Here is a 115,343-nt window from a genome sequence, read left to right on the forward strand (position 1 = left end):
TTTCCCGTGGGGCGATTATCCGCTGCGCGTGGAACAGGGCGAATTCCGCCTCGCCGACTATCAGGCAATGCTGACGCAGCAAGCGCATGAGATCGATGCCTTCCAACAGCAGCGCCAGCAGGCGTTTGATGAGGAGTTGGCGCGCTGGCGAGCGGAAGGGCAGTTTACCTTCGATAGCCAGCTGCAAGCGCAGAGCAGCGAAGAGATTGTGGTGCCAGCCGGATGTCATCCCGTTGAAAGCCAGGTGGCGGGCAGCGTGTGGCAATGGCTGGTGGAGGAAGGCAGTGAAATTAGTGCGGGTGCCACGGTCGGCATACTCGAATCAATGAAGATGGAAATCCCGATCGTCGCGCCCGTCAGTGGAAAAATCCATAGTCTGACGCGGCTGTCTGGGCAGCAAGTGCAGGCGGGTCAATTGCTTATGGTGATCGACCCAAAAGTGGCATAAGAAAGAATAAAAAATAATCAGGAATCTGGCAGCAAAGTCGGGGATCTGTCCCATACTTAGAAACCCGAACTATTGTTGCATTGCCCTGACATCTTTTGCAGTGCACAACAGGCTGTGTCCCGCATCGGTTTGATAATAACTATGCGAAACCGCTACGGGATACAGCCTGATCGTCCGGTTTCAGCGCCTGGTGGCGCTTACCTCTCTACTTTCACGTGCTTCATAGTGAGTTTTTAAGGAGTTCTCTATGGAATTAAAAGATCCAATGGTCGAGTTGCTCAGTAGCCTTGAGCAGATTGTTTTGACACGTGACGCTAAGCCATCCGTATCAGAAATTTCTATCAATCAGACTACAGTTCCCGAGCCGCAGCGTTTACGCGAGATGACCGGCATGCAGGTTGACGAATTTGCCCGCGTGATGGGTGTCAGCGTTTCGTCAGTTAAAAGCTGGGAGGCGCAACGTACGCGTCCTTCCGCTACGGCGCGCAAACTGATGAAGCTGTTACAGGCTAACCCGTATTTGGGGCGTCAGCTGCTGGAGTAATCCTTTTTTAGGATGCTTCAACCCGCCTATATGGCGGGTTTTTTAATTTATGGCGCCGTACTTTGCCGCCTGTTTGACGAACCAACTCGCCGGCACGCTGTATGGCGGCTGCGCTAACTGCGCTAATCCCTGTTTGATAGTTTGTTCGGCTTGCTGCCACAAATGGCTATCGCCCTCGCGCAATAGCTGGATCTGGATCTGCTTTTCCACCAGATAGACGCGTGCAAAGTCGGCATCGTACTGCACGATGGCGCGGGTATTGTCGATGATGTCGGCCAGCTTGATGGTTTGCGCCTCGGGCGAGGCATCGGCGGTATGACGGAAATGCGCCAGCTTACGTGCGGCGCGATTTTTCGCTGCAGGCTGCGCGCTGTCGGTGAGTTGGTCCACCAGTTCCGCCACGCGCAGGCCGAAATGGCGTTCAATATCATCTAAGGTGCTGGGCGTGTCTTCGACCGTGTCATGAAGCCAGGCGGCGGCAATCATCTGTTCATCTTCGGTAACGCTACGCACTAACTCGGCGACGGCAGCCGGATGCACAATATAAGGCTCGTCAGTGTATTTGCGGCGTTGACCCGCAGCGGCATGCGCTTCAGTGGCATAACGGCGCGCTTGCTCTTCCAGTGAATCTCGCATATTTCACTCTCCCAGAGAAAAGTCGCTTGCAATTATCTAGCGCGCTATTTATATTCAAACCCATGAACAGTAATCAAGATGACAAAAAAGTGAAGCAGGCGCCACTTCAGTTAGATCAGCAGCTCTGCTTTGCGCTGTATTCGGCGAATCTCGCGATGCACAAAGTCTATCGCCAGCTGCTATCCAGGCTGGAGATTACCTATCCGCAATATCTGGTGATGCTGGTGCTGTGGAATCAGGACGATGTGACGGTTTCCGAGATTGGCGAGCAGCTGTTTCTTGATTCAGCAACGCTGACGCCGTTGCTGAAACGTCTGGAGAGCGCGGGATTATTGCGACGCCAGCGTTCACGCCAGGATGAGCGTCAGGTTGTGGTGACGTTGACCGATGAAGGTCGTGCGTTGCGTGAAAAAGCAGAAAGCATTCCCGAAGCCATTCAGTGTGCGACGGCCTGCGATGATCAGGCAATGGCATCACTGAAAGGTCAGTTAGACGAGTTGCGCGACAGCCTTTACCGCGCCAATTGATGTTGAGTAGGGGAAGTCGCTGTCCCGACATCCCAAAAGATGACGTTCAGGTTTGCGCATAATAAGTAGTGCGCGATTATATAGCGAATTAACGAGGTTATTATGTCTTTAGAACAAGTTGTTTATACTGCAAAAGCAAAAGCCACCGGCGGTCGTGATGGTCGTGCGACTTCTTCTGACAATGTGCTGGATGTAAAACTGGGCGTGCCAAAAGAGATGGGCGGCGCAGGCGGCGAAGTGACTAACCCAGAGCAGCTGTTTGCAGCGGGTTATTCAGCCTGTTTTCTCGGCGCGATGAAGTTTGTGGCTGGCCGCGACAAGATTGCGATGCCGAAAGATGCATGGATTGAAGGCGAAGTGGGTATTGGCCCAATCCCGAACGGTTTCGGAATTGAAGCCAAGCTGAATATCCATCTGCCAGAGATGGACGCTGCTGAAGCGCAGAAGCTGGTGGATGCGGCACACATCGTTTGCCCTTACTCAAACGCAACGCGTGGCAACATCGACGTGACGCTGAACATCATCAACTAATTGATGTGGCTAGCGATAAAAGGCTCCTGCGGGAGCCTTTTTTACATCTGAATTAAATTCGAACTGCTTCAATTAGAAAAATTGTCTGGTCTTACCATTGGTTAAATGTTCTACTGCTCGGCTTCGCGCCATCGCCTCTTCGCCAGTCGGAATCGTCCCGATCCTGCATCTTGCGTCACGCTTTTTCCGCGGTTTAGCGAACTCTGCTGTCTTTAAACAGTCACATAACGGTTGATACAACGACACCAGGTCGGGAATAGATATTTTCATGAATTATATTAAAAGTTTAACGCAGCAGAAGCTGTCATTGCTGCTTGCGTTATATCTCGGCATCTTGTTGAATTTGCCAATATTTTATCGCCGCTTTGACGGCTTTTTAACAAAATCCAATATCTCTAATTGGCTCTCTGCTGCCGCAGAAGTCATGGCTGCCGTACTTCTTACCTTTTTCCTGATGCGCCTGCTGTCGCTGGGCGGAAAATGGGCCTATCGCATTCTCGCGACACTCACCGTGATCATTTCTGTTGCTGCCGCCTATTACATGGCGTTTTTCAACGTGGTGATTGGTTACGGCATTATCGCTTCGGTGATGACCACCGATATCGATCTCTCTAAAGAAGTGATTGGCCTGCATTTCGTGTTGTGGATGGTGCTGGTGAGCGCGCTGCCGCTGCTGCTTATCTGGCGCAATAATCTTAGCCAAACGCTGATTGAACAACTTAAAACGCCTGGGCAGCGTCTGAAGCCGATAGCCGTTATGCTGCTGAGCGTCGCGCTGGTGTGGCTGCCAATTCGCTATTTCGACAAGCTGCAAAAGGTGAATGAAGAGATCACCAACATCGATTTACCGAGTTATGGCGGCGTGGTGGCGCACTCATATCTGCCATCCAACTGGATCGCCGCGCTGGGCCTGTTTGCCTGGACTAAAGTCGATGAAGAGTGGGATGGCCAGGAGTTGCTCGATCCGGCGAAGAAATTTACCTACGTCGCGCCAGCGGGCATCGATGATACCTATATGGTGTTCGTGATTGGTGAAACCACGCGCTGGGATCACATGGGGATGCTTGGCTACGATCGTGATACCACGCCGAAGCTGTCGAAAGAGAAGAATCTGGTCGCGTTCCGTGGTGAATCTTGTGATACCGCCACCAAGCTGTCGCTGCGCTGCATGTTCGTGCGCGAAGGCGGCACCATGGATAATCCGGGCCGCACGCTGAAAGAACAAAACGTTTTCGCTGTATTGAAAGAACTGGGCTTTACGTCTGAGTTGTTCGCGATGCAGAGCGAAGTGTGGTTCTACGATAACGCTGACACCAATAACTTTTCGTTCCGCGAGCAGATTGGTTCAGAGAAGCGTAATCAGGGCAAAGCGGTCGACGACATGCTGTTAGTGCCGGAGTTACAGGCATCGTTACAACGCTTCCCGAAAGGCAAGCATGTGGTGATTCTGCACACCAAAGGTTCGCACTACCTTTACTCTCAGCGCTACCCGCGTGATTTCGCGCGCTATAAGCCGGAATGCATGGGCGTTGATGAGAAGTGCAGTAAAGCGCAGTTGATTAATGCCTATGACAACTCGATTTTGTACGTTGATACCATGCTGGACAGCGTGCTCGATCAGCTGCGTGATAAGAAGGCGATTGTGTTCTATGCCTCCGATCACGGTGAATCAATCAGCGAGAATATGCACTTGCATGGCACGCCGCGCGAGATGGCGCCACCGGAGCAGTTCCGTGTGCCGATGATGGTGTGGGCTTCTGATAAGTATCTTGAGGACCCAACTAACCGCAGCAACTTCGAACGTTTGCAGGCGCAGCAGCGCGTGGGTAAAACCCATCGCCATGTTGAGCTGTTCGATACCATTATGGGTTGCCTCGGCTACACCTCGCCAGACGGCGGAATTAAAGACGCGAATAACTGGTGTTCTGCCCCAGCGGCCACGCCTGCTAAACCGCTGTGATTTTCTGGGGTTGCTGACTTCTGCTTGCTTTCCAGGCGATCAGATGGGTTTTCAGTAAAAGGCATTGACGCTTTTTTAGCAGCGCAGTAATATGCGCCCCCATCGGCGAGTAGCGCAGCTTGGTAGCGCAACTGGTTTGGGACCAGTGGGTCGGAGGTTCGAATCCTCTCTCGCCGACCATCTTTGAAGAAACCTGCTTTTATAAGCAGGTTTTTTTTCGTCTGTAATTTGTTGGGCCTTGTGCCGATCAGGCTGAAATACAGGGCCGCTCCGTAAAGTCGCCGTGGACACATCCCTGTGGGCTCTGCCGACGCATCCATGCGTCGGAAGCTTTACTCCGCGGCCCTGCATTCCATCCTTTATTAAATTCCGCTGCGCTCTGTTTTAAAGCGAAACCCAACGTTCAGGCGATGGGAAGGCGGCTCGGTTAGCAAAGCGTCCGCCGCAGGGATGCGGCGGTCGAGGCTACAGGGACGTATTCACGCCGACTTTGCGTTTGAGCCGCCTTTCCTGAGCAACGCACCAATAATCAGCAAAACTCCTGAATTTACTCGTTCCATCTCCCAAACCAACAATACTCACCATTATCCCAACTTAACCCCGTGCACCCCACGCCAAATCGAACCCGCGCGCTTAATTCGCGAAACATTCTTCTTATGACCGGTTTATGCATCATGCTGATTTCTTATGCCATTTCACTAGCACATTCCGCTGCCTGAACGTCATAACGCACGAAGAATCGTTCAGATATTCAACATTTACCAATAAGTTTTGTGTGTTTTTTAACGGTGATAATCACTGTCATTTGGCTACATAGCCAGATAATCACGCGGCATTGAGCGCTTTATCACCTTTTTTAATTTTGGCTTACGCTGAGAAGGGTGTTTTTTATCGTTGCTTGCACTTACTCACACTCTGTGTAAATAACCCCACACTGTATTGACGTTCATTGCAACTGTTGACAAATTGATGCGTCAATAAAATGTAGAGAAGGACGTGTCTGACAGATTCCACGGTGCCAGCACAAAAAAATAACCGCTCACATTTTGCTTACTCTTAATTGACCTGCCCGAACCGCATAAAAAAATCAGAGGTCGGGCGACGCACACAACATCACATCACAATGGAGCAAAACATGATCAACTCCCTGGCTAAATCCAGGATGCTGAAGGTCGGTCTCAGCCTGATTGCTATGACCGTTGCCGCTGGTGTCCAGGCGAAAACCCTCGTTTATTGTTCAGAAGGTTCGCCGGAAGGCTTCAACCCGCAGCTCTTCACATCGGGCACCACTTACGACGCAAGCTCCGTACCGATCTACAACCGTTTGGTTGAGTTCAAAACCGGTACCACCGAGCTGCAGCCAGGTCTGGCAGAAAAATGGGATGTCAGCGCGGACGGTAAAACCTATACCTTCCACCTGCGTCAGGGCGTGAAGTGGCAAACCACCAAAGACTTCAAGCCAACCCGCACCTTCAATGCCGATGACGTCGTGTTCTCCTTCGAGCGCCAGCTCGACAAAAACAACAAATATCACGGTGTTTCTGGCGGCAGCTACGAATACTTCGAAGGCATGGACATGCCTAAGCTGATTGCCAAAATCGAGAAAGTTGACGATTACACCGTACGCTTCACCCTGACGCGTCCAGAAGCGCCGTTCATCGCTGACCTCGGCATGGACTTCGCCTCAATCATTTCTAAAGAATATGCCGACAACATGCTGAAAGCGGGCACGCCTGAGAAGCTGGACCTCAATCCAGTGGGCACCGGTCCGTTCGTACTGCAGCAGTATCAAAAAGACTCGCGCATTCTGTACAAAGCGAACCCAGACTTCTGGGGCACCAAGCCGAAGATTGATCGCTTAGTGTTCTCCATCACGCCAGATGCGTCTGTGCGTTATGCGAAACTGCAGAAGGGTGAGTGCCAGGTAATGCCGTACCCGAACCCGGCCGATCTCGCCAGCATGAAGAAAGACGACAAAATTAACCTGATGGAACAGCCTGGTCTGAACGTTGGTTACCTGTCGTTCAACACCGAGAAAAAACCGCTGGATAACGTGAAAGTGCGTCAGGCACTGACCATGGCGGTGAACAAACAAGCCATCATCGATGCCGTTTATCAGGGCGCTGGCCAGGCCGCGAAAAACCTGATCCCACCAACCATGTGGGGCTACAACGACGACATCAAAGATTACGCCTACGATCCTGAGAAAGCGAAAGCGCTGCTGAAAGAAGCGGGCATGGCAGATGGTTTCTCCATCGACCTGTGGGCAATGCCGGTTCAGCGTCCATACAACCCGAACGCACGCCGCATGGCGGAAATGGTTCAGGCTGACTGGGCGAAAATTGGCGTGAAAGCCAAAATCGTCACCTTCGAATGGGGCGAGTACCTGAAACGTGCGAAAGCCGGTGAACACCAGACCGTAATGATGGGCTGGACCGGTGATAATGGGGATCCTGATAACTTCTTCGCCACGCTGTTCAGCTGTGCAGCGGCGAAAGACGGTTCTAACTACTCACGTTGGTGCTACAAGCCGTTTGAAGATCTGATTCAGCCAGCCCGTGCTGAAGCCGATCACAACAAACGTATTGAACTGTACAAACAGGCTCAGGTAGTGATGCATGACCAGGCTCCAGCGCTGATCATCGCTCACTCAACCGTATACGAGCCAGTGAGCAAGAAAGTAACAGGTTATGTGGTTGATCCATTAGGTAAACATCACTTCGAAAACGTCGATATCCAGGAATAACCTTTCGGATTATCGCGGTCAGGGCCAGCATTGCTGGCCCTCGGGCGGCACCTTCGCCGCCCGTATTCCGCTCTTTTTTTCCGGCAAATTCTAATATTGAAGCGCTTCTTGCGTCGCGTCTGCCCCTGGCGGGCTGCGAGTGTTGAGCAATGTTGTCCCCGGCGGTAACGCTGTGGGAAATGTCAGAGAACCAGGCTTATGCTGCAATTCATACTCCGACGTTTGGGCCTTGTCATCCCAACGTTCATCGGTATCACATTATTGACCTTCGCGTTTGTCCACTTGATCCCCGGCGATCCGGTACTGATCATGGCCGGCGAACGCGGTATCTCTCCTGAACGTCACGCGCAATTGATGGCGCAATTTGGCCTCGATCAGCCGATGTGGAAGCAATATCTCACCTACATCAACGGCGTCTTGCACGGTGACCTCGGTATCTCGCTGAAAAGCCGTATCCCGGTTTGGGACGAATTCGTACCACGCTTTAAAGCCACGCTGGAACTGGGCATCTGCGCCATGTTGTTCGCAGTGGCGGTCGGCATTCCCGTTGGCGTGCTGGCAGCAGTAAAACGCGGCTCGATCTTCGATCACACCGCCGTAGGTATCTCGCTCACCGGTTACTCAATGCCGATTTTCTGGTGGGGCATCATGCTGATCATGCTGGTCTCGGTGCAGTGGAACCTCACGCCGGTCTCCGGGCGCGTCAGCGACACCATCTTCCTCGACGACAGCCATCCGCTCACCGGCTTCATGCTGATTGATACGCTGTTCTGGGGCGAAGAGGGCGATTTCAAAGATGCGGTGATGCACATGATTTTGCCGGCCATCGTGCTCGGCACCATTCCGCTGGCGGTGATTGTGCGTATGACGCGCTCCTCAATGCTGGAAGTGCTGGGTGAAGATTACATCCGTACCGCGCGCGCCAAAGGTTTGACGCGTATGCGTGTGATTGTGGTGCATGCGCTGCGTAACGCCATGCTGCCGGTCGTCACCGTGATTGGTTTGCAGGTCGGTACGCTGCTGGCCGGTGCGATTCTGACCGAAACCATCTTCTCGTGGCCAGGACTTGGTCGCTGGCTGATCGAAGCGCTGCAACGCCGTGACTATCCGGTAGTTCAGGGCGGCGTGCTGTTGGTGGCGATTCTGATCATCGTGGTCAACCTGCTGGTTGATCTGTTGTACGGCGTGGTCAATCCACGTATCCGTCATAAGAAATAAGGGGGAATCATGTCTGCTGTTGATCCCGCAAGCGTAACTGCTGCACCCAAGCCGATGACCCCGTTGCAGGAATTCTGGCACTACTTCAAACGTAACAAAGGCGCGGTAATCGGCCTGGTTTACATCGTTCTGATGCTGTTGATCGCGGTCTTTGCTGATGTGCTGGCACCGCACGCACCGGCCGAGCAGTTCCGCGATGCCTTGCTGCATCCGCCAGTCTGGCAGGAAGGCGGCAGCTGGAGCTACATCCTCGGTACCGATGACGTGGGCCGCGATGTGCTGTCGCGCCTGATGTACGGCGCACGCCTGTCGCTGCTGGTAGGCTGCATGGTGGTGGTGCTGTCGCTGATTCTCGGCGTGATATTTGGCCTGATGGCCGGCTACCTCGGCGGCGTGGTTGACGCCATCATCATGCGTGTGGTCGATATCATGCTGGCGCTGCCAAGCCTGCTGCTGGCATTGGTGCTGGTGGCAATTTTTGGTCCGTCGATTGTTAACGCCTCGCTGGCGATTACCTTCGTCGCCTTGCCGCACTATATCCGTCTGACGCGTGCTGCGGTGCTGGTTGAAGTGAACCGCGATTACGTCACGGCTTCGAGCGTGGCGGGCGCCGGTACGCTGCGCCAGATGTTCATCAATATTCTGCCTAACTGCCTGGCACCGCTGATCGTGCAGGCATCATTAGGTTTCTCCAACGCCATTCTCGATATGGCGGCGTTGGGCTTTCTCGGTATGGGGGCGCAGCCGCCAACGCCGGAGTGGGGCACCATGCTCTCCGACGTGTTGCAGTATGCGCAAAGTGCCTGGTGGGTGGTGACATTCCCTGGAGTGACCATTCTGCTAACGGTTCTGGCATTCAACCTCATGGGCGATGGTTTGCGTGATGCACTCGACCCGAAACTCAAGCAGTAAAGAGGCACCGAGATGGCGTTATTAAATGTAGACAAGTTATCGGTGCATTTCGGCGACGAAAAAACACCGTTCCGTGCGGTTGACCGCATCAGCTACCAGGTCGAGCAAGGCCAGGTTGTGGGTATTGTTGGTGAATCTGGCTCGGGCAAATCCGTGAGTTCACTGGCGATTATGGGCCTGATTGATTATCCCGGCCGCGTAATGGCGGAAAAACTGGAGTTCAATCAGCGCGACCTGCAGAAAATCTCCGAAAAAGAGCGCCGCCAGCTGGTGGGCGCAGAAGTAGCGATGATTTTCCAGGACCCGATGACCAGCCTCAACCCGTGCTACACCGTGGGTTTCCAGATCATGGAAGCGCTGAAGGTGCATCAGGGCGGCAGCAAACGTACGCGTCGTCAGCGCGCGATAGATCTGCTCGATCAGGTGGGCATTCCCGACCCGGCATCGCGTCTGGATGTGTATCCGCATCAGCTGTCGGGCGGTATGAGCCAGCGCGTGATGATCGCGATGGCGATTGCCTGCAAACCGAAACTGCTGATCGCCGATGAGCCGACCACCGCACTCGACGTAACCATTCAGGCGCAAATCATCGAACTGCTGCTGGAGTTGCAGAAGCAGGAGAACATGGCGCTGATCCTGATTACTCACGATCTGGCGCTGGTGGCCGAAGCGGCGCAGCACATCATCGTGATGTATGCCGGACAAGTGGTGGAAAGCGGTAAAGCGGTGGATATCTTCAAAGCGCCGCGTCATCCGTATACGCAAGCATTGCTGCGCGCGCTGCCGGAGTTTGCCGCCGATAAAGCGCGTCTGGCTTCGCTGCCTGGCGTGGTGCCGGGTAAATACGATCGTCCAACCGGCTGCCTGTTAAATCCGCGCTGCCCGTATGTGACCGATCGCTGCCGCCGCGAAGAGCCGGAGCTGCGCGACATTCCGGGCCGTCAGGCCAAATGTCACTTCCCACTGGATGATGCCGGGAGACCGACTTATGAGTCTTGATAACGATAAGCAGGATTACCTGCTGCAGGCGATTGACCTGAAAAAACACTACCCGGTGAAGAAAGGTCTGTTTGGCCAGGAACGTCTGGTAAAAGCGCTGGATGGCGTCTCGTTCAACCTCGAACGCGGCAAAACCCTGGCGGTGGTGGGTGAATCCGGCTGTGGTAAATCCACGCTGGGCCGCTTGCTGACCATGATTGAAACCCCGACCGAAGGCCAGCTGTTCTGGCACGGTCAGGATCTGCTAAAACATGATCCGCAGGCGCAGAAACTGCGTCGTCAGAAAATCCAGATTGTGTTCCAGAACCCGTACGGTTCGCTCAATCCGCGTAAGAAAATCAGCCAGATTCTGGAAGAGCCGCTGGTAATCAACACCTCGCTGACTAAAGCGGAGCGCAAAGAAAAAACGCTGGAGATGATGGCGAAGGTTGGCCTGAAAACCGAGCATTACGATCGTTATCCGCACATGTTCTCGGGCGGCCAGCGTCAGCGTATCGCGATTGCGCGCGGTTTGATGCTCGACCCGGATGTGCTGATTGCCGATGAGCCGGTCTCCGCGCTCGACGTTTCCGTACGCGCGCAGGTGCTCAACCTGATGATGGATTTGCAGCAGGATTTAGGCTTGTCCTACGTCTTCATCTCGCATGACCTGTCGGTGGTGGAACACATCGCCGATGAGGTGATGGTGATGTATCTCGGCCGCTGCGTTGAGAAGGGCAGTAAAGAGGCGATCTTCAGTAATCCGCGCCATCCTTACACGCAGGCGCTGCTGTCGGCGACACCACGTCTTAACCCGGACGATCGCCGCGAGCGCATCAAGCTCACGGGCGAACTGCCGAGCCCGCTCAATCCGCCGCCGGGCTGTGCGTTTAACGCGCGCTGCCGTCGTCGTTTTGGCACCTGCGTTCAGCTGCAGCCAAAGCTGAAGCAGTATGGCGATCAGCAAATCGCTTGCTTCGCGGTGGATCAGGATGAGAACCAGCCGGTGGGCGTGTAAAAAATTACCGCTATAAATGAATGAAGGCTCCTGCGGGAGCCTTTCTTTTATCCTTAATACATCAGATTAATTAACGACAAAACCTGTTATCGCCAAAGCCACGCAAAAAGCATTACGCTACTGCATCAGTGATCAATTGGTCCTGATTAGGACTTAAAGCGTAAAGGCAAATTCTTATTTGTGTCAGGATTGCGTGAGCGACATCACAATGAAATAAAATCCATAACTTGCAGCGCAGTAGAGAAAATTCAGTAGCTTAGGTTAAAATCCCCTGCGTAATTATTTCTGTTAATTGATACTAATTAATACCCGTCAATAAATAACTGCACGCTTCTTGCATGCCCGTTTTTTCAATCTTAAAGATAGAATTCTTTTGTTGAATGCGGCGTTTTAATAATCAGATTTGTCTCACCGTCTTTTAATGTGTGTGATATATTCGCGGAAAATTCCCTCCCGCTTTTACAGGCTCTGATCATGAAGAATTACGACGATCTGCAGCGTTTTAAAGAGAAAACGCAGACGCTTGATATCGCTTTTAAGGATATGTCCGGTCAATCGCATGAAGCCGATCAAAGTCAGTGGGCGTTACTGCGTCAGTTGACCACCGATCAAGAGCCTGAATTAGGTAGCGGCCAGCGCATCGATATGCCGCAACCGCATCCGATTCGCGGGGATGAATTTAGCGCACCGCCTGAGCCAATTCAGGCTGCACCAGCCAGCCCGGCACGAGGATCGATTCTCGACAGCCTGAACGCGCCTGCTGCCGCCCAACCGGAGACCGGCTCATCGCTGTTTCCGCCTGCGCCGTCGGCTAAACCGGTGTCGTCTGCTACGCCATTAGCGCCAAAAGCCACCTTGGTAGAGCGCCAGGCCACAACTTCACTGTTTCCGCCGGCCAAACCTGTCGCCGCACCCGCCGCACCAATTGCTCAGCCTGCTGCTGCCGCCGCGCCTGAACCGGTAACTCCAGCGCCAATTGCGCCAGCCCCTGCGCACACCTTTGCCGCCGCGGTTGAACCGCCACGTCCGGCTGCGCCCGCACCGTCTCGCTTTGGTGCACTGTTCCGCTCGCGTCCCGCCGAGCCTGCTAATTTGTCAAAAGAAACACCGTTAAAACCGCTACTGGAGAAGATTGCGCTATGCCGTTAGTTTGTGTGTGCTCGCCAAAAGGGGGAGTAGGGAAAACCACCATGGCGGCCAACCTTGCGTGGAGTCTGGCTCGCGCTGGCAGCAAGGTATTGGCAATCGATTTCGATGTTCAGAACGCCTTGCGCCTGCATTTCGGTGTACCGCTGAATGATGGTCGCGGCTTTGTCGCGCGCTCTGAAGATCAGGCCGACTGGAGCCAATCGATTCTGACCACCGGCGGCAACATTTTCGTCATGCCTTATGGCGAAGTCAGCGAAGAGCAGCGTGAACGTTTTGAAGAGAACCTGGTAAAAGATCCGCATTTCCTGAAACGCGGTTTGGATACGGTACTGAATTATCCGGGACTGGTGATTATCGCCGATTTTCCGCCGGGTCCGGGTCCAGCGCTTAAAGCAATGCAGGCACTTGCCGATATGCATTTAGTGGTGATGTTAGCGGATACCGCGTCGGTCTCTTTACTGCCGCAAATTGAAAATGACCGCATGATTGGTCAGCCGCTAAATAATAAGCGTGGTCATTATTTTGTGCTTAATCAGAGCGACAATCGCCGCAATATTAGCCGTGAAGTCACCGCTTTTATGCAGCAGCGCCTGGGTGAGAACTTATTAGGCGTGGTACATCGTGATGAAAGTGTCGCGGAAGCCAATGCCTCGCAACAATCTGTTTATGATTTCAGCCCAGCTTCCGCAGCTGCGTTTGATATCGAATTAGTGGCAAAACGTGTAGCCAATATCCTGAATATCACCGTGGGCAACGGCGAAGTTCAGGCACCTATTCGCAGCCACTATTAATAATGAGGCCGTCTCCGGCCACATAATAACAACACAGCTTCTTCAGGGTGAATCATGAGTAAACTCGGGTTTTACCTGCTGCTGCTGGTGCTTGCACCGGTGGCGGCGGTAATCGTCATCACGCCTATGGACAGCCAGAAGCAATATATATTTGGCTTAATCAGCATCGGCATGATGTTTTTACTGGGCTTCAGCAAAAGCCGCAAAATAACTATCGTCATGGTTATCCTATCCGCGCTGATGTCGACCCGATATATCTGGTGGCGCACCACGGAGACGCTGCAATTTAATTCTGAGATTGAAGCGATTCTCGGTATCGGCTTATATCTGGCCGAACTGTACGTCTGGCTGATCTTAATTCTCGGCTTCCTGCAAACCACCTGGCCATTAAAACGCACCATCGAACCTTTGCCGGATGATACTAGCCTGTGGCCGACGGTTGATGTTTATGTTCCAACCTACAACGAAAGCCTCGATGTAGTGCGTGATACCGTGCTGGCGGCGCAGTGTATTGATTACCCGCGCGACAAGTTGAAGGTCTATTTGCTGGATGACGGCAAGCGCAGTGAATTTGCGGTATTTGCCGCTGACGTCGGCGTGGGTTACATCACCCGTGACGATAACAATCACGCCAAAGCCGGTAACCTCAACCACGCCATGAAGATCACCAAAGGTGAGCTGATTTGTATCTTTGACTGTGATCACGTGGCCACGCGCACCTTCCTGCAGGCGACGGTCGGTCCGTTCCTGAAAGATCCGAAGCTGGCGCTGCTGCAAACCCCGCACTACTTCTATTCGCCGGATCCGTTCGAGCGTAACCTGCGCGCGGCGCGCAGCATCCCGAATGAAGGTTCACTGTTCTACGGCCCGGTTCAGCAGGGTAACGATAACTGGAACGCCACCTTTTTCTGCGGCTCCTGTGCGGTGATTCGCCGTAGCGCGCTGGAAGAGATCGGTGGCTTTGCGGTGGAAACCGTCACTGAAGATGCGCATACCGCACTGAAAATGCAGCGTCTCGGTTGGGGCTCGGCCTTCCTGGCGATTCCGCTGGCGGCCGGTTTAGCGACTGAACGTCTCGGTCTGCACGTGGTACAGCGTAACCGCTGGGCGCGCGGCATGACGCAGATCTTCCGCGTCGATAACCCGCTGTTTGGCCGTGGTTTGAAGTGGCAGCAACGTCTTTGCTACCTCAACGCCATGCTGCACTTCCAGTTCGGCTTGCCGCGCGTGGCGTTCCTGACGGCACCGCTGGCGTACCTGCTGTTCAACCTGAATATCATTCACTCATCCGCATCGCTGATTTTCGCCTACGTCTTGCCGCATCTGGTGATGTCGCTCTACGTCAACTCACGAATGAACGGCAAGTTCCGTTACACCTTCTGGGGCGAGATCTACGAAACCGTGATGTGCTTCCACCTCGTTATCCCCACGCTGCTGACCATGCTGGCACCGAAGCGCGGGAAATTTAACGTAACGGACAAAGGCGGCCTGCTCGATCAGGGCTTCTTCGACTTTCACATCGTGCGTCCACACGTGATTGTCGCGGTGCTGCTGACGATTGGCATCATCGCTGGCGTGGTACGTGCGACAGCGCATGACTACTTTGGCGTCGATCCTTACGTTATCGCCCTCAACGTCGGCTGGGCGGTGTTCAGCCTGATTATCCTGATGGCGGCGATTGCCGTGGCGCGTGAAACCAAGCAGGTGCGTAAAACCATCCGTATTGAAGTGCAGATTCCGGCGGTGATTCACTACGCCAGCGGCATTTCGTCGCGCACGAAAACCAGCGATCTGTCGATGGGTGGCGCGCAGCTGGATGCGCCGGACAATCGTCACGAACACGATGAAATTGAAGAGATCGATCTGCTGCTGAAATCGGGCACCATCACCATTCCGGTGAGCAAAATCTCCGGCGATGAAGAGAGCATTCGTCTGCGCTTTGGCGATATGCCGCTGTCGCGCCGTCGTGAATTGGTGCGCGTGGTGCTGGCGCGTGCGGATGCGTGGATTCAGCCGGAATATAAGCAAGACAATCCACTGGTTTCGCTTGGCACTATTATTCGTACCGTCTTTGAGCTGTTCTGGCTGACCTGGAAAGATCGCCGTGAGAAGCGTAAGCGTGACAACCAGCCCGCCGCAAAAGAGGACAGCGCTGCATGAAGAATTTGACGCAAACGTTGCTGGCAAGCTCGCTGGCAACGGCGCTGCTGCTCGCGCCAGCGTGGGCCGAAACCCCGGCGGTCACGCAGGATAACGGTGCACTTTCTGACGTGCCGCCGCCGCAAGGCATTGAAAGTGCGGCCGATCAACAGCTGCAGCAGGCGGCTGGCGCGGCACCTTATGCGCCAGTAGAAACCGCACCAGAAACAGCACCAGAAACAGCACCACAAACCGCACCGGAAGCGGCACCGCCAACCGCACCGACAACGGTAAATGAAACGCCCGCCGAACCGGCCGCCAGCGAACCTGCACCTGTAGTCGCACCAGAAATGGTGCTGCCAACGGTAGCGCCAACCGCACCGGCGGTGGTTCCAGAGACGGTTTCCACAACGCTTAACCAGCCAATCAGCAGCACCGTTTCGGTGGCGCAGATGGGCCAGCCGCGCGGCATCACATTGACCGGCGGCCAGCTGCAATCCGGTATCGTGTTCACGCTGCCCAGCGATGAAGTGATCACCAACGCGCGCCTCAATCTGTCGCTGCGCGTCTCGGCGGCACTGGCAGCACGCAACACCTCGCTGCAGCTGATGCTGAATGGTCAGCCGCTTGGCACTTTGCCGCTGGGCTCCAGCGACAGCGATGTCAGCGATTACCAGCTGGATATTCCGGCGGCGATGGTGGTCTCGAGCAACAACCTCAGCTTCAAGATTAACGATGCCGACAAGCTGCTGTGTGAGAAAGAGAGCGCGCAGCAGTATCAGGTATCGATTCTGCCGAAAACCACGCTGAGCCTTGAAGGCCAGCAGCTGAACATCGGTACCAGCCTGCGTAACTTCCCGCGTCCGTTTATTGATGCGCAGCGCATGACGCCCGCCAGCGTCACCTTTGGCTTTGCCGCCAATGCCGCGCCCGACAGCATCAGCGCCGCCGCGCTGGTGGCATCGTGGATGGGCATTCAGTCGGATTATCGTGGCATCCGTTTCCCGGTGGTGCGCGGCGATCTGCCGGAACACAACGGTATTCTGATTGGCCATCCGGGCGACAAGATTGGCACCGTGACTTTGCCAGCCACCAACGGTCCGCTGCTGCAGGTGATCGATAACCCGAACAATCCGGTCTACAAGTTGCTGCTGGTGGTCGGGGCGAATGACGATCAGTTGCGTCAGGCCGCTAACCGTTTAACCACTCAGCCGCTGGCGACCGATGCCAGCAGCCTTAACGTGCAGCCGCAACCAATTGGCGTGCGTAAGCCGTACGATGCGCCGCGCTGGATCAACACCACGCGTCCGGTGCGTCTGAGCGAACTGCTGCGCAAAGACCAGAGCCTGACCACCACCGGCATCTGGCACGATGCGCTGAGCGTTAACTTCCGCGCCGCGCCGGATCTGTTCCTGTGGGATGGCGACACCATTCCGGTGGAGCTGCACTATCGCTTCCCATCCGAAAGCTGGATTGACGAGAACAACTCGTTCCTCAACGTGATGATAAACGGCACCTTCCTGCGCAACCTGACGGTAAATAAAGTCGGCTTGCTGGAGAGCGCCTGGCATCGTCTGGGCGGTGACGCGCGTCAGGAGCATTACACCCTGAAGCTCGAACCCTATCTGATTTACGGTGACAACCAGCTGGCGCTCTACTTCAACATCAAGCCGAAAGCGGATGCCCCGTGCGGCGTGCTGCTGAACAACAACATTAAGAGCCGCATTGAAGAGGATTCGTGGATCGATCTGAGCCACACGCGCCACTTCACCATGCTGCCAAATCTCTCTTACTTTGTGGGCGCCTCGTTCCCGTTCTCGCGTCTGGCGGACTTCTCGCAGACCACGCTGTTGCTGCCGGAACAACCAAGCGATGCGGAGATCGCCACGCTGCTGGATATGGCCTCCCGCGCCGGTAACGCCACCGGCGTACCGCTGCTGCAAAACCAGGTGCTGTTTGGTCTGCCAAACGGCGGCACCAACATGACGCGTCTGCAGCAGAGCGATCTGCTGGCGGTGAGCACCACGCAGAACAACGACTTCAACCAGGCGATGCTGGCCAACACGCCGTTTGATACCAGTGGCAACACGCTGGGTGTGAAAGAGCCGACCACCTGGGACAAACTGCGTGGCTGGCTGACCGGCGACTGGTATCGCCAGCAGCTGGATGCCGATCGTTACTTCTCCTCCAACGAAGCGTGGCGCGGCTTTGTCAGCTATCGCTCGCCGTGGAACCCGGATCGTTTAGTGGTGATGACGGTGGCGACCAGCGATCAGCAACTGCTACGCCTGCATGAAGACCTGAATTCCGCGCGCATCAACGCCGGTATTCGCGGCGATACTGCCATCATCACCGATGAGAACGGCATTCGCAGCTTCCGCGTCGGCCCGCAATTCCCGAGCGGCGAAATGCCGTGGTACATGATGGTGGTGTGGTATGCCAACCAGCACTCGGTGCTGATGGCGCTGGCAGCGCTGCTGCTGTCAGCGTTGGTCGGCGGCGGTGCATGGGTGATGCTGAAACGTCATGCGTGGCGTCGTCTCAACCCAAAAGTTGATAGCAAGTCCGGCAAGAAGTAAGGATAAAAACAATGAAAAAACATCTGTTAAGTGCCGGTATTCGTCATGCCCTGATTCTGGGGGGGGCACTGACGCTCTCTCAGCCGCTGCTGGCGGCGGAGAGCACTAATCCTGCGTTACAGGCGCTGTTCGATCAGGCGGCGTACTGGCACCAGAAAGCGCATGACGATTTGGCGAAAGCCTCGCTGCAGAAAGTGCTGATGGTTGAGCCTAACAACACGCAGGCGCTCTATCTGCTGGCGCTCTATTCGCAACAGAGCGGCGGCACGGCGGAAGCGGCGCAGTGGCGTGCGCGCCTGAGCGCGGCCTCGCCGAACGATCCGCATCTCACCGAGCTGGACAACGCGCGCCAGCTGCAAACCATTCCGCAGGCGCAGCTGCAGCTGGCGCGCCAGCAGGCACGCAGCGGCAACATTGCGGCGTCGCTGCAAACCTGGCGTAACACCTTCAGCGGCAACGAGCCGCCGCCGAGCGTAGCAGCCGAATATTATCTGACCATGGCGGGCGATCGTTCGCTGCTGCCGCAGGCGGTGGAAGCGCTGCGTCAGTTCTCTGCCGATCATCCGCAGGATACCGGTGCCAAACTGGCGCTGGGTAAAGCGCTGACCTATCAGGAATCGACGCGTCGTCAGGGTATTGATGTGCTCGGCAGCCTGGCAGACGGCAACAAAGAAGCAGATCGTTCGCTGCGTCAGGCGCTGTTGTGGCTTGGTCCGCAGGCTTCTGATGCATCGCTGTACCAAACCTGGCAGCAGCGCCATCCGCAAGATAACGCGGTGCTGGATTACTACCGTAAAAACGTCGGCGGCGCGGAGAAGGGCGCGGGCTTTACCGCGCTGAACAGCGGCGACGTCAGCAACGCGCAGAACAACTTTGAGAAAGTGCTGCAAGCCAACCCGCAAGATGCGGATGCGCTGGCCGGCATGGGCTATGTTGCCCAGCGTGCCGGACGTTATGCCGAAGCGGCGGATTACCTGACGCGCGCGGCGCAGTTGGGTGGCGATCAGAGCGACACGCGCCAGAAGCAGGCCGCCGATGCCCGCTTCTACGCGCAGCTGGCCACCGCGCAGCAGGCGCTGAAAAACGGTGATAGCGCGCAGGCGTTGGCGCTGAGCGAACCGCTGGCGCAGGCCGACGGTGAGAAAGGTGTCTCCGCCAAACTGTTCCGCGCCGATGTGCAGCGTCGCAGCAATCAGCTCGATCAGGCGGAGCAAACCTATCGTTCCATCCTGCAAAGCGATGCCAATAACCGCAATGCCAAAGAAGGCTTGTTCTACGTGCTGCGTCAGCAGAACCGTGGCGCAGAAGCCAACACCTTGCTGGCATCGCTGCCCGACAGCGTGCGTCAAAGCGTGGCACCGCGCGGCAGCAGCACCGATCCTATTCGTGCGCAGGCCAAGCGTGAAGTGGCGGCGGGCAATAACAGCGCGGCTATCTCTACCTTGACCTCGGGTATTCAGCGCTATCCCAACGATGGCTGGCTGCGTCTCGATCTGGCGCGTATTTACCGCGCGCAGGGCGATAACATGATGGCAGCAAATATCATGCAGCCGACCATGCGCAGCGGTGCCAGCACGACAGAACTCTACGCGGGTGCGTTAAACGCCAGCGAAAGCAGCGCCTGGCAGCAGGCGAGTTTGTTGCTGTCACGCATTCCTAATAGCAGCAAGAACAGCGATATGCGCGAGCTGGCGCAGCGCGTCAACTTCAACCTGCAGATGGCCACCGCCGATCAGTATCTGGCGCAGGGCTCGAACGCGGCAGCGGCCAACACCTTGCGTGCGCTGGCATCGACGCCGCCAGCCAATCCGGTTGATGCCGGTAATCTGGCGCAGAAGCTGGCGAAAGCCGGCGATCTCACCACTGCCGTTTCCGTGGTGCGCAGCAACATGCAGCGCGGCATTCAGGGCAACGCCGGTGATTACGCCGCGCAGGTGGCGGTGCTGAATCAGGCCGGTCTGAACACCGAAGCGCAGAGCTTCCTCAGCAACCCGGAACTGCAGGCACGCAGCACGCCAACTCAGCTGGCGGGCATCCGCAACGGCTACGTGATCAACGAAGTGGATCGTCTGCGTGAGCAGAAACAGTACGCCGCCGCTTACGACAAGCTGGTGGGCGCGCTGCAGCACGATCCGCAGAACCGCGATCTGATGTTCGCTATGGCGCGACTTTATCAGTCCGGCAAGATGAACAAAGAAGCGGGCGTGGTGTACGACTACCTGATGACGCAGGATACCGCGACGCAAGACGCGCGCACCGGTGCCATCAACGTGGCGCTGGCGCAGAATGACGTCAACAAAGCCAATACCTTAACGCGCGGCCTGCGCAATGAGCAGTCGCCAGACCGCTTGCTGCTGTTAGCCCGCGTGGCGGAAGCCAACGGCGAACACAGCCAGGCGATGAGCTATCTGCGCACCGCGCGCGGTCAGCTGATTGGTCTGCAAGGCGCAGAAACCGGCAGCGTGCCAAGCGTCGGTGGTTTGGCGCTGGCCGACAATCCGTTTATCAATCGCGGCACCTCGCCGGTGGGCCGCTCGCCGTCCAGCTATGGCGCGGTGATGCCGTGGCAGTCGGCTCCAGCATCCACCAGCAGCGCCGAAGGCGTGACGCTGGCAAGCAACACACCGGCGATTCAGCAAAGCCAGACGCTGCGTCAAATCGACAACATGATGGACGATCTGCAAGAGAAAACCGGCACCTGGGTGCAAGGTCAAATGCAGGTGCGCGGTCGTGATGGCGAATCAGGCTTGAGCAAACTCACCGAAGCCAAAGCTCCACTGACTTTCTCCACCGTGCCGTTTGGCGATGCGCGCTTCGATTTCACCATGACGCCGATTTCCCTCACCGCAGGCAGCGCCGGTGGCGACGCATGGCGTCGTTTCGGCACCAACTCGCTGGTGCAGGGACAAGTGGTGGCATCGGGTGATGCGAAAATTGACGATACGCCAAACTCCTCCACCGATTCGCAATCCGCGACCGGCGTAGAGCTGAACATGGCGCTGAAGGGCGACAGCTATAAGATTGACCTCGGCAGCACGCCGCTGGGCCAGGACTTGAGCACGCTGGTGGGTGGCGTGCAGTGGTCGCCGAAGCTGACCGACTTCCTGACGCTGATCCTCACCGGTGAACGCCGCGCGATGACCGACAGCCTGCTGTCGTATGTCGGTGTCGAAGACAAAACCAGCGGTAAACGCTGGGGCCGCGTGACCAAAAACGGCGGTAACGCCTTGCTGAGTTATGACAACGGCGATGCCGGTTTCTACGTTGGCGGCGGCGCGTACAGCTACATCGGCGAAAACGTGGCGAGCAACAACAGCGTGCAGGCCACCGCAGGCGCGTATGTGCGTCCGTATCACCTCGACGATCGCGAGCTGAAAGTCGGCATGAGTTTGTCGTGGATGGATTACTCGAAAAACCTCAGCTACTTCAGCTACGGTCAGGGCGGTTACTTCAGTCCGCAGAACTATGCGTCGGTGTCGTTCCCTATCGAGTTCAGCCGCAAGTTTGACGATCTGAAAGTGAACGTCGGCGGTTCGGTGGGTTATCAATCCTACAGCCAGGATAAGAGCGCCTACTTCCCGAATAACCCGTCGTTGCAGGCACAGCTGCAAAGTCTGGCCGACCAAGGCTACGTGAAGGATGCGTTCTACAGCGGCGAGAGCAAAAACGGCATTGGTTACAACCTGCATGCCGGTGCGGATTATAAGATCAACAAAGATGTCACCGTGGGCGGTCAGCTAGGCTACGACACCTTTGGCGATTACAACGAAAGCACAGCCAATCTGTACTTCCGTTACATGTTCGGAGATTACTAATGAGTGAGCAAGTAACCGCACGCGTCAGCCATCCGCATCAGCCGGGCTGGTTTGATCTGGTGAGCGCGATGATTGAGAGCATGCTGGACAATGCGGGCGAGGAAGCGGAAGGCTTTCTCAACGGCGTCGGCGTATCGCTGGCAACGCGCTATCCTTTACCTGATGCGCGCACCGTGCAGGATCTGGAGCGTGAAATGAATTTGCAGCTGGCGCGTTTTAACTGGGGCTTTGTGCAGTTACAGCCGCAGGAGAATGCCATTCTGATTCAGCACCACGCGCTGCCGCAGGGCGACAGCAACGTTGGAGTTGAACGCTGGCAGCTGGCGCTGAGCGCAGTGCTGGCAGGCGTGTATGCGCAGTGGCTGCAGGCACAAGGCGGCAGCGCGGCGGTACCGGTGACGCTTGAGAACAACGACGGCGGCACGCTGCACTATCGATATCAATAGGAAGCTGTAATGAGAGTGATGCGGTTCTGGCGTCAATGGATGCTGTGTTTCATGGTGATGTTTTTTAGCGCGCAGGCAGCCGCAGATGGCTGGAGTACCTACAAAAGCCGTTTTATGGGCAGCGATGGCCGTATCAGCGATACGGCGAATAACAATGTCAGCCATACCGAAGGTCAGGGCTACGGCATGTTGCTGGCGGTGGCGCATGACGATCGCACCACCTTCGATCTGCTGTGGCAGTGGACGCGCACTCATCTGCGCAATCCGCAAAACGATCTGTTCTACTGGCGCTATACGCCGGGTGCTGCCAATCCGATTGCCGACAAAAACAACGCATCTGATGGTGATGTACTGATTGCCTGGGCGCTGCAGCGTGCTGCGCAGAAGTGGGGCGGCGATTATCAGCAAGCGTCCGACCGTATTCAGCGTGCGATCGTGAAGCTGAATGTGATCAGCTACGGCGGACACAAAGTGATGCTGCCGGGCGCGCAGGGTTTCAACAAAACCAGCTATGTGGTGCTCAATCCCTCCTATTTCCTGTTTGAGGCCTGGCGCGAGTTTGCTGAACACAGCCATTTGCGCATCTGGAATGAGCTGATTGATGACGGCATGGATTTGCTGGGTGATATGCACTTCGGTAAAACCGGCCTGCCGCTCGATTGGGTGGCGCTCAATGCCGATGGTTCAGTGGCACCGGCAGTCGGCTATTCCAACCGTTTCAGCTATGACGCGATCCGTATTCCGCTGAATATCTGGTGGTATGATGCGCAAAGCCTGCGTCTGGTGCCGTTCCAGCGCGTCTGGCAAGGCTCGGCGCGCATGACTACGCCAGCCTGGTATGATGTGTTGGGCAATACGCCAGCGCCGTACAACATGGAAGGGGGTTTGTTAGCCATTCGCGATTTGACCCTGAATCAAACCGGTTACCTCAATGACCGTCTCGCGCCGGATCAAAACTACTTCTCCGCCAGCCTGCAACTGCTGACCTGGATGGCGTATCAGGAAAAGCGGTAAGTCTCGTCTTTGGCCAGGTCGCCATAAATGGCGACCCTATAAAACCTGCACCTCATCCGTAGGGGCGCCATTTATGGCGACCTCACGACGGTGAAGCTGTTCGTTAATGTGACGCAAGCTCATGGAAGAATTTTGGATTGGCTTGAATCGTTGCCAGCACTTTTGCGGCCAGTCCGGTTGGATTGCGGCGTCCCGTTTCCCAACTTTTAATGGTATCGAGGCTGGTGCCGAGGACTTGCGCCATTTCGCTTTGCGAGACATTAAGCTGCATCCTGATGGCTTTTACGTCAGCCAACTCATAACGGGTTACGCGAGCAGGTTCGCTTTTACCGTTTTTAATTTCTACAGCTTCTTCAAGCGATGCTTTCAGCTCATCAAAAAAACTCATGTTATACCTCGTCTTTTAATCGTTGGGTCAACTTCTTCAACTCGGCTTTTTCTGCATCCGTGAGGCTGTCTTTGGTATTTTTCGGGTAGGCCATTACCAGATAAATCACTTCAACGGTGGCCAGGAAATAAATCACCCTTGCACTGCCACTTTTGCCCTGATTACCCGTTGCCATCCTGATTTTTCGCAGGCCACCAGTATGTTGAATGAGATCACCTTTATCAGGTGACTCGATAAGCGTTTTTTGTAACTCCCTGAGTTCGTCATCCGTGGCGATTTGCTTTATCTGACGAGTAAATATCGGAGTTTCAATAAACTCAATCGCGTGACTCATCGGCTATCTCCTTTGCCTTCAAGGAGTACATTGTACACTAAACTGTGTGCCGTTAAAGACTTTCACGCATCATGATTATTGTGAGTGATATTCGAAGCCGCTATTTAAAATCCGCATACGGCGTCAGCGGTTGTGGTGGCATATCCATATCGCCGTTCCAGCCGGACATGGAGTAGCGCATGAAAATCAAACCGTGGCTTGGGGTGTAATCCTTCGCCTGCTGGATATCCATCGCCAATCCCACCGACCAATGCGGCGTAATGCGTCGCTCCACCAGCGCCTGCAGCGTGTAGCCAAAACCGGTACCCGAGCTGCTGTCTGAGGTAGGATTCGACGCCAGTGTGAAGCCCGGATTGACCGGATAGCGCTGCTGCCCGTCGGTATGCGATTGCGACCACGAAACCGAACCGCCGAGATCAAACGACCAATTTTCCATGCGTTGGCGATAGGTCACCGGCACCGACAGCGAGAAATATTGCTGCGGGCTGTAATAGCCGCCCTGGCCGAAGGTGTAGTCGCTGAGATCCTTCTGGTAATGCCACAGCATACTGTTCAGGCCAACGGTGGCGCGGCGGTTATCTTCATTAATCAGCTTGTAGTAATAGCCCGCCATCAGGCGTTCGCGGCTATTATCCGCGACGTTATCGCCGCTGAGTTGATGCGCACTGATATCGCCCCACACGCCATGCGCGCCGCCCTGATCGTAACTCAGTCCGAGCGAGCCGCCGGTTGCCACCACGCCGCCCCAGGTTTTGCCGCCGTTCGCCGAGGGATCGCGTGCGCCTGCGTACGCCAGCAGCGAGCTGGAGATCGGTCGGCGTGATGCGGTGAACGTCAGGCCAATGTCTTTGACGTCGGTTTTCCAGCTGACGCCGCCGACCCAGTTGCTGGTCTCGAAGCCGAGCGGCGTGGTGCCGACATCAGCCAACCAACGATCGTTATGCCAGCCCACGCCCAGCGCGGTTCCTTCATCGCGCTGATTAAAGTCGCGGCTGCATCCGCCAGAATTGTCATCGTTACAGCTGCCGAACTGCTCGCTGTGGCTGCCGTTGGTGGTGGAGAAGGTGCCGGCTGAAACCAGCACATGATCCACGCGCACAAAGCTGCGGCCATCGGCCAGCGGCGTTTCCGCCTGCATCATGGTGGTATGCGCGGTGAAATCGGAGGTGCCGCCGTTGCCTTTGTTGCGCGAGTAATCCTGCTCCAGCGTGAACGTGGTGTCCTGCTGGCGATAAAGATCGGCGGCGTCGCTGCGGATGCTGCGTTTCAGCCAGTCATCCTGCGCTTGATTGCGGGTTAACGCCGTATAGCGATCGTTATCCTGTGGCACATCCTGGCTGATGCCGCTCGCGGCCATCGCCAGCTGATAATCCTGCTGCGCTTGTGTGGGCTGTTGCAACTGCGTTTCCAACCGCGCTGCATCGCGATACACCAGCGCTTTTTCCTGCGACGGTGCGAGTTTCGTCGCGCGGGTTTTCAGCTCAGCAAACATCTGTTGAGCACGAACGGCATCGCCACTGTTTTGCCAGGCGAGCGCCACGCGTCGCCCGCTGTTGACGCTTTGCTGCGCTACGCTCGGCGGCAAGGTTTGTAACGCGCGTTGCGCTTCGGCAGGTCGTTTCAACGCGATCAAGGCTTCGATGCGACCCAGCGCCGCATCGCCGTTTTTACTGTCTTGCTGCAGCACCTTTTGATAGCTCGCCAGCGCGCTGCGGGCGTCGCCGCGTTCCAGCGCCCAATCGGCCAGCGTGATATCGCGGCGAATGGACGCGGATTGCTGTTTCAGCAGCGCAATCGCCGCCGTTTCATCGCCGCGCGTGCGTAAATCACTGGCGCGGGTAAACACTTTGTCCTGCTCGAGACGATCGGCCAGCTCATGCATGTTGCTGTCCCAGCGCGAAGTGGGCAAGCGATGCAAGGTCGCTAGCGCCGCGTCATCGCGGTCGCCGGAAGCCAGCCAGAGCGCCGAGGCATACAGCGCTGCGGGTTCCTGAGGATGCTGGCGCACCATCGCGTCCATCACTTGCGCGCCCTGCGTTTCTTCGCCGCCGTTGCGCAGCGCGCCAGCCAGTCGATAGGCCAGCCAGATATCATCAGGATTTGCCTGCGCCGCCTGGCGATATTTCTCCGCCGCCTGATGCCATTGGCCTTGCTGCGCCAGCGTATCGGCTTCGGCCATCAGCGCATCGGTACGCAGCTGTAGCAGACGACTTTTCGCCGTGCTATTGCTGCGATCCAGCCGCAGCGCCTGCTGCCAATAAGTTTCTGCCTGCGCAGCGTTTTTACGCGCCAGCGCCGCATCACCCAGGCCAATCAGCGCCCAGCTATCGCGATTATCCAGCGCCTGCGCGCTGCGGTAATAACGTTCCGCCGTTGCGATGTCGCCTTTTTTCAGCGCCGCATCGCCATTGTTGATCGCCAGCCAGTAACGGTTGGTTTGCAGCAACGACTGCCACTTGCCGATCTGCGTGCTGGCCTGGCCGGCCTGAATCGCTTTCTCCAGCCAGCTAATGGCGGCGGCGCGATTATTGGCTCGCGCCTGCGCCTGGCCCATCGCGCCCATCAGTTCAGCATCATTAGGGTTGGCTTTTAACGCGGCGTTGAGCGCGGCAATCGCGTTTACGCCGCCACCGGCATCCACCAGCGCCAAACCACGCATGCGCTGGCGATACGCCGGATCGGCGAGCAGTTTTTGCTGACGCGCCAGCTCTTGCTGACCGCGCTCCTGGGCATCGCCTTCGGTGAAGGTTTGCAGATATTGCTGCAGGCTGGCGACGCTGCTTTCGCTCACCGGCTGATTCTGGATCTGCTGCAACCACAGCTCGGAGGCAGCATCGCGCCCGCCGTTGCGGTTGGCGAGACGACGCAGCTGCGTGAAGGCTTCGCCCGGCTGGTTGTTATCAAACGCCATGCGCGCCAGCTGCAGCTCAACGCCGATGTTGCCGGGATAGCGCTGCTCCAGCGCCTGCAGCTGTTGATACGCTTGCGGCTGCTGGCCGGGTAAACGCGCCACCAACCGCCAATACTCCAGCTCGGTATTTACATCGGGGAATACGCCGTGGAACAGCGCGTCCCACGCGGCTTTGGCTTCGGCGACGTGTCCGGCGGTGGCCAGCAAGCGCGCCTGCTGCAGCTGCTGACGACCTTCTGCGGTCACCAGACGCAATCCGGCTTCCGATTCGCGCGTGGCGGCGGCATTCGGTGCCACGCGCTTCAGTTCATCCAGCAGTTTTTGCGCTTTAGCCTGATCGCCCTGACGCAACGCCATGCGGATTTGCGCCGCCAGCACTTGCGGATTATCAGGATCGATTTTTTCCAGCCGATAGAGCGATTGCTGCACCAGATCGAGTTTGTTGGTCGATTCACCGGTGCGAATCTGCATCAGCAGCCACTCGACCGGCGAAACTTGTGGACCGATCGGGGCGGCAGCCGAACCTGCTAACACCCCGAGCGTGCTGCCAATCAGCAATCCAAGCTGCAGTTTATTCATCGTCATCCAGCTCGGCCAGACGGCGACGGCTCACCATGCGCATTAAACGCCACGCCATCAGCGCAAACAGAATCACCACCACAACCGCGCAAATCGCCAGCCAAACTGGATGGGTTGCCAGCAGATTCCACAGACGTTCCCACCACGGCAGGTGACCAACGTAATAGGTTTCGCCGACGCGAATGCTGTTAACGCCTGATTCACGGATCACCGTGGCGGAGCCGAACACCGCCGCGCGTTTGCCGCTGTCGAGCAATGCGTTATTCAGCAATTCCCAGCCGCGTGGGCTGTCGGCCAGCAATGCCACGACGCTGCGTTGATCGTTGAACGGTGACTGGAAGCCAACAATCGCCCCCATCGGCCCGCGTGAGCTGATGGTGGTTTGGCTTTCCACGGCGCGTTCACTGTCAGAAATCGGCACATTGGCTGCCGCATTGGCGCGTGCGGGCATGCTGATCCAGCTGCGTGCGGCATCGGCCAGCAGCGGGATCTTAGTATCGTCCTGCAGATCCTGCGGAATGCCGCCGATCATCAACATATCCGCATCCGCTGATTTCGCTTTGCTCCAGTCATCGCTCATCTGCACGCGCAGCGCCGGATAACCGGTTTGTGCGCCGATGCTGCCGAGCGCATTGAGCAGCGTGCTGACTTCGTCATTGCTCGGTTTAGGCTGCACCAGCACCAGCGTTTGTGCCAGATCGGCGAAACGGCTATACGGGAAACCGGCGTTGGCGAACGCACCCAGCGACGGCATTTCGATGTAGTGGCGATAGCCGGAGAAATCGATGCTTGAGGTATCGTCGATCACCACGTGATGTCCAACGGCGGTGACGGTTTCGCAGCGACCATCGGCGGTGCCACCGATAAAGGTGTTGGCGTAATCAAAGTTAAAGCGCAGCTGATTCACCACACCGAGGCGCAGCGCCGGAATGGTCAACTGGCGATTGCTGTCCTGCAAACCCTGCATCAGCGGGATGCGCATCAGCTGCTGACCGGCGGTGTCTTTCTGCGTCAGCGGATAATCCTGCATGAACTGGTTGTTGAGATGCACCGCGAGGCGCGAGCCATCCTGCTGAATCGGCGAGGTGTAGCGATAACGCAGATCCATATCGATACCGCGTGCGCGCACCAGGAACAGATCTGGCGGTAGATTCAGCGTCAGGCTGATCGGATTCGGCTGCAAACCGTCGCCCTGCAGCTGATTTTGATACTGCGTCAGCTCGGCAAAGGTGGTGCGGCGATCGGTGCGCACCCAGTTCGGTGCATCGTACGCCTGACGCGCGGCCAGCAGTTTGACGCTGTCGATGGTTGAGGTCTCGCCGCGTAGCAGCAGCTGACCTTGTGCAATCCCTTCCACCGCAGTTAACAGATCCTGATCGTCGCGACCCAGAATCAGCAGCATCTTCTCGTACGGATTATCCGGCTGATTCACCATCTCCACCGTCGGTTTCTCTACCGGCGGCAGGTCTTTCAGGAAGTCGGGACGATGATCGTTGGTGGCAAACACCACCGCATGCTGCTCTTTGGGCAGCTGGTTATACAGCACCGGGAAAGATTGTCCGCGCCACTGCGCTTTGCTGCCAAACCATGAAGCCAGAATCGCGGCCGCACGCTGTTGCAGCAGATTCGGCTGGGCGTTGAAGACCATCGGCAGCTGCAGCGGGCGGCTGTCGCGCGTATCAAAGAACGGCTCCGGGAAATGCGACAGGTCGTTCTTTAACGGCAGCTTTTGCAGCGTCAAATCGAGTTTGCTGGCTTTGCCGATATCCAGCCAGATGGTGCTGTTGGCCGGGTTTTCACACACGTTGGCGTAGTGACCAACCAGTTCAAGACGCACGCGGTTGAAGTCGCTGATAAAGCGCGGATCAATAGGGATCTGCGTTTGATTCTCTTTGCCAAGCTGATCGGCGGTGACGGTCACCAATCCCACCAGTTCATCGTTGAGATAGACCTTAAGCTGCGACAGCGTGGGAATCAGCGCTGGCGACGGACGATAGCTCAGATTCAGCAGCGCACGCGTCACCACTTCATCGCTGCGCACGCCAAACTCAATCTGGCTGCTCGGTTCGGTACCGCGCAGCGTCATGCTGCCGGGCGGCGGTGCGACCTGATTAAATACCAGCTGGCTGTCACGCAGCGGCGCGTTGGCATCGACCAGCGCGTTCACCTCCGGTAACGGCTGCGGCGCATTGATGGCGCCAGAGGTCTGTGGCGCGGCCTGCACCACAGCTACGCAGCCCAGCATCAGGGCGGTGAACCAACTCAGTTTTTTCGTCATGGTCATATCATCAACTTAAGTAAAATCGGTTTTGATCGTCGCGGGCTGGCGGTCAATACGCTGCGGTAGCAGTGTCGCCAGCCAGCTCACCAACGCGGTGAGCCCACGGAATAAACGGCGCAGCGGCGCAGGGCCATACTCGGCCAGACGCAGATAGCCTTTAAAGCCCAGCACCATAATGTCGGCCAGACTTTGTACCGGTTTGTCTTCCGGGAAGCCGTCCTGCCACAGCGCCCAGGTATCGGCGCGGGCGAAAGTGCACTGAATAAATTCAATGTGTTGACGCGTGCTGAGTTGATGCAAACGAATGCCGGCGCGACGGCCAAACACGCGTTGCACCTGACACGGGAAGCTGAACTCTTGCTGACCACGGCGCAGCAGCAGCGACACGGTTTCGTCCTCTTTCAGCGCATCGGCTTCACGCAGCTCAACGCCGACGCCACCGTCGGAATAGTCGCGCAGCGTGCACGGCACCATGTGTCCATCCTCACGCGCGATGGCGGCGGGCATGGCAATTTCCACACGATGCGCTTCGCGGATTTGGCGCGCTTCAACCGAAACCGCCACCGCGCCGCCGAGGATAATCATGTTGTAAATCACCCATACCAGGCTGACCCAAATGGTGAGCATTTCGTTGGCCGGACCGTACGCCATGCGCCAGAAGGCCATACCGATACCGGCGATATTCAGCAGCACCAGCATCATGTACGGCTTGGTAATCACCCAATCGAGATGACGCTCGGCCACCAAACCACCTTTGGCGGTAACGTTGAACTTGCCTTTGTGCGGATTGAACAGCGCCACCGTAGTTGGCCGCGCGATGTACCACGCCAGCACGGTTTCATACACCTCGCTCCAGAACGAGTGACGCCAGCGGCCCTGAATGCGCGAGTTGGTCAAACTGGTGTGCAGCATGTGCGGCAGCACGTAGATGGCGATCGCCAGCGCGGGCGCGTAGATGATGTAGGCGTGGAACAGCAGAAACGCCAGCGGTACCAGCAGGAAGATCAGGCGTGGAATCCCGGCGAGAAAGTGCAGCATGGCGTTGGCGTAACACAGGCGCTGCACCAGCTTTAACCCTTTGCCAAACAGCGGGTTATCGAGACGGAAAATCTGCACCATGCCACGGGCCCAGCGGATACGCTGGCCAATATGCGCGGACAAACTCTCGGTGGCCAGACCGGCGGCCTGTGGAATACGGATATACGCCGAGGTGTATCCCTGACGATGCAGGCGCAGCGAAGTGTGCGCATCTTCGGTGACGGTTTCTACCGCAATGCCGCCGATCTGATCCAGCGCGGTACGGCGCAATACGGCGCAGGAGCCGCAGAAGAATGCTGCATCCCAGGTATCGTTGCCATCCTGCACCAAACCGTAGAACAGCGAACCTTCGTTAGGCGTCTGGCGGAAGCGGCCAAGGTTACGTTCGAACGGATCGGGCGAGAAGAAGTGGTGCGGTGTTTGCAGCATCGCCAGCCGATGATCTTTCAGGAACCAGCCCATCGTCAGCTGCAGGAATGAGCGCGTCGGCACATGGTCGCAGTCGAAAATCGCCACATATTCGCTGCGGCATACGGCTTTCAACGCATGGTTGATGTTGCCCGCTTTGGCATGTTCGTGAGTAGGGCGCACCACGTAATTGACGCCGACGCTGGCGGCAAACTCGCGGAACTCTTCGCGCGTGCCGTCATCCAGCAGGTAGATATTCAGTTTGTCCTGCGGCCAGTCGATGCCCATCGCCGCGTAGATGGTCGGTTTCACCACGCTGAGCGGTTCGTTGTAAGTCGGCACCAGAATATCGACGCTCGGCCACGAGGTAATTTCCGGCGGCATCGAGACCGGCTGGCGATTGAGCGGCCACAGCGTCTGGAAATAACCCAGCACCAATACCGCCCACGCATAGGTTTCGGCACCAATCAGCAGCAGACCAAACGTTAGGCTGAGCGGATCGTCCCAGTTGAGTGTTTCGGTATAGCGCCACCACAGATAACGGCAGGAAATCGTCAGCGATAACACGATCAGCATGATGGTGGACAAGCGCCCCGGCACGCGCCGCACCAGCATCGCTAATCCCCATAACAGCAGCACGAAGACAAATTGCGTGGTGATGCCGAAGGGCTGCGAAATGCACAGCAGCGCCAGCAGGCTGGCAACAATCGCCGCCACGATAAACAGCAGCTGGCGCAACCACGCGGGCAGCGCCTGAATACGTTGTTCGCTGCGCTGGGCAAAACGGTTGTGTTCCAGCCGTGCTGGCAGCGCGCCGAGCCATTGATACAGCCGTTCGCGCCAGCGGAACAGCGGCTTGACGCTGAAACTTTTACGCGTGCGCTTGTCGAGCGGCAATACCAGCATCAGCCACAGGCTTTGCAGCGCATAGCGCAGCGGGTCAAGCGGTCGCGGTCGCAGCGGCGAAATTTGCGGATAGTAACGCTGACGATGTTGCAGGATGCGCTGCCAGCCGGGTGTTTCCAGCCGCAACAGCGACCACGCCAGCACGCACCACATCAGATGCAGTGCGATGGTGAAGCGGCCCGCGCCATGCTGATGCGCCAGCTGTGCGCGGCGTTGCAGTGCCTGCCACGCTTGCGGCATCAGCAACCAGCGTAATGGATTCACGCCACGCCTCCCGCCACATTAAGCAGCAGCCAGTTGGCCAGCGTGTTGATCTCTTCACTGGCCAACGCATGCGGCCGATATTCGCCCACCGGCTGTTTCATCATCAGCGCTTCCGCCAGCGCTTCATCGCGGTGGATGACCTGTGGAATCAGGTTCTTCAGCGAGCTGATCCACAGCTGATGCAAATCCTGCTGCAGCTGGCTGTTGGCGTTGAACTGGTTGATCAGGAACAGCGTGTGCGCGGGAAAACGCGCGTGGTGCAGACGCAACTGGCAGTTGGCATCCAGCGTCAGCACCTGCAGCAAACGATCGGCTGCGGCAACAAAAGATCGCTGCCACGGCAACAGATCCGCTGGGATGTCGAAAATAATCCAGTCGTAGTGTGATTTCAGGGCCGGTAACGAATTTAGCAGCGGTGCGGCAAATTCTGAGTTGATATTGCTGATGTTGGCGCGCTGTTGCGGCGTGAGTGCGCCAAACGGCAGAAAATCCAGTCCCGCTTGATAGCGCTGTGCGCACTGCTGCCACGCTTGCTGTTCGAGCAGCGCAGGTGCCCAGCCCTGAGTGTGGCTGAGCGGCAAATTGAAGTGGGCAGCCAGTTGATTTACCGGGGAAAAGTCGATAACCAGTACCGATTGCTGCAGCGCGTTAAACGCCCAGCCGAGCGCGGCGCTCAGCGAAGTGGCGCCACAGCCGCCACGCAATCCTTGTAATGCAATAACAGGCATTAACGTTCTGACTCCTGTGCCGCGCTTATTTCACGCAGCAATGGCCAGCGCGTCATAATGGTATTAAGTCGCGCTTCGCGGGCAATATCAATGTAGCGAAATGCCTTAAGGGAAAAAGCATCACTCAAAGCGGTAATGTCATCGTGCTCTTCGCTGCTAGCAGCATTCAGCGAAAATGCATTCTCTGTTTTCATTATTTTTTTGCCACCAAAAAATCGACAACGGATGAATTGTGGTTCTATTTTTTGTAAAGTTTAAACCTGAAGTAAAGACAAATGCTATCCACAGATCAATGTGATTTGCATTAATAGGCTATTTTTTTATTTCACCGGTTCCAATTGTGGCTGTGTGGATTAAACTAGCCTGGATTGTATCGATCGCGAATAAAATATGAAAAATCATTATGCGCTTGGCCTGCAGCAGATTCAGCAGGAATTAAATACTCTGCAGAATCCAGGGTTTTACTGGATTACTAGCCAGCGTCAGGAAGATGCAAGAATGCTTTTACGTCAGGTGGTTAGCCAGCAAAAGGCGGCTACGCTGATCAGCGCAGACGAGAAACCGCAGGCGCTGCTGACGCCCGATCCCATCGGCGGTCCGGCGCGTATGCCGTTATTTTCACTGCCGGCGAATAAAAGCAGCTTACAGCAGTTGGAGAGTGATTTTTCCCGCATGCTGAATAGCCGTAGCGGCCTGGTGATTTTTTATAGTAATGCCGCGTTGTGGGGAAAATTATCGCCCGATGAGTTGACCATTTGGCTTAAGCGCATGCGTCGATTGATAACTAAAAAACAAATCACGCTGTTAATGATCACATCCGGCACGTCAATAATTCACTTACGTAATCATCTGCAAGCTTATTTTCGCCAGCTTGATGGTCTCGCGCATTTAGAGTTCCAGCAGGACAGTTGGCAATATCGAATTAACTGGTGGTATGCGGCAGATAAATTACTGGCCGATCGTGCTATCCGTTTGAGTTGCGGTGATAATCAATTTATTGCCGAAAATGATGCAGAACAAAATATTCCATTAAGCCGCAATGATGAAAACCAATTCCTTGCGCAAGAAGGTGTGCTGGAAGGCGCACCGCCACTTTCTGTGCAGTGGCAATTATTTAGTGACAATGAAAGCGTGTTCTCACGTGCCCAGCAGGCAAATGCGGCAACCGTCATCTTTAGCCTGGTCCATAACCAAGACATTAATTCTTTAGCAACCATGGTCCATAGTCTGCGCCGTTCACGCGGTAGCGCGCTTAAGATTGTGGTGCGCGAAATCAGTACCACGCTACGCTACAGTGATGAGCGTTTGCTGCTGGCCTGCGGGGTGAATGCCATCGTGCCGACGGCGGCCAGCCTGTCGCGTTTTCTTACCACGCTGGAAGGGATTCAGGGGCAACAGTTCTCGCGCCATGTGCCTGCCAATCTCAACGCCCTGATGCAGGCGCTGCAGCCATTGCAGCAGAAAGGCTATTTACCTCTGGACGCGTTTTGCGCGGCGGTGCAGCAGCTAATGGCCAACACGTTGCTGCCGGAAAATGACAAAGGTTTGCTGGTGGCGCTGCGTGCGGTGCCGCAGCTGAAACCCGAACAGATTCTGACGCTGTGCAAACCGCGCCGCTTCGGTGATTTGGTGACGCTGGTGAACGACCGCATCTATCTGTTCCTCTCTTCGTGCCGCTTCAACGATTTGGATATCGCGCTCAAATCGATTTTCTCCTTGCCGCATGACGAGCTGTTTAGCAATCGCATCGTTTGGTTTGAAGATAATCAGATCGTGTCGGAGGCTGACAAAATTCGTCAGCTGACATCGGTGGTACAGCGCGACAGACAAGCCGCGCCGCTGGCCGCTGTGCCAGTCGCTACGCAGGCCGACGTGCCTGAGCGCGGAGCACAAACGCCGCAGCCGATTACCCTCAACCTCGACGGAGTAAGCCACCAATGACACTGATGGATTGGGTGCAGGTGGCGATCCTGCTGTTACTGATTTTACTGTTCCTGAGATCACTGTTTGGTCGCGGGCTCGCGCGCAGCGGCACCAATCCGCTGCTACGTTTGCTGCCGACGCGCGCATTGAAATCAGAAGGACAGTGGCAACGCAAAACCAATAAAACGGATAAACATGAATAACAGATTCACGATGCACGGTTCGTGGTGGCGCGGCCTCGGTGGCTGGAACTTTTACTTCCTGATTAAATTTGCGCTGCTGTGGTACGGCTACCTCAATTTCCACGCGCTGAGTAATCTGGTGTTTCTGGCGTGGCTGCTGTTCCCGCTGCCGAACGCGCGGCTGCATCGTCTGCGTCAGTGGATTTCGCTGCCAATTGGCATTGCGCTGTTCTGGCACGATACCTGGCTGCCGGGACTCAACTCGATCATGAGCCAGGGCAGTCAGCTTGCGGGCTTCTCGCCCAGTTACTTGCTCGACCTTGCCAATCGCTTTATTAACTGGGAGATGATTGGCGCGGGCTTTGTGCTGCTGGTGCTGTATCTGTTTGTCGCGCAGTGGATTCGCGTCACCGTGCTGGTGTCGCTGATGCTGATCTGGCTCAACGTGCTGACCATCGCCGGGCCAGCAATGAATTTACTGCCAAGCAGCGCCGCTACGCCGACGGTGAAGCTCAACGATACGCCAGCGGCGAAAGCGCCAGATGGCCTCGATCAATCCGCGCCGCCAACCAGCGCCAATCTTACCGCGTGGCTTAACCGTTTTTACGACGACGAGCGCCAGCGTTCAACGCACTTCCCGGACGCATTGCCTGCCGATTCGCAGCCGTTCGATATTCTGGTGATCAATATCTGTTCGCTGTCATGGTCGGATTTGAATGTCGCGCAGCTGCGCAATCATCCGCTGTGGCAGCACTTCGATATTCTGCTCAACAACTACAACTCTGCCACCGGTTACAGCGGCCCGGCGGGGATTCGTCTGCTGCGCGCCAGCTGCGGCCAGAGCTCGCACAGCGATCTGTACAAAGCCACCGATCAGCGCTGCTACCTGTTTGATAATCTGGCCAAGCTGGGCTTTAAACAGCAGTTGATGATGGATCACACCGGCGTGTTTGGTAACTATCTCAAAGAGTTGCGCGAAGAGGGCAACCTGCAGGCGCCGTTGATGTCGCAGGCGGGCATCGCGCCGGAAGTGACGTCGTTTGATGGCTCGCCGGTATTTAATGATGCGCAGTTGATGCAGCGCTGGCTCGACGATCGCACCAAGAGCAGCGATGCGCGCTCCGCTACCTTCTATAACCTGATTCCGCTGCACGACGGTACGCGTGAACTCGGCAGCACGCGTAGCGCCGACTGGCAGCCGCGTGCCAAAGTGCTGTTTGATCAGCTTGATGCTTTCCTGACTAATCTGGAGAAATCGGGTCGTCGCGTGATGGTGCTGGTGGTGCCAGAACACGGCGCAGCGCTGCAGGGCGATAAGATGCAGATGTCAGGATTGCGTGACATCCCAAGTCCGGATATCACCCATGTGCCGGTCGGCATTAAGTTTGTCGGCATGAAAGCACCGCATCAGGGCCAGCCGCTTAGCGTGGAGACGCCAACCAGCCTGATGGCGATCTCGGAAATCGTCTCACGCGTGGTGGATGGTCAGGTGTTTAACGCGCCGAACGTTAATATGTCGGTGCTAACCGATAATCTGCCGCAGACGCCGGTGGTATCGGAGAACGATAATGCGGTGGTGATGATGTATCAGGGCAAACCGTGGATCCGCCTGAACGGCGGCGATTGGGTGCCATATCCGCAGTAATCCGGAACGAGGATGAACCAGGTCGCCATAAATGGCGACCCTACAGAATTTATATCGTAGGGGCGCCATTTATGGCGACCTGGCATGCATTTACTCACGCCAAAACCTGCATAATTCCGAATCACTTCATAAATAACCCAACTTGCCTATTTTTCGCCTTTATCCCGGCGAAAAAAACGCGTGACCTGGGATATACTCGCTGCGAATTTCATCTCATTACACGCCTATGTGGCCTGGAGAAGTTTTGTTGCGCGTCAGTCGTTCTCTAACGATAAAGCAGATGGCGACGGTTTCCGCCGTGGCGATGGTGACCATCTGCATCTTTATTGTCATCCAGCTCTTTCACTTTGTGCAGCAGCGCAGGATTGACTACGCCCAGCAAATGGAAAATGTGGCGCACACCGTGCGTCAGCCGCTCTCCGAAGCAGTACTCAAAGCCGATATTCCGCAAGCGGAACGTATCCTCAATACCCTAAAACCGGCCGGTATTTTATCGCGCGCCGATGTGGTGTTGCCGAATGCCTTCCAGGCGCTGCACGCCGATTTCGCGCCGGAAAAACCGGTGCCGCGCTGGGTCGCGCGCCTGTTTGAACTGCCGGTGCAAATCACGCTGCCGCTCTATTCGGTCGAGCGATCGGGCTTGCCGAAGCCGATTGCCTATCTGGTGTTGCAGGCCGACTCCTCGCGCGTTTATCAGTTCCTGCTCAGCACCTTGTCGACCATGATCACCACTTATCTGCTGCTGGCGTTGATCCTCTCGATCGCCATCAGCTGGTGTATCAATCGCTTGATTGTGCATCCGCTGCGCGACATTTCGCGTGATTTGCAGGAGCTGCCGCCGCAGGCGATTCTGACTCATAAAATGAAGCTGCCGCATAACCATCGTGATGATGAAATCGGCATGCTGATCCGCAGCTACAACCGCAATCAGCAGGTGCTGGAGTCGATTCACGACGAAATGAGTCGCATGACTACCCATTTCGCCGTGACGGATCTGCCCAATCGCGCGCTGTTCCTCGCACTGCTCGAACAGCACATGAGCCATCGCCACAATCGTCAGGCGTGGGGCTTGATGGTGATTCGCATTGAAACGCTGCAGGAAGCCAACGGCGTACTGAGCGATGAGCAGCGCGATACGTTGATGCTGACGCTGGTGGAGAAGATTCGCAGCACCGTCGACGATCACTCGCTGCTGGCGCAAACCGGCCCCAGCGACTTCGCCTTGCTGATGAAGCGCGCGCACAATCCGTTCCGCGCCATGCGTTTAGCGCGCAACCTGATGATTCGCATCAATCAGCCGGTGAACCTGCAACAGCTGCAGCTGCGTCCGAATGCCAGCATTGGTCTGGCGCTGCACGAAGAGAACAGCATTTCGGCCAGCGAACAGCTCGATCGCGCCACCTCGGCGATGATGTCGGCGCGTCATCAGGGCAAAAACCAGATTCTGTTCTTCGACCCAGCGCTCACCGAGCGGGCGCAAAAGCGTTTAACGCAGGAGCACGACATCTTGCAAGGTTTACAGGACGAGCAGTTCGCCCTCTATCTGCAGCCGCAAATCAATATGGAAACCGGCGAGCTGGCCGGTGCCGAAGCGCTGTTGCGCATGCGCATGCCGGATGGCAGCTACGGATTGTCAGAAGAGTTTATTGCCAGCGCCGAAGAGATTGGTGTGATTTCGGCCATTGGTCGCTGGGTGTTTGAGGAAGCCTGCCGCATTCTGGCCGGCTGGCAGAAGCAGGGCATTAATATCCCGCTCAGCGTCAATATCTCGGCGGTGCAGCTGCGTGATGCCAGCATGGTCAGCCATTTGCAGGGCTTGCTGGAGCGCCATCGCATTGCGCCGGGCAACTTCGTACTGGAAATCACCGAAACCGCGCAGATTGGCGATGCCGAGCAGGCGATTGCGCTGCTGCGTTTGCTGCAGCAAACCGGGGTGGCAGTGGCGCTCGACGATTTCGGTATGGGCTACTCCAACCTCAACTATCTGCATCAGTTCAAAGCGCTGCCAGTGAATAAGCTGAAAATGGATCGCAGCTTCGTCGCCGCGCTGCCGGATGACGACACCATGGTGCGCATCGTGGCGGCGATTGCCGACATCATTCACCTCGACGTCATCGCCGAAGGTGTGGAAACCGCCGAGCAGCGCGACTGGCTGCTGGCGCGCGGAATTACTATAGGGCAAGGCTACTTATACGCTGAAGCGCTGCCGCTCCACGTCTTTAATCAACGCTGGCTCAATAGCCCGCAACTCCCTGAATAATCACCTTGGTTATTGATTTTCCTTACAAAATTGTAGCGAAGCGCTGTGCTGAAGCGTTTCAGTTCATAGTTAGAGTTTTGTAACTTTTGTAAGGAATAGTAGGGGATATTAATCTTGTTAACAGGGTGTTATTTTCCTCGCCATCGGTAAGGTTTTACGCTTCTGGCGGCTTGCCGCATGCGTTCTCCACAACAATGGCGGTGCGAACCGTCTTACTGGACACCTGTTATGAAAATCTTAAAAAGCCTCTATTTTCAGGTACTGGTTGCCATCGGCATCGGCGTCCTGTTGGGCCACTTCTATCCTGAGTTAGGCGCGCAAATGAAGCCGCTTGGCGATGGTTTCGTTAAGTTGATCAAGATGATCATCGCCCCCGTGATTTTCTGTACGGTGGTGACCGGTATTGCCGGCATGGAGAGCATGAAAGCCGTTGGACGTACGGGCGCAGTGGCGCTGCTGTACTTTGAAGTTGTCAGCACCATCGCGCTGATCATCGGTTTGGTGGTGGTTAACGTGGTGCAGCCTGGCGCGGGCATGAACGTTGATCCGGCCACGCTGGATGCTAAAGCGGTTGCGGTTTACGCGCAGCAAGCGGAGCAGCAAGGTGTGGTCGCCTTCCTGCTGGATGTGATCCCGAATAGCGTGATTGGTGCCTTCGCCAGCGGCAACATTCTGCAAGTACTGCTGTTCGCTATTCTGTTCGGCTTCGCTCTGCATCGCCTTGGCAGCGCTGGCACAGTGATGTTCAACGTCATTGAGAGCTTCTCGAAAGTGATCTTCGGCGTGATCAACATGATTATGCGTCTCGCGCCAATCGGTGCCTTTGGGGCAATGGCCTTTACCATCGGTAAATATGGCGTCGGCTCGCTGGTGCAGCTGGGTCAACTGATCATCTGCTTCTATATCACCTGTGTGCTGTTCGTGGTGGTGGTGTTGGGGCTGATTGCACGCTTCGCCGGCTTCAACATCTTTAAATTTGTCGCCTACATCAAAGAAGAGCTGCTGATTGTGCTTGGTACTTCCTCATCTGAATCGGCGCTGCCGCGCATGCTGGATAAGATGGAGAAGCTGGGCTGTAAGAAATCGGTGGTGGGCTTGGTGATTCCAACCGGCTACTCCTTCAACCTGGATGGCACCTCGATTTACCTCACCATGGCGGCGGTGTTTATCGCGCAGGCGACCAACGCGCATATGGATGTGTTCCACCAAATCACGCTGTTAGTGGTGCTGCTGCTCTCCTCAAAAGGCGCAGCGGGCGTAACCGGCAGTGGCTTTATCGTGCTGGCGGCGACCTTGTCTGCGGTGGGACACTTGCCGGTGGCTGGTCTGGCGCTGATTCTCGGTATCGACCGCTTTATGTCCGAAGCGCGCGCGCTGACCAATCTGGTGGGTAACGGCGTAGCGACCATCGTGGTGGCGAAGTGGGTCGGACAACTGGATGAGAAACAACTGAATGCGACGCTTTCTTCAGGGAAAAAGGTGAATAACGCACCAGAAACCGCCGCATAACCTGCTATTTGCGTTAATTTGCCGAGAAATGCCCGCTGTCGCTTGCCCTGACAGCGGGCATTTGCATAATAAACCCCATTGATTTTTTTCCCGATTTTTTGCCTCGTTGCGCGACATCCTGACCTTCTCGTGGTCAAAGAGTCTGTTATTAAATAAACGTGGCGGCAAAATGCCGCACCGGTCACCCCAGATGTGGCCGAACATGCCGCGCTAACGAGCGTTGATCTGTTTGAGTAGGGGTTCACATGCAGGGCACCAGAATTCGGCTTTTGGTTGGCGGATTGCTACTGGCAGCGTCCGGTTTTGGCGTGCACGCCGAGACGCTCCAACCCGATCCCGCCTGGCAGGAAGGCAAACTGGACAATGGTTTTAGCTGGCAGCTGCTGACCACACCACAACGTCCAAGCGATCGTATTGAGCTGCGCCTGATTGTTAACACCGGTTCGCTGGTGGAGAGTGCGCAACAAACTGGCTATAGCCATCTTTTACCGCGTTTAGCGATGGTGCATAACGCCACGCTGGACACCAATCAGCAGCGCGCGCTGTGGCAGCAAGCCATGGATCCGCAACGTCCGCTGCCGCCCGCCATTTCGTCGTACGATTACACCCAATACAACCTGAGCTTGCCGAATAACCGCCCTGATCTGCTGAAAGAAGCGCTCAGCTGGCTGGCGGCGACCGCCGGTAAAATGACGATTAATGAGCAGGTGGTGGCTACCGCGTTAACGGCGACCGATCCGATTGCCACCTGGCCCGCCAATACCCAGGATGTGTGGTGGCGCTATCGCCTGAAAGGCTCGGCGATGCTGGCGCACGATCCGGGCGAGCAACCGCGCGCGCCGGTGGATATCGCCCAGCTCAACAGCTTCTATCAGCAGTGGTACACGCCAGACGGCATGACGCTGTACGTGGTGGGAAATGTCGATAGCCGCAGCATGGCGGAGCAGATCAACAAAGCCTTCGCGCCGCTGAAAGGCAAGCGTGTAGCGCCTGCCGCACTGCCGACGCTGTCTCCGCTACCGCATCAGCCGGTGAATCTGGTGAATGGCGGCATGAGTCAGGATCGCCTGTCGCTGGTGTGGGACACCGCATGGCAACCGATTCGCGATTCGCAGAATTTGCAGCGCTACTGGCAGAGCGATTTAGCGCGTGAAGCACTGTTCTGGCATGTGCAGCGCGCGCTGGCTGACAGCAAAGCGCAAAGCGTGCAGGTTGGTTTCGATTGCCGTGTGCTCTATCAGCGCGCGCAGTGCTCGATCAACATGGACAGTCCGAACGCCTCTTTGCCGCAGAATATGAATCAGGTGGCGAAAGAGCTGGCGGCGGTGCGCGACAAAGGGTTACCGCAGGAGGAGTTTGATGCGCTGATGGCGCAGAAGCTGCTGGAGCTCAATAAGCTGTTTGCCACTTACGCCCGCACCGACACCGATATTCTGATGGGCCAGCGTCTGCGCTCGCAGCAAAATTCGGTCGTGGACATTGCGCCTGAGCAGTATCAAAAGCTGCGTCAGACCTTCCTCGGCGAGATGACGCGTGACCAGTTGAATCAGGAGCTGCGCCAGCAACTGTCGCAGGAGCTGACCATGGTGCTGATTCAGCCGCAGGGTGAAGCCGAGACCAACGTGAAGATGCTGCAGGAAGGCTGGGACAAAGTGATGAAGCTACCGGAACCGCCAGCGGCTCCGGCTAGCCCGGAAGACGTGAAGCCGGATAACAGTGCAGGCGCGGCGGAACAGACCGCGCCATCATCCTGATGATCAGGTCTTCGCTCTGAGCCATTCGGTGACGAGCATCGGCCAGCTCGCCAAAGGCAAATCTGCCACGCCACGGATACCAAATCCGTGGCCGCCTTTTTGGTAGAAGTGAATCTCCACCGGCACTTTGTGCTCACGCAGCGCGCTGAAGAACACCATGCTGTTGTTCACCGAAACCGACTCATCATCGGAGGCGTGAATCAGCAGCGTCGGTGGCGTTTGCGCATGCACGCGCGTTTCCATTGAGTACGCATCAATCATTCTTTGATCCGGCCATGCACCGAGCAAGCGGGTGCGCGCACCTTCATGCGCCAGACCTTCGCGCATACTGATCACCGGATAGAGCAGCACCATCGCATCCGGGCGCGGCGTAAAGCTGTCGGCCTGATCCTGCACCGGATAGAGTTTCTCGCCAAAGCGCGTGCCGAGGCTGGCGGCAACGTGTCCGCCCGCCGAGAAGCCCATCATCACAATATATTTGCCGTTCAACCCGCGCTGCGCACGTTCACGCAGCACGCGCACCGCACGCTGCGCATCAGCCAGCGGCGCGTCTGGACCTTCATGGTGACCGTCATACGGCAGGCGATACGTCATCACCGCCAGCGTGTAGCCCATTGACGTGAAGAAAGTGGCGAGCGCGCTGCCTTCGCGGTCGATCAATACCCGCTGATAACCGCCGCCCGGCGCCACCAGCAGCGTGATGCCGTTCGAGGTTTCCGGATGCCAGATGGCAATCTCCGGGCAGCGCACGCCGGTGGCGGCGCGGTCATAAGGTTCGTACTCTTTGGCGAGATCGACGATTTGCGGCTGAGCGCGTGAATCGCTCGCGCCTGGCGCATCACCGTGTGGCCAGATATTGATGATTTCTGTGTGCATAAGTCAGTCCTGAGCGAGTCATGTTGTCGTTATTTTTTTCGCGGCCGGAGTAACAGCGTCCTGCTGTTATTGATTAAAACATGGTCTCTTTTGCCGCTGGCGTCCAGCCGAAAACCGCTGGTTTCGCCAGTTTCGGACTATGCCTGGCGGCCAGATTTCGTGCCATAACGCATTGAATTTAAATCGATCTGATTAGCATGATTGAAGAAGCATTACGGGTTTTGTTACAGAAGTGGATGAGTCAGGTGATTAGCGGAAATTGGCAGGGAAAAATGCTGCGTTAAGGCAAACTTTGCGGGTGGGTTTGTTAGCGGTGTTTATGGATTTGGTCGCCATAAATGGCGACCCTACAAATGTGCAGCAGGATTAACGCGGCATTGCGCTGAGCGGAATAATCGCGCCGCGATGCTGGATCACCGTGCTGGCGGTGAGATGGCCGCGTGCGGCGGCATCTTCGGCGCTGCCACCGGCTAAACGCACCGCCAGATAACCGGCGCTGAAGGAGTCGCCTGCTGCGGTGGTATCGATCACTTTCTCTTTCGCCAGCTTGATGGCGGCGACGTCGCGCAGTGGCTCATCGCCGACTGCCACCAGACAGGAATCCGCACCACGTTTGATGGCGATCTCCTGTACGCCAGCGGCGCGTGTGCGGGCAATCACCGCATTCAGCGGCTGCTCGCCCCACAGCAAATCTTCATCGTCGAGCGTCAGGAATGCCATGTCGGTATGGCGCAGCATCTCGGCATACGCCTGCTGGGCGCTGGCTTTATCGGCCCACAGACGCGGCCGATAGTTGTTGTCGAAAATCACCTTGCCGCCGTTCTGACGACAGGCGCGGAGCAGCGCCATTAATTTGTCGCGACTTGCTGCCGGCAGAATCGCCAGGCTGATGCCGCTCAAATAGAGATAATCGTAGTGCGCCAGCTGCTGGCAAATCTGGTCCGCTTGCGCGCTATCCAGCCAGAAACGGGCGGCAGCGTCGTTGCGCCAATACCAGAAAGTGCGCTCGCCGTGTTCGTCGGTTTCGATGAAATACAGGCCTGGCATTTTATTGTCGAGGCGCTGAATCAGCGCGGTTTCGACCTTTTCCTGCTGCCAGGCGGCGATCATCTGGTCACTGAAGCTGTCGGTGCCGAGTGCGGTGACATAATCGACACGCAACTGCTGGTTATCTAACTGGCGCGCCAGATAAACCGCCGTGTTCAGCGTATCACCGCCAAAACCGCGTTTGATGTTCTCACCTTTCTCGGACAGCTCAATCATGCATTCGCCAATAATGGCGATTTTCTTCTGCGTCATGGTCTTCGGCCTATAGTGAATTCTGCCTTAGTCTCGCGTCTGGTATGGCAGTCGTCAATGGTTTTTAAAACGATGTTTTGATTTAACTTAAGGCAGTAAACCGCCGGCGCTACGGCGATTTAACGGCCAAAGCGCGTTTTGTTTTGCCGATTAAGCGCGACGCACGCTGTTACACTCAACTATTCATGGGACTAACGAGATTGATAAAGTTATCCCGGCGATCGCCGATACTTGCCGCTGAGATGCTATTTGCAGGCACTCGACACCAACCAGGAAAAAACCATGGTGATGAAGAATTTGAGTCATCGGCTGCCTGTTTCAAATGAACTGGAACAACAACAGGAAACGCGTCTCTTCTGGCAGCAGTGCCAACGATTCTATACTTTCCAGCCGATTTATCAGGTTTCCGGCCGCTTGCTGGCCATTGAATTACTGACGGCGGTGACTCATCCCTCCGCGCCAGAAAAAAGGCTGTCGCCCGAAGACTACTTTGAAGCACTGACTATCGCGCAGCGGCTCGGTGTCGTCCAGGAACAACTCGAGCTGCTGATAAAATGGTCACCGTTTTTCAATCAGCGTCAGCTGGTGGCGTCGGTGAATATCGACGGTCCAACGTTGATGGAGATTGAGCAGCATGAGTCGATTCGCACGCTGATCGCGCAGCTGCCGTGGGTGCGCTTCGAACTGACGGAACATCATGCGCTGCCGCAGGAAGAGATGGTAGCGAAGATGCCGGAACTCGGGCCGCTGTGGCTGGATGATTTTGGCTCCGGCATGGCGAACTTCTCGGCGCTGACCGAACTGCGTTACGACTACATCAAACTCTCGCGCGAGCTGTTTATGCTGCTGCGCGCCAGCGATGAAGGCCGCTCAATGTTCTCGATGCTGCTGGCGTTGATTAACCGTTATTGCAACGGCGTCATCGTCGAAGGTGTGGAAACCGAAGAGGAGTGGCAACAGGTTCGCAGCTCGCCAGCCATGGCGGCGCAGGGCTACTTCTTCTCGCGTCCGGTGCCGTTTAGCGAGCTGGAACGTATGGCACTTGAGCTTCCCTGATCCCGTTCCGCGACGTCTCGACTATCCTTAGTCAGACGTGGAAGGGCAAGGAGGAAGCAATATGTCACGTACTCGAAAGATCCTGAGCTGGGTGTTCGGGATTTTTTTGTTATTGGTTGTAGTGATTGTGGTGATCATCGCCACCTTTGACTGGAACCGCCTGAAACCTACGATTAATCAAAAAGTTTCGGCCGAACTGAACCGACCTTTCGCGATTCGCGGCGATCTCGGCGTGGCCTGGGTTCGCAACCGCGAAGAACCAGGCTGGCGCAGCTGGGTGCCGTGGCCGCAGGTGCATGCCGACGATGTGATGCTCGGCAATCCGCCATCCATTCCTGATGTCACCATGGTGCATCTGCAGCGCGTTGAAGCGACGATTGCGCCGCTGGCGCTGCTGCATCAGCAGATCTACCTGCCGTGGATCAAGATGCAAAAGCCGGATGCGCGGCTGGTGCAAACTGCTGACAAAAAGAATAACTGGACCTTTGATCTCGCCAGCAGCCAGAACAGCGATGCGAACGCGACGCCTTCTGCCTGGTCTTTCCGCCTCGACAACATCCTGTTCGATCAGGGACAAGTGCGCTATCGCGACGCCGTCAATAAAGCCGACGTCACGGTAACCATCAATCCGCTGGGCAAACCGGTGCCATACGCGCAGGTGGCGGGCGGCGACGATCAGCAGAAGGGCGCGGGTGATTTTGTCTTTGGCTGGCAGGCGAACGGCACTTACAACAATCAGAAGCTGGATGGCGACGGTAAAATTGGCGGCATGTTATCGCTGCGCAGTAAAACCACGCCGTTCCCGCTGCAGGTGGATGTGCGTAATGGCACCACACGCGTGCGCATTGACGGCACCTTGCAGGATCCGCTCAATCTTGGCGGGCTGGATGTGCGTTTGCGCTTCGCGGGCGATACGCTGGCGAATCTGTATGGCCTGACGGGCGTGCTGCTGCCTGATACGCCACCTTATGAAACCGACGGTCATTTGATTGCGCGTTTCAACGAGGAGAAAGGGCCGTTGTTCCGCTACGAGAAGTTTAACGGCCACATCGGCGACAGCGATATTCACGGCTCCCTTGTTTATCGTCAGGGTAAACCGCGTCCCACCTTGACCGGTGAACTGACCTCGAACCAATTGCGGATGGAAGATTTGGGGCCGCTGATTGGCGTCAATTCCGGCAAAGGCAGCGAGAAAACGCAGCAGGCCAAAGCGCAACGCGGCGATGCCTCAACGCAGCCTGCCGATCGCGTTCTGCCGCATGACAAGTTCGATACCAAGAGCTGGGATGTGATGGATGCGGATGTGAAGTTCAGCGGCAAACGCATTGAACACAGCAGCAAGCTGCCGCTCAGCGATCTCTATACCCATCTGCAATTGAAAAACGGCGACCTGTTGCTCGATCCGCTGCGCTTCGGGATGGCCGGCGGCAGCATCAACTCCACCATTCATCTGGAAGGCGATCGCAGCCCGATGCGCGGACGCGCCGATTTGCATGCGCGTAAGCTGCGCCTGCGTCAGCTGTTCCCGGATGTCACCGCGATGCAGAACAGTTTGGGCCAGCTTAACGGCGATGCCTCGCTGAGCGGCACCGGCAATTCTGTGGCGGACTTACTGGGTACCAGCGATGGCGAACTGAAGCTACTGATGAATGATGGCCTGATCAGCCGCAGCCTGATGGAGATTGCTGGACTGAACGTCGGTAACTATGTGGTCGGCAAACTGTTCGGCGATGACGAAGTGAAGATCAACTGCGCGGCAACCGATCTGAACATTCGGCAGGGCTTAGCGACGCCGAAACTGTTCCTGCTGGATACCGAGAACGCGGTGATCAACGTGACGGGCAACGTCAACTTCGCGAATGAACGCATGGACTTGTCGATCAATCCGGAGAGTAAAGGGATTCGTATCATTACGCTGCGTTCACCGCTGTATGTGCGCGGCACCTTTAAAAATCCGGATGCCGGCGTGAAAGCCGGTCCGCTGATTGCGCGCGGTGCTGCAGCGGTGGCGCTCGGTGCAGTAGTCGCGCCGGCCGCCGCGTTGATCGCACTGATTTCGCCTAGCGATACCGACGACAATCAGTGCAATAACGTGCTGCAGCAGATGAAGAATCAGAAGTGATCAGTTACGCCACAGCACTTTGATGATGTGGTAACCAAAGGCGGTTTTCACCGGTCCGTAAGGTTGTAGCAGCGGACAGGAGAAGACCGCCTTATCAAATGCCGGCACCATTTGTCCTTTACGAAATTCACCCAAATCACCGCCGTTGCGCCCGGATGGGCAGGTAGAGTGTTTCTTTGCCAGTTGCTGGAAGTTCGCCCCTTTCTCAAGCTGCGATAGCAGGGATTTGGCCTGCGCTTCCTCTTTCACGAGGATATGTAAAGCCGCCGCGGTTTTCGCCATGATGAAGTCCTAATGTGTATAATCCGGCCATTATAACCCTGTTTCTTTTGATCCCACTGAGCGAATTCCGTTATGCGTTTAAACCCCGGCCAACAACGAGCTGTCGAATTTGTCACCGGTCCTTGTCTGGTGCTGGCCGGTGCTGGCTCGGGTAAAACCCGCGTGATCACCAACAAAATCGCTCACCTGATCCGCGAATGTGGCTATCAGGCGCGCCATATCGCCGCCGTGACCTTTACCAACAAAGCTTCGCGCGAGATGAAAGAGCGTGTGGCGCAAACGCTGGGGCGTAAAGAGGCGCGCGGCCTGATGATTTCCACCTTCCATACGCTGGGGCTGGAGATCATCAAACGCGAATACAAGGCGCTGGGAATGAAAGCCAGCTTCTCGCTGTTCGACGATCAGGATCAGCTGGCTTTGCTCAAAGACCTGACCAAACAGTGGCTTGAAGAGGACAAAACGCTGTTACAGCAGCTGATTTCCACCATCTCCAACTGGAAGAACGATTTGGTCGATCCGCAGGGCGCAGCCGGTTTGGCGCAATCGCAGCGCGACCAGATTTTTGCGCACTGTTATCAGCTGTATGACCAACACCTGAAATCCTGCAACGTGCTGGATTTCGACGACTTAATCGCGCTGCCGACGCTGCTGCTGCAGCGCAATCAGGAAGTGCGCGAACGCTGGCAGCAGCGCATTCGCTACCTGCTGGTGGATGAGTATCAGGACACCAACACCAGCCAATATGAGCTGGTGAAGCTGCTGGTGGGTGCGCGGGCGCGCTTTACGGTGGTGGGCGATGACGATCAGTCAATTTACTCGTGGCGCGGCGCGCGTCCGCAAAACCTTGTGCTGCTGCAACAGGATTTCCCGGCGCTGGAAGTGGTGAAGCTGGAGCAGAATTATCGCTCGACGCAGCGCATCCTGAAATCGGCCAACATCCTTATCGCCAACAATCCGCACGTGTTTGAGAAGCGCCTGTTCTCAGAACTGGGGCAGGGCAGCGAGCTGAAGGTGCTGAGCGCCAATAACGAAGATCACGAAGCGGAACGCGTGGCGGGTGAACTGATCGCGCATCACTTCATCAACAAAACCGCCTACAAAGATTACGCCATTCTCTATCGCGGCAATCATCAGTCGCGCGTGTTTGAGAAGCAACTGATGCAGAACCGTATTCCGTATCGTATCTCGGGCGGCACATCGTTCTTCTCGCGTCCGGAAATCAAAGATTTGCTGGCCTACCTGCGCGTGCTAACCAATCAGGAAGATGACAGCGCGTTTCTGCGTATCGTGAATACGCCGCGGCGTGAGATTGGTCCGGCAACGCTGCAAAAACTGGGCGAATGGGCCAACCTGCGCAATAAAAGCCTGTACAACGCCAGCTTCGATATGGGATTGGAGCAAACGCTGAGCGGGCGCGGGCTGGAGCATCTGCAGCGCTTTACGCACTGGCTGAATGAAATCGTCCAGCTGACCGAACGTGAGCCGGTTAACGCAGTGCGCGACCTGATTCGCGGTATCGATTACGAAAGCTGGCTATTTGAAACCTCGCCCAGCCCGAAAGCGGCTGAGATGCGCATGAAGAACGTCAATCTGCTGTTCCAGTGGATGACCGAGATGCTGGAAGGCGATGAGCTGAACGAACCGATGACGCTGGCGCAGGTGGTGACGCGCTTTACGCTGCGCGACATGATGGAGCGTGGTGAGAGCGACGAAGAGCTTGATCAGGTGCAACTGATGACGTTGCACGCCTCGAAAGGGCTGGAGTTCCCGTATGTCTATCTGGTCGGCATGGAAGAGGGTTTATTGCCGCACCAGAGCAGTATCGATGAGAACAATATCGAAGAAGAGCGACGTCTGGCTTACGTGGGGATTACCCGTGCGCAGAAAGAGCTGACCTTTGCGCTATGCCGTGAACGCCGTCAGTACGGCGAGCTGATGCGCCCGGAACCGAGTCGCTTCCTGCTGGAGTTGCCGCAGGACGATGTGGTGTGGGAGCGCGAGAAAAAAGTGGTGAGCGCAGAAGAGCGCGTGAAGACCGGACAGACGCGTGTCGCCGGGTTAAGAGCGATGCTGGAGAATGCGAAGAAGGGTTGAGAGCGGTCGCCATGAATGGCGACCCTACGTCAATGGTAGGGGCGGCATTCATGCCGCCAGAACATCAGGAAATCGTCAATAACCAGTGCACGTACGACTGATAATGACTCTCCTGCTCCAGCAGCTCAGAACGCAGCGGATGCACTTCACGCCACCCGGCTGGCAGCGTCAAATGCAGCGCATCATCATCCGCCTGTAAACGCACGGCAGGCAAAGTGTCATCGCGACGACGACTCGAGAAAATAATCGCTAAACGCAGCAAGCGGCTTAAACGCTCCGCCATGCGCGGCGGCACGGCGTTTTGTTGGGTCAGCAACGCCAGATCAATGCTGCCGCTTTGGTTCTGCAGCAGGCAAGCCAGCATTTTTTTCTGTGCGGGAGTGAAGCCAGGAAGATCGAGATGACGAATTAGGTATGCGGCGTGTTGCGGAGCCTGACGGAAATCGACGCTTAGGCCAATTTCGTGGATGGAGCAGGCGCTAAGTAGCAGATCGCGACATCGGTTATCCAGCTTCCAGCTGCTGCTCACCTGACGGAAGAAGCTCTCCGCCAACTGGCGTACGCGACCGGCCTGATCAATGTCAATGGCAAAACGACGCTGCACGTTCTGCAATGTGCGGCTGCGGATATCGCGATCAACCGGCAGATGCAGCATGCCATACACTAAGCCTTCGCGCAGTGCGCCACCGGCCAGCGTCATACCTTCAATGCTCAGTTCCTGGAAGATAGCGATGAGGATCGATAAACCGCTCGGGAACACTAAGGCGCGCTCCAGCGTCAATCCTTCAATTTCCAGCTCTTCCAGCTTGCCGCACTGAATCGCGCGTTGTTTCAGCTGTTGCAGTTTGCTCAGGGTGATGCGCTCATCCATGCCCTGCGCCATCATAATTTCCTGCAACGCTTGTACGGTGCCTGACGCGCCGACACAGATTTGCCAGCCTTTCTCACGCAGCGCAGCGGCCACCGGACGGATCATCTCGCGCGCGGCCAGTTCGGCCTGCTCAAAATTCTCTTTTGCCAGATGACGATCGCTGAAATAGCGTTCAAGCCAGGTTACGCAGCCCATCGACAAGCTGAACAGCGTGGTGGCATGCGAGCCTTCGCCGGTTACCAGTTCGGTGCTACCGCCGCCGATATCAACCACTAAACGCTGATCGGAACCGCCGGTGGTATGCGCTACACCCTGATAAATCAGGCGCGCTTCTTCTTCGCCGCTGATGACATTCACCGCGCAGCCAAGAATCTGTTCAGCCGTTGTGAGGAAATCCTGCGCATTTTCGGCAAGGCGCAGCGTGGCGGTTGCCACCACGCGGATTTGTTCCGGAGGAATATCCTGCAGCTGTTCGGAGAATAACTTCAGGCACTGCCAGCCACGTTGCATCGCCTCAGCAGAGAGATGATTCGCTTTGTCGAGGCCAGCCGCCAGACGCACTTTGCGCTTTATCCGCGCGACGGTCTGAATACTGCCAGACACCTCGCGCACCACCAACATATGAAAGCTGTTAGAACCTAAATCAATCGCTGCATAGAGTGACGATGCGCTTAGCATGGTGTGCTTAACCCGAACGTTTACGGTTGCTATTGCGCGGCGCGCCGCTCCGACGGTTATTGTTGTTCCCGCCACGGCGTGGACCGTTTCCTGAACGACTGCGTTGCAGACGCTTCGGCGGTGGCAGTTCATTCAGCAAGGCATCGCTGTTGTACTTGCTGACCGGAATACCGTGACCGATGTACTCTTCGATTGCCGGCAGGTTCAGCGCGTACTCTTCGCACGCCAGGCTGATGGAGTGACCGCTGGCGCCCGCGCGGCCAGTACGGCCAATACGGTGAACGTAGTCCTCGCGATCGTCAGGCAGATCGTAGTTGAACACGTGCGTTACGGCAGGAATGTGCAGACCACGTGCCGCTACATCGGTGGCAACCAGGATATCCACATCGCCTTTGGTGAAGTCGTCGAGAATACGCAGGCGTTTTTTCTGCGCCACATCACCGGTCAGCAGACCTACACGATGACCATCGGCAGCCAGATGGCCCCAAATGTCTTCACAGCGGTGCTTAGTGTTAGCGAAGATGATGGCGCGATCTGGCCACTCTTCTTCTACTAGCGTCTGCAGCAAGCGCATTTTCTCTTCATTCGAAGGATAGAAAAGCTCTTCTTTGATGCGGTGGCCGGTTTTCTGCTCAGGCTCAACTTCCACGTATTCGGCGTTGTTCATGTGCTCAAACGCCAGTTCACGCACGCGGTAAGACAAGGTCGCAGAGAACAGCATACTCAGGCGTTGGGTGGCCGGCGGCATGCGGCGGAACAGCCAACGAATGTCTTTAATAAAGCCGAGATCGAACATGCGATCGGCTTCATCCAGCACAACAACCTGAATCGCGCCCAGGTTGACATGGTTCTGCTTGGCGTAGTCGATCAGACGTCCGGTGGTGCCCACCAGAATATCGACACCCTCAGCCAGCACTTTCAGCTGTTTATCGTAGCCGTCGCCACCATAAGCCAGGCCCAGCTTTAAGCCAGTGACCTTCGCTAATGGTTCAGCATCGGCATGAATTTGTACGGCGAGCTCACGCGTTGGGGCCATGATCAGCGCACGTGGCTGATTAGTCTGGCGACCTTCTGCGGCAGGATGAGAAAGAAGATAATGAAACGTTGACGTAAGGAACGCCATCGTTTTGCCGGTACCGGTTTGCGCCTGACCCGCAACATCACGCCCTGTAAGCGTAAGAGGCAACGCGAGCGCCTGAATAGGCGTGCAGTGGCTAAAGCCTTTAGTATCAAGGGCTTCTACCACCTGAGGGTGCAGGGCGAAGTCGGAAAACTTCTGTTCAGTTAAGTGTGTTTTGCTCATAGTGTGGTAGAATATCAGCTTACTAGCGCTTTACGAAAGCGTATCCGATGAAATAAAGTCAACCTACGTTGGTATCATTTCCGCCAATTCGCCAGGCGCAATCTTTTGGAGTTAAACATGAGCAGCGATAAGATCGTTCACTTGACCGATGACAGTTTCGACACAGACGTACTGAAAGCAGACGGTGTCACTCTGGTAGATTTCTGGGCTGAATGGTGTGGTCCTTGCAAAATGATCGCCCCAATTCTCGACGAAGTCGCAGAAGAGTACGAAGGTAAACTTACCATCGCTAAGTTGAACATTGATGACAACCCGGGTACGGCGCCGAAATACGGCATCCGCGGTATCCCAACTCTGCTGCTGTTCAAGAACGGCGAAGTGGCGGCAACCAAGGTTGGCGCACTGTCTAAAGGACAGTTGAAAGAGTTCCTGAACGCCAACCTGGCCTAAGCCCAGCGTGGTGTTTGTTCGGCAGTGGTGAATTTTGTCGCCACTGCTGGACGTCTCACTTTAAGCGTGTTAAGTTGAGTTCACTGCATTACGCTCTTACCTTGTAGTTTGCATCTAAGTTTTCCCTTGTCAGACCCTACTCGCAATGAACGTTATCGTGGTTTGGCAATCTGATGACTAGCACATTCGGCATCATCTTTCGACCGTCTCCTCGTTTCCTATCGCCACATCTGACGATAATCGTCGAGCTGAGTTGAAAAAGAGCCATTAACAGGCATGGAATTTTTGCCATACCACTCACGACAATCATTTCGAGAATTACCCCGAGTTTAAGAACCCATCACTATGAATCTTACCGAATTAAAGAATACGCCGGTTTCTGAGCTGATTACCCTCGGCGAAAATATGGGGCTGGAAAACCAGGCGCGTATGCGCAAGCAGGATATTATTTTCTCTATCCTGAAACAGCACGCAAAAAGCGGCGAAGACATCTTTGGTGATGGTGTGCTGGAGATATTGCAGGACGGATTTGGTTTCCTCCGTTCTGGAGATAGCTCCTACCTCGCCGGTCCCGATGATATCTACGTCTCTCCTAGCCAAATCCGCCGTTTCAACCTCCGCACTGGTGACACCATTTCTGGCAAGATTCGCCCGCCAAAAGAAGGTGAACGCTACTTTGCGCTGTTGAAAGTTAACGAAGTTAACTACGACAAGCCGGAAAACGCGCGTAACAAGATTCTGTTCGAAAACCTTACGCCGCTGCACGCCAGCAAGCGTATGCGTATGGAACGCGGTAATGGCTCGACTGAAGACCTGACCGCACGCGTGCTGGATCTGGCTTCTCCGATTGGTCGTGGTCAACGTGGTCTGATTGTGGCGCCGCCGAAAGCGGGTAAAACCATGCTGCTGCAGAACATCGCTCAGAGCATCGCTTACAACTATCCAGATTGCCTGCTGATGGTGCTGCTGATTGACGAACGTCCGGAAGAAGTGACCGAGATGCAGCGTCTGGTTAAAGGTGAAGTTATCGCTTCAACCTTTGATGAGCCAGCGTCACGTCACGTGCAGGTTGCTGAGATGGTGATCGAGAAGGCTAAGCGCCTGGTTGAGCACAAGAAAGACGTGATCATCCTGCTTGACTCCATCACGCGTCTGGCGCGTGCTTACAACACCGTGGTTCCAGCATCAGGTAAAGTGCTGACCGGTGGTGTGGATGCCAACGCCTTGCATCGTCCGAAGCGTTTCTTCGGTGCGGCACGTAACGTGGAAGAGGGCGGCAGCCTGACCATCATCGCAACCGCGCTGGTTGATACCGGTTCGAAGATGGATGAAGTGATTTACGAAGAGTTTAAAGGTACAGGTAACATGGAATTGCACCTCTCGCGTAAAATCGCCGAGAAGCGTGTATTCCCAGCGATTGATTACAATCGTTCCGGTACCCGCAAAGAAGAGCTGCTCACCACTCAGGAAGAGCTGCAGAAGATGTGGATCCTGCGCAAAATCATCCATCCAATGGGCGAAATCGACGCGATGGAGTTCCTCATCAATAAACTGGCCATGACCAAAACCAACGACGAATTCTTCGATATGATGAAGCGTTCCTAAGTTGCGATAGGCGAGTCGCTAAGCCAAGCGGTGATTCGCACAATTTGCCAGGAAATATTGCTAACGCCACGTCTTAACGTGGCGTTTTTTATTTATGGGCATTAGGATTAGCGCAGTCAGGAAGCTTTTATAATGACTGTGGCAGAGATGCGGGTGTTTTTTCAACAATCAGGCTTTTCTGCAGCAGAATTCGGAATAGGGATATATGGCAATGGCAGGTGTTTTGCATATTGTTGTCCACGATTTTAGCTGAGAGCATTAACGTGAATTTACTCACTATGAGTACTGAGCTTGGTTTAGTTTTTCTTTTTACTTTAGTGTTCCTGTTTTTTGCTCGCAAAGCAGCTAAAAAAATTGGGCTCGTGGACACACCAAACTCCAGAAAAAGGCACCATGGCGCCATTCCGTTAGTTGGTGGTATTTCCGTGTACGCGGGGATCTGCTTTGCATTTGCCATCTCAAATTATTATTTGCCGCACGCGATGCTTTATCTGAGCTGCGCGGGCGTATTGGTGTTGGTTGGCGCTCTGGACGATCGCTTCGATATCAGCGTTAAAATCCGCGCGCTGGTGCAGGCGGCGGTCGCCATTGTGATGATGGTCGGTGCCAAACTCTATTTGCTGAGTCTGGGCTTTATTATTGGGCCGGTTGAGTTGATCGTCGGTCCCTTTGGCTACGTCTTGACGCTGTTCGCCGTATGGGCCGCCATCAACGCGTTCAACATGGTGGATGGGATTGATGGTCTGCTTGGCGGCCTCTCCAGCGTCACCTTCGCTGCCATCGGCATCATTCTCTATTTCGACGGCCAGACCAGCCTCGCCATGTGGTGCTTTGCGATGATCGCCGCCACCATTCCTTATATCCTGCTCAATCTCGGTTTGATTGGCCGTCGCTACAAAGTGTTTATGGGCGATGCCGGCAGCACCATGATTGGTTTCACCATCATCTGGATTTTGCTGGAAACCACCCAAGGTCTCAGCCATCCAATTACGCCCGTCACCGCGCTGTGGCTGATCGCCATTCCGCTGATGGATATGGTGGCGATTATGTATCGCCGCTTGCGCAAAGGCATGAGCCCGTTTTCCGCTGACCGCCAGCACATTCACCATTTGATCATGCGCGCCGGATTCACCTCACGTCAGGCGTTCCTGCTGATTACCGTCGCCGCCGCGATTCTGGCGGGTATTGGTGTGCTCGGCGAGTATCTGGCTTTCATCCCGGAATGGGTAATGCTGGTGCTGTTCATGATGGCGTTCCTCCTTTACGGCTATTGCCTGAAACACGCATGGCGCGTGGCGCGCAAAATCCGTCGCATTAAACGTCGCTGGCAAAGCAGCGAAGATAAAAAATAAATTACCCAGAAAAGTACCCTGATAAGGATTTTGTTATGACCTCTGTCGTTGTGGAGAACGAACTGGATATGCGTGGCCTTGGCTGCACGCTCTGGCGTGGCAAACGCTGGATCATCGGTCTGGCGCTGCTGTTTGCGCTGGTCGCCTGGCTGGCATCGATGTTAATGAAGCAAGCGTGGAGCACCACGGCTGTGACCGATCGTCCAACGGTGAATATGTTGGGTGATTTCTTCGTGCAGCAACAATTCCTCAATAATCTGGATGTGCGCACTAATACGCTCAATCTCAGCTCCCCAGCCCCAACCGTGATGGATGAGGTTTATCAGGAGTTCACCATGCAGTTGGCATCCTGGGATACGCGCCGTGATTTCTGGCAGCAGACTGAATACTTCAAAAGTCGCAAAAGCGGTAACGCGCACAACGATGCGGCGCTGCTTGATGATTTGATCACCAACATCCAGTTCACCGCTGCCGATCCGGCGCGCAATATCTTAGATAACATCAAACTGGTTGCCGAAACCGCCAGCGATGCCAACAATCTGCTGCGTCAATATATTGCCTACGCCAGCGAACGTGCGGCGCGTCATCTTAATGCGGAACTGAAAGGCGCCTGGCAGGCGCGCAGCGTGCAGCTGGCGTCGCAGGTTAACCGCCAGCAGGAAGTGGCGCAGTCGGTATTTGAACGTCAACGCCAGCGCATCGAGCAGGCGCTGAAAGTGGCGAGCGAGCAGGGCATCAAAGAGAACCGCGCACCGGCAACCGGCGAGGTGCTGCCAGACAGCGATCGTTTCTTGCTCGGGCAGCAAATGCTGCAGGCGCAACTTGACACTTTACAAGCCAGCGGACCTGCTTACGATTTAAGCTATGATCAAAATAAAGCGATGCTGAGTACGCTGCAGGCCGGGCCGCGTCTGGATAAACAATTCCAGACATACCGCTACTTGCGCACCCCGGAAGAGCCGGTGTCGCGCGATAGTCCGCGCCGCCTGTTTATGATGATCATGTGGGGCGTGATTGGCGCGCTGGTCGGTGCGGGAGTGGCGCTGGTGCGTCGTCCGCGTTCAACGTTAGCAACGAGCCATTAAGAGAAGCCACGTGAAAGTTCTGACGGTATTTGGCACGCGTCCTGAAGCGATCAAAATGGCTCCGCTGGTGCAGGCGCTGGCGCAGGATGCTGCGTTCGAGTCGCGCTTATGCGTCACCGCACAACATCGTGAAATGCTCGATCAGGTGCTGCGTTTGTTCCAGCTGCAACCTGATTATGATCTGAATATCATGCGCCCGGAACAAGGGCTGACGGAGATCACCAGCCGCATTCTGCAGGGTATGAAAACCGTTCTGGCCGATTTCCAGCCGGATGTGGTGTTAGTACACGGCGATACCACTACCACGTTTGCGGCGAGCCTGGCGGCGTTTTATCACCAGATTCCGGTGGGCCATGTGGAAGCGGGTTTACGTACCGGTAATCTGATGTCGCCTTGGCCCGAAGAGGCCAATCGCACGCTCACCGGCCATCTCGCCAGCTATCACTTCACGCCGACGCAAAACTCGCGGCAAAACCTGCTGCGAGAGAATCTGCCGGACGCGCGCATTTTCGTCACTGGCAACACGGTGATTGATGCGCTGCTGTGGGTGCGTGATCGCGTGCTGGACGACGCCGATCTCAATGCCCGCCTCGCCGCGCGTTATCCGTTCCTCGATGCCGACAAAAAGCTGATTCTGGTCACGGGGCATCGCCGCGAAAGCTTTGGCGACGGCTTCGAACGCATTTGCAGTGCGCTGGCGCAAATCGCGCGTCAGCATCCGCAGGTGCAAATTGTCTATCCTGTGCACCTCAATCCCAACGTCAGCGAGCCGGTTAATCGCATTCTCAGCGGCATCGAAAACATCATCCTGATTGAGCCGCAAGAGTATCTGCCGTTTGTCTGGCTGATGAATCGCTCGTGGCTGATTCTTACCGATTCCGGCGGCATTCAGGAAGAAGCGCCATCGCTGGGTAAACCGGTGCTGGTGATGCGTGATACCACCGAGCGTCCGGAAGCAGTGGACGCAGGTACGGTAAAACTGGTCGGCACCGATATCAGTAAAATTGTCGCTGAAGTCAGCCTGCTGTTGCAGGACGATGAAGCCTGGCAGGCAATGAGCCGCGCGCACAATCCGTATGGCGATGGTCATGCCTGCGCGCGCATCTTGCAGGCCCTAAAACAACACAGAGTCTAACCATGCGTTTTGAAACCATTTCCGTTATCGGACTGGGCTACATTGGGCTGCCAACGGCGGCCGTTTTTGCCTCAAAGGGAAAGAAAGTCGTTGGTGTGGATATTAATGTCCGCGCCGTCGAAACCATTAATCGCGGCGATATCCATATCGTGGAACCCGAGTTGGGTGATGTGGTGCGCGAAGCGGTGCGCACCGGTCATCTGCGTGCCACCACGCAGGCCGGAGCCGCCGATGCGTTCCTGATTGCCGTGCCCACGCCGTTTATCGGCGACCATCAGCCGGATCTCAGCTATGTGCAGGCTGCGGCGCTGTCGATTGCGCCAGTATTAAAAGCGGGCGATCTGGTGATCCTCGAATCCACGTCGCCGGTGGGCGCCACCGAGCAAATGGCGGAATGGCTGGCGGCGGCGCGCCCCGATCTGCGTTTCCCGCAGCACGGTGATGCGTGCGATGTGTTTATCGCTTACTGCCCGGAGCGCGTGTTGCCCGGCAAAGTGATGGTCGAACTGCTGGAAAACGATCGCGTGATTGGCGGCATGACGCCAGCCTGTTCCGCACTCGCCAGCGAGCTGTATCGCATTTTCCTGCGCGGCGAGTGTGTGGAGACCAATGCGCGCACCGCTGAGATGTGCAAACTGACAGAAAACAGCTTCCGCGATGTGAACATCGCCTTTGCCAATGAGCTGTCGCTGATTTGCGCCGAGCAGGGCATCAACGTGTGGGAGCTGATTGCGCTGGCGAATCGCCATCCGCGCGTCAACATCCTGCAACCTGGACCGGGCGTTGGCGGGCACTGTATCGCCGTTGATCCGTGGTTTATCGTGGCGCAAAATCCCGAGCAGGCGCGACTGATTCGCACCGCGCGCGAAGTGAATGACGCCAAACCAGGCTGGGTGCTGGATCAGGTAAAACAGGCGTTAGCAGAGTGCCTTACCGCCAGCGGCAAACGCGCTAGCGATGTCACCATCGCCTGCTTTGGTCTGGCCTTTAAACCGAATATTGATGACCTGCGCGAAAGCCCGGCGATGAGCGTCGCGCATCGGATTGCCGAATGGCACAGCGGCAAAACTTGGGTAGTTGAACCGCATGTAAAAGACATTCCGCAACGTCTGGCGCACGAAGCCACGTTAGTTGCTACTGACGTGGCGTTGCAGCAGGCGGATATTCTGGTGATGTTGGTTGATCACGCCCAGTTCCGCGCGATTGATGCGGCACAGATCGCCCAGCCGTGGATTGTTGATACCAAAGGCGTTTGGCGATGAAACCTTATCTGCTGGATGTTCACAATGCCCGTCCGCGTCAATATTGATCCCCTTACGTGGGAGAATGAATTCTTCGGTCAGAACAGCGCGCGCTTGTCGCTGGATGGCGATCTGGCGCTGGCCGAGGCGCTTCAGCAACCTTATGCGCTGTGGCAGGTCAAGGTGCCCGCTGAACGTGTTGATGCCATTGATGCACTGAGCCAGCACGGTTTTCAGTTGGTGGAAGGCGAAGCCGATCTCTCTCTCAGCATCAAACATACTGAGCGGCAAGTTGGCGTGCGCATTGCGCGGGAAGCACAAATCCCGGCACTGCGTGAAGCCGCCGCACAGGCGTTTAGCCAGAGTCGTTTCCGTGCGCCATGGTTTGCGGCGGCGGACAGCGGACGTTTTTACGCGCAGTGGATTGAAAATGCCGTGCGCGGCACCTTCGATAATCAATGTCTGGTGGCCTGCGATGAGCAGGGTGCACTGCAAGGTTTTGTCTCGATGCGCGAAACTGACGGCGAAATGCGCATCGGTCTGCTGGCGGTATTGCCAGCCGCACAAGGCTGCGGCGTCGGCCAGCGCCTGCTGCTCGCTGCCGCCGACTGGGGCCGCGTGCGTCAGCTAACGCATCTGCGCGTGGCGACCCAGCTCAGCAATCTCACGGCGATGCGCCTCTATTTACGCAGCGGTGCGCGGCTGGAAAGCACCGCTTACTGGTTCTACAGGAAAGCCTCATGATCCCATTTAATGCGCCGCCGATTGTCGGCAGCGAAGTTGAGTACATGCAATCGGCTATGGCCAGCGGCAAGCTGTGCGGCGATGGCGGCTTTACTCGCCGCTGCCAGCAGTGGATGGAACAGCATTTCGGCAGCAAGAAAGTGCTGCTAACGCCATCCTGCACCGCGTCGCTGGAGATGGCAGCGCTACTGATTGATCTGCAGCCAGGCGATGAAGTGATCATGCCGAGCTATACCTTCGTCTCCACCGCCAACGCCTTTGTGCTGCGCGGCGCGACCATTGTGTTTGTCGATGTGCGTCCCGATACGTTGAATATCGACGAAACGCTGATTGAAGCGGCGATCACGCCGAAAACCCGCGCCATCGTGCCAGTGCATTACGCGGGCGTGGCCTGCGAGATGGACAGCATCATGGCGCTGGCGGCGAAGCATAAACTCTATGTTATCGAGGATGCCGCGCAGGGCGTGATGTCGCAGTACAAAGGGCGCGCGCTGGGCACCATTGGTCATATTGGCTGCTTTAGCTTCCATGAAACCAAAAACTACACCGCCGGCGGCGAAGGCGGCGCAACGCTGATTAATGACGCGAAGCTGGTGGATCGGGCCGAGATTATTCGTGAAAAAGGCACTAATCGCAGCCAGTTTTTCCGTGGTCAGGTGGATAAATATACCTGGCGCGATATCGGCTCCAGCTATTTGATGGCGGATCTGCAGGCAGCCTATTTGTGGGCGCAGCTGGAAGCGGCGGAGCAGATTAATCAGCAGCGCCTGCGTTTGTGGCAGCGCTACTACGATGCGCTCCAGCCGCTGGCGGCAGCAGGTCGTATTGAGCTGCCGGTGGTGCCAAAAAATTGCCGCCACAATGCGCACATGTTCTACATCAAGCTGCGCGACAGCGACGATCGTCAGGCGCTGATCAACTGGATGAAAGAGGCGGAAATCCTCACGGTGTTTCATTACATCCCGCTGCACTCATCGCCAGCGGGTGAACGTTTTGGCCGCTTCCATGGTGATGATGCCTTCACCACGCGTGAAAGCGAGCGTCTGCTGCGCCTGCCGCTGTTCTACAACTTGTCGGATAACAACCAGCGTACGGTGATCAGTTCGCTGCTGAGTTTCTTTGCCTGATGTCATTAGCAAAAGCTTCAGTCTGGACCGCCGCTTCGACGCTGGTAAAAATCGTTGCTGGCCTGCTGGTAGTGAAACTGCTGGCGGTGAGCTTCGGGCCGGAAGGGATCGGGCAAGCCGGTAACTTCCGCCAGTTGATTACCGTACTCGGCGTGCTGGCGGGCGCGGGCATCTTTAACGGCGTCACTACGCTAGTAGCGCAACATCAGCAACAGCCGCAGCAGTTACGCGCGGTGACCGGCACGGCTTCGGCGATTGTGCTCGGCTTTTCAACGCTGCTGGCGCTGCTGTTTTTGCTGGCGGCGTCGCCGATCAGCACGGCGCTGTTTGGTCATGCTGATTATGCAAACGTGGTGCGTATTGTCGCCTTTCTGCAACTCGGTATTGCCTGGGCCAACCTGACGCTGGCGTTGCTGAAAGGTTTTCGCGATGCGCGTGGCAATGCGCTGGCGCTGATTGCCGGAAGTGTAATTGGCGTGATGGGTTATGTGCTGTGCTGGTGGCTGGGCGGCTATGCCGGTGCGTTAGTGGGATTGGCGCTGGTACCGGCGCTACTGGTGTTTCCGGCATTGCTGATGCTGCGTCGCCATCGCGATCAGTTGCCGCTGAGCTGGCTGATGCCAAGCTGGCATCCCGAACTGGCGCGCAATCTGGCGAAGTTTACGCTGATGGCGCTAATCACCTCGTTCACCTTGCCGGTGGCGTGGGTGATGATGCGAAATCTGCTGGCTGAGCAACAAGGCTGGGCGCAGGTGGGTTTATGGCAGGGCGTGACTAGTATTTCCGATGCCTATCTGCAATTTATCACCGCCACCTTTAGTGTCTGGCTGCTGCCCACGCTGGCGCGGCTGGAGCAGAAGCCGCAAATCGCCCGTGAGATTGGGCGTGCGCTGCGCTTTGTATTACCTGCCGTCGCAGCGGCCAGTTTCTGCGTATGGATGCTGCGCGATGTCGCTATCTGGCTGCTGTTTTCGCCGCGGTTCAGCGCGATGCGTGATCTTTTCGTCTGGCAGTTGTGCGGAGATGTGTTTAAAGTCGGCGCCTATGTTTTCGGATATCTGGTGATCGCCAAAGCGTCGCTGCGCTTCTATATTCTGACGGAAATCAGTCAGTTTGCGCTGCTGACCGGTTTTTCCCACTGGCTAATTCCGCTGCACGGAACTGCCGGGGCCGCGCAGGCTTACATGGCAACCTACGTTCTCTATTTCGCCCTGTGTTGTGGCGCCTTCATGATTTATTGCCGGAAAAAATGACGACTTTTCACGTATTGGGATCGGATATCCCGCATCACAATCATACGGTGCTGCGCTTCTTTAATGACGTGATGAGCGCCGAGCTGCCTGTCGCTGCGCCACGCCAATTTATGGTGGTTTCCAGCGCACCCGAAACACTGCAAGCGTATGCTTCATTGCAGATTGAAACCTTTGCCAGCAAGCGTGCACTGGCGCAAGCGGTGATAGCGCGTGCCGCCGATCGCTCGCAGCGATTCTTCTTTCACGGCCAGTTTAATCCCAGCATTTGGATAGCCTTACTGAGCGGCAAACTGCGCCGTCAGCAGGCGTTTTGGCACGTATGGGGCGCGGATCTCTATGAAGAAGGGCGCGGCCTCAAGTATCAGCTGTTTTATCTGCTGCGCAGAATGGCGCAAGGGCGCGTGGCGCGCGTGTTTGCGACGCGGGGTGATTTGCACCATTTTCAACAGCGCCATCCGCGCGTTCCCGCTTCGTTACTCTATTTCCCGACGCGTATGCCGGATGTGGCGCCGCCCGCGTCGGTGGAAAATCCCGATTTCACTATTCTGCTCGGCAATTCGGGCGATCGCAGTAATCGCCACATTGCCGGATTGGAGGCGATTTGCGCGCAGTTTGGCGAACAGGTAAAAATCGTCGTGCCGCTCGGTTATCCGCAAAATAATCACGCTTACATCGAAGAGATTGCCGCTGCCGCACAGCGCCTGTTCCCGGCGGGGCAAGTGACGTTGCTGCGCGACAAAATCGACTTTGATGCCTATCTGACATTGCTTAGCCGCTGTCAGCTCGGCTATTTTATGTTCGAGCGCCAGCAAGGCATTGGTACGCTTTGCCTGCTGATTCAGGCCAATATCCCGTTTGTGCTGAACCGCAAAAATCCGTTCTGGCGCGATCTCAGCGAACAAGGCTTGCCGGTGCTGTTTAGTGAAGATGCGCTGGATGCGGCCAGCGTGGCCGAAGCGCAACGGCAACTAGCGCAATGTGATCACTCATCGATTGCCTTTTTTGCCCCTGGCTATCTGGCAGGCTGGCGCGACGCGCTAACCCTGAGTGAAAGGGAGAGAACATGAGCCTGATGCAGTTTAGTGGTCTGCTGGTGGTTTATCTGTTTTCGCTGGGTTTCATTCTGACCTTAACCTGGCGGGAATTTAAACGGGTGCGTTTCAACTTCCACCTGTTCTTCACCATTCTCTTTTTGCTGACCTTCTATTTCGGCTTCCCGCTGACCAGCGTGCTGGTGTTCCGCTTTAACGTGGCGGTGGTGCCGCCGGAATATCTGCTGCAGGCGCTGCTGGCCGCTACCAGCTTTTATGCCATCTATTACGTCAGCTACAAAGTGCGACTGCGCCCGGCCAATGCGCCTGCGCGTAAGCCCTGGCTGCAGATGAATCGGGTTGAAACCAATCTGACCTGTTTGCTGCTGGCGCTGGTGGCGATTGGCACCGTGACGGTGTTCTTTATGCACAACGGCCTGCTGTTGTTCCGACTTTCGGCTTACAACCAGATTTTCTCCAGCGAAGTGTCCGGCGTGGCGCTCAAACGCTTCTTCTACTTCTTTATTCCGGCGATGCTGATTCGCTACTTCCTCAAGCCAACCCAACGTCAGTGGCTGTGGTTTTTGCTGGTGTCGGTGGCATTTGGCTTGCTGACTTACGCGCTGGTGGGCGGCACGCGCGCCAATATCATCATTGCTTTCGCGCTGTTCCTGTTCATTGGTATTACGCGCGGCTGGATCACGCTGTGGATGCTGGTCGGCGCGGGTGTGATGGCAATCGGCGGTATGTTCTGGCTGGCGCTGCGTCGCTATAACCTCGACGTGGTCGGCGATGAGGCGTTTTACACCTTCCTTTATCTGACGCGGGATACCTTCTCGCCGTGGGAAAATCTGGCGCTATTACTGCAAAACTACGACAAGATCGATTTTCAGGGCCTGGCACCGATTTGGCGCGATTTCTACGTGTTCATTCCCAGCTGGATGTGGCCGGGACGTCCAGCAGCCATTCTCAACAGCGCCAACTACTTTACCTGGGAAGTGCTGAACAACCATTCCGGGTTGGCGATCTCGCCGACGCTGTTGGGTTCGCTGGTAGTGATGGGCGGCGTGTGGTTTATCCCAATCGGTGCGGTGGCTGTCGGCCTGCTGATGAAAGGATTCGATAACCTTTATCTCTATGGTCGCGATACCAGCAATCGCTACAGCGGGGCGATTTTGCAGAGTTTCTGCTTCGGCGCGGTGTTTAATATGATCGTGCTGGCGCGTGAAGGGCTGGATGCTTTCGGCTCGCGCGTGGTGTTCTTTTGTTTGATTTTTGCGGCCTGCATGTGGGCGGCTAAATTGCTTTACTGGCTGTTGGCGCGCGCGGGATTGATTCGTCCGCGCAGCGAGCCGGTTTTACACAGCCCATCTTAACCTCTGGGCACAACGGGAAATTCATACCATGGAAACCGATAAGCCGCGCTATAGCCTGCGCGGAGTCGATCTTCACGCCTTCAACGATATGGCAAGCTTTCTGCGCTTTCTGCTGCCCGAGGGCAAACCTCGCTGCGGCACGCTGGTGGCGATGAATGCCGAGAAAATGCTGACGCTGGAAGAAGATGCGCAACTACGCACACTGATTGCTGAGGCAGAGTTCAAATATCCGGATGGCATCAGTATCGTCCGTTCGCTGCGTAAGAAGTATCCCCAGCTGCAGGTGAACCGCATCGCGGGCGCGGATCTGTGGGAAGCACTCATGGAGAGCGCGGGACGCAGCGGCATTCCGGTGTTTCTGATTGGTGGGCGTCAGGCCGTGCTGCAGGAAACCTGCGACAAGCTGCGCCAGCAGTGGAATGTGAATATAGTTGGCAGTCAGGATGGCTACTTTGCGCCTGAAGCGCGCGACGCGCTGTTTGCACGCATTGCGGCAAGCGGTGCGCAGATTGTCACGGTGGCACAAGGTTCGCCGCGCCAGGAGCTATTGATGCGTGATTGCCGCGCACATTGGCCGCATGCGCTCTATATGGGCGTTGGTGGCACTTACGATGTTTTTACCGGACACGTTAAGCGCGCGCCCGTTTGGTGGCAAAAATCCGGACTGGAATGGCTGTATCGTCTCATTCGTCAGCCTTCGCGTTTGCGTCGCCAATTAAAGCTGCTGAAATATTTGCGTTACCATTGGCGCGGCGATCTCTGAAATTGCTGGTTTTTACAGCAAAAATGCGAGGGTAAGCACCTCAAACTGCTGTAATTATCGATGGAATGCACAAAGCGTAATCAAACGCGTTTTTTTTCTAAAAAAGGGCTGGACAGCATGAGGTCAAGCCCGTAGTATGCCCATCCGCAACGGCGCTACGCGCCCGTAGCTCAGCTGGATAGAGCGCTGCCCTCCGGAGGCAGAGGTCTCAGGTTCGAATCCTGTCGGGCGCGCCATTTAGTTTGTGCGCAAGAGCTTCGGTGGTTGGTTAGACCGCGTTATGCAGTGAATTTTAGTAAGCGAGACATGCTTACGCACCAGAATTATGGTGGCTATAGCTCAGTTGGTAGAGCCCTGGATTGTGATTCCAGTTGTCGTGGGTTCGAGTCCCATTAGCCACCCCAGATTTTGCTCGGTCACGCGATGGTGGCGGAATTGGTAGACGCGCTAGCTTCAGGTGTTAGTGTTCTTACGGACGTGAGGGTTCAAGTCCCTCCCTTCGCACCAAGCAAAATTACGCAGTAGCGTTAAAGAAGTAAAAAATCGGCGAGTAGCGCAGCTTGGTAGCGCAACTGGTTTGGGACCAGTGGGTCGGAGGTTCGAATCCTCTCTCGCCGACCATATTCGAAAAGCCTGCTTGAAAAAGCAGGCTTTTTTCGTTTGTACTTTTCCTCACGTTCGCCGCTCATCCCATCATTTCCGTTAAGCGTAATCCTGCATATTGTCGCTATTCAGATACATATAACTCACTGATTTATTTAGGAATTGCAATTCCTTGCATAGCTTGTCGCTTTGCGGAGACAGCTTTTGGGTTATGCGTCGTGATTTACAGACAGTGGCATACACCTGGAACGTGGGTTAGGTTTTATCCTGTTGATATAAAATAACTTATTGCGTTAACTGCAACTTTGGCACGTCTTATGCAATAATCTCCCTGTAGATGCTCATTCCACCTCTTATGTTTGCTGATGCTACATAAACCTGGGAATGATGCAGAGCCCCTTACGGCATCCGTTGTCCAGCCTGGCAGTATTTGCGCACGCTTTACTGCAGTAAGAAGGACATTACGTTGAGTCGGATGCCATCAGTTGTCTTAACGACCTGATCTTACACCTGCTTATGGCAGGTGTTTTTTTGTCTGCAGTTTATGACAGGCAAAAAAAAGCCGGGACAAGCCCGGCGTGCACAAAAGTAACAATCGTAAAATCAGGCGCTGGGATTGGTCTTCAGCGTAAGTAACAGACCTTCGCGACGCATTTTGGCGGCGTCTTCCGGGCGATGCAGGCGGTCGTAAACATCGGCCAGCCAGGCATAATCAAACGCATCAGGACGCTGAGCCAGCGCTTGCTGGAACGCTTCTGCCGCCTGCTGCCATTCTCCATGACGCATCAGCATCTGTCCCAGCGTACTGTGCAGCAGCGGCGTGGCGCCATGCTGTTTAATCTGCTGACGCAATGCTTTCTCCAGAGATTGCGGATCGCCACTTTTGATGCGCGGCATAAGCAACACCAGACGATCGTCATATTGACGCTTCAGACCTTCCAGCACGATGCTCTGCGCGGTGTCCGGATCGTCACACTCGATCAGATGTTCTGCCATCGCCACCTGCAAGGCGGTTTCCTGACGCGTTTTGCGGCTCTGGTTCTGCCACCATTTTTTCAAACCGTCGCTGCCTTGATCGGCCATCGCCTGGTTCATCAGGCCCAGCCAGGCTTGCTGCTGCAAGGCATCGCGCTGTGCTTCATCATTGATCTGCACTTTCTGCATCGCAGGTAAAATGTCGAGCAATGCGCCCCACGCGCCGGTACGAATGTAGGCTTGTTCTGCCAGACGCAACACTTCCGGATGGCGCGGCGCGACTTCCAGCAGGCGGTCAACGCCGTGACGTGCAGCGTGATCTTCGTTGCGCGCCAGTTGCAGACGTACGCGCGTGATTTCGACCGGAATAGTGTCGTTCACTGACAACTCAGAAGCGCGCTCCAGGTGCTGATTCGCACGGATTTCGTCTCCGCGTTGCTGCGCCGCTTCTGCAGCCAGCAAGTAGTTAGCTACCGGCTGATCGGCGTGGTCGGCATTTTTCGACAGCAGTTTTTCAGCCTGTTTGAAGTCACCTTCCGCCAGTTTCATCAACGCGCTTTGCGTGTGGCGCTGTGCGCTACGACGCTTGCGGCCAGTGAACCAGCCGCGTGTACGTGCGCCGGTGCGGAACAGGCGACGCAGAATCCATTCCACCAACAAGATCACCAGCAGGCTGAGAATCAAAATGATCGCCAGGCCAGTAACGCTGGTTTCAATGTTCCAGTTGTCGGTCTGGATCAGCACGTAGCCCTGATGGCCGGCGACCATCGGTCCAACCACAATGCCGGCAATCAGCAGCAGGAAAAGCACCAATACTTTCAGCATGGTTAGCCTCCCTGTTGATCAGCTGCAACCGATGGCTGAGCCAGCAAATTACGCACGCGAGTTTGCATCAGTTTTTCCAGCAGCGGCTGGCTTTCCAGCGTATCCGGCACATCCATCGAAATGCTCTGCTGGCTCAGTTCATCCAGCTGCGCAAGGAAGGCTTTGGTGGCGGCATCGTTGGTGTCGTACCACGCGCGAACCCAGGTCGATACCGCATCGATAGACTGTTTGTAGATCTCATCCTGATGACGCGGTACGGCTTGGGCGGCAATCAGTAGGCGCGAACGAATGTTTTCGCGCAGGTAAACGTCCTGATTCGGAGCCAGCAGCGGCTGTGCGGTGTTATCGCGGCGGCGGATGGTGATGAAATCATCCATAAAGTTGTGCCAGCTTTTCACCAGATTTTGACGCCACTCGTGCAGCGAACTGGAGAGCTCACCGCCATCGGCGTCCATAGGTGAATCATCGCTGTCGTTGTCAGCCAGACGCAGATTATCTACACCGTTCGACAGCTGATTGAGTTTGAGGATGGTGCCGTCATAATCAATCTGGCTGACGGCGGAGAGTGAACTGATGTCCTGCGTTAAGGCGCGACGCACGTTCATTACGCTTGGATCGTTCATGTCGGCCAGGCTGGTATCGGCACTTTTCAGTAACGCTGCCGCGGTGGTGACATCCTGATCGCTCCACAGTTTGCGGCCCGCCAGTTTGACGAGGTAATCCGCCTGCGCCAGCAGCCAGGTACGCGTGTCGTTTCCAGAGATGGTGGCGACTTTATCGCGCAGGGTTTCCAGCTCTTTAGCGCTGTTATCCTGCTGTGTGCGCGTCTCCTGCAAGGCGCTGTTGGCGCTAGCCAGCTGTTGCGTCAGTTGCTGTTTGTCGCTGCCCAGTTGCTGCTGCAAGGTGCTTAGCTGCTCACTGAGATTCTGATTAGTTTGAGCCTGTAAATCGGCCTGGTGTTTCCCATTTAGGTAAAGTCCCGCCCCAATCGCCAGCGCAATCACAATCGCCACTGCACTCAGCACCTTGCCATCGCTTTTTTTATCGCGTGGTGGCTTAGTTGCTGGAGAGGGAGAATTGTCCGCTGGGGTGGTTTCTTCAACCATGGCGGAGGAGGCTTTTTGTTCCGTCATTATGGCTCATCCCATTGTTAAGTTCAGCGTAACGCGCGCAGCAGCGCGTCGTTATCGGCACCATCGGCTACATCAATGTCCTGCCAGCCTAATTCAGCGGCTTGCGTAGCCAAACGTTCACTGACGACCACAAGCCGACAGTGCAGTAACCATTCCCGACGATCAATTGGCGGAAACAGAGAAAAGAGTTGTTGTAACATTTCGCCGCTGGTGACCACCAGCGTTGTAATGCCGCGATCGCGCCAGCGGCGACCTTCAGTCGCGCCGTTGTAGTGCTTTTCACAACGCTGATAACACTCGCAATATTGCACCTGAGCGCCGCGCTCAATCAGCGTTTCCGCCAGCAACTCGCGTCCTGGGCTGCCGCGCAGAATCAGCGCGCGTTTGCCGCTAACCTGCTGCAGACGATTCAGGCGCACCAGCTCTTCACTGGTCTCCCGCGCATGAGGATAGTCTACTTTTAGATTACTGACGGTATGCAGGGCTAAAGCAGTGCTGCGGCCAATAGCATAATAGTTGAGTGCTTCAGGCCACGTAGTCGCGCTCTGCTGTAAAGCGGGTTCGGCGAACGTGACGACCTGCTGCGATAGCAAAAACACCAGATCGCCTGGCTGGAGCGCAGCAAGTTGCTTAGGTAAATGAATAAGATCGCGACCCGGCGTGAATTCAATCAGCGGAAGGCTCCATGCCAGCTTGCCCAGGCTGCGCAAACGCGAGACCAGTTCAGTGGCGGCCGGTTCCGGGCGGGTCACGAGGATGGTCATGCTGGCGGTTGACCTTGATAGACTTCACGCAGAATGTCGCGCGCGCCGCCATCCAGCAGCTCTTCGGCCAGCGAAATGCCCATTTTTTCGGCGTGATCGCGTGGACCACGACGCTCGCCCATCACCATTTGACTGCCGTCCGGTGAGCCGACTAATCCGCGCAGCCACAGCTGATCGTCTTCCAGCACCGCGAAGCTGCCGATTGGCACCTGACAACCGCCTTCCAGCCGCGTATTCATCGCACGTTCGGCACGCACGCACACGGCAGTATCGTCGTGATTCAACGCCTGTAGCAGCGTAATTAATTGTTCATCATCCACGCGGCATTCAATGCCGACAGCGCCTTGACCTACAGCGGGCAGGGAAATCTCTGCAGGCATTGCCTGACGAATGCGATCTTCCAGCCCTAAACGCTTCAAACCCGCCGCCGCCAGAATGATGGCGTCATATTCACCGGCATCGAGTTTGCCAAGACGCGTGCCGACGTTGCCGCGCAGCGAGCGAATCACTAAATCCGGACGGCGGGCGCTAAGCTGACACTGGCGGCGCAGGCTGGACGTCCCGACAACTGCGCCTTGCGGCAGCTCATCAATGCTGTTGTAACGATTGGAGACGAAAGCATCGCGCGGATCTTCACGCTCGCAAATGGTCACCAGACCGAGACCTTCTGGAAAATCGATCGGCACATCTTTCATCGAGTGAACGGCGAGATCGGCGCGCCCTTCCAGCATTGCCAGCTCGAGCTCTTTAACGAACAGCCCTTTGCCGCCAACCTTTGCCAGTGGCGTATCAAGAATGACATCACCTTTGGTGACCATCGGCAGCAGCTCAACTTGCAGACCCGGATGAGCCGCCATCAGGCGCTGCTGGACATATTGTGCCTGCCACAGAGCAAGGGGACTTTGTCTGGTAGCAATTCTGAAAATTTTGTTTAACATGCTGTTAACCATTTTGATCGTTCATCGAATATCCTATCATTGATAGGGGAATGCTGTCAGTTTCAACGGATTGAAAAGGCCGCGATGTCAGACTGTGCCTGGATCTTGCGGGTCGCAGTTTAGAGTCGAAGTCTGAAAAAAGCAGAGCTACGGTCGGAACATGCTAAACTGTTAAGTAGCGCAACTTTCTTTACGGTCAATCCTCCAGGTGTTAGATTGATCACGTTTCCAGCAATTATTTGCCCAATATCTTTATTATTAAGCGGCAAAATTCGGAAACAGGGTGCTTAACACTGGGACAATCAGGCGAAACGTCTTGTACCTCTACATTGAGACACTGAAACAGAGACTGGATGCGATTAACCAGCTGCGTGTAGATCGCGCACTGGCTGCCATGGGACCTGCTTTCCAGCAAGTCTACAGTCTGCTGCCAACATTATTGCACTACCATCATCCACTGATGCCTGGCTACGTTGAAGGTAACGTTCCGCATGGCGTCTGCCTCTACACGCCCGATGAAAACCAACTTCAGCTGCTGCAGAACTTAGCGGGCGGTCAACCGCTCGAGCTCGGCTCTGCCGTGGCAGGCGAACGTCCGATTACCGGCATTTACTCAATGGGCAGCACCTCGTCCGTTGGGCAAAACAGCATCTCCGATCTTGATATCTGGGTGTGCCACCAATCGTGGCTGGATAATGAAGAGCGACTCAATCTGCAGCGTAAGTGTACGCTGTTGCAGAAATGGTGTGTGTCGATGGGTGTGGAAGTTAGCTTCTTCCTGATTGACGAGAACCGTTTCCGCCACAATGAAAGCGGCAGCCTCGGCGGTGAAGATTGCGGTTCTACCCAACATATTTTGCTGCTGGATGAGTTTTACCGTACCGCCGTGCGTATGGCGGGTAAACGCATCCTGTGGAACATGGTGCCTGGCGAAGAGGAGCACCATTACGACGATTACGTCATGTCGCTCTATTCACAAGGCGTACTGACGCCGAATGAGTGGCTGGATCTCGGCGGGCTTGGCACGTTATCAGCGGAAGAGTACTTCGGTGCCAGCTTGTGGCAGCTGTATAAAAGTATCGATTCGCCGTACAAAGCGGTGCTGAAAACCCTGCTGCTGGAAGCCTACAGCTGGGAATATCCCAACACGCAGCTGCTGTCGATGGACATCAAGCAGCGCCTGCACGACGGCGAAATTGTCTGCTTCGGTCTCGATCCTTACTGCATGATGCTGGAGCGCGTGACGCGCTATCTCACCAGCGTCGATGACATGGCGCGCCTCGATTTAGTGCGTCGATGTTTCTATTTAAAAGTGTGTGAAAAGCTCTCGAGCGAAGATCACCATCATCAGCGCACCGGCTGGCGTCGCGAGATTCTATCGCAGCTGGTTAAAGAGTGGGGCTGGGATGAAGAGAAGTTAGCGGTTCTGGATAACCGCGCGCAGTGGAAAATCGAACGCGTACGTGAAGCGCATAATGAGCTGCTGGATGCGATGATGCAGAGCTATCGCAACCTGATTCGCTTTGCGCGCCGCAACAATTTAAGCGTCAGCGCCAGCCCGCAGGATATCGGCGTGCTGACGCGTAAACTGTATGCCGCATTCGAGGCGCTACCGGGTAAAGTCACCTTGGTGAACCCGCAGATTTCGCCCGATCTCTCGGAAGAGAATCTCACCTTTATTCACGTCCCGGCGGGCCGCGCTAATCGCGCCGGTTGGTATCTGTATAACCAATCGCCGGACATGAGTTCCATCATCAGCCATCAGCCGCTGGAATATAACCGCTATCTGAACAAGCTGGTGGCGTGGGCGTGGTTTAACGGTTTGCTGACCAGCAAAACGCGTCTGCATATGAAAGGCAACGATCTGTGCGATCTACCGCGTTTGCAGGAGCTGGTGAACGATGTGTCGAGCCACTTCCCGCTGCGCGTGCCGGCACCGACGCCAAAAGCGCTCTACAGCCCATGCGAAATTCGTCACTTAGCGATTATCGTTAACCTGGAACACGATCCTACCTCCGCATTCCGCAATCAGGTGGTGCATTTTGATTTCCGCAAGCTGGATGTGTTCAGCTTCGGTCAGCAGCAGCAATGCCTGATTGGCAGCATCGATCTGCTCTATCGCAACTCGTGGAATGAAGTGCGTACGCTGCACTTCAACGGCGAGCAGGCGATGATTGAAGCGCTAAAAACTATTCTCGGCAAAATGCATCAGGATGCTGCGCCGCCGGATACGGTAGAAGTGTTCTGCTATAGCCAGCATCTGCGCGGTTTAATTCGTACCCGCGTGCAGCAGCTGGTTTCGGAATGCATTGAGCTGCGTCTGTCGAGCACGCGTCAGGAACCGGGCCGCTTTAAAGCGTTGCGCATGGCGGGCCAAACCTGGGGCTTATTCTTCGAACGCATGAGCGTGTCAGTGCAGAAGCTGGAAAACGCCGTCGAATTCTATGGCGCGATTTCTAACAACAAGCTGCACGGCTTGTCGATCAAAGTGGAATCGAACCAGACGCCGTTGCCGCCGGTGGTAAACGGCTACGCCAGCGAAGGCATCATTCAGTTCTTCTTTGAAGATACCAATGACGATCGCGGCTTCAACATCTATATCCTCGACGAAACCAATCGCGTTGAGGTTTATCACCATTGCGAAGGCAGTAAAGAAGAGCTGGTGCGTGACGTAAGTCGTTTCTATTCGTCGTCGCATGACCGTTTTACCTACGGCTCCAGCTTTATCAATTTCAACCTGCCGCAGTTCTACCAGATTGTGAATACTGGCGAACGTTTCCAGGTGATTCCTTTCCGCAGCCAAACGTTAACGCAGCTCTGCGCTACGCAGCCTGACAACGATAACGGCGACTTCCAGCCACGCTACCAAATGCATTGATCCCGCCTGCGTTCGCGCGGCGGGATGCGCTGTTACTCTGACCTGCCGCAGGAAATGCGGCTATTTCCTGTTGCTTTTACAACGTCAACTGCGATGATAAGCAACCATGGCTTAAGGACAGAAGAGCAGACAGAATGATACGAGTGATGAGTCAGCTGGGTATGGCGCTGGCACTGGTCAGCCTGGTAGGCTGTGGCCTGAAAGGACCGCTGTATTTCCCGCCGAAAGATCAGCCAAACAAGCCGAAACAGCAGGTCACCGAGCAGCAGCAAAAAGCCGCTCAGGATGCTGATGTCGGTGGTTTGGTCACCAGCAAGCCTGGTTCGCAGGCGAACTAAAATCTATGAGTAATCCGGCGGAGCAGAAAATGCAGTTCTCAAAAATGCACGGTCTCGGCAACGACTTTATGGTCGTGGATGCTGTGACGCAAAACGTCTTTTTTTCGCCGGAACTGATTCGCCGCCTGGCGGACAGAAATCTGGGGATCGGTTTTGATCAGCTGCTGATCGTCGAACCGCCTTACGATCCGGATCTCGATTTCCATTACCGCATTTTCAACGCCGATGGCAGTGAAGTCGCGCAGTGCGGCAACGGCGCTCGCTGTTTCGCCCGCTTTGTGCGTCTGAAAGGGTTGACCAACAAAAGCGACATTCGCGTCAGTACACAAACCGGCCGCATGGTGCTCAGCGTTACCAATGATGAGCTGGTGCGCGTCAATATGGGACAACCGAACTTCGAACCGCAAAGCGTGCCGCTGCGTGCCAATAAAGCAGAGAACCTTTATTTGCAGCGTGTTGCCGATCAAACCGTGATGTTTGGTGCGGTATCGATGGGCAATCCGCACTGCGTGATTCAGGTAGAAAGCGTGAAAACCGCGCCGGTGGAAACGCTCGGTCCAGAGCTGGAAAGCCACGAGCGTTTCCCGGAGCGCGTTAACGTCGGTTTCATGGAAGTGGTCAATCGTGAACACATCCGTCTGCGCGTGTACGAACGTGGCGCGGGCGAAACCCAGGCTTGCGGCAGCGGCGCTTGTGCGGCGGTGGCCTGCGGCGTTCAGCAGGGCATTTTAGCGGAGAATGTCCGCGTCGATTTGCCGGGCGGAACGCTGCATATTGCCTGGAAAGGGGAAGGGCAACCGCTGTTTATGACCGGTCCTGCCACACACGTCTACGATGGGTTTATTCATCTATGAAAAATGTCGAAGAGCAGACCGAAAGCGAGGTTTTGCTGGACGATCAATCGGTAAGCGCATTTCTGCGTGAAAACCCCGATTTCTTTATTCGCAATGCGCGCCAGGTCGAACAGATGATGGTGCCGCATCCGGTACGCGGCAGCGTTTCGCTGGTGGAGTGGCATATGGCGCGTCAGCGTAACCACATCCAGCAGTTGGAAGAGGAGATCACGCTGCTGATGGAGCAGGCCACGGCTAACCATCAGCTGTTTGATCGCCTGCTGGCGCTGCAAGGTCATCTTGCCGCCGCCGACAGCTTGCAAGAGATGTTAACGCGTCTGCACCGCTGGGCGCGCGAACTCGGTCTGGCCGGTGCGCACGTGCGCGTGTTCAATGACAAGTGGCACATCGGCGCGCCCTCGGATTTCACCCAACTCGGCTTGTCACGTCAGGCATTCGAACCATTGCGCATTCAGCGCTTCGGCAATGAACATCACTATCTCGGCAGCCTGAACGGCCCGGAATTGCTGCTGCTGTTGCCGCAGGCCAAAGCGATTGGCTCGGTGGCGATGTCGCTGATGGGCGAGCGCGGCGAGCTGGGCGTATTGATGTTTACCAGCCGCGATAATCAGCATTATCAGGCGGGCATGGGCACGCTGCTGCTGCAGCATCTGGCGCAAATGCTGCCGGATTTGCTGTCACGCTGGATTGAACGCGCATGAGTCACGTCAGTCCGCTGCTGCCGGCCGTGGATGACTTTCTGCGTTATCTGAAGGTCGAACGCCAGCTCAGTCCGCTGACGCAAAAGAATTACCAACGGCAATTGCAGGCGATTATGGCAATGGCCGATGAGATGAAGCTGATGAGCTGGTCGCAGCTGGAACCGGCGCAGGTGCGCAGCCTGGCGGCGCGCAGCCGCCGTGGCGGTTTAGGCGCCAGCAGTCTGGCGCTGCGCATGTCGGCGCTGCGCAGTTTTCTCGACTGGCAAGTGCATCAGGGTATGTTGAGTGCCAATCCCGCCAAAGGCATTTCCACGCCGCGTAACGCGCGCCATCTGCCGAAAAACATGGACGTCGACGAAGTTAACCAACTGCTGGAGATCGATTTCAACGATCCGCTGGCGGTGCGCGACCGCGCGATGCTGGAAACCATGTACGGCGGCGGCTTGCGTCTCTCCGAGCTGGTGAATATGGATTGTCGCCACATGGATTTGGAAGCGGGCGAAGTGCGGGTGCTGGGTAAAGGCAGCAAAGAGCGCCGCGTACCGATTGGCGGCACGGCGGTCACCTGGATTCAGCACTGGTTATCGCTGCGCGATAGCTTTGCGCCGCAGGATGATGCGGTGTTTGTCTCCAGCCGCGGCAGCCGAATTTCGACGCGCAACGTGCAGAAGCGTTTTGCCGAATGGGGCATCAAGCAAGGCGTTGCCAGCCATATTCATCCGCATAAACTGCGCCACTCTTTTGCCACGCATTTGCTGGAATCGAGCGGCGATCTGCGCGCGGTACAGGAACTGCTCGGCCACGCCAATCTGGCGACCACGCAAATCTATACCCATCTGGATTTCCAGCATCTGGCGACGGTTTATGATGCGGCCCATCCGCGTGCCAAACGAGGAAAGTCTTAATGAAGTTTTATCGTCCGCTCGGCCCGATCAAAGCGATCACTTTTGATCTCGACGACACCTTGTATGACAACCATCCCGTGATCCGCAAAACCACCGCCGAATCGCATGCTGCACTGCAGGCGTATCATCCGGCGCTGCGTGAATTTACCCCGGCAGATTATCAGGCGCTGCGTAATGAGTTGCTGGCGCGTGAGCCGGAAATTTATCACGACGTGTCTGAATGGCGCCGCCGCTCGGTGGAGCTGGCGCTACTCAATGTTGGCTTATCCGCATCAGAAGCGACCGCCGGTGCCAGCGACGTGATGAGCGTGTTCCATCAATGGCGCAGCGAAGTGACCATGCCAGAAGAGACACATCAAACGCTGACGTGGTTGGGTGAGCGTGTGCCGCTGGTGGCGATTACCAACGGTAATGCCTGCCCGGAAAAGCTCGGTATCCATCACCACTTCCAGTTCGCGCTGCGTGCCGGTCCGCACGGTCGCGCCAAGCCGTGGCAGGATATGTATCATCTGGCCGCTGAGCGTTTGGACATCGCGCCGCAGCACATTCTGCACGTCGGCGACGATCTCACCACCGATGTTGCCGGTTCGCTGCGTGCCGGGATGCAAGCCTGCTGGATCAACCTGCGAGAAGGCAATCTGATGAAGATCGACGATGCGCGTTTGCTGCCGCACGTTGAAATTGATCAGTTGGCATCTCTGACCTCGCTGCTATAATAGCTGTAAATTTATCCAGTAACTGGATGCTCTCCTTTTTTAGACGGTGCTTATGGACGTTTCTGATCTGCTTGACGGCTTGAATGACAAACAGCGCGAGGCGGTCGCCGCACCGCGCAGCAACCTGCTGGTGCTGGCCGGAGCAGGCAGTGGCAAAACCCGTGTGCTGGTGCATCGCATCGCCTGGCTGCTGTCGGTAGAGAACTGCTCGCCGTATTCAATTATGGCGGTGACCTTTACCAACAAAGCGGCGGCAGAAATGCGCCATCGTATCGATCAGCTGATCGGCACCAGCCAGGGCGGCATGTGGATTGGTACCTTCCACGGCCTGGCGCACCGTTTACTGCGCGCGCATCACCTTGATGCCGGTTTGCCGCAGGATTTCCAGATTCTCGACAGTGACGATCAGCTGCGTCTGCTGAAGCGCCTGATCAAAGCAATGAACCTTGATGAGAAACAGTGGCCTGCGCGTCAGGGCATGTGGTACATCAACGGCAAAAAAGATGAAGGTCTGCGGCCAAAACACATCGAAAGCTACGGCAATCCGGTTGAGCAAACCTGGCTGCGCATCTATCAGGCGTATCAGGAAGCCTGCGATCGCGCCGGTTTAGTGGATTTCGCTGAACTGCTGCTGCGCGCCCACGAACTGTGGCTCAACAAGCCGCATATCCTCAATCATTACCGCGAGCGTTTCAGCAACGTGCTGGTGGATGAGTTCCAGGATACCAACAACATTCAGTACGCATGGATTCGCATGCTGGCGGGTGATACCGGCCGCGTGATTATCGTCGGCGATGACGATCAGTCGATTTACGGCTGGCGCGGGGCGCAGGTAGAAAACATCCAGCGCTTCCTGCAGGATTTCCCCGGCGCAGAAACCATTCGTCTTGAGCAGAACTATCGCTCGACCAACAACATTCTGAAAGCCGCGAACACGCTGATCGCCAACAACAATGGCCGCCTCGGTAAAGAGCTGTGGACCGACGGCAGCGATGGCGAAAAGATCTCGCTCTACTGCGCATTCAACGAGCTGGATGAAGCGCGCTTTGTGGTCAATCGTATTAAAAGCTGGCATGAAAACGGCAACGCGCTGCAGGATTGCGCCATTCTCTATCGCAGCAACGCCCAATCGCGTGTGCTGGAAGAGGCGCTGCTGCAAGGCAGCATGCCGTATCGCATTTATGGCGGCATGCGCTTCTTTGAGCGTCAGGAGATCAAAGATGCTTTGGCCTATCTGCGTTTGATGGCCAATCGCAATGACGATGCAGCATTTGAGCGCGTGGTGAACACGCCGGTGCGCGGCGTCGGCGATCGTACGCTTGATGTGGTGCGCCAGACCGCACGCGATCAGCAACTCACCCTATGGCAGGCAACGCGCGAGCTGTTACAGAACAAAGTGTTAGCCGGACGCGCCGCGTCGGCGCTGCAGCGCTTCTGCGAGCTGGTCGATTCACTGGCCAGCGAAACATCCGAGATGCCGCTGCATGTGCAAACCGATCGCGTCATCAAAGACTCCGGTTTATGGGTGATGTACGAGCAGGAGAAGGGCGAGAAGGGCCAGGCGCGTATTGAAAACTTAGAGGAGCTGGTCACTGCAACGCGCCAGTTCAGCTATCAGGATGAAGACGAAGATCTGATGCCGCTGCAGGCGTTCTTGTCGCATGCGGCGCTGGAGGCGGGCGAAGGCCAAGCCGACAAATGGCAGGATGCGGTGCAGCTGATGACCATGCACTCGGCGAAAGGGCTGGAGTTTAGCCAGGTATTTATCGTCGGCATGGAAGAGGGCATGTTCCCGAGCCAGATGTCGCTGGATGAAGGCGGTCGTCTGGAAGAGGAACGTCGTTTGGCTTACGTCGGCGTAACGCGTGCGATGGTCAAGCTGACGCTCACTTATGCCGAAAGCCGTCGTCTTTATGGTAAGGAAGTGTATCACCGTCCATCACGCTTTATCGGCGAGCTGCCGGAAGAGTGCGTGGAAGAGGTGCGTTTGCGCGCCAGCGTCAGCCGTCCGGTGAGCCATCAGCGCATGGGTACGCCCATCGCGCAAAACGACAGCGGCTTCACGCTTGGCCAGCGCGTGCGCCATGCCAAATTCGGCGAAGGCACCATCATCAACCTCGAAGGCAGCGGCGAACACAGCCGTTTGCAGGTGGCGTTTCAGGGCCAGGGAATCAAGTGGCTGGTGGCGGCTTACGCCCGTCTGGAAACGGTGTAGCGCGGTTGCGCTACCTTGACGACTTTTTCGTCTCAGCGTAACATGCGCGCACTATTATCATGAGAGGACAATGCCTTGGACGCGCCCAGTCGATGCTGGCTCAATCACCTGTTTAACAGGAACTCCTAAGGTTACCTCTTTTAGCTGGTAGCCTTAGCGGTTATCAGCGACCTCCCTTTTTTACTCTCGTCGCGTGAGTTAGCACTGATTTACCCTTGAAGCGAAAGTTTCCGTGTTCAGGCTTCGCCGTGCCCGTAATCTACAGTGGTCACCGCCTTGTCCCATTCCGAAAAAATGGGGAGTTATTGCTATGCTGAGCGCATTTAAACTCGATCGTAATCGCCTGACGCGCATCGAGCTGGAAGAAGACAACGACAAACTCAACACGTCTGTTTGGGTCGATCTGATCGAACCCGACGACAGCGAACGCGATCGCGTGCAGTGCGAGCTCGGCCAGAGCCTGGCAACGCGTCCGGAGCTGGAAGACATCGAAGCCTCGGCGCGTTTCTTCGAAGACGAAGACGGCCTGCACATTCACTCCTTCTTCTTCTTTGAAGATGCCGAAGACCACGCGGGCAACTCCACTGTGGCATTCACCATCCGCGAAGATCGCCTGTATACGCTGCGTGAACGCGAGCTGCCGGCTTTCCGTCTCTATCGCATGCGTGCGCGCAACCAGATGCTGACCGATGGCAACGCCTATGAGCTGCTGCTGGATCTGTTTGAGACCAAAATCGAACAGCTGGCGGATGAGATCGAGAACATCTATAGCGCGCTGGAGAAACTCAGCCGCGTGATCATGGAAGGCCAGCAGGGCGAAGAGTACGACCAGGCGCTGTCACGTTTGGCGGAGCTGGAAGATATCGGCTGGAAAGTGCGTTTGTGTCTGATGGATACCCAGCGTGCGCTCAACTTCCTGGTGCGCAAAGCGCGTCTGCCGGGGAATCAGCTGGAGCAAGCACGTGAAATCCTGCGCGATATCGAATCGCTGCTGCCGCATAACGAATCGCTGTTCCAGAAGGTTAACTTCCTGATGCAGGCGGCGATGGGCTTCATCAACATCGAGCAGAACCGCATCATCAAGATCTTCTCGGTGGTATCGGTGGTGTTCCTGCCGCCAACGCTGGTGGCATCCAGCTACGGGATGAACTTCGAGTTTATGCCGGAGCTGAAATGGAGCTTTGGTTACCCGGGCGCGATTAGCCTGATGATCCTCGCCGGCCTGGCGCCTTACCTCTATTTCAAACGCAAGAATTGGTTGTAACCGTTCTCAAGTCCAGGTCGTCATGAATGACGACCCTACAAAACCGCTCATGACAAACGTAGGGTCGCCATTTATGGCGACCTGGTAGATAAACTTCAATTTTCTGCGTAACCTGTTGGCTCTGCTCACTATCTGATTCTCTCCTATGGCGCGCTTCTCATTGCGACTGCAATGGACACTTCTGCTGATTGCTTCGTTAGTGCTGGGGATTATCCTCCAGCTGTTCCACCTTCCTGCGGCCCTGCTGCTTGGCCCAATGATTGTCGGCACCGTTATGGGCTTGTCCGGCGCCACCGTTCGCATCGATAAACGTTTCTTCGTGCTGGCACAAGCGGTGCTCGGCTGCATGATTGGCCAGAGCTTATCGCCGGGCATTCTCACGCCGCTGATTCAGGATTGGCCGGTGGTGCTGGCGGTGCTGGTGCTGACGCTAGCGGCCAGCGGCTTGTCCGGTTTTCTGCTGGTGCGCTTCAGTAATTTGCCCGGCCCAACCGGCGCATGGGGATCGTCGCCCGGCGGCGCTTCGGCGATGGTAGCAATGGCCGGTGATTTCGGGGCGGATGTGCGGCTGGTGGCTTTTATGCAGTATCTGCGCGTGCTGTTTGTCGCCACCGCTGCGGCCGTGGTGGCGCGCATTGGCCTCGGCACCAACGGCGGTGCGGCTGAACTGGTGTGGTTTCCCGCGCTGCACAGCAGCTTTCTGCTGACATTGCTGGTGATGTTCGCCGGTGCGTGGCTCGGCCAGAGGCTGCGCATTCCTTCCGGCGCTTTGTTGCTACCGGCGCTGATCGGCGCGGTGCTGCACGGCACGGATGTGGCGACCTTGCAGGTACCGGAATGGTTGCTGGCGCTGGCTTATGCGTTGATTGGATGGAGCGTGGGGTTGCGTTTCACCCGGCCGATTTTCAAGCTGGCGCTGCGAACGCTGCCGCAAATGCTGCTGTCGATTTTCGGCTTAATGCTGTTATGCGGCGGATTAGCCTGGATGCTGACGCGCGTTTTGCACGTCGATCTGATGACCGCCTATCTGGCAACCAGCCCGGGCGGGCTGGATACCGTGGCGATTATTGCGGCCGGCACGCGGGTCGATATAGCATTTGTCATGGCGCTGCAGACGCTGCGTCTGTTCACCATCTTGCTCACCGGCCCGGCGCTGGCGCGTTTTATTTCACGCTACGCGCATGCGCGCCCGAGCTGAGAACGCGACCGCATCGATAATGAACACGGCGAGCGCCAGCCAGATAAAGCCGAAGGTCACCATTTTATCCGGCGTCAGGTTCTCGCCGTAGAACAGCACCGCCAGAAGGAACATCAGCGTCGGGCCCAGATACTGGAAGAAGCCGACAGTCGATAAACGCAGACGCGCGCAGGCGGCCGCAAACAGCATCAGCGGAATGGTGGTGATAATGCCCGCCGCGACCAGCTTGAGATTAAGGCTCATGGCGTTGGCACTGAGATGGCTGGTCGCGCTGTCTGCAAAGCCAAACAGGTAAATCGCCGCCAGCGGAAACAGCCACAGCGTCTCGATCAGCATGCCGCTCTGCGCATCGACCTGAATCTTTTTGCGCACCAAACCGTACAAAGCAAAACTCAGCGCCAGACCAAGGCCGATAATCGGCAGCGATCCAAATTGCCACAGCTGCACCAGCACACCGGTTGTCGCCAGCAGCACCGCCAGCCACTGCAAGCGGCGGAAGCGTTCGCGCAGGAACAGCATGCCAAACACCACGTTAATCAGCGGGTTGATAAAGTAGCCGAGGCTGGCTTCCAGCATGTGCTGATTATTCACCGCCCAGATAAACAGCAGCCAGTTGCCGCCAATGGTGACGGCGGTCAGCGCCAGCAGCAGCACCTTTTTCGGCTGCGCCAGCACACTGCGCACCTGCGCCCAGCTACGCGTCAGGGTGATCAGTAGCAGCATAAACAGCGCGGACCAAATCACGCGATGCGTCATAATTTCGGTGGCGGGCACCTCTTTGACCAGCTTGAAGTAGGCGGGCGCGATGCCCCAAATGAAGTAAGCGCCGAGCGCGTAGCCAATACCCTGGCGAGTTTGTTGCGAATCCATCAAGTCATTCCAAAAGTACTGATTAGCCAATCATATAGGTGGCGGTAGCGGTAGCGATGTAATCGCCTTGCTGGTTATGTAACTCCACGCGCGCCACGGCGACTTTATTGCCGCCGCGCAGCAGGCTGCTGGTGGCGATAAAGCGCTCGCCGCGGCCTGGGCGCAGATAATCCACGCGCATATCAATGGTGCCCATACGGGACAGGCGCTGGCGCAGCTCTTCCTCGGTAATGCTCTCCTGGCGCGTCAGCGCATAGCTGACACACACCAGCCCAGCGGCGACATCCAGTACCGAGGCAATGACGCCGCCATGCAAAATCTGCTGCGCCGCGTTGCCGACCAGCATGGTTTTATTGGCGAAGCCGAGTTCGGCGTAATCCGCTTCCAGTCGATCCAGCTCTAATCCGAGCGCCTGATTGAAGGGCATGTGATAAACAAAAATTTCGCCAATCAGACGGCGCGCTTCCTGCTGTGTCAGCAACGGGGATGACATAATTCCTGCCTTAAAATGTTAACGAGTTGTGTATATTATGCCGCGTTCGAGCCGCTTTCCAGTTTCGGAAATCGGCGCTGATCAACCGCAGGTTTTGCGTGTAGAATGGCCTGCTTTTTGAACCGTCACTTGACGATTACGACACGCAGTTCTCTGGAGAATTCTATGCGTAAGCATTACGCCTTGCTGGCCGCGGCGCTGATCCTTCCTGGCCTGGCGCAGGCTGAAGAAGCCACGATAAAAGAGGTTCATGATGCACCGGCAGTGAAGGGCAGCATTATCGCTAACCTGCTGGAGAAACACGATAACCCGTTCGTGCTTTATCCTTACGAAAACAACTATCTGCTCTACACCTACACCACAGACATGAACAAAGAGGCGATCTCTTCGTACAACTGGGCAGACAAAGCTAAAAATGATGAAGTAAAATTCCAGCTCAGCCTGGCATTTCCGCTATGGCGCGGCATTTTAGGCGATAACTCGGTGCTGGCGGCGTCCTATACTCAGCGCTCGTGGTGGCAGCTCTCGAACCGTGGTGCGTCATCACCGTTCCGTGAAACCGATTATGAGCCACAGATTTTCCTCGGCTGGGCCACCGATTACACCTTCGCAGGCTGGACCTTACGCGATGTGGAAACCGGCTTAGTGCATCAGTCGAACGGCCGCAGCGAGCCAACTTCGCGCAGCTGGAACCGCGTTTACGCGCGCTTCATGGCGCAGAACGGCAATCTGCTCGCGGAGATCAAACCCTGGTATCGTCTGCCAGAAAGTGAAAGCAATGACGATAACCCGGACATCACCAAATACATGGGTTACTACCGCGCCAAGCTCGGCTACATGATGGGCGAGAACATTTTCAGCGTGGAAGGTAACTACAACTGGAACAGCGGCTTTGGCGGTGCAACTTTCGCCTGGAGCTACCCAATCTCTGAACATGTGCGCTTTTACACGCAGGTGTTCAGCGGCTATGGTGAATCATTGATCGACTATAACCATCGCCAGACGCGCTTCGGCGTGGGCGTGACGCTCAACGATCTGTTCTAACCCGCAACAAAGACAGGATTACCGTGGCAACATCGGCAGTGCTTAATCAGGAAATGCTGGCGCAGCAGGTATTACAAGATACCTTCGGCTATCAGCAGTTCCGCCCAGGTCAGCAAAACATCATCGAAACCGCCCTGTCAGGACGCGATTGTCTGGTGGTGATGCCGACCGGCGGCGGCAAATCGCTGTGCTATCAAATCCCGGCGCTGGTGCGCGAAGGGCTGACGCTGGTGGTTTCACCGCTGATTTCACTGATGAAAGATCAGGTCGATCAGCTGCTGGCTAACGGCGTGGCAGCAGCGTGCCTCAACTCAACGCAGACGCGTGAGCAGCAGCAGCAGGTGTTTGCGGATTGTCGTACTGGCAAACTCAAGCTGCTGTATATCGCGCCTGAACGCCTGATGATGGACAACTTCCTCGACAGCCTGCACCAGTGGAATCCGGTGATGCTGGCGGTGGATGAAGCGCACTGTATTTCACAGTGGGGCCACGATTTCCGTCCGGAATATGGCTCGATTGGCCAGCTGCGTCAGCACTTCCCTGATTTGCCGGTCATGGCGTTAACCGCCACCGCCGATGAAACCACGCGTAACGATATCGCCCATCTGCTGCAGATGGACGATCCGCTGATTCAAATCAGCAGCTTTGACCGCCCGAATATTCGCTACACGCTGGTGGAGAAATTCAAACCCACCGAGCAACTTCTGCGTTACGTGCAGGATCAGCGCGGCAAAAGCGGCATTATTTACTGTAACAGCCGCGCGAAAGTGGAAGACACCGCCGCGCGCCTGCAGAGCCGTGGCTTGAGCGTTGGCGCTTATCACGCCGGTATCGATAGCGCGCAGCGTGCCAGCGTGCAGGAAGCCTTCCAGCGTGACGATCTGCAAATTGTGGTCGCCACCGTGGCATTCGGTATGGGCATCAATAAACCCAACGTGCGCTTTGTGGTGCACTTCGATATTCCGCGCAACATCGAATCCTATTATCAGGAAACCGGTCGCGCCGGGCGTGATGGTCTGCCTGCCGAAGCGATGATGCTTTACGACCCGGCCGATATGGCGTGGCTGCGTAAATGTCTGGAAGAGAAAGTGCCCGGACCGTTGCAGGACATTGAACGCCACAAGCTCAACGCGATGGGCGCGTTTGCTGAAGCGCAAACCTGTCGTCGTCTGGTACTGCTGAACTATTTCGGCGAAGGTCGCCAGCAGCAGTGCGACAACTGCGATATCTGCCTCGATCCGCCACGTCGCTACGACGGCTTGCTGGAGGCGCAAAAGGCGCTGTCGAGCATCTATCGTACCGGCCAACGCTTTGGGATGGGCTATATTGTTGAGGTTTTGCGCGGAGCCAGTAATCAGCGTATTCGTGACAACGGCCACGACAAACTGCCGGTGTACGGCTTAGGCCGCGAGCACAGCCACGAACACTGGATCAGCGTGCTGCGTCAGCTGATTCACCTCGGCATGGTGACGCAAAACATCGCCATGCATTCGGCGCTGCAACTGACCGAAGCGGCGCGCCCGGTGTTACGCGCGGAAGTACCGCTGATGTTGGCGGTGCCGCGTATCGTGACGGTGAAGACGCGTGGCAGCAGTTCGCCGAAAGTACACAGCGGCAATTACGATCGCCAGCTGTTTGCCAAGCTGCGTAAGCTGCGCAAAGCGATTGCCGATGAAGAGAATATTCCGCCGTACGTGGTGTTTAACGATGCCACGCTGATTGAAATGGCAGAACAAATGCCGATTAGCGCGTCAGAAATGCTCAGCGTGAACGGCGTCGGTCATCGCAAACTGGAGCGTTTTGGTAAGCCGTTCCTGGTGATGATCAAAGAACATGTTGATGAAGGTTAAAGGAAAAAATTCATGCTGATGTTATTCGCCACCGTCGCGCTGGTGCATCTGGTTGCGCTGATGAGTCCCGGCCCGGACTTCTTCTTTGTGTCGCAAACGGCGGCGAGCCGCTCGCGCAAAGAGGCGATGATGGGCGTTCTGGGCATTACCTTGGGCATTGTGATCTGGGCCGGTGTGGCGCTGATGGGCCTGCATCTGATCCTGGAAAAAATGGCCTGGCTGCATGAAATCATTATGGTCGGCGGCGGATTGTATCTGCTGTGGATGGGCTGGCAGCTGATGCGTTCAGCGCGTCAACGTCACAAGCAGCCACAATCGGAAACGCCGGTGGTGGAGCTGCCGAAAAGAGGCATGAGCTTCCTGAAAGGTTTCCTGACTAACCTGTCGAACCCAAAAGCGATCATCTACTTTGGTAGCGTGTTCTCACTGTTTGTTGGCAACGACGTCGGCGCGATGGAGCGCTGGGGCTTGTTCCTGCTGATTATTGGTGAGACGTTCGCGTGGTTTACGCTGGTAGCGGCGATTTTCGCTATGCCGTGGATGCGTGATAAGTATCAGCGGATGGCGAAGTGGGTGGATGGTATGGCGGGCGTGCTGTTTGCAGGTTTTGGCATTCATTTAATCATTTCGAGATAAACCAGGTCGCCATAAATGGCGACCCTACGTAGGGTGGGCATTTATGCCCACCGGGTTGAATATCACGCCATTCTGCGTGCGCTGGCTAACAGCGCGCCAACCGCCATAAACAATCCACCAAAGGTGCGGTTCAGCAGCTTCATCTGCTTCGGCCCTTTGATCCAGCCAGCAATGCGCGTTGCCAGCGTGGCGTAACCAATCATCACGATGATATCGACCACAATGGTGGTAACGCCGAGCACCAGATATTGCATGAGCTGCGGCTGGTGCGGCTGAATAAACTGCGGGAACAGCGCGGCGAGAAACACGATGCTTTTCGGGTTGGTGAGGTTCACCAACACCGCACGCTTGAACAGGCGGCGACGCGGCATCGCTTTGGCAACGGCGTCAAGATCGATACCGCCCGCTGAGCGCCATTGTTGAATGCCCAGCCACACCAGATAAGCTGCGCCAGCCCACTTCAGGACTTCAAACGCCAGAATCGATTGGGAAAACAGCGCACCCAAACCGGCGCCGACCAGCACAATATGAATGGCCAGGCCGAGCTGCAAGCCGGTAATCGATGCCACCGCGCCGCGATAACCGTGGCTGATGCCGGTGCTCATGGTGTTAATCGCGCCGGAACCGGGTGAAAGGCTGAGAATAGTTGTGGTCAGCAGGTACGTTAACCACCATTCAATGGTCATGTGTGACATTCCCTGAAGTTAGCGAAGTGTGACACAATACGACAGAAAATCGCCGCACGCTACGCAGCACAGGCGCGCGAATCACGTTTTTTTCAGGGGGACGGATGCAGCATCATAAACAGAGTTGGCTCGGACGTGAGCGAGGCTTTTCGGCCTTTGCTACCGGTCCGCTGCTCGACTTCTGGCGTCGCCGTGAAGAGTGTGAATTCACCGGCGTCGGCAACCTGAAGATTCGCTACGTCCGTTTCACCTCACCGCAACATCGTCGTGTCATTCTGGTCGTGCCTGGCCGCATTGAGAGCTACATCAAGTATCCCGAACTGGCTTACGACCTCTTCATGTGCGGCTACGATGTGGTGATTCTCGACCATCGCGGTCAAGGACGTTCCGAACGTCTGCTGGAAGATTCGCACCGCGGCCATGTGGTGGATTTTGGTGACTACGTTGACGATCTTGAAACGCTGTATCTGAAAGAGATAGTCAGCAACCATTATCAGCAGCGCTACGTGCTGGCCCACTCGATGGGCGGCGCGATTTTAGCGCTGTTTCTGGCGCGTCAACCGCAGGCGTTTCACGCTGCGGTGTTCTCCGCGCCGATGTTTGGCATTGTGCTGCCGCTGCCCGACTGGATGGCGCACCGCATTCTCGACTTGACCGAAAAACTGCCCGCGCTGCGTGAAGGCTACGCGCTGGGCACCGGCCGCTGGCGCGCCAATCCGTTTGGCATCAACCGTCTGACGCACAGCCGCGAACGCTATCGCCGCAACCTGCGTTTTTACGCTGACGATCCGGCGCTTCGCGTCGGTGGGCCCACTTATCACTGGGTGCGCGAAGGCGTACAGGCCGGGCGCGACATCTTCAATCAGGTGGCGAACATCACCACGCCGACCTTGCTGCTGCAGGCGAGTGAAGATGATGTGGTGGATAACCGTTCACAAAATCTATTTTGTACGGCGATGGCCGAAGCAGGACATCCCTGCGCAGGTAACGCGCCATATGTGATAAAAGGAGCGCGTCATGAGATCTTGTTTGAAACAGACGCGATGCGTGCCGAAGCGCTAAACGCGGTGGTCGATTTTTTTGCACACCACGCTTAATCAATTTTACTTTCCGATATCAACACCCGAGGTTTACATGTATCACATCGTCGCATCCGACCTGGATGGCACGCTGCTCTCTCCGGATCACCGCCTGACGCCGTTCGCTCGCACTACGCTGCAGGAACTGGTGGCGCGTGACATCCACTTTGTTTTTGCCACCGGTCGTCACTATATCGACGTCGGACAGATGCGCGATAAGCTCGGCATTCCGGCTTATATGATCACGTCTAATGGCGCGCGTGTGCACAACGCCGAGGGTGAGCTGGTGTTCAGCCACAACCTCGACGCCGACATCGCCAGCGATTTGTATGGCCTGCAATATCATGACGAGCACATCCTGACGCACGTTTATCGCGACGATGAGTGGTTCATGAGCCGTCATCGCCCAGACGAGCAGGACTATTTCCGCGAGTCAGTATTTAACTATCAGGTTTACCAGCCGGGCATGCTGCCGACCGACGGCATCAGCAAAGTGTTCTTCACCTGCGAAGATCCGGAGCGTTTAGTTCCGATGGAGCAGGCGATTGAAGCGCGCTGGGGCGATCGCGTGAATGTCAGCTTCTCGCTGCCAACCTGCCTGGAAGTGATGGCGGGCGGGGTTTCCAAAGGTCACGCGCTGGAAGCGGTAGCGAAACAGCTCGGCCACTCGCTGAAAGAGTGCATCGCCTTCGGCGACGGCATGAATGATGTGGAGATGCTCAGCATGTCAGGTAAAGGCTGCATCATGCGTAATGCGCAGCAGCGCCTGAAAGATACCTTGCCGACGCTGGAAGTCATTGGCAGCAACGCGGATGACGCCGTACCGCATACGCTGCGTAAATTGTTCCTCGCGTAGTTTGCAATGTGGTCGCCATTAATGGCGACCTTACAACGGCTTGGTTGGTCTTGTTTTGCCCACTTGTAAACCAAATAGTTTACTCGGATAACGACAGTTTGTTTACACTAGCGCCACTGTTCATTTAGAGATCGTTACCGTGCCGTTACTGATCGTTACCACCATTCTGTGGGCTTTTTCCTTCAGTTTAATCGGGGAATACCTGGCAGGTCAGGTGGATTCCTGGTTCTCTGTGTTAATGCGTCTGGCGCTCGCCGCCATCGTCTTCCTGCCGTTCCTGCGCTGGCGCGGATATCGTGCTTCCACCATCTTGCTGTATATGCTGGTGGGCATGCTGCAGCTCGGCATCATGTACCTGCTGAGCTTTGAAGCCTATCTCTATCTGAGCGTGACCGAATTCCTGCTGTTCACCGTGATGACGCCGCTGTATGTCACGCTGATCTACGATTTGCTCAGCCGACGTCCGCTGCGTATCGGCTATGCCTTCAGCGCGCTGCTGGCGGTAATCGGTGCGGCGATTATTCGTTACGACAAAGTCAGCGACCATTTCTGGTTCGGCTTGCTGCTGGTACAGGCGGCAAACATCTGCTTCGCCATCGGCATGGTGGGCTACAAACGTCTGCAGGAAACTCGTCCGATGCCGCAGCACACCGCGTTTTCGTGGTTCTATCTGGGCGCAGTGATCATCGCGGTAATCGCGTGGAGCTTGTGGGGCAATCCGAACAAACTGCCAACCACCTCGCTGCAGTGGGGCATTCTGGTGTGGCTGGGCGTGGCGGCTTCAGGTTTGGGCTACTTCATGTGGAACTACGGCGCAACGCAGGTGGATGCCGGCACCTTGGGCATTATGAACAACATGCATGTGCCTGCAGGCTTGCTGGTGAATCTGGCGATCTGGCAGGAGAAACCGCATTGGCCGAGTTTTATCGCCGGTGCCGCCGTGATTTTTGCCTCGCTTTATGTACATAAACGCTGGGTATTAGGTAAGAAAAGCAACGCATAGGCCTAAAGGGAAGGGATAGCGCGGCAGAGGAGCAAAGCATCCGAGCCATGGATGGCGAGGCTGATCCACAGGGAAGTGGTTACCCTTTGCGATCTGCCGCGCTATCCCTGACCCGGCTCGAACAAAGAAGCCATTAAGCCTTCTTAGCCGGCCCCGGACGATGAATCATCGTCAAACCTTTCAGGAAATTACGCAGAATCTGGTCACCGCATTCGCGGAAATTCTTATGATCTGGGTTGCGGAAAATCGCGCCAACCTCAGCCTGTGAAATCTTAAAGTTCGCTTTCAGCAGCACATCCGGGATATCGGTGGTCTTCAGCTCAAACGCGATACGCAATTTCTTCATGAAAATGTTGTTATTCATGCGGCGCTCAATCGAAGGCGCGGGCGCATCTTCACTCTTACCGCGACGATAAAAAATCAGACCGTTGAGGAAATAGCCCATCAATACATCCGGCAGTTTGCGAAACGCGGCATCGTCATCCTTCTTCATCCATGCCTGCACGTCTTCCAGCGGCACTTCACTCCCCGCTAAGGCAAAAATCTCCACCACTTTGCTATCGCTCAAATCAAGCATATAGCGCACGCTGCGCAGAACATCGTTACTCATCATGGTGAAACTCTCTTGGTCGCGGGTTGAGGCGGCGCATTATAGAGCAGGCGGGACAGGGATAACAGCGCGGGCGACCTTCGCCGCCCAACAACATCAGGATGAGAGGGTTTGCAGTGAGCCCGGGCGCGCGGCATCGCGCACGAAGGGCAGGTGTTCACAGGCGTGCTGACGGGCAAACCGCACAAAGGCTTCCATCACCGGCTGGCGCTGCTCGCCTTCGCGTACGGCGGCATACAAGCGGCTCCACAAGCCATCGCCCAAGGTCTTCGTCACTACCAAACCCTGCTGCTCAAAATTCTCCACCACCCAATGCGGCAGCGCGGCGATGCCCATGCGCGCCGACACCATCTGAATCAGCAACAGCGTATTGTCCACGCTCTTCAACGCCGGACTCACGCCCGCAGGCTGCAGGAAATGGCGCCACACATCTAAACGCTGACGCTGCACCGGATAGATCATCAACACTTCATCGGCCATATCTTCCGGGGAAATATGCTCAAGCTGCGCCAATGGATGATCCGGTGCCATCACCAAACGCACTTCAAAATCGAACATCGGTGAATAGAACAATCCGCTGCGCGGCAGAATATCGGAGGTTAACACCACATCCAGCTCGCCCTGCTGCAATGCGGGCTGTGGATCAAAGGTCACGCCGGATTTGAAATCCATCACCACCTGCGGCCAGCTCTGGCGGAAATTATTCAGCGCGGGCGTCAGCCACTGAATACAGCTGTGACACTCAATGGCGATACGCAACGTGGCCTGATGCGGCTCATGACACGCCTGCAAAGCCTGCTGAATCTGCGGCAAAACCTGCTCGGCCAACTGCAGCAAAATCTCTCCCTGCGGCGTAAAACGCAGCGGCTGGCTTTTGCGCACAAACAGACGAAAGCCCAGCCGCTGTTCCAGATCGCTGAACTGGTGAGACAACGCCGATTGCGTCTGATGAAGCTGTGAGGCGGCGGCGGCTAACGAGCCGGTGTTCCGTAACGCCTGCAGCGTCCGCAGGTGTTTGAGTTCGATCATGAGAATCCTTCACATCGAGATTGAACAAATTGCGCTTGAGGAACATACAGTACCCGCAGATTATGGCGGTGTAAACATCTGGACGGCTAAACATCTCTGCACCCTACTCAGTTAAGAATATCTGGAGAACAGAAAATGACCATTCTGAACCACACTCTCGGTTTCCCTCGCGTTGGATTGCGTCGTGAATTGAAAAAAGCACAGGAAAGCTACTGGGCAGGTAAAAGCTCACAAGAAGAGCTGCTGGCGGTGGGGCGCGAACTGCGCGCTCGTCACTGGCAACAGCAGAAAGAGGCGGGCGTCGATCTGCTGCCGGTCGGCGATTTCGCCTGGTACGATCACGTGCTGACAACCAGCCTGCTGCTGGGCAACGTGCCTGCACGCCACCAGAACAAAGATGGATCCGTCGATCTCGACACGCTGTTCCGCCTCGGTCGTGGCCGCGCACCAAGCGGTGCACCGGCGGCTGCGGCGGAAATGACCAAATGGTTCAACACCAACTATCACTACATGGTGCCGGAATTCACTCAGGGCCAGCAGTTCAAACTGACCTGGACTCAATTGCTGGATGAAGTCGACGAAGCGCTAGCGCTCGGCCACAAGATTAAACCGGTGCTACTCGGCCCGGTTACCTATCTGTGGCTGGGTAAAGTGAAAGGTGTGCCGTTCGATCGCCTGTCACTGCTTAAAGACATTCTGCCGGTTTACCAACAGGTGCTGACGGAACTGAAAAAACGCGGCATTGAATGGGTACAAATCGACGAACCTGCACTGGCGCTGGAACTGCCGCAAGCCTGGCGCGATGCGTTCAAACCCGCTTACGACGCGCTGCAGGGTAAAAGCAAACTGCTACTCACCACCTATTTCGACAGCATCGGTCAGAACCTCGACGTGATCAAGGCGCTGCCGGTGCAAGGCCTGCACGTTGACCTGGTGCACGGCAAAGACGACATCCAGCAGCTTAATGAGCAGATCCCGGCAGATTGGCTGCTTTCCGTCGGCGTGATCAACGGACGTAACGTGTGGCGCGCGGATCTCAGCAGCTGGTTTGCACGTCTGCAACCGCTGGTGGGCCAACGTCAACAATTGTGGATCGGATCATCCTGCTCGCTGCTGCATAGCCCAATCGATCTCAGTGTGGAAACGCGCCTTGATGAAGAGGTGAAAAGCTGGTTCGCCTTTGCCCTGCAGAAGTGCGCTGAGCTTTCACTGCTGAGTCAGGCGCTGAACAACAACAATGCCGCTTCGCTGGTCGAGTGGAGCGCACCGATTCGTGCGCGTGCCAACTCCACGCGCGTTCACAATGCCGCAGTCGGCGAGCGTCTGGCGAAAATCCAGGCTAAAGATGTTGAACGTACCAGCAACTACACCGAACGTGCCAAAGCGCAGCGTAAACGCTTCAACCTGCCAGCGTGGCCGACTACCACCATCGGTTCATTCCCGCAGACCACTGAAATTCGCGGCCTGCGCCTCGACTTCAAAAAAGGCAACATTGATGGCGGTAATTACCGCACCGGCATCGCCGAACACATCAAACAGGCGATTGTTGAGCAGGAACGTTTGGGTCTCGACGTGCTGGTGCACGGAGAAGCAGAGCGTAACGATATGGTGGAATACTTCGGCGAGAACCTCGACGGCTTCGTGTTCACCCAAAACGGCTGGGTACAGAGCTACGGTTCACGCTGCGTTAAACCACCGATCATTATTGGCGACGTAAGCAGGCCACAAGCCATCACCGTTGAGTGGGCGAAGTACGCGCAGTCGCTGACCGACAAGCCGGTGAAAGGCATGCTGACCGGTCCGGTGACGATTCTCTGCTGGTCATTCCCGCGTGAAGATGTGAGTCGCGAAACCATCGCCAAACAGATTGCGCTGGCGCTGCGTGACGAAGTAGAAGATCTGGAAAAAGCCGGGATCGGCATCATTCAGATTGATGAACCGGCACTGCGCGAAGGCCTGCCGCTGCATCAGTCCGATTGGGCCGCGTATCTGACCTGGGCAGTGGATGCATTCCGTCTCAATGCCGCCGTAGCGCAGGATGACACCCAGATTCACACCCACATGTGTTACTGCGAGTTCAATGACATCATGGACTCGATTGCCGCGCTGGATGCAGACGTCATCACTATCGAAACTTCACGTTCCGATATGGATCTGCTGGATACCTTTAAGGAGTTTGACTATCCCAACGAAATCGGTCCGGGCGTGTATGACATTCACTCGCCGAATGTGCCGAGCGTGGAGTGGATGGAAGAGTTGCTGCGCAAAGCGGCGCAGAGCATCCCGGAAGCGCGTTTGTGGGTGAATCCGGATTGTGGCCTGAAAACCCGTGGTTGGACGGAAACCCGTCAGGCACTGGCGAATATGGTCAAAGCGGCGCAAAACCTGCGGGGTGAAACGGCTTAGAAGCTGTAAATGAGGTTGGGGCGCATAGACGCCCCTTTTTATTACGCGTTTGGCGTTACGCCATACTGCGCGAACCACGCCAGCATACGTTGCCAGCCATCTTTGGCGGAATCAGCGTGATAACTGGCACGATAATCCGCGTTGAAAGCATGTCCGGCATCCGGATATACCACGATCTCTGCTTTGGCATTGGCGGCGTGCAGCGCCTGACGCATCTTATCAATGCTCTCGAGCGGGATGCTCTCATCCTGACCACCGTAAAGGCCCAGCACCGGCGCATTCAGATTCACTGCGATATCGATCGGGTGTTTCTGCTGCTTCAGCGTCTTTTCACCGTCTAATCGGCCATACCATGCCACCGCCGCGCGCACCTGCGGATTGTGCGCGGCAAACAGCCAGCTAATGCGTCCGCCCCAGCAGAAACCGGTAATCGCCAGACGACGGATATCACCATCGTGACGCGTGGCCCAGTTGGCCACATGATCGAGATCGGACAACACCTGCGAATCCGGAACTTTGCTCACCAGCTCTTTGAACAGCGTGGGAATGTCGTTGTAATCGTTGGGATCGCCTTCACGGAAATAGAGTTCGGGAGCGATCGCCAGATAACCTTCCAGCGCCAGACGGCGGCAGACATCACGGATATGCTCGTGCACGCCGAAAATCTCCTGCACCACCAACACCACCGGCAAGGTGCCTTGATACTCTTTTGGTCGGGCGTAATAGGCGGGCAGATTTTCGCCCTGGCTCGGAACCGAGGTCTCGCCAGCATGAATTGCGTCGCTGGTGGTAATAATGGTGCTGCTTGCGGTGGGCTGAACGGCGGGTGCAAAGCCGCCGGATGCCGTTTTTTGTGCCATATTGTCTTCGGTTTTCATTGTTCTCTCCGTGCTAGCAAATGCGCAATCACGTAACTATAGCCTGGCGAAGTAAAGCAAGGCTGGCGTAAGGTGCAGAGGGATTTTTTTCACGTGTGCTGCCTCTCTATTAACATTGCCACCAACACTTACACAGCACCGCTTGTAGCAATTCAGAATTGCACAACGTTAATGTGTGATGTAAATCACATAATGTTTTTCTGATAATGTAAGTTTCATTATTGATGGTGAATTGAGTCACATATTTATGCCGCCTGCTCACGTAGAGTGGCGCGCACATCCCCAATTATCAGGAGTCTGTTATGGCCCAGTCTGACGTTTTCCACCTTGGCATCACCAAAGCTGATTTGAAAGGAGCCACGTTGGCCATCGTGCCTGGCGATCCTGAGCGCGTGAAGAAAATCGCCGCGCTGATGGACAATCCACAGCATCTGGCTTCACACCGTGAATTCACCACCTACCTGGCCGAAGTGGATGGCAAACCGGTTGTGGTGTGCTCGACCGGTATCGGCGGACCTTCAACCTCGATTGCGGTTGAAGAGCTGGCGCAGCTCGGCGTGCGCACCTTCCTGCGCGTTGGCACCACTGGCGCTATCCAGCCGCATATTAATGTGGGCGATGTGCTGGTCACCACCGCATCGGTGCGCCTCGACGGCGCCAGCCTGCATTTTGCGCCGATGGAATTCCCGGCCGTGGCTGATTTCACCTGCACCACCGCGCTGGTGGCAGCCGCAGAAGCGTGCGGCGCGAAAACCCACATTGGTATTACCGCCTCATCTGATACCTTCTATCCTGGCCAGGAACGCTACGACACCTTCTCGGGTCGCGTGGTGAATCGCTTCCAGGGTTCAATGGAAGAGTGGCAGCAAATGGGCGTCCTTAACTATGAGATGGAATCCGCTACACTGTTAACCATGTGCGCCAGTCAGGGACTGCGTGCCGGCATGGTGGCGGGTGTCATCGTAAACCGTACGCAAAAAGAGATCCCGGATGCCGCGACCATGAAACAGACCGAAAGTGATGCGGTGAAAATTGTGGTTGAAGCCGCGCGTCGCTTAATTTAGTGCGCCAGTCAGGGATGAATTCGAGACCAGGCTTATAAGGATTCCAGCTATTTCCTGATTAGAATGCGCGCAATTTCAGCAGCTACTGAGAAATTTCTTATGCGCAAAATGGTTTCTGTCTCACGTCCCAATTTCATGAATAATCCCGCTACTGCACCATCACGCGTTGAAGGTGCAGCAGCGAGATTTCGCCAGGCGATGGCGGCGAATAACTATCCTCTTGCGCGTCAGTGCTGTGAAGAAGTGCTGCGCGTCTTACCCAATCATATGCAGGTGCTGAGCGACTACGCGTTAACCCTGATGCGTGTGGGCGAGCACAAAAAATCCTATAAAATTTACCAGAAGATCTATCAGGCTCCGGCCGCGCAGCGCGCGCAGGCGTCGGAAACCTGGCTGGATGGATTAACGGAAGTGTGTGGCTGGCTGAATAAAGAGGATGAGGTGGCGCGTTACGGCCTCGAATCTCTGCAGAATTCCGATGTGACTTTCAGTAAAGGGCCAAAAGTGGCATTCCCTTCTGACGCGCCGCCACCGATCAACCGCAACAATCCGGCAGAAAATATCATCTCCTTTAGCCTGTATGGCGGTCAGCCACGCTACTGCGAAACCTTGATTAAAAACATCGAAGTGGCGCGCGAGTTCTATCCCGACTGGATATGCCGCATCTATCTTGACGACAGCGTGCCGCAGCATGTCTGGCAGCGCCTGAAGCAGCCAAACACCCAGCTGGTGGATATGTCGCACGAGAAAACTATCTTCCCAACGCTGTGGCGTTTCCTGGTGATGGACGATGCCAGCGTCAAACGCTATATCGTGCGTGACGCGGATTCATTGTTGTCCGAGCGCGAAGTGGTGGCGGTAGAAGCATGGCTGAACTCGCCTTATTGGTTCCATCATATGCGTGATTACTTCTCGCATACTGAGCTGTTGCTGGCGGGCATGTGGGGCGGTTGCCATGGCGTGTTCCACAATGTTGAACAGCAGATGCGTGATTTTATCGCCCAGTATGCCGGTAGCGAGCGCTTCACCGATCAGTACTTCCTCAAAGTGGCGCTGTGGCCAACGGTGCGCGAAAGCATATTGAATCATGACGATATTTTCCGCTTCCACCACGCACAACCATGGCCGGCACATCAGCCAATTCGCTGGCAAACCGACAGTTTCCACGTCGGCAGCAACGCCGGTTTTGCCAGCATGGCGGGCCCAGTTGAAAATGCTGATAACGGTTGGCAGCAGGTTGAGATCACCTATGACGGGAAAAGCTGGACCTATCCAGCCAAAATCCAGGGTGAAACCGAATGGGTGTTGCCGATGCCCTTCTTCCTGATTGATGCGTGGAAAGCGGGCGATCTAACCGTAAAAGCCCTATAAGTAGAAAACGTTTTCCCAAAATAATTCGAGGCGCAGGAAGGCGGCAAGCGAGCGAATCCCCAGGAGCTTACATCAGTAAGTGACTGGGGTGAGAACGTGCAGCCAACGCATCTGCGGCTTGAAGTATGAAGGGAAAAAAATCTGGACATTCATACAGTACGCCTCTACCTTTTCCCTCAGCGAGACGATCCGCGGGGGGATTATGGATCAGCAACTTATCATTAGCGGCGCGCTGGCGCTGGCCGGTTTGGGCATTGGCTGGATCATCGCCCAACTGCGCGCCGGCCATCAGCACGCCAGCTTCACCACCGAGCGTCGCCTGTTGGAAGAGGCGCAGCAGCGTCAACAGCAGCAGCTCGAACAGTTACAGCAGCAAATCCAGCAACGCGAACAGGAGATGCGCCAGCTGCACGGCGCGCTCAGCGGTGCGCAGGAACGCTTACAGCAGCTTGATTACTGGCGCGGCGAAAGTGAACAGCTCAGCCGGGAGCTGCGCAATCAGCTGGAAGTAAACAGCGCACAGGAAGCCGAACTGCGTGAAGTGACCATTCGTCTTGAAGAGACACGCTACGGTGCAGAAGAGAAGCAGCGACTGCTGACCAACAGCGAACAGCGTCTCAGCGCGCAGTTTGAAAATCTCGCCAACCGCATCTTTGAAAACAGCGGGCGGCGCGTCGATGAACAGAACCGTCAAAGTCTGAATAGCCTGATTGGCCCGCTGCGTGAACAGCTGGATGGTTTCCGCCGTCAAGTGACTGATAGCTTTGGTGTGGAAGCGCGCGAGCGTCACACTCTGACTCACGAAATACGCCAGTTGCAGCAACTCAACGCGCAGATGGCGCAGGAAGCGGTCAATCTTACTAAAGCGCTGAAAGGCGACAACAAAATTCAGGGCAACTGGGGCGAAGTGGTATTGGCCCGCGTGCTGGAAGCCTCTGGCTTGCGTGAAGGCTACGAATACCAAACGCAGGTAAGCGTGCAGCTGGAACAGCAGGGCAGGATGCAACCGGATGTGATCGTCCGTTTGCCGCAGGGCAAAGATGTGGTGATTGACGCCAAAATGACGCTGGTTGCCTACGAGCGCTACTTCAACGCCGACGATGAAGCCACGCGTGAGCAGGCGATTCAGGAGCACGTTAACGCCATGCGCGGACACATCCGCCTGCTGAGCCGTAAAGATTACCAACAATTGCCTGGTTTACGCTCTCTGGATTATGTGTTGATGTTTATCCCGGTGGAACCGGCGTTTCTGCTGGCTATCGATCGCCAGCCTGAGCTGATCAGCGAAGCGTTACAGCAGAACATTATGCTGGTCAGTCCCACCACGTTGCTGGTGGCGCTGCGTACTATCAACAATCTCTGGCGTTATGAACACCAAAGCCGCAACGCACAGCGCATCGCCGACCGGGCAACCCGGCTGTACGACAAAATGCGGCTGTTTGTCGATGACATGAGCGGTATCGGCCACAATCTCGACAAAGCGCAGCAAAGTTATCATCAGGCGATGAAAAAGCTGTCTGAAGGGCGCGGCAACTTGATCGCGCAAAGTGAAGCTTTCCGTTCGCTTGGCGTGGAGATCAAACGTCCAATTAATCCGCAACTGGTTGAACAAGCGCAGCCGGAAGAGGCGGATGAAGATTGGGCAGACGATCGCACCGAGGATGAAAACGTTGCAGAACCAACAACAGACTCGCTGCGCCGCATCAATGAATAGCACGGTGGTCGCGTGCTCGTGTAGCGCGACTCTGATACACTTCGGCAAGAATTGTTTGTGGAACAGGTAAAACCGATGGCAGATGAATCACAGCAGGAAACTACCCATTTTGGCTTCCAGACCGTCGCGAAAAGCGAAAAGGCCGATAAAGTCGCGGACGTGTTTCACTCCGTCGCGGCAAAATATGACCTGATGAACGATTTGATGTCGTTTGGCATCCATCGTGTCTGGAAGCGTTTTACCATTGACAGCAGCGGCGTGCGCCGCGGTCAGCGCGTGTTGGATCTGGCGGGTGGTACCGGCGATCTGACGGCAAAATTCTCACGTCTGGTGGGCGAAACCGGCCAGGTTGTGCTGGCAGACATCAACAGCTCGATGCTGAAGATGGGCCGCGAAAAGCTGCGTAATCTCGGCGTGTCGGGCAATGTCAGCTATGTGCAGGCCAACGCCGAAGCGTTGCCGTTCCCGGATAACTACTTCGATTGCATCACCATCTCCTTCGGCTTGCGTAACGTGACCGAAAAAGAGAAAGCGCTGGCATCGATGTTCCGCGTGCTGAAGCCAGGCGGACGTTTGCTGGTGCTGGAGTTCTCGAAGCCGCTGCTGGAGCCGCTCAGCAAAGCTTACGATACCTATTCATTCCATATTCTGCCGCGTATTGGTCAGCTGGTGGCGCAAGACGCTGAAAGCTATCGCTATCTGGCGGAGTCGATTCGTATGCATCCCGATCAGGAAACCCTGAAAGCGATGATGAACGATGCGGGCTTTGAAAATACCACCTACTTCAACATGACTGGCGGTATTGTCGCGCTGCATCGCGGATTTAAATTCTAATCCATCATGACTTTAACTCCTCTCATCACCGGCGGTCTTGAGACCGCCCTGAACCGTGTTCTCTATCGCGATCGCAGCCTGAAAGCCGCACGCCAGCGTTTGGCGGGCAAGGTATTGATGCTGCGTCTGCAAGAGCTCGATTTTCCTTTGGTGCTGGTGTTTAGCGAATCCCAACTCGATGTACTGAGTGATTGGCAAGACAACAGCGACTGCACGGTGAGCTTGCGTGTCAGTACCTTGCCGAAACTGCGCGACCGCCAGCAGCTCACCAGCTTGATTCGTAGCGGTGAACTGGAGGTGGACGGCGATTTGCAGGTGGTACAGCAATTCTCCGCGCTGATGGATCTCGCCGAGCTGGATCCGGCGGAATATCTCGCGCCGTGGATTGGCGATATCGCCGCGCAAGGCGTAAGCCAGGCCGCGCATCAGGCGCTGAAATTCGTGCAGCAGCAGTTTACCCGCCGCCAGGATTATCTTGGTCAGGTGCTGACGGAAGAGTGGCGTGTTGCGCCGGGCGCACTGGAACTGGCATGGTTTTGCGAGGAAGTGGAAGCGATGGAACGTTCGCTCAATGCGTTTGAAACGCGTTTAGCACAGCTGGAGGCGAAATGACGCTGGGAGAAATTCGGCGCTTATACTTCATCATCAAGATCTTTCTGACGTACGGCCTTGATGAACTGATTCCCCGCATGCGCTTCACGCTGCTTTTACGCTTGTGGCGCCGCTGCATTTTCTGGATCCCCAATAAACATCAAGACGCTACCGCTGGCGTGCGCATCCGTTTAGCGATGGAGCAGCTGGGTCCGGTGTGGATCAAATTCGGTCAAATGCTCTCCACGCGCCGCGATCTGTTCCCACCGGCGATTGCCGATGAGCTGGCGGTGCTGCAAGACCGCGTTGCGCCGTTTGATGGCGTCAAAGCCAAAGAGCAGATTGAAAAGTCGATTGGCGGCCCGGTGGAAACCTGGTTTGAGGACTTCGATATCAAACCGTTGGCATCGGCGTCAATCGCGCAGGTGCATACCGCCACGCTGAAATCCAATGGCCGCGCGGTGGTGATCAAAGTGATTCGTCCCGACATTCTGCCGGTGATCAGAGCCGATATGCGACTGATTTACCGTCTGGCGCGTTGGGTGCCGCGTTTGCTGCCAGATGGACGTCGTCTGCGTCCGGTGGAAGTGGTGCGTGATTACGAAAAGACCTTAATTGATGAGCTGAATCTGCTGCGTGAAGCGGCGAACGCCATCCAGCTGCGTCGTAACTTTGACCAGAGCCGCATGCTGTATGTGCCGGAAGTGTTCTCGGATTATTGCAGCGAATCGATGATGGTGATGGAGCGTATTTACGGCATTCCTATCTCGGATATCGCCACGCTGGAGCAGCATGGCGTCAATATGAAACTGCTGGCCGAGCGCGGTGTGCAGGTGTTCTTCACGCAGGTGTTCCGCGACAGCTTCTTCCATGCCGATATGCATCCCGGCAATATCTTTGTCAGCTACGATCACCCGGAAGATCCGCAATACATCGGCATCGACTGCGGTATCGTCGGTTCGCTAAACAAAGAAGATAAGCGCTACCTCGCTGAGAACTTTATCGCCTTCTTTAACCGCGATTACCGCAAAGTGGCTGAGCTGCATGTGGATTCGGGCTGGGTGCCGCCCGATACCAACGTCGAAGACTTTGAGTTTGCCATTCGTACCGTGTGTGAGCCGATTTTCGAAAAGCCGCTGGCTGAGATTTCGTTTGGTCACGTGCTGCTGAACCTGTTCAACACCGCGCGTCGCTTCAATATGGAAGTGCAGCCGCAATTGGTGCTGCTGCAGAAGACGCTACTTTATATCGAAGGGATTGGTCGTCAGCTCTATCCGCAGCTCGACCTGTGGAAAACCGCCAAGCCGTTCCTCGAAGATTGGATCAAAGATCAGATTGGTATCCCGGCGATTATGCGGGCGGTGAAAGAGAAAGCGCCGTACTGGGCGGAAAAACTGCCGGAGTTGCCGGAGCTATTTTACGACAGCATGCGCCAGCACAAATTATTGAAGCACAGCGTCGATAAACTCGTCACCGATTTAAACGTACAGCGAACACGTAATCATCAGGCGCGCTATCTGTTTGGTGTAGGCGCTACACTGTTATTAAGTGGCACCGCCGTGCTGTTAAGTCGACCGGATTGGGATTTCTTCCCGGCACTATTAATGGCCGCTGGCATCGTCACCTGGCTTATTGGCTGGCGCAAGACAAACTGATTGTCTGCCTGGTACAAATCGCGTAATGTCGCAAGCTAAAGCCCGAAATCATACGGGCTTTCTGTGCGTTACAGTCAACAGTTTTTCACAGAATATTAGAGGCATATCTCATGGGCGGTATCAGTATTTGGCAATTGTTAATCATTGCCGTCATTGTTGTTCTTCTGTTCGGTACCAACAAGCTTCGCAACCTGGGTTCGGATTTAGGATCTTCCATTCGCGGCTTCAAAAAAGCCATGGGCGATGAAGACGATAAAAAGGATCAACCGAAAGAGCAGGACGCTGACTTCAACGCCAAAACTCTGGCAGACAAACAGCAAACCACGGCGACTAAAGACGACGCCCGGAACGACAAGCAGGTATAACTGTGTTCGACATTGGTTTTAGTGAACTGGTATTGGTGTTCGTGATCGGGCTGATTGTGCTTGGCCCGCAACGATTACCGGTTGCGGTGAAAACCGTCGTCGGCTGGATCAGAGCCATTCGCTCGCTGGCCGCGAATGTACAAAACGAACTGGCGCAAGAGCTGAAACTGCAGGAACTGCAGGACAGCCTGAAAAAGGTGGAAGAAGCGGGCCGTGGCACGCTGTCACCCGAGCTGAAAGAGTCGATGGAAGAGCTGCGTAAAACCGCCGACTCGATGAAGCGTTCAGTGCAGCAGAGTATCGATGTCGAAAAAGAGGAAGATGAAGCCAACACCATTCATCAGACTCAGCCAGCAGCAGCGCAGCCCGTGACTTCACCCGCGGTCACGCCTGCTGCAGCGGAACATCAAACCAGTGCACCCGCACAGGCTCCGCAGCCAGACAACGTCGCTTCAGAAGCAGAAACCCATCCCGTCGCCAGTGCTCCCGAAAGCACCGCGAAGATTTCTCTCGTAAAAGATGAACGATAAACATGGCCGTTGAAGATACCCAACCGCTCATTAGCCATTTGATTGAGCTGCGCAAGCGTTTGTTGAATTGCATCATCGCTGTTTTAGTCATCTTTTTGTGTCTGGTCTATTTCGCGAATGATATCTACCATCTGGTCGCGGCACCGCTGATTAGCCAGATGCCAGCCGGTGCGAGCATGATCGCCACCGACGTGGCATCGCCGTTCTTCACGCCGATCAAGCTCACCATTATCGTTTCGGTGTTTCTGGCCGTGCCGGTGATTTTGTATCAGGTGTGGGCGTTTGTGGCGCCTGCGCTCTATCGCCACGAGCGCAAACTGGTGATGCCGTTGCTGTTCTCCAGTACGCTGCTGTTTTACGTCGGTGTGGCGTTTGCTTACTTCATCGTGTTCCCGCTGGCGTTTGGCTTTTTCGCCAAAACCGCGCCGCAAGGCGTCACCATTGCAACGGATATCACCAACTACCTCGACTTCGTCATGACGATTTTCATGGCGTTTGGTGTGGCGTTTGAGGTGCCGATTGCGATTGTGCTGCTGTGCTGGACCGGCATTACGTCACCCGAAGATTTGAAAAAGAAACGTCCTTATATGCTGGTTGGCGCGTTCGTGGTTGGGATGCTGCTCACACCGCCGGATGTTTTCTCGCAAACTTTGCTCGCTATTCCGATGTACTGCCTGTTTGAAGTCGGCGTATTCTTCTCCCGCTACTATGTGGGTAAAGGACGTCAGTCTTCGGATGAGGAACACAACACCGAATCCTGATGTCTTCGGTAAGATGCATCTAAACCGCCCCGTTGGGCGGTTTTTTATTGGGGAGAAAATATGTTTGATATCGGTGTAAACCTGACCAGCACGCAATTCGCAAAAGATCGCGATCAGGTGGTAAAACGTGCGCGCGAAGCAGGCGTCACCGGCCTGTTAATTACCGGCACCAACGCGCTGGAGAGCCAGCAAGCACGCCAACTGGCAGCGCAACATGCAGGATATTGCTGGTCAACCGCTGGCGTCCATCCGCACCATGCCAGTGAATGGTCGGCGGAAACCGCGAATACCTTACGTCGCCTGGCGGAAAGCGAGCAGGTGGTCGCGATTGGCGAATGTGGCCTGGATTTCAATCGTAATCTTTCGGCCCACGATCAGCAGGAATACGCCTTCGATGCGCAGCTGGCGTTGGCCGCTGAGCTGCAAATGCCGGTGTTTCTGCATTGCCGTGAAGCACACGATCGTTTTGTCGCGGTGCTTGAGCCGTGGCTGCCGAAGTTGGTGGGCGCTGTCGTTCACTGCTTTACCGGTACGCGTGACGAGCTGCAAGCGTGTCTGGCGCTGGGATTGTCGGTGGGCATTACCGGCTGGGTATGCGATGAGCGTCGCGGTATGGAACTGCGTGAATTGCTGCCGCTGATTCCGGCTGAGCGCCTGTTACTGGAAACCGACGCACCGTATTTACTGCCGCGCGATATGCATCCGCGTCCTACTTCGCGCCGCAATGAGCCGTGCTTCCTGCCGCATATTGTGCAGCAGGTGGCGAACTGGCGTGGCGAAGAAGCAGAAGCGCTAGGCGCGCAGGTTAATCTCAACGCACGCCAGCTGTTTAAACTCGCTTAGAGTTTGCGGAACTGCTTGTTATCCACGCTGCGCATCACCTGTTTGTTCAGCATGTTGAGCAGCAGAACGGAGCGCGTTTCACCATCCGGCTCGGCAAAAATGGCGCGCAGCCCTTCGAAAGTGCCATCGGTGATGATCACTTCATCACCGCTCTGCGGGGTTTCCGGATCCAGCACGATCTGCGGCGCATCGGTCTGCAGCGCTTCGATCACATCATGCGATACGGTGGCCGGCATGGTGCCGAAGCGCACGAAGTGGCTGACGCCGCGAGTGCTGCTGATGGTGGTGGTGTGAATCGCTTCGGGATCGAACTCGATAAACAGATAGTTAGGGAACAGCGGCTCACTCACGGTGGTGCGTTTACCGCGCACAATCTTCTCCAGAGCGATCATTGGGCTGAGGCAATTCACCTCTTGCCGCTCAAGATGCTCTTTCGCGCGCAACAGTTGTCCACGTTTGCAATAGAGTAAGTACCAGGATTCCATAACCGCTCCCAAATAATGGACGCTAAGAATATCAAATCAGTTGTCAGAGTTATAGCGCATCGGCGGGTGGAAACCGGGCGCTGAAAACAATTTCACTACGATTTATCCGATTGATGCGGCTTATTTACGCTTTCTTGCAAGAAAATTGACGGCTGACGACCATCTGTATCAGACTCCATCCCCATCTTTCGATTGAAAAGGAGTGGCTGATGGAACTGTTCCTGTTGAGTAACGGCAAAGTGGCTGACGATGCGCCGCTGTTAGGTTACGCCCACCCGCAGCTGCACGCGATGATCGCCCAGCGCGGAATCACCTCGGCGGTGCTGGTGCCGTACGCGATTATTCGTGGCGATCATGCGCAGCGCGCGCAGGATTTATCCGCGTCGTTAGGCATTGAAGTGCGCACCGTGCACGAGTTTGCATCGCCCGTTGCGGCGATTGAACAAGCTGAGCTGATTCTGGTGAGCGGCGGAAATACCTGGTTCCTCAACCAAATGCTGCATGAGCACGGCTTGATCGTTGCCATCCAACGCGCGGTACGCGAGCGTGATGTGCCGTACGTTGGCTGGAGCGCCGGTTGCAATGTGGCAACGCCTTCTATTCGTACCACCAATGACATGCCGGTGCGCAGCAGCGTGGTGTTGCCCGCGCTTGGTCTGTTCCCGGTGCAGATCAATCCGCATTATCTTGATGCGCACGTCAGTGGCCATATGGGCGAAACGCGTGATGAACGCCTGGCCGAATTCTGTGCCGTTAATCCGCATGAATCGGTGATTGCGCTGCGCGAAGCCAGCTTCCTGCACGTGAGCGAGAATCGCCTGCGTTACTACAGCGCACGCGGCGAAGACTTCAAAGTGTTCCGCCACGGCGAGCCGATTGCCGCTTATCACGATGTATTGGCGATTCAGTCGCTGGTGCCGTTTTCCTGTCAGCCTGCCTGACGCAAAACCTCAACATGTCAGCGTGAAACGCCCCTATAATGGCGCTTCACTCTGGCCGGAAAGCTAAAGCCGCATGAAATATCAGGATTTACGAGACTTCCTCGCATTGCTGGAACAGCGTGGCGAGTTAAAGCGCATCACTCAGGAGATCGATCCTGAGTTAGAGATGACTGAAATTGCCGATCGCACGCTGCGCGCCGGCGGCCCGGCGCTGCTGTTCGAAAACCCGAAAGGCTACGATATGCCGGTGCTGTGTAATCTGTTTGGTACACCAAAGCGCGTGGCGATGGGCATGGGCCAGGAAGAGGTCAGTGCGCTGCGCGAAGTAGGCAAGCTGCTGGCGTTCCTGAAAGAGCCGGAACCGCCAAAAGGCTTCCGCGATCTGTTCGATAAGATGCCGCAGTTTAAGCAAGTGCTGAATATGCCTACTAAGCGCCTGCGCAATGCGCCGTGCCAGGAAGAGATTTTCAGCGGCGATGAAGTCGATCTGTCGCGCATCCCTGTGATGAAATGCTGGCCGGGCGATGCTGCGCCGCTGATTACGTGGGGATTAACCGTCACGCGCGGCCCGCATAAAGAGCGACAGAATCTGGGTATCTATCGCCAGCAGGTGATCGGCAAGAACCGCGTGATTATGCGCTGGCTGTCGCATCGCGGCGGCGCGCTGGATTTCCAGGAGTGGTGTAAAGCGCATCCGGGCGAACGTTTCCCTGTGTCGGTAGCGCTGGGCGCCGATCCTGCCACCATTCTCGGCGCGGTGACGCCGGTGCCGGATACGCTCTCCGAATACGCTTTTGCCGGTTTGCTGCGCGGTAATAAAACCGAAGTGGTGAAGTGCGTTTCGAACGAACTCGAAGTGCCGGCCAGCGCGGAAATCGTGTTGGAAGGATACATCGAGCCGGGCGATGTCGCGCCGGAAGGTCCGTACGGCGACCACACAGGCTACTACAATGAAGTAGACAGCTTCCCGGTGTTTACCGTGACGCACGTAACGCAACGTCGCAACCCGATTTATCATTCAACCTACACCGGACGTCCACCGGATGAACCGGCGGTGCTGGGCGTGGCGCTTAATGAAGTGCTGGTGCCGATTCTGATCAAGCAGTTCCCGGAGATTGTGGATTTCTATCTGCCGCCAGAAGGTTGCTCTTATCGCCTCGCGGTAGTGACGATCAAGAAACAGTATGCGGGTCACGCCAAGCGCGTGATGTTCGGCGTGTGGTCGTTCCTGCGTCAGTTCATGTACACCAAGTTCGTGATTGTGTGCGATGACGACGTTAACGCACGCGACTGGAATGATGTGATTTGGGCGATTACCACGCGCATGGATCCGGCGCGCGATACGGTGCTGGTTGAGAACACGCCGATCGATTATCTCGACTTCGCCTCGCCGGTTTCCGGCTTAGGCTCGAAGATGGGACTTGATGCGACCAATAAGTGGCCGGGCGAAACCACGCGCGAGTGGGGCACGCCGATTGTAAAAGATCCGGCGGTGACCGCGCGCATTGACGCCATTTGGGATGAGTTAGCTATCTTTGCCGAGCCGCCGCAGCGCTAACGGCGGCAGACCAATTAGACCCGAAGAAAAAGGGAACGCATGACAACGTTAAGCTGCAAAGTGACTTCGGTTGAAGCGATTACGGACACGGTTTACCGCGTTCGTTTAATTCCGGCGGCGGATTTTAACTTCCGCGCAGGACAGTATTTGATGGTGGTGATGGATGAGCGCGATAAGCGCCCGTTTTCCCTGGCTTCTACGCCAATGGAAAAGGACATCATTGAGCTGCACATCGGCGCATCGGATCTCAATCTCTACGCGATGGCGGTGATGGACCGCATCAAGAACGATCGCCAGATTACCGTCGATATGCCGCACGGCGATGCCTGGCTGCGTGAAGACAGTGAGCGCCCGATCATTCTGATTGCGGGCGGTACCGGCTTCTCCTATGCGCGCTCTATTCTGCTGACCGCGCTGGCACAGAAACCCGATCGCGAGATAGCGATTTACTGGGGCGGCCGTGAGTTGATGCATCTGTACGATTTGGATGAGCTGAATGCGCTGGCGGTTAAACATCCGAACCTGAAAGTGATTCCGGTAGTTGAACAACCGGCGGATGACTGGACCGGGCGCAGCGGCACGGTGCTGACGGCGGTGATGCAGGATTTCGCATCGCTCAGCGAGCACGATATCTATATTGCCGGTCGTTTTGAGATGGCGAAGATAGCGCGTGAGCGTTTCTGCGCCGAGCGCGGTGCACTGGAAGCGCAGATGTTTGGTGATGCGTTTGCGTTTATCTGATGGTCGCCATCAATGGCGACTACGACGAACAGCCATAAAAAACCCGCCCGAAAGGGCGGGAACACGTGCAACATTAACGTATTAAACCCGTTCGAACACCGTGGCGATGCCCTGGCCTAAGCCAATGCACATGGTCGCCAGACCAAATTGCGCATCGCGACGCTCCATCAGATTCAGCAGCGTGGTACTGATACGCGCACCGGAACATCCCAGCGGATGACCGAGCGCAATCGCGCCGCCATTCAAATTCACTTTCTCATCCAGCTGTTCCAGCAAACCCATGTCCTTGATGCACGGCAGCGCTTGTGCGGCAAAAGCTTCGTTGAACTCGAACAGGTCGATATCCTGCACGCTTAGTCCGGCACGCTTGAGCGCCAGTTTGCTGGCGGGAACCGGACCGTAGCCCATGATTGACGGATCGCAGCCGACCACCGCCATGCTGCGAATACGCGCGCGCGGCGTCAGACCGAGTTCGCGTGCGCGGCTTTCGCTCATGATCAGCATTGCGGCTGCACCGTCGGAAAGTGCGGAGGAGCTGCCTGCGGTCACGGTGCCGTTGACCGGATCGAACGCCGGGCGCAGCGCAGCCAATCCTTCGAGGCTGGTCTCTTCACGAATCACTTCGTCGCTCTCAAAACGTTTCAACACGCCGTCGGCGTCGTGGCCGTAGGTCGCCACAATCTCACGCTTGAAGTCGCCGCGCTGGGTTGCCGCCCAGGCGCGCTGGTGTGAACGCAATGCGAAAGCATCCTGCTGCTCACGCGTGATGTGATGCATGCGCGCCAGCATTTCGGCGGTTAACCCCATCATGCCCGCCGCTTTCGCCACCGTGCGACCAAGGCCGGGATGGAAATCCACGCCATGGCTCATCGGCACGTGGCCCATATGTTCTACGCCGCCAATCAGGCAGCTATGCGCATCACCAACCATAATGGCACGCGCCGCGTCGTGCAGCGCCTGCATCGACGAACCGCACAGGCGGTTGACGGTGCTGGCAGGCACGCGATGCGGGATCTCCGCCAGCAGCGCGGCGTTACGTGCAATGTTGAAGCCTTGCTCCAGCGTCTGCTGCACGCAGCCCCAGATAATGTCGTCCAGCGTGGCGGGATCGACCGCCGGATTGCGGCTCAGCAGCTCGCGCATCAAATGCGCCGAGAGATCTTCTGCGCGTACCTGACGAAACGCACCGCCTTTGGAGCGGCCCATCGGCGTGCGGACCGCATCAACAATGACTACTTTTTCCATTTTCATTACCTCAGGCACTTTGCAGCGCCGCTTCGTCAATCGGTTGCACCGCGGGATACCAGCTCTGATGCTGATGGGCTTTTTGCAACAGCAGCTCCGGCAGCGCGTAAAGCGGGCCGAGCGCGGTATAACGTTTGGCCTGATCGACCACGTTGCTGTTGCCCAGCGTATCCATGTAGCGGAACGCGCCGCCACGGAACGGTGGGAAGCCTAAACCGTACACCAGCGCCATATCGGCTTCGGCCGGTGAAGCGATGATCTTCTCTTCGAGGCAGCGCACCACTTCGTTGAGCATCGGCAGCATCATGCGGTTGGCGATCTCGTCATCGCTGAACACGCGCGTCGGCTGGCAAATAGGTTCCAGCAACGCATCGACAGCTGCATCGGCCTTCTTCTGCGCCTTGCCTTTTTTATCCAGCTCCCAGCGGTAAAAGCCCAGACCGTTTTTCTGGCCGTAACGTTTGGCTTCGAACAGTACGTCGATCGCATCGCGGTAATCTTTCTGCATGCGAGACGGGAAACCTTGCGCCATCACTTGTTGAGCATGGTGCGCGGTATCAATGCCGACCACATCCAGCAGCCACGCTGGGCCCATCGGCCAGCCGAACTGTTTTTCCATCACTTTATCGACCTGACGGAAATCTGCGCCATCGCGCAGCAGCAGGCTGAAAGCGGCGAAGTAGGGGAACAGCACGCGATTCACAAAGAAGCCGGGACAGTCATTCACCACAATCGGCGTCTTGCCCATTTTGCTCGCCCAGGCCACCACTTTGCTGAGAGTCGCTTCTGAAGTTTTCTCACCGCGAATCACTTCGACCAGCGGCATACGCGGCACCGGATTGAAGAAGTGCATGCCGCAGAAGTTTTCCGGGCGTTTTAAGGCTTGCGCCAGCTGGCTGATCGGAATGGTTGAAGTGTTGGAGGCGAGAATGGCGTCCTCGCGCAGATGCTGCTCGGTTTCTGCCAGCACTTTGGCTTTGATCTGCGGATTTTCCACTACCGCTTCTACCACCACGTCGGTACGTTCGAATCCGGCATAATCCAACGTGGGCTGAATAGTGGTGAGTACGCTCGCCAGTTTCGCACCGTCAATTTTGCCGCGCTCCAGCTGTTTGTTCAGCAGCTTGCTGGCTTCGGTCATGCCCAGCGTTAACGCCTGCGGATTGATATCTTTCATCATCACCGGCACGCCTTTCCATGCCGATTGATAAGCAATGCCGCCGCCCATAATCCCTGCGCCCAATACTGCGGCTTGCTGCGGCGCACCGGCCGCGCTGCTGTGCTTCTTCGCCAGGCCTTTGACGTACTGATCGTTCAGGAAGATGCCGACCAGCGCACGCGCCACATCGCTCTGCGCCAGCGGTACAAAAGCGGCGGTTTCCAGCTTCAGCGCATCATCACGTCCGAGGCTGGCGGCGGCTTCAATGGTTTTCACGGCAGTAATCGGTGCCGGATAGTGTTTACCTGCGGTTTGCAGCACCATGCTTTTGGCGATGGTGAAGCTCATGGCGGCTTCAATCGGGCTGAGTTTCAGCGGCGCCAGCTTCGGCGCGCGGCGTGCCTGCCAGTTGCCCTGCACAATGGCGTCCTGCAATACGGTGAGTGCCGCATCACGTAGTTTGTCGCTGCTGACCACTGCATCCACCAAACCGAGTTTCAGGGCGCTGTTGCCATCAACATCTTTACCGGCGGCGATGATTTCCATCGCGCTATCGGCACCGAGCAGGCGCGGCAAACGCACGCTGCCGCCAAAGCCCGGCATGATGCCCAGTTTGGTTTCCGGCAGGCCGATGCGTGCGGTGGGCGTGGCAACGCGGAAGTCGGTCGCCAGTATGCATTCACAGCCGCCACCCAGCGCATAGCCGTCGATAGCGGCCACGGTTGGCACCGGCAAATCTTCTAAGCGATTGAAGATGCTGTTGGCAAATGCCAACCACTGACTCAGCTTCTCTTCTGGCGCATCAAACAGCGACAGGAATTCTGTGATGTCGGCACCGACGATAAATGCCGGTTTGGCCGACGAGAGCAACAGGCCGCGCAGCGCGGTTTGCTGTTCCAATACGCTTAATGCCTCGCCCAATGAGGCAACAGTTTTGGTATCGAGTTTGTTCACCGAACCGGGCGCATCGAAAACCAGCTCGGCGATGCCGTCGTCAAGCCAGTGAACTGAAAGGGTATCGCCTTGGTAGAGCATGTCCGTCTCCTGAAACCGCGAAAGTTGATCTGGTCATACCAGATGAGTTGGAGTGTGAGTCTGATGTTAATTATTTGCAAACGAGAGTTTGCTTATTTGATACAACGATCACAGCGCGTGCAGCACGGCATCGCTTACACGGCTGTGCTACACTGCGGCCACTTTCGCGACATTGGAGACAAGTCCATGGATTCACTGAAAACCCTGTATCACGCGCACATCAATACGCTGCAGCAGCGAGCGCAGCAGGTGCTGGCTCGCTTTAAGCTTGATGCCATGCTGATTCATTCCGGCGAGCTGCTGACCGTTTTTCTCGACGATCACGACTATCCGTTTAAGGTGAATCCCCAGTTCAAAGCGTGGGTGCCGGTGACGCAGGTGCCAAACTGCTGGTTATGGATTGATGGCGTGAATAAACCCAAGCTGTGGTTCTATTCACCGGTAGATTACTGGCACAACGTTGAGCCGCTGCCAAACAGCTTCTGGACCAACGATGTGGACGTGATTGGCCTGAAGAGTGCCGATGAGATCGCGCAGTTGCTGCCTGCACAGCGCGAAAACGTGGCGTATATCGGTCCGGTGCCGTCACGCGCTTCCCAGCTTGGCATTAACAGCGAGCAGGTGAACCCGAAAGGCGTGATCGATTTCCTGCATTATCATCGTAGTATTAAAACCGAGTACGAACTGGCGTGTATGCGCGAAGCGCAGAAGCTGGCGGTGGCGGGGCATCGCGCGGCCAAAGAGGCGTTCTTCTCTGGCATGAGCGAGTTCGATATCAATATTGCCTATCTGATCGCAACCGGCCATCGCGATACCGATGTGCCTTACGGCAACATCATCGCGCTGAATGAACATGCCGCAGTACTGCACTACACCAAACTGGATCATCAACCGCCGGCCAAACGCCACAGCTTCCTGATTGACGCCGGTGCGGAATATCTCGGTTACGCCGCTGACCTGACGCGCAGCTATGCGGCGCAGAGCAAATCGCGCTATGCCGAAATGGTTGCGGCGATGAACAAGGAAGAGCTGGCGCTGATCGCTACCTTGAAAGCTGGCGTGCGCTATACCGATTATCATCTGCAGATGCATCAGCGCATTGCGCGTCTGCTGCTGAAGTTCGAACTGGTGAAAGGCCTGACCGAAGAGACGCTGGTGGCGGATGATTTAACCGGCCCGTTTATGCCGCACGGCCTTGGGCACCCGCTCGGCCTGCAGGTGCACGACGTGGCTGGCTTTATGCAGGACGACAACGGCACGCATCTGGCGGCACCGTCGCAGTATCCGTATCTGCGTTGTACGCGCGTGCTGGAACCTGGCATGGTGCTGACTATCGAACCGGGCTTCTATATTATCGATTCGCTGCTGGCGAAGCTGCGCGGCGGCAAGTTCAGTCAATACTTTGACTGGGCGGCAATCGATGCACTGAAACCGTACGGCGGTATTCGTATCGAGGATAACGTGGTGATTCACACTAATCGCATTGAAAACATGACGCGCGATCTGCACCTTGCCTGATGGATGCTTACGACATTCCCGCTGAGGCCGTGAGTCTCAGCGAGGAAACCATCAAGAAAAGCCGCTTCATCACCTTGCTGGCGCACACGGTGGGCGTGGAAGCGGCGCGCGCGTTTGTGCAGCAGGTGAAGCAGGAACATCCCACCGCGCGGCATCACTGCTGGGCGTGGGTGGCAGGCGCGCCGGATGATTCGCAACAGTTGGGTTTCTCCGATGATGGCGAACCTTCTGGCACCGCCGGCAAACCGATGCTGGCCCAACTGATGGGCAGCGGTGTCGGTGAGATTACTGCGGTGGTGGTGCGTTATTATGGTGGCATTATGCTGGGCACCGGCGGACTGGTAAAAGCATATGGCGGCGGCGTGCAGCAAGGGCTGAAGCAACTGGCGCGTCAACGTAAAGTGCCGATGGAATCTTTTACCTTGCAATGCGATTACGCCCAACTCAGCGACATCGAGCGTTTGCTGCAACGTTTTGACGGCATTATAGAAGAGAGCCATTATCAGGATCGTATTGCGCTGCGTTTAGCGTTGCCGCATGCGCAGATTGATGGCTTTCGCCAAAACCTCTCTGATTACAGCCGGGGCGCGCTGACGCTCATCCCGCTGACAAACTAAAAGCTTCTGTTTAAAGGAAACGGCTGAATGCATTTTCGCGCCATTACCCGCATCGTGGGCCTGCTGGTGATTCTGTTCTCGGTGACCATGATTTTACCGGGCCTCGTCGCCTTGATTTACCGTGATGGAGCCGGGCGCGCGTTCAGTCAGACCTTTATGATGGCGATCGTTATCGGTTCGCTGCTGTGGTGGCCTAACCGCAAGCAGAAAAGCGAACTTAAGCCGCGCGAAGGCTTCCTCATCGTGGTGCTGTTCTGGACCGTGC

The 115,343-nt window shown here is 56.0% G+C and carries 96 protein-coding genes and 5 tRNA genes (2 of these 101 cut by a window edge); 75 read left to right on the top strand and 26 right to left on the bottom strand.

The window, feature by feature from the left end:
- Nucleotides 1–448 carry the 3' end of an urea carboxylase gene (gene uca / locus NR302_RS00535; protein ID WP_258144290.1) on the top strand. 3,152 nt of this gene lie to the left of the window's left edge, so 448 of the gene's 3,600 nt are visible here — the last part of the coding sequence; the start codon falls outside the window, past its left edge; its stop codon occupies nt 446–448.
- Nucleotides 449–695: 247 nt separating this feature from the next.
- The gene (locus tag NR302_RS00540; RefSeq protein ID WP_008104629.1) at nt 696–992 is read left to right on the top strand and encodes an HTH-type transcriptional regulator; all 297 of its coding nucleotides are present in this window, start codon (nt 696–698) and stop codon (nt 990–992) included.
- A 42-nt stretch (nt 993–1,034) separates the two neighbouring features.
- On the opposite strand, the gene NR302_RS00545 is transcribed toward NR302_RS00540, so the two are convergent.
- Entirely contained in the window at nt 1,035–1,628 is a 594-nt protein-coding gene (locus NR302_RS00545) for an HD domain-containing protein (protein ID WP_258144291.1), read from the bottom strand.
- A 62-nt stretch (nt 1,629–1,690) separates the two neighbouring features.
- Here NR302_RS00545 and NR302_RS00550 point away from each other — a divergent pair, with 62 nt between their 5' ends.
- The 16 genes from NR302_RS00550 (at nt 1,691) to NR302_RS00625 (ending at nt 23,451) form a co-directional block, all read left to right on the top strand.
- A complete protein-coding gene (locus NR302_RS00550; RefSeq protein WP_008104624.1) occupies nt 1,691–2,155 on the top strand; it encodes a MarR family winged helix-turn-helix transcriptional regulator in 465 nt (154 codons plus the stop codon).
- Nucleotides 2,156–2,257: 102 nt separating this feature from the next.
- On the top strand, nt 2,258–2,686 hold the full coding sequence (locus NR302_RS00555; RefSeq protein ID WP_008104621.1) for an organic hydroperoxide resistance protein: 429 nt from the start codon (nt 2,258–2,260) through the stop codon (nt 2,684–2,686).
- 268 nt (nt 2,687–2,954) lie between these two features.
- On the top strand, nt 2,955–4,646 hold the full coding sequence (gene eptB / locus NR302_RS00560) for a kdo(2)-lipid A phosphoethanolamine 7''-transferase (protein ID WP_008104619.1): 1,692 nt from the start codon (nt 2,955–2,957) through the stop codon (nt 4,644–4,646).
- Nucleotides 4,647–4,749: 103 nt separating this feature from the next.
- A tRNA-Pro gene (locus tag NR302_RS00565) sits at nt 4,750–4,826 on the top strand.
- Between the two features lie 955 nt (nt 4,827–5,781).
- Complete coding sequence (gene dppA / locus NR302_RS00570; RefSeq protein WP_008104616.1) at nt 5,782–7,392, top strand: dipeptide ABC transporter periplasmic-binding protein DppA; 1,611 nt, start codon at nt 5,782–5,784, stop codon at nt 7,390–7,392.
- 198 nt (nt 7,393–7,590) lie between these two features.
- Complete coding sequence (gene dppB / locus NR302_RS00575; RefSeq protein ID WP_008104614.1) at nt 7,591–8,610, top strand: dipeptide ABC transporter permease DppB; 1,020 nt, start codon at nt 7,591–7,593, stop codon at nt 8,608–8,610.
- A gap of 9 nt (nt 8,611–8,619) precedes the next feature.
- On the top strand, nt 8,620–9,522 hold the full coding sequence (gene dppC, locus NR302_RS00580) for a dipeptide ABC transporter permease DppC (RefSeq protein ID WP_008104612.1): 903 nt from the start codon (nt 8,620–8,622) through the stop codon (nt 9,520–9,522).
- Between the two features lie 12 nt (nt 9,523–9,534).
- Nucleotides 9,535–10,521: a dipeptide ABC transporter ATP-binding protein gene (gene dppD, locus NR302_RS00585; protein ID WP_008104610.1), complete on the top strand. Its 987-nt coding sequence runs from the start codon at nt 9,535–9,537 to the stop codon at nt 10,519–10,521.
- Nucleotides 10,511–11,518: a dipeptide ABC transporter ATP-binding subunit DppF gene (dppF, locus tag NR302_RS00590; protein WP_008104607.1), complete on the top strand. Its 1,008-nt coding sequence runs from the start codon at nt 10,511–10,513 to the stop codon at nt 11,516–11,518. The genes dppD and dppF overlap by 11 nt, the downstream gene beginning before the upstream one ends.
- Before the next feature lie 474 nt (nt 11,519–11,992).
- A complete protein-coding gene (gene bcsO, locus NR302_RS00595; RefSeq protein ID WP_258144293.1) occupies nt 11,993–12,667 on the top strand; it encodes a cellulose biosynthesis protein BcsO in 675 nt (224 codons plus the stop codon).
- Entirely contained in the window at nt 12,658–13,458 is an 801-nt protein-coding gene (bcsQ, locus tag NR302_RS00600; RefSeq protein WP_061719335.1) for a cellulose biosynthesis protein BcsQ, read from the top strand. The genes bcsO and bcsQ (NR302_RS00600) overlap by 10 nt, the downstream gene beginning before the upstream one ends.
- A gap of 54 nt (nt 13,459–13,512) precedes the next feature.
- A complete protein-coding gene (gene bcsA / locus NR302_RS00605; RefSeq protein ID WP_258144294.1) occupies nt 13,513–15,618 on the top strand; it encodes a UDP-forming cellulose synthase catalytic subunit in 2,106 nt (701 codons plus the stop codon).
- On the top strand, nt 15,615–18,176 hold the full coding sequence (bcsB, locus tag NR302_RS00610) for a cellulose biosynthesis cyclic di-GMP-binding regulatory protein BcsB (RefSeq protein ID WP_258144295.1): 2,562 nt from the start codon (nt 15,615–15,617) through the stop codon (nt 18,174–18,176). Before bcsA (NR302_RS00605) ends, bcsB (NR302_RS00610) begins: the two co-directional genes overlap by 4 nt.
- Before the next feature lie 11 nt (nt 18,177–18,187).
- A complete protein-coding gene (locus NR302_RS00615) occupies nt 18,188–21,991 on the top strand; it encodes a cellulose biosynthesis protein BcsC (RefSeq protein WP_258144296.1) in 3,804 nt (1,267 codons plus the stop codon).
- Nucleotides 21,991–22,437, top strand: a complete 447-nt coding sequence (gene bcsD / locus NR302_RS00620) for a cellulose biosynthesis protein BcsD (protein WP_008104594.1) — start codon at nt 21,991–21,993, stop codon at nt 22,435–22,437. The genes NR302_RS00615 and bcsD overlap by 1 nt, the downstream gene beginning before the upstream one ends.
- 9 nt (nt 22,438–22,446) lie before the next feature.
- Entirely contained in the window at nt 22,447–23,451 is a 1,005-nt protein-coding gene (locus NR302_RS00625) for a glycosyl hydrolase family 8 (RefSeq protein ID WP_008104593.1), read from the top strand.
- 103 nt (nt 23,452–23,554) lie between these two features.
- On the opposite strand, the gene nadS is transcribed toward NR302_RS00625, so the two are convergent.
- From nadS to bcsR, 7 genes are all read right to left on the bottom strand, one after another.
- Nucleotides 23,555–23,839: a NadS family protein gene (gene nadS / locus NR302_RS00630; RefSeq protein WP_008105652.1), complete on the bottom strand. Its 285-nt coding sequence runs from the start codon at nt 23,837–23,839 to the stop codon at nt 23,555–23,557.
- A 1-nt stretch (nt 23,840) separates the two neighbouring features.
- Nucleotides 23,841–24,173, bottom strand: a complete 333-nt coding sequence (locus tag NR302_RS00635) for a type II toxin-antitoxin system RelE/ParE family toxin (protein WP_008105654.1) — start codon at nt 24,171–24,173, stop codon at nt 23,841–23,843.
- 100 nt (nt 24,174–24,273) lie between these two features.
- Nucleotides 24,274–27,663, bottom strand: a complete 3,390-nt coding sequence (bcsC, locus tag NR302_RS00640) for a cellulose synthase complex outer membrane protein BcsC (RefSeq protein ID WP_258144297.1) — start codon at nt 27,661–27,663, stop codon at nt 24,274–24,276.
- Nucleotides 27,656–29,941, bottom strand: coding sequence for a cellulose biosynthesis cyclic di-GMP-binding regulatory protein BcsB (gene bcsB / locus NR302_RS00645; protein WP_258144298.1), 2,286 nt, complete (start codon nt 29,939–29,941; stop codon nt 27,656–27,658). Before bcsB (NR302_RS00645) ends, bcsC begins: the two co-directional genes overlap by 8 nt.
- A gap of 15 nt (nt 29,942–29,956) precedes the next feature.
- Nucleotides 29,957–32,560: a UDP-forming cellulose synthase catalytic subunit gene (bcsA, locus tag NR302_RS00650; protein WP_258144299.1), complete on the bottom strand. Its 2,604-nt coding sequence runs from the start codon at nt 32,558–32,560 to the stop codon at nt 29,957–29,959.
- On the bottom strand, nt 32,557–33,288 hold the full coding sequence (gene bcsQ, locus NR302_RS00655) for a cellulose biosynthesis protein BcsQ (RefSeq protein ID WP_258144300.1): 732 nt from the start codon (nt 33,286–33,288) through the stop codon (nt 32,557–32,559). The genes bcsA (NR302_RS00650) and bcsQ (NR302_RS00655) overlap by 4 nt, the downstream gene beginning before the upstream one ends.
- Complete coding sequence (bcsR, locus tag NR302_RS00660; protein ID WP_061719343.1) at nt 33,288–33,482, bottom strand: cellulose biosynthesis protein BcsR; 195 nt, start codon at nt 33,480–33,482, stop codon at nt 33,288–33,290. The genes bcsQ (NR302_RS00655) and bcsR overlap by 1 nt, the downstream gene beginning before the upstream one ends.
- A gap of 196 nt (nt 33,483–33,678) precedes the next feature.
- Here bcsR and bcsE point away from each other — a divergent pair, with 196 nt between their 5' ends.
- The 6 genes from bcsE to NR302_RS00690 all read left to right on the top strand — a co-directional run bounded on the left by bcsE (nt 33,679) and on the right by NR302_RS00690 (nt 42,561).
- Nucleotides 33,679–35,229 carry a cellulose biosynthesis protein BcsE gene (gene bcsE / locus NR302_RS00665; RefSeq protein ID WP_258144301.1) on the top strand — a complete coding sequence of 517 codons (1,551 nt, stop codon included), beginning with the start codon at nt 33,679–33,681 and terminating at the stop codon, nt 35,227–35,229.
- Nucleotides 35,226–35,414, top strand: coding sequence for a cellulose biosynthesis protein BcsF (locus NR302_RS00670; protein WP_154156881.1), 189 nt, complete (start codon nt 35,226–35,228; stop codon nt 35,412–35,414). The genes bcsE and NR302_RS00670 overlap by 4 nt, the downstream gene beginning before the upstream one ends.
- Entirely contained in the window at nt 35,407–37,038 is a 1,632-nt protein-coding gene (gene bcsG, locus NR302_RS00675) for a cellulose biosynthesis protein BcsG (RefSeq protein WP_258144302.1), read from the top strand. Before NR302_RS00670 ends, bcsG begins: the two co-directional genes overlap by 8 nt.
- A 247-nt stretch (nt 37,039–37,285) precedes the next feature.
- Nucleotides 37,286–39,298, top strand: a complete 2,013-nt coding sequence (hmsP, locus tag NR302_RS00680; RefSeq protein WP_175501727.1) for a biofilm formation regulator HmsP — start codon at nt 37,286–37,288, stop codon at nt 39,296–39,298.
- A gap of 228 nt (nt 39,299–39,526) precedes the next feature.
- Complete coding sequence (locus NR302_RS00685; RefSeq protein WP_008105722.1) at nt 39,527–40,807, top strand: dicarboxylate/amino acid:cation symporter; 1,281 nt, start codon at nt 39,527–39,529, stop codon at nt 40,805–40,807.
- A 245-nt stretch (nt 40,808–41,052) separates the two neighbouring features.
- Nucleotides 41,053–42,561: a pitrilysin family protein gene (locus tag NR302_RS00690; RefSeq protein WP_258144303.1), complete on the top strand. Its 1,509-nt coding sequence runs from the start codon at nt 41,053–41,055 to the stop codon at nt 42,559–42,561.
- Between the two features lie 3 nt (nt 42,562–42,564).
- On the opposite strand, the gene NR302_RS00695 is transcribed toward NR302_RS00690, so the two are convergent.
- Both NR302_RS00695 and NR302_RS00700 read right to left on the bottom strand, forming a co-directional pair.
- Nucleotides 42,565–43,437 (bottom strand): alpha/beta hydrolase, encoded by an 873-nt coding sequence (locus NR302_RS00695; protein ID WP_008105727.1) that lies wholly within the window; start codon nt 43,435–43,437, stop codon nt 42,565–42,567.
- 366 nt (nt 43,438–43,803) lie between these two features.
- The gene (locus NR302_RS00700; RefSeq protein WP_258144304.1) at nt 43,804–44,736 is read right to left on the bottom strand and encodes a sugar kinase; all 933 of its coding nucleotides are present in this window, start codon (nt 44,734–44,736) and stop codon (nt 43,804–43,806) included.
- A gap of 282 nt (nt 44,737–45,018) precedes the next feature.
- Here NR302_RS00700 and pdeH point away from each other — a divergent pair, with 282 nt between their 5' ends.
- Nucleotides 45,019–45,792, top strand: coding sequence for a cyclic-guanylate-specific phosphodiesterase (pdeH, locus tag NR302_RS00705; protein WP_061719350.1), 774 nt, complete (start codon nt 45,019–45,021; stop codon nt 45,790–45,792).
- Between the two features lie 61 nt (nt 45,793–45,853).
- Complete coding sequence (locus NR302_RS00710; RefSeq protein WP_258144305.1) at nt 45,854–47,914, top strand: AsmA family protein; 2,061 nt, start codon at nt 45,854–45,856, stop codon at nt 47,912–47,914.
- On the opposite strand, the gene ppiC is transcribed toward NR302_RS00710, so the two are convergent.
- Nucleotides 47,915–48,196 carry a peptidylprolyl isomerase PpiC gene (gene ppiC, locus NR302_RS00715; RefSeq protein WP_256698018.1) on the bottom strand — a complete coding sequence of 94 codons (282 nt, stop codon included), beginning with the start codon at nt 48,194–48,196 and terminating at the stop codon, nt 47,915–47,917.
- 72 nt (nt 48,197–48,268) lie between these two features.
- On the opposite strand from ppiC, the gene rep reads away from it, so the two are divergent.
- Nucleotides 48,269–50,290: a DNA helicase Rep gene (gene rep / locus NR302_RS00720; protein WP_258144306.1), complete on the top strand. Its 2,022-nt coding sequence runs from the start codon at nt 48,269–48,271 to the stop codon at nt 50,288–50,290.
- Nucleotides 50,291–50,354: 64 nt separating this feature from the next.
- Here rep and ppx read toward each other — a convergent pair whose 3' ends face one another.
- Both ppx and rhlB read right to left on the bottom strand, forming a co-directional pair.
- Entirely contained in the window at nt 50,355–51,839 is a 1,485-nt protein-coding gene (gene ppx / locus NR302_RS00725) for an exopolyphosphatase (RefSeq protein WP_061719353.1), read from the bottom strand.
- Nucleotides 51,840–51,846: 7 nt separating this feature from the next.
- A complete protein-coding gene (gene rhlB / locus NR302_RS00730) occupies nt 51,847–53,142 on the bottom strand; it encodes an ATP-dependent RNA helicase RhlB (RefSeq protein WP_008105739.1) in 1,296 nt (431 codons plus the stop codon).
- Nucleotides 53,143–53,259: 117 nt separating this feature from the next.
- On the opposite strand from rhlB, the gene trxA reads away from it, so the two are divergent.
- The 16 genes from trxA (at nt 53,260) to NR302_RS00810 (ending at nt 66,925) form a co-directional block, all read left to right on the top strand.
- Entirely contained in the window at nt 53,260–53,592 is a 333-nt protein-coding gene (gene trxA / locus NR302_RS00735) for a thioredoxin TrxA (RefSeq protein WP_008105741.1), read from the top strand.
- 345 nt (nt 53,593–53,937) lie between these two features.
- Nucleotides 53,938–55,197: a transcription termination factor Rho gene (rho, locus tag NR302_RS00740; protein WP_008105744.1), complete on the top strand. Its 1,260-nt coding sequence runs from the start codon at nt 53,938–53,940 to the stop codon at nt 55,195–55,197.
- Between the two features lie 278 nt (nt 55,198–55,475).
- Nucleotides 55,476–56,549, top strand: coding sequence for a UDP-N-acetylglucosamine--undecaprenyl-phosphate N-acetylglucosaminephosphotransferase (wecA, locus tag NR302_RS00745; protein WP_008105746.1), 1,074 nt, complete (start codon nt 55,476–55,478; stop codon nt 56,547–56,549).
- 35 nt (nt 56,550–56,584) lie between these two features.
- On the top strand, nt 56,585–57,634 hold the full coding sequence (gene wzzE / locus NR302_RS00750) for an ECA polysaccharide chain length modulation protein (RefSeq protein ID WP_154156875.1): 1,050 nt from the start codon (nt 56,585–56,587) through the stop codon (nt 57,632–57,634).
- Between the two features lie 10 nt (nt 57,635–57,644).
- Nucleotides 57,645–58,769, top strand: coding sequence for a non-hydrolyzing UDP-N-acetylglucosamine 2-epimerase (gene wecB / locus NR302_RS00755; protein ID WP_008105750.1), 1,125 nt, complete (start codon nt 57,645–57,647; stop codon nt 58,767–58,769).
- A 2-nt stretch (nt 58,770–58,771) separates the two neighbouring features.
- Nucleotides 58,772–60,031: a UDP-N-acetyl-D-mannosamine dehydrogenase gene (gene wecC / locus NR302_RS00760; protein WP_258144307.1), complete on the top strand. Its 1,260-nt coding sequence runs from the start codon at nt 58,772–58,774 to the stop codon at nt 60,029–60,031.
- Nucleotides 60,032–60,055: 24 nt separating this feature from the next.
- On the top strand, nt 60,056–60,754 hold the full coding sequence (gene rffC / locus NR302_RS00765; protein ID WP_258144308.1) for a dTDP-4-amino-4,6-dideoxy-D-galactose acyltransferase: 699 nt from the start codon (nt 60,056–60,058) through the stop codon (nt 60,752–60,754).
- Nucleotides 60,751–61,881, top strand: a complete 1,131-nt coding sequence (rffA, locus tag NR302_RS00770) for a dTDP-4-amino-4,6-dideoxygalactose transaminase (RefSeq protein WP_008105756.1) — start codon at nt 60,751–60,753, stop codon at nt 61,879–61,881. Before rffC ends, rffA begins: the two co-directional genes overlap by 4 nt.
- Complete coding sequence (gene wzxE / locus NR302_RS00775) at nt 61,881–63,134, top strand: lipid III flippase WzxE (RefSeq protein WP_258144309.1); 1,254 nt, start codon at nt 61,881–61,883, stop codon at nt 63,132–63,134. The genes rffA and wzxE overlap by 1 nt, the downstream gene beginning before the upstream one ends.
- Entirely contained in the window at nt 63,131–64,201 is a 1,071-nt protein-coding gene (locus NR302_RS00780) for a TDP-N-acetylfucosamine:lipid II N-acetylfucosaminyltransferase (protein ID WP_258144310.1), read from the top strand. Before wzxE ends, NR302_RS00780 begins: the two co-directional genes overlap by 4 nt.
- A complete protein-coding gene (gene wzyE / locus NR302_RS00785) occupies nt 64,198–65,541 on the top strand; it encodes an ECA oligosaccharide polymerase (RefSeq protein ID WP_008105761.1) in 1,344 nt (447 codons plus the stop codon). Before NR302_RS00780 ends, wzyE begins: the two co-directional genes overlap by 4 nt.
- 28 nt (nt 65,542–65,569) lie before the next feature.
- A complete protein-coding gene (gene wecG, locus NR302_RS00790) occupies nt 65,570–66,304 on the top strand; it encodes a lipopolysaccharide N-acetylmannosaminouronosyltransferase (protein ID WP_258144311.1) in 735 nt (244 codons plus the stop codon).
- Nucleotides 66,305–66,463: 159 nt separating this feature from the next.
- Nucleotides 66,464–66,540 (top strand) — tRNA-Arg (locus tag NR302_RS00795).
- Between the two features lie 92 nt (nt 66,541–66,632).
- A tRNA-His gene (locus NR302_RS00800) sits at nt 66,633–66,708 on the top strand.
- A gap of 16 nt (nt 66,709–66,724) precedes the next feature.
- A tRNA-Leu gene (locus NR302_RS00805) sits at nt 66,725–66,811 on the top strand.
- Nucleotides 66,812–66,848: 37 nt separating this feature from the next.
- Nucleotides 66,849–66,925: transfer RNA gene (locus NR302_RS00810), tRNA-Pro, on the top strand.
- A 585-nt stretch (nt 66,926–67,510) separates the two neighbouring features.
- Here the strand turns inward: NR302_RS00810 and hemY are convergent.
- The 4 genes from hemY to hemC are packed head-to-tail and all read right to left on the bottom strand — an operon-like array spanning nt 67,511 to nt 71,542.
- Nucleotides 67,511–68,707 (bottom strand): protoheme IX biogenesis protein HemY, encoded by a 1,197-nt coding sequence (gene hemY, locus NR302_RS00815; RefSeq protein ID WP_008105766.1) that lies wholly within the window; start codon nt 68,705–68,707, stop codon nt 67,511–67,513.
- Between the two features lie 2 nt (nt 68,708–68,709).
- Entirely contained in the window at nt 68,710–69,840 is a 1,131-nt protein-coding gene (hemX, locus tag NR302_RS00820; protein WP_008105767.1) for a uroporphyrinogen-III C-methyltransferase, read from the bottom strand.
- 23 nt (nt 69,841–69,863) lie between these two features.
- Entirely contained in the window at nt 69,864–70,604 is a 741-nt protein-coding gene (gene hemD, locus NR302_RS00825; protein ID WP_258144312.1) for a uroporphyrinogen-III synthase, read from the bottom strand.
- Entirely contained in the window at nt 70,601–71,542 is a 942-nt protein-coding gene (gene hemC, locus NR302_RS00830) for a hydroxymethylbilane synthase (RefSeq protein WP_258144313.1), read from the bottom strand. The genes hemD and hemC overlap by 4 nt, the downstream gene beginning before the upstream one ends.
- 316 nt (nt 71,543–71,858) lie before the next feature.
- On the opposite strand from hemC, the gene NR302_RS00835 reads away from it, so the two are divergent.
- The 9 genes from NR302_RS00835 to NR302_RS00875 all read left to right on the top strand — a co-directional run bounded on the left by NR302_RS00835 (nt 71,859) and on the right by NR302_RS00875 (nt 82,611).
- On the top strand, nt 71,859–74,420 hold the full coding sequence (locus tag NR302_RS00835; protein WP_258144314.1) for a class I adenylate cyclase: 2,562 nt from the start codon (nt 71,859–71,861) through the stop codon (nt 74,418–74,420).
- Nucleotides 74,421–74,554: 134 nt separating this feature from the next.
- A complete protein-coding gene (locus tag NR302_RS00840; RefSeq protein WP_008105771.1) occupies nt 74,555–74,758 on the top strand; it encodes a lipoprotein in 204 nt (67 codons plus the stop codon).
- A gap of 29 nt (nt 74,759–74,787) precedes the next feature.
- Nucleotides 74,788–75,612: a diaminopimelate epimerase gene (gene dapF / locus NR302_RS00845; protein WP_008105772.1), complete on the top strand. Its 825-nt coding sequence runs from the start codon at nt 74,788–74,790 to the stop codon at nt 75,610–75,612.
- A complete protein-coding gene (locus NR302_RS00850) occupies nt 75,609–76,313 on the top strand; it encodes a DUF484 domain-containing protein (protein WP_061719368.1) in 705 nt (234 codons plus the stop codon). Before dapF ends, NR302_RS00850 begins: the two co-directional genes overlap by 4 nt.
- The gene (gene xerC / locus NR302_RS00855) at nt 76,310–77,218 is read left to right on the top strand and encodes a tyrosine recombinase XerC (protein WP_008105774.1); all 909 of its coding nucleotides are present in this window, start codon (nt 76,310–76,312) and stop codon (nt 77,216–77,218) included. Before NR302_RS00850 ends, xerC begins: the two co-directional genes overlap by 4 nt.
- On the top strand, nt 77,218–77,934 hold the full coding sequence (gene yigB / locus NR302_RS00860; RefSeq protein WP_258144315.1) for a 5-amino-6-(5-phospho-D-ribitylamino)uracil phosphatase YigB: 717 nt from the start codon (nt 77,218–77,220) through the stop codon (nt 77,932–77,934). The genes xerC and yigB overlap by 1 nt, the downstream gene beginning before the upstream one ends.
- Nucleotides 77,935–77,986: 52 nt before the next feature.
- Complete coding sequence (gene uvrD / locus NR302_RS00865; RefSeq protein ID WP_008105776.1) at nt 77,987–80,149, top strand: DNA helicase II; 2,163 nt, start codon at nt 77,987–77,989, stop codon at nt 80,147–80,149.
- 310 nt (nt 80,150–80,459) lie between these two features.
- Nucleotides 80,460–81,413 carry a magnesium/cobalt transporter CorA gene (corA, locus tag NR302_RS00870; RefSeq protein ID WP_008105777.1) on the top strand — a complete coding sequence of 318 codons (954 nt, stop codon included), beginning with the start codon at nt 80,460–80,462 and terminating at the stop codon, nt 81,411–81,413.
- 145 nt (nt 81,414–81,558) lie between these two features.
- Nucleotides 81,559–82,611 carry an AbrB family transcriptional regulator gene (locus NR302_RS00875; RefSeq protein ID WP_258144316.1) on the top strand — a complete coding sequence of 351 codons (1,053 nt, stop codon included), beginning with the start codon at nt 81,559–81,561 and terminating at the stop codon, nt 82,609–82,611.
- Here the strand turns inward: NR302_RS00875 and rarD are convergent.
- Both rarD and NR302_RS00885 read right to left on the bottom strand, forming a co-directional pair.
- On the bottom strand, nt 82,582–83,481 hold the full coding sequence (rarD, locus tag NR302_RS00880; RefSeq protein WP_258144317.1) for an EamA family transporter RarD: 900 nt from the start codon (nt 83,479–83,481) through the stop codon (nt 82,582–82,584). The genes NR302_RS00875 and rarD overlap by 30 nt on opposite strands.
- Before the next feature lie 22 nt (nt 83,482–83,503).
- On the bottom strand, nt 83,504–83,974 hold the full coding sequence (locus tag NR302_RS00885) for a thioesterase family protein (protein WP_008105780.1): 471 nt from the start codon (nt 83,972–83,974) through the stop codon (nt 83,504–83,506).
- A gap of 165 nt (nt 83,975–84,139) precedes the next feature.
- On the opposite strand from NR302_RS00885, the gene pldA reads away from it, so the two are divergent.
- The 3 genes from pldA to rhtC are packed head-to-tail and all read left to right on the top strand — an operon-like array spanning nt 84,140 to nt 87,504.
- Nucleotides 84,140–85,018, top strand: coding sequence for a phospholipase A (gene pldA / locus NR302_RS00890; RefSeq protein ID WP_008105781.1), 879 nt, complete (start codon nt 84,140–84,142; stop codon nt 85,016–85,018).
- Nucleotides 85,019–85,041: 23 nt separating this feature from the next.
- Complete coding sequence (recQ, locus tag NR302_RS00895) at nt 85,042–86,868, top strand: ATP-dependent DNA helicase RecQ (protein WP_061719374.1); 1,827 nt, start codon at nt 85,042–85,044, stop codon at nt 86,866–86,868.
- 12 nt (nt 86,869–86,880) lie between these two features.
- Complete coding sequence (gene rhtC, locus NR302_RS00900; protein ID WP_154156859.1) at nt 86,881–87,504, top strand: threonine export protein RhtC; 624 nt, start codon at nt 86,881–86,883, stop codon at nt 87,502–87,504.
- Nucleotides 87,505–87,566: 62 nt separating this feature from the next.
- Here the strand turns inward: rhtC and rhtB are convergent, their stop codons facing one another.
- Entirely contained in the window at nt 87,567–88,190 is a 624-nt protein-coding gene (rhtB, locus tag NR302_RS00905) for a homoserine/homoserine lactone efflux protein (RefSeq protein WP_008105784.1), read from the bottom strand.
- 104 nt (nt 88,191–88,294) lie between these two features.
- On the opposite strand from rhtB, the gene pldB reads away from it, so the two are divergent.
- The 3 genes from pldB (at nt 88,295) to NR302_RS00920 (ending at nt 91,128) form a co-directional block, all read left to right on the top strand.
- On the top strand, nt 88,295–89,287 hold the full coding sequence (gene pldB, locus NR302_RS00910) for a lysophospholipase L2 (RefSeq protein WP_258144318.1): 993 nt from the start codon (nt 88,295–88,297) through the stop codon (nt 89,285–89,287).
- 37 nt (nt 89,288–89,324) lie between these two features.
- A complete protein-coding gene (gene yigL, locus NR302_RS00915) occupies nt 89,325–90,125 on the top strand; it encodes a sugar/pyridoxal phosphate phosphatase YigL (protein ID WP_008105786.1) in 801 nt (266 codons plus the stop codon).
- A 139-nt stretch (nt 90,126–90,264) separates the two neighbouring features.
- The gene (locus tag NR302_RS00920; protein WP_008105787.1) at nt 90,265–91,128 is read left to right on the top strand and encodes a carboxylate/amino acid/amine transporter; all 864 of its coding nucleotides are present in this window, start codon (nt 90,265–90,267) and stop codon (nt 91,126–91,128) included.
- A gap of 133 nt (nt 91,129–91,261) precedes the next feature.
- Here NR302_RS00920 and NR302_RS00925 read toward each other — a convergent pair whose 3' ends face one another.
- Both NR302_RS00925 and metR read right to left on the bottom strand, forming a co-directional pair.
- Nucleotides 91,262–91,741: a DUF1456 family protein gene (locus NR302_RS00925; protein WP_154194529.1), complete on the bottom strand. Its 480-nt coding sequence runs from the start codon at nt 91,739–91,741 to the stop codon at nt 91,262–91,264.
- A gap of 93 nt (nt 91,742–91,834) precedes the next feature.
- The gene (metR, locus tag NR302_RS00930) at nt 91,835–92,767 is read right to left on the bottom strand and encodes an HTH-type transcriptional regulator MetR (protein WP_008105792.1); all 933 of its coding nucleotides are present in this window, start codon (nt 92,765–92,767) and stop codon (nt 91,835–91,837) included.
- 135 nt (nt 92,768–92,902) lie between these two features.
- On the opposite strand from metR, the gene metE reads away from it, so the two are divergent.
- Complete coding sequence (gene metE, locus NR302_RS00935; RefSeq protein WP_258144319.1) at nt 92,903–95,173, top strand: 5-methyltetrahydropteroyltriglutamate--homocysteine S-methyltransferase; 2,271 nt, start codon at nt 92,903–92,905, stop codon at nt 95,171–95,173.
- A 41-nt stretch (nt 95,174–95,214) separates the two neighbouring features.
- Here metE and NR302_RS00940 read toward each other — a convergent pair whose 3' ends face one another.
- Nucleotides 95,215–96,051: a dienelactone hydrolase family protein gene (locus NR302_RS00940; RefSeq protein WP_258144320.1), complete on the bottom strand. Its 837-nt coding sequence runs from the start codon at nt 96,049–96,051 to the stop codon at nt 95,215–95,217.
- Nucleotides 96,052–96,353: 302 nt separating this feature from the next.
- On the opposite strand from NR302_RS00940, the gene udp reads away from it, so the two are divergent.
- From udp to tatD, 10 genes are all read left to right on the top strand, one after another.
- On the top strand, nt 96,354–97,115 hold the full coding sequence (gene udp, locus NR302_RS00945) for a uridine phosphorylase (protein WP_008105797.1): 762 nt from the start codon (nt 96,354–96,356) through the stop codon (nt 97,113–97,115).
- A gap of 99 nt (nt 97,116–97,214) precedes the next feature.
- Nucleotides 97,215–98,486: a tetratricopeptide repeat protein gene (locus NR302_RS00950; protein WP_258144321.1), complete on the top strand. Its 1,272-nt coding sequence runs from the start codon at nt 97,215–97,217 to the stop codon at nt 98,484–98,486.
- Nucleotides 98,487–98,688: 202 nt separating this feature from the next.
- On the top strand, nt 98,689–100,200 hold the full coding sequence (rmuC, locus tag NR302_RS00955; RefSeq protein ID WP_154156852.1) for a DNA recombination protein RmuC: 1,512 nt from the start codon (nt 98,689–98,691) through the stop codon (nt 100,198–100,200).
- Nucleotides 100,201–100,275: 75 nt separating this feature from the next.
- Nucleotides 100,276–101,034: a bifunctional demethylmenaquinone methyltransferase/2-methoxy-6-polyprenyl-1,4-benzoquinol methylase UbiE gene (ubiE, locus tag NR302_RS00960; protein WP_008105805.1), complete on the top strand. Its 759-nt coding sequence runs from the start codon at nt 100,276–100,278 to the stop codon at nt 101,032–101,034.
- Between the two features lie 6 nt (nt 101,035–101,040).
- Nucleotides 101,041–101,646, top strand: a complete 606-nt coding sequence (locus tag NR302_RS00965; RefSeq protein ID WP_154194521.1) for an SCP2 domain-containing protein — start codon at nt 101,041–101,043, stop codon at nt 101,644–101,646.
- On the top strand, nt 101,643–103,280 hold the full coding sequence (ubiB, locus tag NR302_RS00970) for a ubiquinone biosynthesis regulatory protein kinase UbiB (protein ID WP_061719383.1): 1,638 nt from the start codon (nt 101,643–101,645) through the stop codon (nt 103,278–103,280). Before NR302_RS00965 ends, ubiB begins: the two co-directional genes overlap by 4 nt.
- Nucleotides 103,281–103,390: 110 nt before the next feature.
- Nucleotides 103,391–103,645 (top strand): Sec-independent protein translocase subunit TatA, encoded by a 255-nt coding sequence (tatA, locus tag NR302_RS00975; protein WP_008105810.1) that lies wholly within the window; start codon nt 103,391–103,393, stop codon nt 103,643–103,645.
- A gap of 2 nt (nt 103,646–103,647) precedes the next feature.
- Complete coding sequence (tatB, locus tag NR302_RS00980; RefSeq protein ID WP_008105812.1) at nt 103,648–104,175, top strand: Sec-independent protein translocase protein TatB; 528 nt, start codon at nt 103,648–103,650, stop codon at nt 104,173–104,175.
- Nucleotides 104,176–104,177: 2 nt separating this feature from the next.
- Nucleotides 104,178–104,936, top strand: a complete 759-nt coding sequence (tatC, locus tag NR302_RS00985; RefSeq protein ID WP_008105814.1) for a Sec-independent protein translocase subunit TatC — start codon at nt 104,178–104,180, stop codon at nt 104,934–104,936.
- Between the two features lie 60 nt (nt 104,937–104,996).
- Complete coding sequence (gene tatD, locus NR302_RS00990) at nt 104,997–105,779, top strand: 3'-5' ssDNA/RNA exonuclease TatD (protein ID WP_258144322.1); 783 nt, start codon at nt 104,997–104,999, stop codon at nt 105,777–105,779.
- Here the strand turns inward: tatD and rfaH are convergent.
- Nucleotides 105,776–106,264: a transcription/translation regulatory transformer protein RfaH gene (gene rfaH, locus NR302_RS00995; protein ID WP_008105818.1), complete on the bottom strand. Its 489-nt coding sequence runs from the start codon at nt 106,262–106,264 to the stop codon at nt 105,776–105,778. The two genes, tatD and rfaH, sit on opposite strands and share 4 nt — an antisense overlap.
- 209 nt (nt 106,265–106,473) lie before the next feature.
- Here rfaH and pepE point away from each other — a divergent pair, with 209 nt between their 5' ends.
- The 3 genes from pepE to fre all read left to right on the top strand — a co-directional run bounded on the left by pepE (nt 106,474) and on the right by fre (nt 109,504).
- The gene (gene pepE / locus NR302_RS01000) at nt 106,474–107,205 is read left to right on the top strand and encodes a dipeptidase PepE (RefSeq protein ID WP_008105821.1); all 732 of its coding nucleotides are present in this window, start codon (nt 106,474–106,476) and stop codon (nt 107,203–107,205) included.
- A 73-nt stretch (nt 107,206–107,278) separates the two neighbouring features.
- Nucleotides 107,279–108,763: a 4-hydroxy-3-polyprenylbenzoate decarboxylase gene (ubiD, locus tag NR302_RS01005; protein ID WP_008105823.1), complete on the top strand. Its 1,485-nt coding sequence runs from the start codon at nt 107,279–107,281 to the stop codon at nt 108,761–108,763.
- Nucleotides 108,764–108,802: 39 nt separating this feature from the next.
- Nucleotides 108,803–109,504, top strand: a complete 702-nt coding sequence (gene fre / locus NR302_RS01010) for an NAD(P)H-flavin reductase (protein ID WP_008105825.1) — start codon at nt 108,803–108,805, stop codon at nt 109,502–109,504.
- An 81-nt stretch (nt 109,505–109,585) separates the two neighbouring features.
- On the opposite strand, the gene fadA is transcribed toward fre, so the two are convergent.
- Complete coding sequence (gene fadA, locus NR302_RS01015; RefSeq protein WP_222185727.1) at nt 109,586–110,749, bottom strand: acetyl-CoA C-acyltransferase FadA; 1,164 nt, start codon at nt 110,747–110,749, stop codon at nt 109,586–109,588.
- Between the two features lie 10 nt (nt 110,750–110,759).
- Nucleotides 110,760–112,943, bottom strand: a complete 2,184-nt coding sequence (gene fadB, locus NR302_RS01020; RefSeq protein ID WP_258144323.1) for a fatty acid oxidation complex subunit alpha FadB — start codon at nt 112,941–112,943, stop codon at nt 110,760–110,762.
- A gap of 186 nt (nt 112,944–113,129) precedes the next feature.
- On the opposite strand from fadB, the gene pepQ reads away from it, so the two are divergent.
- The 3 genes in view from pepQ to trkH are tightly spaced (at most 27 nt apart) and all read left to right on the top strand, a layout consistent with a single transcriptional unit that may run on beyond the window.
- Nucleotides 113,130–114,461, top strand: a complete 1,332-nt coding sequence (pepQ, locus tag NR302_RS01025; protein WP_258144324.1) for a Xaa-Pro dipeptidase — start codon at nt 113,130–113,132, stop codon at nt 114,459–114,461.
- Complete coding sequence (locus tag NR302_RS01030; protein WP_258144325.1) at nt 114,461–115,078, top strand: IMPACT family protein; 618 nt, start codon at nt 114,461–114,463, stop codon at nt 115,076–115,078. The genes pepQ and NR302_RS01030 overlap by 1 nt, the downstream gene beginning before the upstream one ends.
- Nucleotides 115,079–115,105: 27 nt before the next feature.
- Nucleotides 115,106–115,343, top strand: partial view of a Trk system potassium transporter TrkH gene (gene trkH, locus NR302_RS01035; protein ID WP_154194509.1) — the beginning only. Its footprint extends 1,214 nt past the window's final position; only the first 238 of its 1,452 coding nucleotides appear in the window; it begins with the start codon at nt 115,106–115,108; its stop codon lies off the right edge, out of view.

The organism is Pantoea sp. SOD02, from assembly GCF_024707505.1.
Taxonomy (GTDB): Bacteria; Pseudomonadota; Gammaproteobacteria; order Enterobacterales; family Enterobacteriaceae; genus Pantoea; species Pantoea symbiotica.

Bases quoted from the DNA above. Each gene is read 5' to 3' on its own strand.
- NR302_RS00540 (WP_008104629.1), top strand. From the start codon at position 696: ATGGAATTAAAAGATCCAATGGTCGAGTTGCTCAGTAGCCTTGAGCAG.
- NR302_RS00545 (WP_258144291.1), bottom strand. From the start codon at position 1,628: ATGCGAGATTCACTGGAAGAGCAAGCGCGCCGTTATGCCACTGAAGCG.
- NR302_RS00550 (WP_008104624.1), top strand. From the start codon at position 1,691: ATGAACAGTAATCAAGATGACAAAAAAGTGAAGCAGGCGCCACTTCAG.
- NR302_RS00555 (WP_008104621.1), top strand. From the start codon at position 2,258: ATGTCTTTAGAACAAGTTGTTTATACTGCAAAAGCAAAAGCCACCGGC.
- eptB (WP_008104619.1), top strand. From the start codon at position 2,955: ATGAATTATATTAAAAGTTTAACGCAGCAGAAGCTGTCATTGCTGCTT.
- dppA (WP_008104616.1), top strand. From the start codon at position 5,782: ATGATCAACTCCCTGGCTAAATCCAGGATGCTGAAGGTCGGTCTCAGC.
- dppB (WP_008104614.1), top strand. From the start codon at position 7,591: ATGCTGCAATTCATACTCCGACGTTTGGGCCTTGTCATCCCAACGTTC.
- dppC (WP_008104612.1), top strand. From the start codon at position 8,620: ATGTCTGCTGTTGATCCCGCAAGCGTAACTGCTGCACCCAAGCCGATG.
- dppD (WP_008104610.1), top strand. From the start codon at position 9,535: ATGGCGTTATTAAATGTAGACAAGTTATCGGTGCATTTCGGCGACGAA.
- dppF (WP_008104607.1), top strand. From the start codon at position 10,511: ATGAGTCTTGATAACGATAAGCAGGATTACCTGCTGCAGGCGATTGAC.
- bcsO (WP_258144293.1), top strand. From the start codon at position 11,993: ATGAAGAATTACGACGATCTGCAGCGTTTTAAAGAGAAAACGCAGACG.
- bcsQ (WP_061719335.1), top strand. From the start codon at position 12,658: ATGCCGTTAGTTTGTGTGTGCTCGCCAAAAGGGGGAGTAGGGAAAACC.
- bcsA (WP_258144294.1), top strand. From the start codon at position 13,513: ATGAGTAAACTCGGGTTTTACCTGCTGCTGCTGGTGCTTGCACCGGTG.
- bcsB (WP_258144295.1), top strand. From the start codon at position 15,615: ATGAAGAATTTGACGCAAACGTTGCTGGCAAGCTCGCTGGCAACGGCG.
- NR302_RS00615 (WP_258144296.1), top strand. From the start codon at position 18,188: ATGAAAAAACATCTGTTAAGTGCCGGTATTCGTCATGCCCTGATTCTG.
- bcsD (WP_008104594.1), top strand. From the start codon at position 21,991: ATGAGTGAGCAAGTAACCGCACGCGTCAGCCATCCGCATCAGCCGGGC.
- NR302_RS00625 (WP_008104593.1), top strand. From the start codon at position 22,447: ATGAGAGTGATGCGGTTCTGGCGTCAATGGATGCTGTGTTTCATGGTG.
- nadS (WP_008105652.1), bottom strand. From the start codon at position 23,839: ATGAGTTTTTTTGATGAGCTGAAAGCATCGCTTGAAGAAGCTGTAGAA.
- NR302_RS00635 (WP_008105654.1), bottom strand. From the start codon at position 24,173: ATGAGTCACGCGATTGAGTTTATTGAAACTCCGATATTTACTCGTCAG.
- bcsC (WP_258144297.1), bottom strand. From the start codon at position 27,663: ATGAATAAACTGCAGCTTGGATTGCTGATTGGCAGCACGCTCGGGGTG.
- bcsB (WP_258144298.1), bottom strand. From the start codon at position 29,941: ATGACGAAAAAACTGAGTTGGTTCACCGCCCTGATGCTGGGCTGCGTA.
- bcsQ (WP_258144300.1), bottom strand. From the start codon at position 33,288: ATGCCTGTTATTGCATTACAAGGATTGCGTGGCGGCTGTGGCGCCACT.
- bcsR (WP_061719343.1), bottom strand. From the start codon at position 33,482: ATGAAAACAGAGAATGCATTTTCGCTGAATGCTGCTAGCAGCGAAGAG.
- bcsE (WP_258144301.1), top strand. From the start codon at position 33,679: ATGAAAAATCATTATGCGCTTGGCCTGCAGCAGATTCAGCAGGAATTA.
- NR302_RS00670 (WP_154156881.1), top strand. From the start codon at position 35,226: ATGACACTGATGGATTGGGTGCAGGTGGCGATCCTGCTGTTACTGATT.
- bcsG (WP_258144302.1), top strand. From the start codon at position 35,407: ATGAATAACAGATTCACGATGCACGGTTCGTGGTGGCGCGGCCTCGGT.
- NR302_RS00685 (WP_008105722.1), top strand. From the start codon at position 39,527: ATGAAAATCTTAAAAAGCCTCTATTTTCAGGTACTGGTTGCCATCGGC.
- NR302_RS00690 (WP_258144303.1), top strand. From the start codon at position 41,053: ATGCAGGGCACCAGAATTCGGCTTTTGGTTGGCGGATTGCTACTGGCA.
- NR302_RS00695 (WP_008105727.1), bottom strand. From the start codon at position 43,437: ATGCACACAGAAATCATCAATATCTGGCCACACGGTGATGCGCCAGGC.
- NR302_RS00700 (WP_258144304.1), bottom strand. From the start codon at position 44,736: ATGACGCAGAAGAAAATCGCCATTATTGGCGAATGCATGATTGAGCTG.
- pdeH (WP_061719350.1), top strand. From the start codon at position 45,019: ATGGTGATGAAGAATTTGAGTCATCGGCTGCCTGTTTCAAATGAACTG.
- NR302_RS00710 (WP_258144305.1), top strand. From the start codon at position 45,854: ATGTCACGTACTCGAAAGATCCTGAGCTGGGTGTTCGGGATTTTTTTG.
- ppiC (WP_256698018.1), bottom strand. From the start codon at position 48,196: ATGGCGAAAACCGCGGCGGCTTTACATATCCTCGTGAAAGAGGAAGCG.
- rep (WP_258144306.1), top strand. From the start codon at position 48,269: ATGCGTTTAAACCCCGGCCAACAACGAGCTGTCGAATTTGTCACCGGT.
- ppx (WP_061719353.1), bottom strand. From the start codon at position 51,839: ATGCTAAGCGCATCGTCACTCTATGCAGCGATTGATTTAGGTTCTAAC.
- rhlB (WP_008105739.1), bottom strand. From the start codon at position 53,142: ATGAGCAAAACACACTTAACTGAACAGAAGTTTTCCGACTTCGCCCTG.
- trxA (WP_008105741.1), top strand. From the start codon at position 53,260: ATGAGCAGCGATAAGATCGTTCACTTGACCGATGACAGTTTCGACACA.
- rho (WP_008105744.1), top strand. From the start codon at position 53,938: ATGAATCTTACCGAATTAAAGAATACGCCGGTTTCTGAGCTGATTACC.
- wecA (WP_008105746.1), top strand. From the start codon at position 55,476: ATGAGTACTGAGCTTGGTTTAGTTTTTCTTTTTACTTTAGTGTTCCTG.
- wzzE (WP_154156875.1), top strand. From the start codon at position 56,585: ATGACCTCTGTCGTTGTGGAGAACGAACTGGATATGCGTGGCCTTGGC.
- wecC (WP_258144307.1), top strand. From the start codon at position 58,772: ATGCGTTTTGAAACCATTTCCGTTATCGGACTGGGCTACATTGGGCTG.
- rffC (WP_258144308.1), top strand. From the start codon at position 60,056: ATGCCCGTCCGCGTCAATATTGATCCCCTTACGTGGGAGAATGAATTC.
- rffA (WP_008105756.1), top strand. From the start codon at position 60,751: ATGATCCCATTTAATGCGCCGCCGATTGTCGGCAGCGAAGTTGAGTAC.
- wzxE (WP_258144309.1), top strand. From the start codon at position 61,881: ATGTCATTAGCAAAAGCTTCAGTCTGGACCGCCGCTTCGACGCTGGTA.
- NR302_RS00780 (WP_258144310.1), top strand. From the start codon at position 63,131: ATGACGACTTTTCACGTATTGGGATCGGATATCCCGCATCACAATCAT.
- wzyE (WP_008105761.1), top strand. From the start codon at position 64,198: ATGAGCCTGATGCAGTTTAGTGGTCTGCTGGTGGTTTATCTGTTTTCG.
- wecG (WP_258144311.1), top strand. From the start codon at position 65,570: ATGGAAACCGATAAGCCGCGCTATAGCCTGCGCGGAGTCGATCTTCAC.
- hemY (WP_008105766.1), bottom strand. From the start codon at position 68,707: ATGCTGAAAGTATTGGTGCTTTTCCTGCTGCTGATTGCCGGCATTGTG.
- hemX (WP_008105767.1), bottom strand. From the start codon at position 69,840: ATGACGGAACAAAAAGCCTCCTCCGCCATGGTTGAAGAAACCACCCCA.
- hemD (WP_258144312.1), bottom strand. From the start codon at position 70,604: ATGACCATCCTCGTGACCCGCCCGGAACCGGCCGCCACTGAACTGGTC.
- hemC (WP_258144313.1), bottom strand. From the start codon at position 71,542: ATGTTAAACAAAATTTTCAGAATTGCTACCAGACAAAGTCCCCTTGCT.
- NR302_RS00840 (WP_008105771.1), top strand. From the start codon at position 74,555: ATGATACGAGTGATGAGTCAGCTGGGTATGGCGCTGGCACTGGTCAGC.
- dapF (WP_008105772.1), top strand. From the start codon at position 74,788: ATGCAGTTCTCAAAAATGCACGGTCTCGGCAACGACTTTATGGTCGTG.
- NR302_RS00850 (WP_061719368.1), top strand. From the start codon at position 75,609: ATGAAAAATGTCGAAGAGCAGACCGAAAGCGAGGTTTTGCTGGACGAT.
- xerC (WP_008105774.1), top strand. From the start codon at position 76,310: ATGAGTCACGTCAGTCCGCTGCTGCCGGCCGTGGATGACTTTCTGCGT.
- yigB (WP_258144315.1), top strand. From the start codon at position 77,218: ATGAAGTTTTATCGTCCGCTCGGCCCGATCAAAGCGATCACTTTTGAT.
- uvrD (WP_008105776.1), top strand. From the start codon at position 77,987: ATGGACGTTTCTGATCTGCTTGACGGCTTGAATGACAAACAGCGCGAG.
- corA (WP_008105777.1), top strand. From the start codon at position 80,460: ATGCTGAGCGCATTTAAACTCGATCGTAATCGCCTGACGCGCATCGAG.
- NR302_RS00875 (WP_258144316.1), top strand. From the start codon at position 81,559: ATGGCGCGCTTCTCATTGCGACTGCAATGGACACTTCTGCTGATTGCT.
- rarD (WP_258144317.1), bottom strand. From the start codon at position 83,481: ATGGATTCGCAACAAACTCGCCAGGGTATTGGCTACGCGCTCGGCGCT.
- NR302_RS00885 (WP_008105780.1), bottom strand. From the start codon at position 83,974: ATGTCATCCCCGTTGCTGACACAGCAGGAAGCGCGCCGTCTGATTGGC.
- pldA (WP_008105781.1), top strand. From the start codon at position 84,140: ATGCGTAAGCATTACGCCTTGCTGGCCGCGGCGCTGATCCTTCCTGGC.
- rhtC (WP_154156859.1), top strand. From the start codon at position 86,881: ATGCTGATGTTATTCGCCACCGTCGCGCTGGTGCATCTGGTTGCGCTG.
- rhtB (WP_008105784.1), bottom strand. From the start codon at position 88,190: ATGACCATTGAATGGTGGTTAACGTACCTGCTGACCACAACTATTCTC.
- pldB (WP_258144318.1), top strand. From the start codon at position 88,295: ATGCAGCATCATAAACAGAGTTGGCTCGGACGTGAGCGAGGCTTTTCG.
- yigL (WP_008105786.1), top strand. From the start codon at position 89,325: ATGTATCACATCGTCGCATCCGACCTGGATGGCACGCTGCTCTCTCCG.
- NR302_RS00925 (WP_154194529.1), bottom strand. From the start codon at position 91,741: ATGATGAGTAACGATGTTCTGCGCAGCGTGCGCTATATGCTTGATTTG.
- metR (WP_008105792.1), bottom strand. From the start codon at position 92,767: ATGATCGAACTCAAACACCTGCGGACGCTGCAGGCGTTACGGAACACC.
- metE (WP_258144319.1), top strand. From the start codon at position 92,903: ATGACCATTCTGAACCACACTCTCGGTTTCCCTCGCGTTGGATTGCGT.
- NR302_RS00940 (WP_258144320.1), bottom strand. From the start codon at position 96,051: ATGAAAACCGAAGACAATATGGCACAAAAAACGGCATCCGGCGGCTTT.
- udp (WP_008105797.1), top strand. From the start codon at position 96,354: ATGGCCCAGTCTGACGTTTTCCACCTTGGCATCACCAAAGCTGATTTG.
- NR302_RS00950 (WP_258144321.1), top strand. From the start codon at position 97,215: ATGCGCAAAATGGTTTCTGTCTCACGTCCCAATTTCATGAATAATCCC.
- rmuC (WP_154156852.1), top strand. From the start codon at position 98,689: ATGGATCAGCAACTTATCATTAGCGGCGCGCTGGCGCTGGCCGGTTTG.
- ubiE (WP_008105805.1), top strand. From the start codon at position 100,276: ATGGCAGATGAATCACAGCAGGAAACTACCCATTTTGGCTTCCAGACC.
- NR302_RS00965 (WP_154194521.1), top strand. From the start codon at position 101,041: ATGACTTTAACTCCTCTCATCACCGGCGGTCTTGAGACCGCCCTGAAC.
- ubiB (WP_061719383.1), top strand. From the start codon at position 101,643: ATGACGCTGGGAGAAATTCGGCGCTTATACTTCATCATCAAGATCTTT.
- tatA (WP_008105810.1), top strand. From the start codon at position 103,391: ATGGGCGGTATCAGTATTTGGCAATTGTTAATCATTGCCGTCATTGTT.
- tatC (WP_008105814.1), top strand. From the start codon at position 104,178: ATGGCCGTTGAAGATACCCAACCGCTCATTAGCCATTTGATTGAGCTG.
- tatD (WP_258144322.1), top strand. From the start codon at position 104,997: ATGTTTGATATCGGTGTAAACCTGACCAGCACGCAATTCGCAAAAGAT.
- rfaH (WP_008105818.1), bottom strand. From the start codon at position 106,264: ATGGAATCCTGGTACTTACTCTATTGCAAACGTGGACAACTGTTGCGC.
- pepE (WP_008105821.1), top strand. From the start codon at position 106,474: ATGGAACTGTTCCTGTTGAGTAACGGCAAAGTGGCTGACGATGCGCCG.
- ubiD (WP_008105823.1), top strand. From the start codon at position 107,279: ATGAAATATCAGGATTTACGAGACTTCCTCGCATTGCTGGAACAGCGT.
- fre (WP_008105825.1), top strand. From the start codon at position 108,803: ATGACAACGTTAAGCTGCAAAGTGACTTCGGTTGAAGCGATTACGGAC.
- fadA (WP_222185727.1), bottom strand. From the start codon at position 110,749: ATGGAAAAAGTAGTCATTGTTGATGCGGTCCGCACGCCGATGGGCCGC.
- fadB (WP_258144323.1), bottom strand. From the start codon at position 112,943: ATGCTCTACCAAGGCGATACCCTTTCAGTTCACTGGCTTGACGACGGC.
- pepQ (WP_258144324.1), top strand. From the start codon at position 113,130: ATGGATTCACTGAAAACCCTGTATCACGCGCACATCAATACGCTGCAG.
- NR302_RS01030 (WP_258144325.1), top strand. From the start codon at position 114,461: ATGGATGCTTACGACATTCCCGCTGAGGCCGTGAGTCTCAGCGAGGAA.